We start from the raw sequence: 111,010 nt of genomic DNA, 5'->3' as shown, positions 1-111,010 counted from the left end.
GGCCCCGAGGCCCCGGGAGGAAGGAACGGCGCAGCGGCGGGGGGTTGCTGCGCCGGGTGGCCGGTCCACGTCCGTTCCGGACGGGGCCGGCCGTTCGCCGTTCCGGGGCCGGCCGTCCCGGAGCTACAGCGCGCGACGGCCGGCGAGCGCGCGGCCGAGGGTCATCTCGTCGGCGAACTCGAGATCGCCGCCCATGGGCAGCCCCGACGCCAGCCGGGTGACGGTCAGCCCGGGGAAGTCCCGGAGCAGCCGGACCAGGTAGGTCGCCGTCGCCTCGCCCTCGGTGTTCGGGTCGGTGGCGATGATGACCTCGGAGATCGACGTCTCGTCCTGCGCGGGGCCGGTGCCACCGAGCCGGGCGAGCAGCTCGCGGATCCGCAGCGTGTCCGGGCCGACCCCGGCCAGCGGGTCGAGCGCGCCACCGAGCACGTGGTAGCGCCCCTTGAACTCGCGGGTCCGCTCCACGGCCAGGACGTCCTTGGGCTCCTCGACCACGCACAGCAGCGCCGGGTCACGGCGGGCGTCCGAGCAGTACCGGCAGCGGGTGTCGGAGGAGACGTTCCCGCAGACCTCGCAGAACGCGACGCCCTGCTTGACCGTCTGCAGGACCTCCTGGAGGCGGGCGATGTCCGCCGGATCCGCCGCGAGCAGGTGGAACGCGATCCGCTGGGCGCTCTTCGGACCGACGCCCGGCAGGCGGCCGAGCTCGTCGATCAGATCCTGTACGGGGCCTTCGAACACCTCAGGCGCCCGGGAGGCCCAGGCCGCCCATGTCGAGGCCGCCGGCCAGCGGGCCCATCTTCTCCTGCTGCAGCTCCTGGGCGCGGCGGACCGCGTCGGACATCGCGCCGGCGACGAGGTCCTGCAGGGTCTCGACGTCGTCCGGGTCGACGACCTTCGGGTCGATCCGGACCGAGCGCGGCTCCAGGCCGGCGGTGACGGTGACCTCGACGAGGCCGTTGCCGGCCTGGCCGGTCACCTCCGCCTCGGCGAGCTCCGCCTGGGCCTGCTGCAGCTGCTGCTGCATCTTCTGGGCCTGCTGCAGGATCATCTGCATGTCGGGCTGACCGGGTTGCACGGCGTATCCCTCGCTGTCGGGTCCCGGCCCGCGCGTCCGGGTGTGTCACCCCGACACGGCCGGTGCGGACGTCTCCCCCACCAGGGTAGCCGTGTCAGGCTGTCGCACCGTGCTCACCCCGATCCGCTCCGCCGCCGTCGCCGCCCTGGCCGCAGCCGCGCTGTGCACGGGATGCACACCGCCGCCCGAGCCCGGCCCGGCCGCCGCGGACACCACCTCCCGGACCGCCCCGGTCGCCGCCCGCACACCGGAACCGCCGGCACCGGTCGTGCTCCTCGATCCCGGCCACAACGGCGGGAACGCCGCGGCCCGGACGGCGGTCACCCGCCAGGTCCCGGACGGGCGCGGTGGGACGAAACCGTGCAACACGACCGGCACCTCCACCTCGGACGGCTATCCCGAGCATGCCTTCACCTGGGACCTCGCCCAGCGGGTCCGGACCCGGCTGGAGGCCGCCGGGGTGCGGGTGGTCATGACCCGGACCGACGACGACGGTGTCGGCCCCTGCGTCGACGAGCGCGGCGCGGCCGCCCGCCGGGCCGGCGCCGTGGCCGCGGTGTCGCTGCACGCCGACGGATCGAGCCCGTCGGCCCGCGGCTTCCACGTCGCCTACGCGGACCCACCCGTGCACGGGACCGGACCGGAGTCGCTGCGGCTCGCCACCACGCTGCGCGACGCGCTGCGCTCCGACGGGATCCCGCCCGCCGACTACATCGGACGGGACGGACTCGACGGTCGCGACGACCTCGCCGGGCTGAACACGTCCGCCGTCCCGACAGCGCTGGTCGAGGCGGGGAACATGCGCAACCCCGCCGAGGCCGCGGCGATGTCGAGCCCGCAGGGCCGGGACCGCTACGCGGCCGCCGTGAGCGCCGGGGTGCTCGCCCACCTCGGGCGCTGACCCCGCGGGCCCGGCGTCACTTCGGGTCGACGGTGCGGGCGCCCAGGTGCTCCTGCAGGATCCCGAGCGCCGCGGCCTCCGGATCGCGCCGCACACCCGGTGCCGACGCCTCGGCCGCGGCCTCCGCGAGCATCGCCTCCTCCTCGTCGGCCTGGCTGGCGCGCGGGGACGGCGCTCCCTGCCCGCCCGCCGCGGTACGGCCGCCCCGGGCGGGTCCACCCTCGTGCGGGTCGGGTGGTGCATCCTCCGGCGGGGGCTCGGGCGGCAGCGGGATGTCGCCGTCCGGACCGCCCTGGCGCCGGGCCGGACGAGCCTGCGCCCCGTCGCCCTGCTGCGCGGCCTGCCGCTGGGACGGTCGCTGCGGGACCGGGCGCTGCTGGCGTTCCGGCGCGGCCCGGCGCTGCTGCCCGGCCGCCTCGCCCTGGTCGCAGCGGACCTGCCACTGCACGCCGAGCACAGCGCGCAGCGCCTCGCTGATCACGTCGGTGTTGCGCGACTCGGAGAGCCGCCGGGCCAGCGGCGGGGCGCCGATCGCCAGCACCAGGGTGTCCCCGTCGACCGCCCGGACGGTGGCGTTGACCAGCAGCGCCTCGGTGCTGCGGCTGCGCTGGCGGACGGCGGCGAGGATCTCCGGCCACACCCGTCGGACGGCGGTCGCGTCCAGCGACGCGACCGCGGGCGCGGGCTGCGCCGACGACGGCGGGACCGCGTCCGCGGGGGCCCCGTCGCGCGGCGGGTCGGGGTGCCTCGCCGCCTCGTCCGGCCCGGCTCCGGGCTGTGGCTCGGGGGCCGGCGTGGTCCGGTGTCCGGGGGCCGGCGGGAGCGGCTCGGCCGCCTGATCCCTCGCGGCGGGCTCGCCCGCGGCGGCGGTACTCCCCGCGGGAGCCGGCTCCCCCACGGGAGCCTGCGGCTCCGTGGTGGCCTCCTGCTCCGTGGTGGCCTGCGGCGGCGAGCCGGTGGCCTGCGGGGTGACGGAGGCTCCAGCGGCCTCGCTCCGCGGCTCGACGGAGCTCTCGGTGTCGGTATCCGGGACGGGACGCTCCGGCGCCTGCCGTGTACCGCCCGACCCTGCCGCGGGCCCTGCCGCGGGCCCTGCACCGCTGGACTCCGCACCCGCCGCCCGCTCGGTGGCCGGCGTGGGCTCGGCCGCCGCGCATTCACGGGCGTCGTCGCCACCGGCGCCGGCCTGCTCCCGCGCCGGAGCGGCACCGCCGGCCGGCACCGCCGCGGCCGGCGTCGAGGCGCCGCGACCGTTCCCGGCGGCAGGAGCGGACCCGCCGTCGGCCGCGGCCGGCCGCGACGCCGCGTCGCCACCCTGACCGGACCGCTCGCTGGGCCGCACGAAGCGCTTGGCGGCCCCGCCGTCGTCGCCGGGGTCGACGGCGATCGCATTGCGCCGCTCGATCCGCTCCAGCCGCTCGAGGAGCCCGCCGTCCGACGTCGTCGCCGCCGCCGGCAGCAGCATCCGGGCGCACAGCAGCTCCAGCAGCAGCCGCGGAGCCGTCGCGCCCCGCATGTCGATCAGGCCCTGGTGCAGGATCTCGCCGTAGCGGGTCAGCGCGGCCGGACCGAGCCGGGCCGCCTGGTCGGCCATCCGGGAGAGCTCGTCCTCGGCACCGTCGACCAGCCCCTGCTCCGCGGCGTCCGGGACGACCTGGACCAGCATCAGGTCGCGGAAGCGCTGCAACAGGTCGGACGCGAACCGGCGGGGATCGTGACCGGCCTCGACGAGCCGGTCGACCGCGCCGTAGACGGCGGCCCCGTCGGCCGCGGCGAGCGCGTCCACCGCGTCGTCGATGAGGCCCGAGTCGGTGACCCCGAGCAGGGCGACCGCGCGCTCGTAGGTGACCCCACCGTCGCCCGCACCGGCCAGCAGCTGGTCCAGCACCGACAGCGTGTCCCGCGCCGAGCCGCCGCCGGCCCGGATGACCAGCGGGAACACCGGCGGCGCGACGGTGACCTCCTCGTCGCCGCAGATCCTCTCCAGCAGCGAGCGCATGGTCCCCGGCGGGATCAGCCGGAACGGGTAGTGGTGGGTGCGCGAGCGGATCGTCGGCAGCACCTTGTCCGGCTCGGTGGTCGCGAACACGAACACCAGGTGCTCCGGCGGCTCCTCGACGATCTTGAGCAGCGCGTTGAAGCCCTGGGTGGTGACCATGTGCGCCTCGTCGACCACGAACACGCGGTACCGCGACTCGGCGGGCGCGTAGAACGCACGGTCACGCAGCTCGCGCGCGTCCTCGACACCACCGTGCGAGGCCGCGTCGAGCTCGATGACGTCGATGTTCCCCGGACCCTCGGGTGCGAGCGACACGCAGGACCCGCACTCGCCGCACGGGTCCGGCGTGGGCCCCTGGACGCAGTTCAGCGAGCGGGCCAGGATCCGCGCCGACGACGTCTTCCCGCAGCCGCGCGGGCCCGAGAACAGGTACGCATGGTTGACCCGCCCCGCGGACAGGGCAGTGGCCAGGGGCTCGGTGACGTGCTCCTGCCCCACGACGTCGGCCAGCTTGGCCGGGCGGTACTTGCGGTACAGAGCCAGAGCCACGCCGCGAGGTTACCGAGGGGGGCCGACGGTTTCCGACACCGGGAACACCGACCGGCCGGAGACAGAAGGGGACCCCGCGCACCCGCCAGAGCCTGTTGACCCTTGCTGCCTTCCGGCCCTGGGGGAGTTCACAGGATGGACGCCGCACGGGGTCCACGGACAGTGTGCCACGGAGCGGGCCCGCCGGGGCCGAGGGGGCCGTGACGGACGGCCCCGGGCGGCAGGTAACCTTCTTCGCGGAGGATTCGCCTAGTGGCCTAGGGCGCACGCTTGGAAAGCGTGTTGGGAGCAATCCCTCACGGGTTCAAATCCCGTATCCTCCGCCAGCCTGAAAAGGCAGAGCGCCGGGCACACCCCACGGGTGGCCCGGCGTTCGGCGTTCCGGACGCAGGTGCGGCCGCCGTGCCGCCGCCCGGGGCCGCGACTCAGGACGGGTGCACCTCGATCAGCACGAGACCCGTCGGGGTCTGCTGACGCCGGTGCAGCTCACGACCGCACGCGTCGAGCAGCGCTTCGAGCACCTCGGTGCTGAGCTCGGCCGGATCGATCATCGAGGGCACCGACACCACCTGCGACCTCTCGTGAGGCCTTCCCTCCACGGCTACCTCCTCGTTGCCGGCCGGGCAGCTCCGGGCCGCAGCCCGGAACCGTCGCGGAGGTCGACGTCGCGACGACATGAGGAGATTCACATCACACCGTGGTGGCATTGGTGCGCAAGGGAATCAGCACGACTGGTCGGAGACTGGCCATTCGGTGCGCATCGCGGACATACGGCCGGTCGGGACCGGACGGTGGGCTGCCCCTCGCGCGTCGCCGGTCGTGGAGCGGAATGAAACCGGGGACGTCCCGGTTGGGCGGTCCGTCCGGACCGAACACCGCACAGCGGAGGCGAGCCCGTCATGACCGGCACCGACCTGCAGGCCAACAAGGACAACGTCCGGGCGTTCTACGACCTGATGTTCAACGGGTGCAGGCCCGCCGAGGCGCTGGAGCGCTACGCCGGGGACACCTACACCCAGCACAACGTGCACGTCGCCGACGGCAAGCAGGCCTTCGTCGACTACTTCGAACGGATGGCCGCGGAGTACCCCGGCAAGCACGTGCGGTTCGTCCGTGTCGTCGCCGAGGGCGACCTGGTCGTGCTGCACTGCCACCAGACCTGGCCGGGTGGCGACGACTACGCCGGGATCGACATCTTCCGCGTGGACGACGACGGCCGGATCGTCGAGCACAGGGACGTCCTGCAGGTCGTCCCGGCGACCTCGGCCAACGACAACGGCATGTTCTGACCCGGCCGCGGATCGCCGTTCAGCCCACGACGGACGCGTGGGCGGCGAGCACCCGCCAGCCCGCGCCGTCGTGCGCCCAGGTGCGGGTGTAGCGGACCCGGGCGGCGAACGCCTCGCCCGCCGTCTCCCCCTCCAGCGCGACGAGCACCCAGGTGACCCCGGTCGGGCCGGCCACCCGGGTGCGGAGCTCCAGCTCCTCGCTCCGCCGCAGGACCTGTGCACCGTCACGGTGGGCCCGCAGGTCGTCGGCCTTGGCCAGGACCGTCCCGTCCGGGCCCGTGAACAGCGCCGCGTCGTCGAGCAGGGCGTCCAGCTCCGTGACGTCGGAGGCGAGCTGGGCGGCCTGCAGCCGCCGTTCGGCCGTGCGGAGGTCGTCGTCCATGCGGCCGGACGGTAGTCCGGGCGGCACTGCGGGGTGCCCGCCGTTCGCTCCGGGCGGATCGCTGCGCCGCCCGCGAACCCGCCGTCGCGACGACCCGGCCGTCACCCCGCCCGCCGGGCACCGGGTTCCTGCACCGCGGGACGCCGCCCGGCCAGGTACCGCGCGATCACGCCGTGCCGCGGCCCGAACAGGTACGCCAGCGCGAACGTCGTGGCCAGGCTGACCACCACCGCACCCCCGGTGGAGACGTTCGCGTAGTAGCTGACATAGGTGCCCGCCACCCCGGCGACGACCGCCACCCCGACGGCGAGGAGCAGCATCCGCTCCATCCGGTCCGTCAGCAGGAAGGCCGTCGCCCGGGGGATGATCAGCACCGCCACCACCAGCACGATCCCGACAGCCTGCAGCGCGACCACGACGGCGAGCGCGAGCAGCCCGAGCAGCAGGGCCTCCACCCGGCGCGGGTCGATCCCGACCGCGTGCGCGTGCACCCGGTCGAACGCGACCAGGGTGAAGTCCCGCCGGCGCAGCGCGACCACCGCGATCGTCACGAGGCCCAGCACGACGATCTGGACGACGTCGGCGACGGACAGCCCGAGCAGGTTCCCGAACAGGATGTGGGACAGGTCGGTGTCGCTGGGAGTGCGCGAGATCAGGATCAGCCCGAGCGCGAACAGCCCGGTGAACACGACGCCGATCGCGGCGTCCTCCTTCACCCGCGACGTCCGCCGGACCAGCCCGATCAGACCGACGGCACCGGCGCCGAACACGAACGCGCCGATCCCGAACGGGATCCCGACGATGTAGGACAGCACCACCCCGGGCAGCACCGCGTGCGACACGGCGTCGCCCATCAGCGACCAGCCGACGAGGGTCAGCCAGCAGGACAGCAGCGCGCCGACCGAGCCTGCCACGACCGCGACGAGCAGCGCACGCTGCATGAACCCGAACTGCAGCGGCTCCAGCACCCAGGCGATCATGTGGCGGAGAACCCGAACACGCGGCCCAGCACCCCGGGGGTGAGCACCTCGCCCGGCGGGCCGTCGGCCAGCAGCCGGTTGGCCAGCAGGACCGCCCGGTCGCACAGCCGCTCGACGCCGCCGATGTCGTGCGTCGACACGAGGACGGTGCGGCCGGCGTCGCGCAGCTCGTGCAGGACCGCCGTCATCGCCTCCTGCGTGCCGTGGTCGACACCGGCGAACGGCTCGTCGAGCAGCAGCAGCGGCGCGTCCTGGGCGATCGCCCTGGCGAGGAACACCCGCTTGCGCTGACCGCCCGACAGCCTGCCGATCTGCCGGTCGGCCAGGCCGGTCAGGCCGACCCGCTCCAGCGCGTCGGCGACGGCCGTCCGGTCGGCCGCCCGGGGCCTGCGACCGATCCCCATGCGGCCGTAGCGCCCGGTCATGACGACCTCGTGCGCGACGATCGGGAAGTCCCTGTCGATCGCCTCGGCCTGCGGCATGTACGCGATCGCGGCCGCCCGCCGGGCCGCGCGGACGTCGCCGTCGCCGACCCGGACGGTGCCGGCGTGCGGCCGGACCAGCCCCATGACGGCGGAGAACAGTGTCGACTTGCCGGAGCCGTTGGTCCCCAGCAGCCCGCAGACGGTGCCGGCGCCGAGCCGGAGGTCGACGCCGTCGAGCGCGATGACCTCGCCGTAGCGCACCGACAGGCCGGTCACCTCCAGCACCGCGGCGGTCACGGCTGCGCCCCCGTCAGCCCGTCCGAGATCACCCGGGCGTCGTGCCGGAGCAGGTCGAGGTAGCTGGGTACCGGACCGCCCTCCTCGGACAGCGAGTCGACGTAGAGCGGGCCCGCCAGCCGGGCGCCGGTCTCGGCGGCGACCTGCCGCTGCGCGGAGTCGTTCACGGTGCTCTCGCAGAACACGGCGGGCACCGCGTCGTCCCGGACGACGGCGATCGTCGACGCGATCTGGTCCGGGGTGCCCTCGGCGTCGCTGTTCACCGGCCACAGGTAGGACTCCCGCAGCCCCATGTCCCGGGCCAGGTAGGAGAACGCGCCCTCACAGGTCACGAGCACCCGCTGGGCGTCGGGCAGCCGGCCCAGGTCGGCCCGGAGCTCCTCCCCGACCTGCCGGATCCGCTCGGCGTAGCCGGCCGCGTTGGCGGTGTAGACGTCGCGTCCCGCCGGGTCGAGCTCCACGAGCGCGTCGCGGATGTTCGCGACGTAGCGCTCGCCGGCCACCGGCGACATCCAGGCGTGCGGGTTCGGGCGGTCGCGGTACTCCCCCGCGGCGATCGGCAGCACGTCGACGCCGTCGCTCACGGTCGCCGACCGGGCCTCGGACCGGTCCACGAACTGCTCGAACCAGCGCTCCAGACCGAGCCCGTTGTCGAGCACCAGGTCCGCGTCCGCGCCGCGCACCAGGTCACCGGGGACCGGCTCGTAGTCGTGGATCTCCGCCCCGGGGCGGGTGATCGACTCGACCCGGACCCGGTCGCCGCCGACCTCGCGGGCCATGTCGGCGATCACGGTGAAGGTCGCCAGCACGACCGGACGCGGGTCGTCCGGGTCCGCGGGCTCCGGCCCCGCTCCGCACCCGGCGAGGACCAGCACACAGGCCAGCAACACCCCAGATGTTCGCCAGGCCATAGACCGTGAGTTAGGCATGCCGAACACTATGCGGGAGGGATCAGCGACGAGCAAGATCCGTGGTCGGACCGGTCACCATCGCTTGCCCGTCCCGCGCGACCGGGCAGACTGGGATCCGGACCGCCGCACGGCGGGCTCCCCGGACGAGACACGCCGTACCCGGATCGCCAAGACGACGCAGCTGTCCGGGAGGAGTGTCGTCATGGCGTGGATCTATCTGGTCGTCTCCGGCCTGCTGGAGACGGTGTGGGCCGCGGCCCTGTCACAGAGCCGGGGCTTCAGCCGGCTGACGCCGTCGATCGTCTTCGGCGTGGCGCTGGTGCTGAGCATGGGCGGGCTGTCGCTGGCCCTGCGGGACCTGCCGGTCGGGACCGCGTACGCGATCTGGGTCGGCATCGGCGCGGTCGGCACGGCGATCTACGGGATGGCCGCGCTGGGCGAGCCCGCGACGACCGCGCGGCTGCTGTGCCTGCTGGCGATCGTCGGCGGCGTGGTCGGGCTGAAGCTCGCCCACTAGAACGACGACGGCGGGGCCGGTCCGGGTCTCCCCGGTCCGACCCCGCCGCCGCGCGGGGAGCCCCTTACTCGAAGGGTCCGTCCTTCAGCAGCCCGCCGAGGGGACCCTCGACGAACCGCTGGGTCCGCCTGCGGGATCTCGGTGTCGGTGCCGTTGACACCGTCCGGCCGGTTGTCCGGCGAGAACGTGTCCGCGGCGTCGAGGAAGCTCGCGCCGAACGACCCGGTGGTCGCACCGACGGCGTCCACACTCTGGGTCGGGCTCTGGGTGCTGGGGTAGCCGTGGCCCTCGTCGCTCTCGTCCGCGCTGGCGATCCCGGCCAGCGGGAACGCCACGGCGCCCATGGCGCCGAGGGCGATCAGGGAGCGGCGCATGCGGTTCTGCATCGAATCCGTCCTATCGGTCTGGGGAGCGTGCTGCACCGGCGCGGCCCGCGGGGAGCGTGGCCGGTGCTGTGCGGCAGTGACCTGCCGTACACCCTAACGGCCTAGCTCGACGCCGGCGCTGCGGCCGCGCCGGACGATCACATGTTGTCGGCGCCGGCCTTGATCGCCTCACGGATGCGGTTGTAGGTGCCGCACCGGCAGATGTTGCGGATCTCGTCGAGGGCCTCGTCGTCGATCGAGAAGCCCTCGGCCTGGGCCCGCTTGACCAGGGCGACCGCGGCCATGATCTGGCCGGGCTGGCAGTACCCGCACTGCGCGACGTCGTACTCGATCCAGGCCTCCTGCATCGGGTGCAGGGTGTCGCCGTCGGCAAGGCCCTCGATCGTGGTGATCTCGTCACCCTCCTCGAGACTGCCGACCGGCGTGGCGCAGGGGTTGAAGGCCTTGCCGTTGACGTGGCTGGTGCAGGCCTTGCAGACGTTGATCCCGCAGCCGTACTTCGGGCCGGTCACCCCGAGCACGTCGCGCAGGACCCACAGCAACCGGACGTCGTCCTCGACCTCGACGGTGACGGTCTCGCCGTTGAGCTTGAAAGTCTGAGTGGACATGAGAACTCCTGATTCAGCTCTGGAGGGGCCGCGCTCAGCGCGCCAGCTCGCGGCCGTCGGTGGGCGACGGCGGGACCGGCGGGATCGTCGGGTACGGCTCGAACGGCAGCGGCTCGTTGTGCAGGATCGGGAACTGGGTGGGCACCTCGCCGGCGGCGCGGGCGTAGGCACAGGCGATCGCGCCACAGGTGGCGGCGACACCGAACTCTCCGGCCCCACCCGGCTCCGGGGCCTCGGAGTCCTCGATGAGGACGATGTTCATCTCGGGCGGGGTGTTCCACTGCCGGGTGTAGAAGTAGTTGTCCCAGCTCGCCTCGATGAAGTGACCGTCCTCGAGGTGCAGGCCCGAGGTCAGTGTCATGGCGATGCCGTCGTTGATGCCGCCCATCATCTGCGCCTCGTAGCCGCGCGGGTTGATGATCAGGCCGGGGTCGACGACGTAGGTCACCTTGGTGACGCGCGGACCGGTCCGCGCCGAGCGGATCTCCCGGTTCACCGTCTCCGGGCGGCAGTCCAGCTCGACGACGGCGACTGCGACACCCTTGTACTCGACGTGCATCGCGATGCCCTGCGCGGTGCCGTCCGCCATGGACTTGCCCCAGTCGGCCTCCTCGGCCGCCCGGTCCAGGACCTTCTTGTAGCGCTCCAGCTTGGTGTAGGCGGACCGGAACTCGTACGGGTCCTTGCCCATCTTCGCCGCCACCTGGTCGATCATCAGCTCACGCGCGGTCGCCGTGTCCGGTGAGTAGATGTTGCGCATCGAGCTGGTGTTGAACCGCATGTCGATCTCGTTGAGCAGGGAGGTCGCCACGCCGACGTTGTACGGGTTGGTCTGCGTGGTGATGTAGAGGGCCTGCGAGACCGTGTAGTTGCCGCCCGGCGCCTTCTGGGCCGCCGCGGTGACCGCCTCACCACTGACCTGGGCTCGCACGCGGCAGGTCGCCATCGGGTGGGTACGGCCCTGGCGCGAGTCGTCGGAGCGGGTCCACATCAGCTTGACCGGCTTGCCCATGAGCTGGGAGACCTCTGCCGCCTCCTCGGCGGCGTCCGAGAACAGCTTCCGACCGAACGACCCACCACCCTCGGTCACGTGGAACGTGACCGAGTTCTGCGGGATGCCCAGCTTCTTGGCGATCTCGGCCTGCGCGGCGATCGGGTTCTTGGCCGGACCCCAGATCTCCGCGGTGTCGCCGCGCACATCGGCGATCGCGCAGTTGGTCTCCAGCGAGGAGTTGCTGCGGAAGTAGAAGGTGAAGTCGCCCTCGAGCGTGTCGCCCGGAACCTGCGGGACGGCGAGTGGCAGCTCGGCCCGGCGGAGCTGGTCCAGGACCGTCTGGTCGCTCTCGCCCTCGACCGTGCCGCCGTCCCAGTTGACGTCCAGCGCGTTGACGCCGTCGATCGCCTGGCCGAAGGTCTTGGCCCGGACCGCGACGCCGGTCGTCATCTCCTCGACATCGGTGACGCCGGGCATGTTCCGGACCTCGTCGATGTTGTTCGCGCCCTGCGGGGCGGAGTTGAGGTTCGGCCCGCGGCAGATGACGGTCGGCAGTGCGTCGGGGATCGCCAGGTCGGTGGCGAACTGCTTCTTGCCCGTCACCATCGCCCGGGCGTCGGACTTGGTCCGCGGCTTCCCGATGACGGTGAACTCCTCGCGCGGCTTGAGGATGACCTCGACCGCCTCGTTCACCGGGCTGGCCGCCGCCTCGGTCAGCTCGCCGAACGGCAGCCCCTCGCCGTTCTGCCCCAGGATCAGCCCGGTCCGGCTCGTGAGGACGGCCTTGTCCTGCCCCAGCTCCGCCGCAGCGGCGTCGAGCAGGCGGCCCTTGGCCAGAGCCGCCGCGACCCGGAACGCCGCGAACGTGGTGAAGGTCGTGCTCGAACCGGCGGTGAGCTGGTTGAACACCAGCTCGGGGCGGGCATCGGCCAGGGTGACGATCACCTGGTCCGGGTCGAGGTCCATCTCCTCGGCGATGATCATCTGCGTCGAGGTGATGATGCCCTGGCCGTTGTCCGAGCGGGGCATCGCGAACGACACCGTGCCGTCCCGGTTGACCTCGATCTTGATGAGGTTCGCGGTCGGTCGCGCAGCGCGTCGAGCAGGTCGTAGAGCTCGGCAGGCAGCGGCGACGAGGGGATGGCCGCGGCGTTCGCCTGCGGCGCGCCGTTGAACACCGCCTGGCGACCCATCTCTGCCGCGACGACCAGGGTCGGGGCAGCGACGAGGTAGCCGAGGAAGCGGCGCCGACTGACGTTCTTCCGGCTGCCGCCGGCCGTCGGGCGCTCGGGGGCGGGCGCGCTGTGAGCGGGCATCGTTGTCCTCTCCGGGGGTGCTGCGTTGCGTGAGCCCGTGCAGCGGCGTCCGTGTGCGGGGAGCGGGGACTGCCGTGGGTTCTCGAAACGGGCAACGAGGCGGTTCTTTCGACGGTTACGCGCCGGTACGCGTGGACGCTGTCGATCGATCTCCGCGAGGACGGTTGTGTGCGACCATCTGATTCGCAGGTCAACGACTCGCCGGTCAGGGCACCCTTATCCGCAGATGCGGATCCATCGGAGGCCATGGGTCCGCACAGGCAGGTTTCCTGCCAGTGGCGCATGCCACCCGTACGGGTGAACAGCGACCAGAAAGATCGAACCGGCGACAGGGTGTCGTCCGAAATGCCGCGTCCGCACCCGCGCCGGAGGAGCCGACGACGGGCGCGGGTGCACGGCGGCGCGGTGCACGGGCCGGATCACCGTCGCCCGGCGCGCAGGAGCCGGACGAAGGTCCACGGCAGCAGGACGAGGACGCCCAGCACACCGAGCACGGCCGCGGCGACGATCAGCCAGCCCGGCGCGCCGTTCCCCACGCCTCCCAGCGCGCCGGTGGCGAGCACCAGACCACCCGGCACGACGACGACCGCCGGCCACACGAGCGTCCCCAGCCACTTCTCGCCGGTGCTCCAGGCGCGGCCGGTCCATAGCATCACGACGCCGGCCAGCCAGCCGACGACCGGCAGGACGAAACCGCCGAGCATCAGCATCAGGACCGTCAGCACGGGGTAGGCGTCCGGGTCTCCGGCCGCTCGCGGGGCGGGTCCGTGCGGGTCGGTGGTCATGGTGGTCATCTCCAGCTCCTTCGTGTCTCCCGGTCGTGTCTCCGAGGTGCCTCCAGGGTCGCGCCGGACGGGTGCCGGACACATCGGAGCAGGGGTGGATCCGCGGCGTCGGACCACGGTCGGAGGCGGTGTCGTCGCAGGTCGGAGCGGTTCGGAGCGGATCACCGCGGAACGGTGCGCCGGTCCGGCCGGGCCGGGCAACCGGCCGTCCACGCCGTCGGCACACGTCACCGGCCGCCGGGTGAAACGACTCGGGCCGCCGCGACGACATCCCCCACGACGGTCTCCGGAGGCGAGGCGCATCGCGCACCGGCGCCGAGACCGCCCCGTCACCCCGGCGAGACCCGCTCGCGACCGGTGACCGCCGGTCATCGTGGCGGCCGCTCCGCTCGTCGGCGCCGCTCGCAGATCACGGCCCCGTTGCGATCCGGGATTCATGCGTTCGCCGGGCAACCCCGCCGCCGTCCGTCGCTCCTGCGGCCCTGGCGCCAACCCCGCACGCGCCGCGGTGGCAGACGTGGGACATCGGCCGTGACCGGCGCACCGGCCCCGCCGGGCGTCCGGTCGAGCGCGCCGGGCTCGACCGCCCGGCAGCCGGTACACCCGTTCGGCTGCGCCCCGACGGCCGATTGCCGCCCTCGTCGCGAGTCGATCAGCATTCGCGCCGTGTTCCGGGGTCGTCCCGGGCCACGCCGTCACAACGATCGACAAGAGGAAACGGGTACGTGAGGAATCGAGTTCGGATCGCCGTAGGAGCTGCCGCCGTGGGTGCCGCGGGCATCGGGCTGGCGGGGTCCGCGATGGCGGGTGAGTCCTACGAGGGCCACTCCGCAGTCGGTGGCGAGCACGTGTCGTCCGTCGCGGACGACGGCGAGGGCCGCACCGGCCTGCTGACCGGCGTCGCCGAAGGCGTCGGTGGCCTGCTGGGCGGTGTCTGGGAGGCTGCGGGCCCGGTGGTCGACGGCCTGCTCTGAGGGCCGACCCGGTCTCGACACAGGGGCAGAGTGTCGAGCCCGGGCCGGCGTCGTCCATCGTGCCGCTCCGTCGGGGGTCGGGGCGGCCGGACGCGCCGGTGCACGATCGGAGGCCGGGTCCCGGGGAGGGGCCCGGCTTCCGGCATGCGGGGCGGCGAGGGGCCGATCGACCCCCGGAAAGACCGGAAGCCGGGCCCTGACGGACCCGGCTTCCCGGTGTGGCGGTAGCGGTGGGATTTGAACCCACGGAGGCTATGAACCTCACGCGCTTTCGAGGCGCGCTCCTTCGGCCGCTCGGACACGCTACCGCCGAGAAGGCTACAAGACGGCTACCCCTCGCTGACGGACGGGGGGCGGCCGAAGAACTCCTGGAGCAGCGCGGCGGCCTCACCAGCACGGACGCCGCCGACGACCTCGGGCCGGTGGCTCAGCCGACGGTCGCGCAGCACGTCCCACAGCGATCCGGCCGCCCCGGTCTTCGGCTCCCAGGCGCCGAACACGACCCGCTCGACCCGGGCGAGCCCGATCGCGCCGGCACACATCGTGCACGGCTCGACGGTCACGGCGAGGGTCGTGCCGGTGAGCCGCCAGGAGCCGACGACGCGGGCGGCGGCGCGCAGGGCCAGCACCTCGGCGTGTGCGGTGGGGTCCCCGAGCGCCTCCCGTGCGTTACAGGCGGCGGCGAGCTCGGTGCCGTCGGCGTCGAGCACGACCGCACCGATCGGCACGTCGTCACTCGCGGCGGCACCGCGCGCGACCTCGAGGGCGCGACCGAGGGCACGGTCGTCGGCGGCGCGATACAACTCAGGCGTTGACGAGCTCGTCCAGCTGGGTGGCGAAGCCGCAGCGGCGGGCGATCGTGTCGAGCTGCTCGTCGGGGTAGAGCTCCAGGTCGCCGACCAGGATCTCCAGCTCGTCGGCGGGCAGGCCGAGGTCGGCCACGATGCCGAGGTCGCCCTCGGGCCAGGGGTCGTCCAGCGCGTCGTCGTCCGGGGGGAGCTCGACCCGGAGCAGGTCCAGCACGTCGGCCGCGACGTCGTAGTCCAGTGCCGCGACGGCGTCGGAGATCAGCAGCCGCACCCCGCCCGGCGACGGGCGCAGGAGGACGAAGAACTCGTCGTCGACGTCGAGCAGGCCCAGCACGGCTCCGGTGGAGCGCTGCGCGCGCAGGGCCGTGATCGCCGCGTCGAGGTCGACCAGGGTGGCCTGGTCGAGCCGGACGCAGCGCCACCGCCCCTCCTCGCGGATCGCGGCGACCGCGAATCCGGGCAGGGCGGCGCCCCGGGTGTCCGGGGCGGCCTCGACGCTCTGGGTGGGCACGACGACAACGGTACGTCCGATGGGCGCTGTGAGCCACGCCACGACCAGGTATGCGTGGTCACATCGGCGCCGCCGTCGCCCGGCGGGCGGTGGTGGGCGACGATCGGTGGGTGCCGAACCCCGTGCCGATCACTGCCGCGTCCGTCGCCGGGCTGCCCGGTGACCTGCTCGCGGCCGCCCGGGCACTCCAGCCGCGCACCGTCGCACTGCGCCGGGAGCTGCACGCCGCACCGGAGCTCGGGCTGGAGCTGCCCCGCACCCGCGACGCCGTGCTCCGGACGCTGCGGGACCTGCCGCTGACGATCCGGACGGGGACGTCGTGCAGCTCGGTCGTCGCCGTCCTGGAGGGCGATCGCCCGGGGCCGACGGTGCTGCTGCGCGGGGACATGGACGCGCTCCCCCTTCAGGAGGCCACCGGGCTGGAGTTCGCGTCCCGGACCGACGGCGCGATGCACGCCTGCGGGCACGACACCCACACGGCGATGCTCGCCTCCGCGGCCCGCCTGCTCGCGGGCCACCGGGACCGTATCGCGGGCCGGGTGCTGCTGATGTTCCAGCCGGGCGAGGAGGGGTTCCACGGGGCCCGGCACATGATCGACGACGGGCTGCTGGACGACGGCCCCGAGCTGGCCTACGCCCTGCACATCTCCTCCACCGTGCCGGCCGGGGAGCTGCACCACCGGCCGGGCCCGATCATGGCCGCGGCCGACGTCGTGGAGGTCCGGGTGACCGGACGGGGCGGGCACGCGTCGGCCCCGCAGGACGCGTGTGATCCCGTCCCGGCGGCCGCGGCGATGGTCGGCGGGCTGCAGACGGTGCTCACCCGGCGGGTGGGGCCGCAGGAGGCGGCGGTGCTGACGGTCGCCCGGATCCAGGCGGGCACCACGGACAACGTCATCCCGGAGACCGCCGAGCTGACCGGGACGCTGCGCACCCTGTCCGAGCCGGTGCGGGCACTGCTGCACCGCGAGATCGGCGAGCACTGCCGCCAGGTCGCGCTCGCGCACGGCTGCACCGCGGAGGTGACGATCGTCCCCGGCTACCCGGTGACGGTGAACGACGAGGCCGCGACCGCGTCGCTGGCCGACGTGGGCAGGCGGGTGCTCGGCACCCGCGCCTGCGTCCCGATGCGTGACCCGCTCATGGGGTCCGAGGACTTCTCCTACGTGCTGCAGCGCATCCCGGGCGCGCTCGCCTTCCTCGGGGCGCGGCCGCCGGGCGTCGCGGCGGGCGAGGCCGCACCGAACCACTCGAACCGGGTGGTGTTCGACGAGGCCGCGTTCCCGTCCGGCGTCGCGGTCCTCAGCGGGCTGGCGCTGGCCGCCCTGTCCTGATCCCGGACACGACGGTGGGGCGGGTCCGGCAGGACCCGCCCCACGGTCACGACGTCTCTCAGGCGGTCTCGTCCGCGACGGCCGCGCGGCCGTAGCCCTTCCAGTTGCGCTGGGCGTAGGCGGCCAGGCCGGCGGTGACCGCCAGGCCTGCTCCCGTGCTCGCGATGATCGACATGAAAACGGTCGCCATGACGGCTCCTCCTCACCGGTGGCACGCGCCGTGTCCGATGGCCGGGTCCGGATGACCCGGGCGGTACGACGGCGCTTGCGATACGACGACGCTGACTGCGCCCACCAGGGATTCTCCCACCGGCCCCCGGGTGATGTCCGCCCCGCGGGGAACGGTGGACCGATGATTCGTGCCACACGTCGATACCGCTCCGCCCGGCAGTTCTCCGAGCCGTTGGTTAGCGTTGGACAAAAGTAAGTACGAAATCGGACACATCACCATGGACCGACAGTTACGTGACGGAAGTGTCGGTTCTCCGCAGATGTCGTCAGGGGGATGGACGTGGACGAACAAGCAGGTGGGAGCCATCCGGGCGTCACCGTGACCGACCCGGCCACCATGAAGCGGGCGGTCGCCGCCGCCGCGGTCGGGAACATCACCGAATGGTTCGACTTCGGTGTGTACGGCTATCTGGCCACGACGATCGAGGCGCAGTTCTTTCCGCCCGGGCCACTCGCCCAGGTCGCCGTGTTCGCGACGTTCGCCGTCGCGTTCTTCTTCCGCCCGCTGGGCGGGTTGTTCTTCGGACCGCTCGGTGACCGCATCGGCCGGACCAAGGTCCTGTCCATCACGGTGATCATGATGGCGTTCGGGACGTTCCTGATGGGGCTCATCCCGTCCTACGCGACGATCGGGATCGCGGCACCGATCCTGCTGGTCTGCGCCCGGGTGGTGCAGGGCTTCTCCACCGGTGGCGAGTACGCGGGTGCGATGACCTTCATCGCCGAGTACAGCCCGGACCGCCGTCGCGGGTACTTCGGCAGCTTCCTGGAGCTCGGCACGTTCGTCGGCTACGCCTTCGGCGCCACCGTCGCGTCGGTCCTCCCGCTGATCTTCAGCGAGGAGTTCATGGCCGACTGGGGCTGGCGGATCCCGTTCTTCGTGGCGCTGCCGCTCGGCCTCGTCGGCGTCTACCTGCGGGTGCGGCTGGAGGAGACCCCGGCGTTCCAGACGCTGCTCTCCCAGTCGGAGGAGCGCGAGGGCACCGAGGTGAAGGACGGCTTCCGGCTGATCTTCACCAAGTACCTGCCGACGTTCATGATGGTCGGCGGCATCGTGGTCGCCTGGAACGTCACGAACTACATGCTCACCAGCTACATGCCGACGTACCTGGAGGACGACGTCGCCGCACACGGCGGCACCCCGATCGACTCGCAGACCTCGGCCTGGCTGCAGATCGCCGTGCTCTGGGTCGCCGTGCTGGTCATCCCGTTCCTCGGGCGGCTCTCGGACCGGGTCGGCCGCAAGCCGATCATGTGGACGGGTGCCGGCGGTCTGATCATCCTGGGCATCCCGATGATCCTGCTGATGCAGAACGGCTCGGTGCCCTCGGTGCTGCTCGGCCTCGTGCTCATGGGCGGGCTGCTGATCTGCTTCTCCTCGGCGGCCCCGTCGACGCTGCCCGCGGTGTTCCCGACCGAGATCCGCTACGGCGGCCTGTCGATCGCGTTCAACATCTTCGTCTCGGCCTTCGCGGGGACCGTGTCGCTGGTGATGTCGGCACTCGTGCTGACCACCGGGGACCTGCTGTGGCCCGGCTACTACCTCATCGGTGCCGGCGTCGTCGGTGTCGTGACGCTGTGGTTCCTGCCGGAGACCAACGGCAGGCCGCTGCGCGGGTCGCAGCCGTCCGCCGGCAGCGAGGAGGAGGCGCGGGAGCTCGCCCGCGCCACGCACTGATCGCTTGTCCTCCCCGGGGAGCGGCGGCACGCTGAGCGCGTGCTGTCGCTCCCCGAACTGTTGCGGGCCCTGGACACCGGCGGGATCTCCCCCACCGAGCACGTCGACGACGTCCTCGCCCGGCTGGAGCGGGACGAGACCAACTGCGTGATCGAGCTCGACGCCGACCGCGCCCGGGCCCGCGCGGCCGAGCTGACGGCGATGTCCGCCCGCGGGGAGCGGGCCGGGCCGCTGCACGGCGTCGCGGTCGGGATCAAGGACCTGGTCGACGTCGCGGGGCTGCCGACCCGGTGCGGGTCCCGGATCCTCGCCGACGCCCCGCCCGCGGGCGCCGACGCACCGGTCGTCGCGATGCTGCGGGCGGCCGGGGCGGTCGTCGTCGGGAAGCTGCACACCCACGAGTTCGCCTACGGGCCGGTCGGCGACGTCGCGGCGACCGGCCCGGCCCGCAACCCGCACGACCTGTCCCGGGTGACGGGCGGGTCGTCGTCGGGGTCCGCGGCGGCCGTCGCCGCGGGGCACCTGCCGCTGGCCGTCGGGACCGACACCGGGGCCAGCGTCCGCACCCCGGCCGCGCTCTGCGGCGTCGCCGGGCTCAAGCCCCGGCGCGGCGCGCTCCCGGGCGCGGGGGTGTTCCCGCTGGCCGAGTCGTTCGACACCGTCGGCCTGATCGCGGCCGACGCGGCCGGGCTCGCGACGGCCCGGGCCGCGCTGGGTGCCGCGGGACCGGCCGCCGACGGCCGTCGGCTGCGGATCGGCGTCGCGACCGGTGCCTGGTGGCGGCCGCACGACCCTGCGATCGCCGACGCCGTCCGGGGTGCGGCGGACGCGCTCGCCGCGCTCGGCCACCCGGTGTCCGACCAGGACACCCCCGACGTCGCGGAGCTGGCCGCGACGTACGCGACGATCACCGGCGCGGAGGCGTACGCGACGCACCGGAGGTGGTACGCCACCCGCCGCGACGAGTACCAGCCGGCGACGGCCGCGCGGTTCGTCCGGTCCGCCGACGCCCCCGCCCACCACTACATCGACGCGAGGCGGGACCGCGCCCGGCTCTCCGCCGCGTTCCTCGACCGGCTGACCTGCGACGTCCTCCTCTGCCCCACCACGAAGCTGCGGGCGACACCGATCGGCGAGGAGGAGTCCGCGGGGGCGTCGGTCATGCTCTCGCTGCTCGAGGCGACGGTGCCGTTCAACCTCACCGACCGCCCGGTGGTGGCGCTGCCGGTGCCGGTGCCGGGGCTCCCGGCCGGCGTCCAGCTCGCCGGGATCACCGTCGGCGAGGACGTCCTGCTGAACCTGGGGCGCGCGCTCGAGGGGGCACTGCGGTGATCCTCCCGGTCGCGGTGGCGCGCGGGGTCGCCGCGGGCGAGGTGGACCGCGTCTACCGCCGGTGGGCACGGCCGCGGGTCCGGGCCGGCTCGACGCTGCGGACCGCGGCGGGCGTCGTGGAGATCGTCGCGGTCGAGCAGGTCGATCCGGCGACCCTCACCGACGACGACGCCCGCGCCGCCGGTGCGGCGTCCGTGGCCGAGGTGCTGCGGTCGTTCCGCCGGCCCCGTGGCACCCCGTCACGTGCCGCCGCACCCCACGCGACGGGTGCGGCGACCGGCGACGGGGTGCGCGACGAGGACCCGGTCTGGCGGATCCGGCTGCGTGCGGCGGGTACGGATCCGCGGATCGCGCTGCGGGAGTCCGTGGACGGCCTCGACGCGACCGCGGCGCGGCTGGACCGGCTCGACCGGGCGTCGTGGCACGGGCCGTGGACCCGGGCGACGCTGCGGCTGGTCGCGGCGCACCCCGGGGAGCGCGCCGCCGATCTCGCCGCGCGGGCCGGGCGGGAGCGGGACCCGTTCAAGCTCGACGTCCGCAAGCTCAAGGACCTCGGGCTGACCGAGAGCCTGGAGGTCGGCTACCGGATCTCGCCGTGCGGTGCGGCGTTTCTGGAGTCCGGGGCGTGATCGAGCGGGCCGCGGGCGGGTCTTTACCCTTCGGACGCATGCGAGCGGTGTGCGTGCTGGGGACCGGACTGATCGGCGGGTCGCTGATGCGGGCCGCGGCCCGTGCCGGGCGGGAGGTCTGGGGGACCGCCGCGTCCGACGCCACCGCGGCGGCCGCCGTCGCCGACGGGTTCGACGTCACCACCGACACCGACGCCGCGCTGACCCGGGCCGCCGACTCCGATGCGCTGGTCGTCGTCGCCGTCCCGCTGACGGCGCTGGAACCGGTGCTCCGGCGGATCGACGCCGTCGCCCCCACCTGCCGGCTCACCGACGCGGTGAGCGTCAAGATCCCGGTCGCCGACGCCGTCGCCGAGTTCGCGCCGCGGGCCCGCTACGTCGGCGGGCACCCGATGGCCGGCACCGCCGAGTCCGGCTGGGCCGCCGGGGACCCGGACCTGTTCGGCGACGCCGCCTGGGTGGTCGCCGCCGACGACGGTCTCGACGTCGACGTGTGGCGCGACGTCGCCGAGCTGGCCTGGGCCTGCGGGGCGCGGGTCGTGCCGTCGGCGGTCGACGAGCACGACACGGCCGTCGCCCGGATCTCGCACCTGCCGCACCTGTTCGCGGCGGTGCTCGCGTCGGTCGGCGCCGGGGAGCAGGGCGACGATCTCGCGCTGGCGCTGTCCGCGAGCTCGTTCGCCGACGGCACCCGGGTCGCCGGCACCCGGCCCGAGCTGGTGCTCGCGATGTGCGAGGGCAACCGGGCCGCGCTGCTCGGCGCCGTCGACGACGCGCTGGGCCGCCTCGGCGCGATGCGCGGCGCGCTGGCCTCCACCGGCGGGCTGGCGGCGACCGTGCGGTCCGGGCACGAGGCGCGGATGCGCTGGGCCGCCACCCGGGAGCCGCTCGCACTGCCGGTCTCCCTCGACGGCGCCGGCGTGTTCGCCGAGCTGCGCGAGCTGGGCCGCCGCGGCGACGTCGTGGAGCCCTGGAAGTCCTAGAGGTCCACCCGGGTGGCGATGCCCGGGTAGTCGAGCACGAACCCGTCGGCGTCGACGGTCATGTCGGCGGCGACGTCCCCGGCCGCGAACCCGACGACGGCGGGCCCGGCCGCGGATGCCGACCTCACCGTCCGGTAGGTCTGCTCGGTGGCCTCCACCGCGAGCGTCGGCAGGTCCACGAAGACCATCGGCAGCACGTGTTCGGCCGGTTCGCGGTGCAGGCCGAGCCGGCGGATCGGCAGCGCGTTGAACACGGGGCTGAACGCGAGGTCGACGTCGCGGGCGCCGGAGAACGCACCCCGGGTGCCGCCGGAGCCGTCGTCGACCAGCCAGACGCCGTCGGTGCTGCGGGAGATCGTGAGCTGCTGCTCGCCCTCGGCCGTCGCGACGTCGACCGCGAGCCGGGACAGCGCCCCGTCGCCGGCGACGACCAGCCGGTACGACGCCGTCAGCACACCCTCGGGCGTGCCGCGGATCATCCGGCCGACCGCGCGGAAACCGCCACCGGCCACCGTGATCCGGGCGGACTCCAGCCCGGTCGCGGCGCCGGCCTCCGGGCCGGACCGCCAGCTCAGCATGACCGCCATGCACACCACCGTTCGAGGATCGCCTCAGACCAGGTTCAGCACGCCGCATCGCGTGCACGGAAGAGTGATGATCGTGTCATCCTCACGGCTCCCGTTGCACCCCGGTGGGGTCGACGTCGTCGCGGATCCCCCGGAACACCGGCTGGCGCAGCCGGCCGGCCGCCGTCCAGCCGAGGTGCGCGACCTCCACGACGACGCGTGGTGTGCACCAGGTGGCTCCGGCCGCGTCGAGCCGGGGCAGGGTCTGCGCGAACGGTGACGACTCCGCCGTCAGCGGGCCGAGCCGCTCGGTGAGGAGCTGTTGCACCGCGTCACCGGCGAGACCGGACCCGACCCGGCCGGCGAACTCCAGCCCGTCCGGGCCGGGGACACCGAGCAGCAGGGCCCCGATCCGGCTGCCGCTCCCCTTCTCCGGGCGCCGCCCGCCGACCACGCAGCTCTGCGTGTGCCGGTGCGCGACCTTCACCCAGTCCGGGCTGCGCCGGCCCGGCCGGTACACCGACGACTCCTTCTTCGCGACGACGCCCTCCAACCCGCGCTCGGCGGTCACCGCCAGCAACGACGCCCCGTCCGGGTACAGCGGCGACGCCTCCACGTGCGCGAGCGCGCCCAGGTCGAGCCGCTCCAGCGTGGCCCGCCGTTCGGACAGCGGCCGGTCGAGGAGCGACACCCCGTAGAGCCGCAGCACGTCGAACACCATGAAGGTGACGGGGCGGCGCTCCGCGGCGGCGGCGCCGACGACGCCCTGCATGCGGTGGGCGAGCGCGGCGAAGCTGGGGACGCCGGCGTCGAGCAGGACGACCTCCCCGTCGAGCACGACGTCGGGCGCCGCACCGGCGAGCTCGGCGAGTTCCGGGAAGTTCGCCGTGACGTCCCGGCCGGAACGGGTACGCAGGACGAGTGCCCGGCCGTCGTCACCCTCGGTGACCGACGCCAGCACGCGCATGCCGTCCCACTTGACCTCGAACGACCAGCCGGGACCGGTCGGGAGCGGTCCGGGGGTGGCGAGCATGGGCAACACACCGTCATGCTGTCACCGAATGTCCGGCGCGCCACGTCCTGTGGCCGCGCGACCGGTACCGAGGGGGAACACCTCATGCGGGCGATCTGGAGCGGCGCCGTGTCGTTCGGGCTGGTCAGCGTCCCGATCAAGGTCTACTCGGCCACCTCCAACCACGACGTGCGGTTCCACCAGGTGCACGGTGAGGACGGCGGCCGGATCCGCTACAAGCGGACCTGCGAGGTGTGCGGCGAGGAGGTCTCCTACGCCGACATCGTCAAGGGCTTCGAGACGCCCGAGGGTGAGCTGATCACCCTCGACGAGAACGATCTCGCCTCCCTCCCGGTCGCCACCGGCCACGAGATCGACGTGATCGAGTTCGTGCCGAACGAGCAGATCGACCCGATGCTGTTCGACAAGAGCTACTACCTGGAGCCGGAGACCAAGGCCGCCAAGCCCTACGCGCTGCTGCGCGAGGCACTGAACGAGACCGACCGCACGGCCGTGGTGAAGGTGGCGCTGCGGCAGCGCGAGACGCTGGCGTTGCTGCGGGTGCGGGACAAGGCGATCGTCCTGCAGACCCTGATCTGGCCGGACGAGGTGCGCACGCCGGACTTCGACATCCTCGAGACCGACGTGGAGCTGCGGCCGCAGGAGCTGCAGATGGCGTCGTCGCTGGTCGAGAGCATGGGCGCGGACTTCGACGGGTCCGAGTTCCACGACGAGTACCGCGACGCGATGGTCGATCTCATCGAGGCCAAGAAGTCCGACGGCGACGCCCGGCCCGCGCCGGCCGCCGAACGTGCCGACGACGGCGCGGACTCCATGAGCGACCTGCTGTCCGCCCTGCAGGCGAGTGTGGACGCGGCCCGGACGACGGCAGGGACGAAGTCCGGTGGGTCCACGGGCGGGAAGAAGGAGACCGCGGCGACCGGCTCGGGATCGCGGAGCTCGTCGGGCACGAAGTCCTCCGGGTCCTCGACCCGCTCGCGCTCCCGGAAGAGCACCGAGGAGAAGGAGACCGCGGCGACCGGCACCGAGGGCGGCGGCACGAAGCCGGCCACCACGCGGCGCCGCTCGACCCGCAAGACCGCCTGAGCCGCTCAGGGCCCGAAGCTCGACTCCGGCGGTGCCTGGTCCTGCTGCAACGCCCCGAACAGCGCCGCCGACCGCTCCTGGTCCCAGCGCAGGTTCGACCCGCTGCTGCCGCCGATCGGCACCGTCGTCTGCACGCCGTCCCCGGTCGATACGCCCCGCATCCCCCAGGCCAGGCCGGCCAGGTGCCAGATGTGGTCGGTGTCGTCGACGGTGATCGTGTCCGTCACCGCCGACGCCAGCGGCACCATCCGGAACGGGTTGATCAGCGTGAGCGGGCTGGTCGCCTTGCTCAGCAGCGCCGAGAGGAACTCCCGCTGCCGCTGGACCCGGTCGAAGTCCGAGCCCGCCGTGGCCCGGGTGCGGACGTAGCCGAGCGCGGTACCGCCGTCGAGCTCCTGGCAGCCCTCCTGGATGTCCAGGCCGGCCTTCGGGTCCTCGATCGACTGCGGGATGCACATGTCGACCCCGCCGACCGCGTCGACCGCGCCGACGAAGCCGCCGAAGCCGACCTCGACGTAGTGGTCGACCTGCAGTCCGGTCGCGCCCTCGACGGTCTGCACGAGCAGCTGCGGGCCGCCGATCGCGAACGCCGCGTTGATCTTGTTCCGGCCCTGGCCCGGCACCGGGACGTAGGAGTCGCGCGGGAGCGAGACCAGCACGCTCCCCGAGCTGCCGGTGTGCAGCAGCATGATCGTGTCGGTGCGCTGGCCCGCGGCGTCGCCGGTGGCGAGGCGTTCCTCGTCCTCGGCGGAGAGGCCGTCGCGGCTGTCCGAGCCGACGATCAGGTAGTTCGTCCCGGACGACGACGCCTCCGACTCCGACGGCAGCGCCTCCACCCGGGTCATGTTCTGGTCCAGGTAGACGCCGAACCCGACGAACGCGACCAGCAGCACGACGAGCACGGCCTTCCAGCGGCCACGCATCGAGCCGCGCACCCGCCGCCAGTCGGGCAGTGTCGGGCCCTTGGTGACCCGGCCGTCCCGCGGGGCCTGCGACGCCGGGTGCACCGGCGGACCGGCGGGACCACCGCCTCCGCCCGCGGCACCGGCCGGGCGCGGCATCGCCCCGCCGGGCGGGACCGCGCCGCGCGGCGGCGGGTTCCCCGACCCGCGACCGGGCGGCGGCCTGCGCAGCGGACCGCCACCGCGTCCGGGCGGCGGGTCCGCCGGGCGCTGCGGCGGCGACGGCGGCGGCATCGGCCGGCCCCCGTGCCCGGGCAGCGGGCCGCGACCCGGCTGGTTCGCCCAGCCCGGGCTGCCACCGCGCCTCGGCGGCCGGCCGCCCGGCGGTGGCCCACCACCGCGCGGGGGCGGGCCGCGGAAGTCTCCGGGCATGCGCGCTCCACCGTCCCGGCCCCTCGGGGTGCGGGACCGTTCCCCGACGATACTGCCGATCGCCCCGCAGACGGGGGCGGCGGCCGATCCGTCCCCGTCCGGGCAGGATCGTCGGCGTGGATCACACCGCGCTGCCGCTGTTCGAGGACGACCTGCACGCCGACGGCGTCATCCGGGCGACGGCCATGGTGCGGCGCCCGGCGGACATGCCCGACACCGCCGTCCTGTGCTGGTTCCCCGAGGTCGTCGACGACCTCGGGGCCGGGGACGCCCGCGCGCTCACCGTGTGGCGCACCGAGCTGGGCCGGACCCCGGTCTGGCGCGCCCACGGCCCCGGCGGGCGGCCGGTCGCGGTGCTGCACCCGGGTGTCGGCGCACCGCTCGCGGCGATGTTCCTGGAGCACCTGGTGGCGACCGGGGTCCGCACCGTCGTCGGCGTCGGTGGTGCCGGTGCGCTGCTGCACGAGCTGACCCTGGGGCACGCCGTCGTCCTCGGCAGCGTGCTGCGCGACGAGGGCACCTCGTTCCGCTACCAGCCGCCGTCGCGGACCCTCGACGCCGATCCGGGCGGGATCGAGGTCCTCGGGCGCGTGCTCGACGACGCCGGCATCCCCCGGACCGTCGGCCGGTGCTGGACCACCGACGCCGTGTACCGGGAGACCCCGCAGCGCATCGAGCGGCGCCGCGCGGAGGGCTGCGCGGTGGTCGACATGGAGGCGTCCGCGCTGGTCGCGGCGGCCGCCCGGCTCGGCGTCGGGTACGGGCAGGTGTTCCTGGCCGCCGACTCGCTGGCCGGCCCGGAGTGGCAACACCGCGGTTGGACGACGGCGGCGCAGGCCAGGTCCGGCCTGTTCGGCCTGGCACTGGCCGCGGCCGAGCGGTGGGCCGGCGAGCGGGACCGGGCACCGGAGGGCCCCGGACGACCGGCCCAGCGGGCGGGCGGCGCCGTCGACCCATAGCGTCCGGACGATGCGCGTACTCCTGACCGGCGGTGCCGGTTTCATCGGCTCCCACGTCGCCGACCGCCTCACGGCCGACGGCCACGACGTCGTCCTGCTCGACGCGCTGCTCCCGCAGGCGCACGGCCCCGGCGCCGTGCCGGACGGCGACCACGAGCTCGTCCACGGCGACGTCCGCGACGCGGACCTCGTCCGGCGGCTGCTGTCCGGGGTGGACGCGGTCTGCCACCAGGCGGCGATGGTCGGGCACGGCGTCGACCCCTCGGACGCCCCGGACTACGCCGCACACAACGACCTCGGCACCGCGGTGCTGCTGGCGCAGATGCACGCGGCCGGGGTGCACCGGCTGGTGCTCGCCGGCTCGATGGTCGTCTACGGCGAGGGCCGCTACGACTGCCCGGACCACGGCGTCGTCCGGCCGGGACCGCGCGCGTTCGACGACATCGACGCAGGTCGGTACGAGCCGCGCTGCCCGGAGTGCGGCAAGGACCTCGAACCCGGGCTGGTCCCGGAGAGCGCCCCGGTCGACCCGCGCAGCACCTACGCCGCGACCAAGCTCGCCCAGGAGCACCTGGCGTCGGCGTGGGCCCGCCAGACCGGCGGCACCGTGTGGTCGCTGCGCTACCACAACGTCTACGGCCCCCGGATGCCCCGCGACACCCCGTACGCCGGGGTCGCCTCGATCTTCCGGTCCGCGCTGGAGCGCGGCGAGGCCCCGCGGGTGATGGAGGACGGGCGCCAGCGCCGGGACTTCGTGCACGTCAGCGACGTCGCGGCGGCCAACGCGGCCGCGCTGCTCGCCGATCCCGAACCGACCGGGTTCGGGGCGGCGAACGTGTGCTCCGGCGAGCCGCACACGATCGGCGACCTCGCCGCGGAGCTCGCCAGGGCGATGGGCGGGCCGGCGCCGGAGATCACCGGCGGGGCCCGGCCGGGCGACGTGCGGCACGTGGTCGCCGACCCGTCGTACGCGGCGTCGCGGCTCGGGTTCCGAGCGGCCACGTCGTTCGCCGACGGGGTCACGGCGTTCGCCACCGATCCGCTGCGGTCACCCGTCCGGGCGACGACCTAGATCTTTCACCGAACCGCGGGGCACCTCGTGTCCGAACACCCTTCCGTTCGGCGGGCACAACTGCGGCGGAGAGGTGAAGATCGCGACGTGTATCCGGAGATCGTTCTCCCGTGCCTGGACGAGGCCGAGGCGCTGCCCCACGTCCTGGACCGGATGCCGCACGACTGGCCGGTGATCGTCGTCGACAACGGGTCGACGGACGGCACCGCGGACGTCGCGCGCGCCCACGGCGCCCGGGTCGTCGTCGAGCCACGGCGCGGGTACGGCGCCGCCGTCCACGCCGGCCTGGAGGCGGCGACCGGCGAGCTCGTCGCGTTCCTCGACAGCGACGGCTCGCTCGACGCGGGCGCGCTCCCGGGGATGGCCGAGACGGTCGCCTCGGGCCGTGCCGACATCGCCGTCGGGCGGCGGGTGCCGGACTCCGCGAGCGTCTGGCCCTGGCATGCCCGCGCCGCCAACTCCGTGATCGCCGGGATGCTGCGTGGCCGGGGCGTGCCGGTGCACGACATCGCCCCGATCCGGGTCGCCCGCCGGCAGGCGCTGCTCGATCTCGACATCGCCGACCGCGCCTTCGGCTACCCCCTCGAACTGCTGCTCAAGGCGGGCCGCGCCGGCTGGCGGTTCGACGAGACCCCGGTGGCCTACTCACGGCGGGCCGGTGGCCGGTCGAAGGTGTCCGGCTCGGTGAAGGGCACCGCACGGGCCGGCCGCGACATGATCCGGTTGCTGCGATGAGCGCCCGGGTCACCACGGTCGTGCTGGCCAAGGCGCCGGTGCCGGGGCGGGCCAAGACCCGGCTCTGCCCACCGGCGACACCGGACCAGGCCGCGGCCCTCGCGTCCGCGGCACTGCTGGACACCCTCGACGCCGCGGCCGGTGTCCCGGGCGACACCGTCGTCGCGATCACCGGGTCCCGCGCCGACGCCGTCGGGGCGGCCGGGCTGCGCGCCGTCCTGGACCGGGTCGGCGTCGTCGAGCAGCGCGGGGACGGCCTGGCCGCCCGGATCGCCGCCGCGCACGCCGACGCCGCCGCGCCGCACCCGGGGCGCCCGACGCTGCAGATCGGCATGGACACCCCGCAGGCGTCGGCGGAGCTGCTCGCACGCTGCGCGGACCGGCTCGCCGAGCCCGGCGTCGACGCCGTGCTCGGGCCCGCCACCGACGGCGGCTGGTGGGTCCTGGGCCTGCACGACCCGGCCGCGGCGGCCCTGCTGGCCGGGGTCCCGATGTCGTGCGAGGAGACCGGCGCCCGCACTCTCGACGCGCTGCGGGCCGCCGGCCTCACGGTCGCCGTCGTCGACGCGCTGACCGACGTGGACACCGCGGACGAGGCCGTCGACGTCGCCCGCGGGATCCCGGGCAGCCGGTTCGCCGCGGTCGTCGACGAGCTCGCGGGGGTGCTCGCGGGCGGGCACGCCGGGGTGCTCGAGTGACGGCCCCGCCCCGCCGGGCAGGACTGCCCGGGTTCGACCGCCCGCTGGCCGGGACGCCGTCGTCGCTGATCTGCGACGACGGCACCGAGATCCCGCTCGACGTCGGCCGGTGGACCGAGCCCGCCGCCGGCTGCGACGCCTGGCTGCTGCGGCACTGCACCGGCCCCACGGTGGACCTCGGCTGCGGGCCGGGCCGGCTGCTCGTCGCGCTGGCCGCCCGCGGGATCGCCGCGATCGGCGTCGACGGGTCGGCCGTGTCGGCGGGGCACTGCCGGCACCGCGGCGTCCCGATGATCCACACCGATCTCTTCGGCCCGCTGCCCGGCGAGGGCGGCTGGGCGCACGTGCTGCTGGCCGACGGCAACGTCGGCATCGGCGGTGATCCCGCGGCGCTGCTGGCTCGCGCCGCACGGCTCCTCGCCCCGGGCAGGACCGTCCTGGTCGAGGTCGATCCGCGGCCCGGCCACGACTGGCACGGCACCGCGCGGGTGGCCTGCCCGGACGGCGCCGGCGATCCGATCCCGTGGGCCGTGCAGGGTGCCGTGACCCTGTCCGTCACCGCCGGGCGCGCCGGGCTGCGGGTCACCGACTGGCATCCCGGTGACCGGGTGTTCCTGGAGCTGACCGGGCCGTGAGCCGACGGGTGCTGCGCTGGCGGAGCCCGATCCGCGGACCGTGGCTGACGTCGATGTTCGCCCTGCCGCTGCTGGTGGGGCTGCCGGTCGTCGCGCTCACCGGGCTGCTGGACCGGCTCGCCTACGGGCGTTCCCAGGCGATCCCGGACGCCGACGCCGTCGGCGGGCTGCAGCTGCCCTGGTGGGAGTGGCCGGTCTCGCCGTCGTGGCTGTTCCGGCTGACCGAGGGCCTGCACGTCGTGCTGGGGATCGTGCTGGTGCCGATGGTGCTGGCCAAGCTGTGGTCGGTGATCCCGAAGCTGTTCACCGCGCCGCCGCGGAACCCGGTGCGGCTGCTGGAACGGCTGACCCTCGTCCCGCTGGTCGGGTCGATCCTCTTCCTGATCGTCACCGGGCTGCTCAACACCCAGTACGACTACGTCTTCGGCTTCTCCTTCTACGACGGGCACTACGCCGCCGCGTGGGTGTTCATGGCGTCGTTCGCGCTGCACGTCGTGCTGAAGCTGCCCACGGTGGTCCGGTCGTTGCGTTCCCGGTCGTTGCGCGCGGAGCTGCGGACCCCGCTCGCCGCGACCCGCCCGGAGGAGGGGCCGGACGAGCTCGTCGCGCCCGATCCCGACCCGCCGACCGTGTCCCGTCGCGGGGCGCTGGCGCTGGCCGGTGGAGGCATGCTGTTCGTCGCCGCGCTCACCGTCGGCCAGGTCACCGACCGGTTCCGCGCGACGGCGCTGCTGCTGCCCCGCGGACGCACCACCGATCCCGCCGCCACCGAGCGCGGCGGGCCGAACGACTTCCCGGTGAACCGCACGTTCGTCGCGTCCGGCATCGCCCCGGACGCCGTCGGTGACGGCTGGGCCCTGGAGCTGACCGGTGGCGACGCACCCGTCGTGCTGGACCGGGCCGCGCTCCTGGCGCTGCCGCAGCACACGGCCGAGCTGCCGATCGCCTGTGTCGAGGGCTGGTCGACCCTGCAGACCTGGACGGGGGTGCGGCTGGCCGACCTGGCCCGCGCGGCGGGCGTCCCGGGCCCCGGCGGCGCGACGGTCGGCTCCGTCGAGGCGGCGGGCCCCTTCACCCGGTCCGAGCTCGGCCGGGCCCAGGTGCTGGCCGGGGACTCGCTGCTGGCGCTGCGCGTGAACGGGGCCGACCTGTCCCGCGACCACGGCTTCCCGGCGCGGCTGATCGTCCCGGCGCTGCCCGGGGTGCACAACACCAAGTGGGTGGCGACGATCCGGTTCCGCCGTGGGTGAGCACCGCGCGGACCGGCGACGGGCGGGCCGCACCGCGCCGTCCGGTGGTGGGGCCCTGGGCAGCGCGGTGCGCGGCACCGGATGGCTGGTGCGGCTGCTCGCCGTCGTCGCCTCGCTCGCCCTCACCGGCTACGCGGTGCACGCGATCGTCGGGGACTCCCCCGCCCTGCTCCGCACGGCACTGTGGTTCGCCGGGGCGCTGGTCCTGCACGATCTGGTGCTGTTCCCGCTGTACGCGGCCGGTGACCGGCTGCTCCTGCTCGGCCTGCCCCGGACCCGGGTGCCGCTGGTCAACCACGTCCGGGTCCCGGTGCTGGGCTCCGGGCTCGCGCTGCTGATGTTCCTGCCCGGGATCCTCCGGCAGGGCACCGCCACCCACCTCGCCGCGACCGGGCTCGACCAGGAGCCCTACCGGATGCGGTGGGTGTGGCTGACGATCGCGCTGTTCGCCGTCTCCGCGCTGGTGTGGCTGGTGCGGACCCTCGTCGCGCACCGGCCGCGGGCGGACCGCGCCGCGCCCGGCAGGATCGGGCCATGAGCGAACCCGTCTTCGACGAGCGCAACCAGCTCGACACGGTCGCGGCCGGTCTGCTGGAGGGCGAGCGGATCCTCGCGGTGTACGACGCGGTGGCCGGCGGCACCGGGTTCCTCGGCCTCACCGACCTGCGGGTGGTGGTGCAGGACAACTCGTTCACCGGCAAGCGGACGGCGGTCACGTCGATCCCGTACTCGCGGATCAGCGCCGTCTCGTTCGTCACCGACCGGAACGCGCTGGGCCGGTTCGCGAGCGCGGGCGAGATCGCGGTGACGGTCGGCGCGCAGACCTGGGAGGTCGCGTTCCGGAGCGACGACCGGGCCCGGCACGCCCACGACGTCATCCTCTGGCACCTCACCCGGGCGTGACCGGGGGCACGCTCGGCGGCGGGCCCGCCCGGGCGGTTGCGACACTGGTCGCATGACCACCCCCGCCTCGTCGCCGAGCCCGCCCGACGCCGCGGCCCCGGCCGCGCCGGAGAGCACCGACGTCCTCGTGGTGGGGGCCGGGCCGGCCGGGTCGGCGGCCGCGGCCTGGGCCGCCCGGCACGGGCTCGACGTCGTGCTCGCCGACTCCGCGACGTTCCCCCGGGACAAGGCCTGCGGCGACGGATTGACACCGCGGGCGATCGCCGAGCTCGGCCGGCTCGGGCTCGGCGACTGGGTGGACACCCACGGCACGAACCGGGGGCTGCGGGCACACGGGTTCGGGCAGGTCCTGGAGCTGCCCTGGCCGGGCGGGTCGCTGCCGGCGCACGGTTCGGCGATCCCGCGGACCGAGCTGGACGCCGGGATCCGGCGGGCGGCGCTGGACGCGGGCGCGACGCCGATGGAGGGCGCCAAGGCGGTCGACGTGACGTTCGCCGGTGACCGGGTCGACACCGTCGTGTTCGACGACGGCCGGTCCGTCCGGTGCCGGCGCCTCGTCGTCGCCGACGGGGCGCGGTCCACCCTGGGCCGGGTGCTCGGCCGCGAGTGGCACCAGGACACCGCGTACGGCGTCGCCGCACGCGGCTACATCACCTCCGGCCGGCACGACGACCCGTGGATCAGCTCGCACCTGGAGCTCCGCGGCGAGGCCGACGAGGTCCTGGCCGGCTACGGCTGGCTGTTCCCGCTCAACGACGGCCGGGTCAACATCGGCGTCGGCACCCTCGCCACCGACCGGCGGCCGGCGAACCTGCGGCTGCGCAGCCTCATCGAGCACTACGCCGGCGCCCGCCGCGCGGACTGGGAGCTCGGCCCGAAGGTCGAGCTGGTCCGGTCCGCGCTGCTGCCGATGGGTGGTGCGGTGTCCGGTGTGGCCGGTCCGAACTGGGCGCTGATCGGTGACGCCGCGGGCTGCGTGAACCCGCTCAACGGCGAGGGGATCGACTACGGCCTGGAGACCGGCCGGTTGGTCGCCGAGCTGCTCGCCGCCGGTGCCGATCTCGATCGGGCCTGGCCCGCGACCCTGCGCTCGCACTACGGGCTGGCCTTCTCCATCGCCCGCCGGCTCGCCGGGCTGATCACGATCCCCCGGCTGCTCCCGCTGGCCGGGCCGGTCGGCATGCGCTCCCGGTCGCTGATGACGGTGGCGCTGCGGGTGATGGGGAACCTGGTGACCGACGAGGACCGCGACCTCACCGCCCGGGCCTGGCGGGCCGCCGGACGGCTGTCGGTGCGGTTCGACGACCGGCCGCCGTTCCCGGCCGCCGACCTGCGGGTCCCCGCGCCGGCCCGCTGAGACCGGGGTACGGCAGGATCACCGCCGTGACCACCGGTGGACCGACCGTCGTGCTCGTCCACGGCGCCGCGTGCAACTCGTCGTCGTGGACGGGGGTCGTCCGCGAGCTCGCGCTCCGCGGCGTCCGCACCCTCGCCGTGGACCTTCCCGGGCACGGCCCGGGCGCCCGCATCCCGCGTGGTCTGCTCGGCGGCCGCGACGCCGCGCTCGCCGCGACCGAGCCGAGCGGGATGGCCGGCGTCGGGACCGCCGACGACGTCGCGTCCGTCGCGGGTGTGCTGCGGCGGGCGAGGGAGCACGGGCCCGTGGTGCTCGTGGGGATCAGCCGGGGCGGGCTCACGCTGAACGCGGTCGCCAACGCGCACCCGGAGCTGGTGGACCGGCTCGTCTACGTCACCGCGCACTGCCCGGTCGCGGCGGGCGCCGGCGAGTACCACGCGAGCCCGGAGAACGCGGACAGCCTGTTGCACGACACCGCGGGCCTGATCGTCGCCGATCCCGGCGTGATCGGGGCGCTGCGGTTCGACTGGGGCACCGCCGATCCCGCGCTGCTCGACACCCTGCAGGCCGCGCTGCTCGCCGACGGGACCCGCGACGAGCTGCTCACCTACCTCCACGCACAGGACCCGGACGAGTCGGTCCTCATCGACGACGACCTGGTGCGCGCCGACGCGGCCACCTGGGGAACGATCCCGCGGCACTACGTCCGGCTCCCCGCCGACCGCGCCCTGCCGGTCGCGCTGCAGGACCGCTGGATCGCCGAGGCGGACGCCCTCACCCCGGACAACCGGTTCGTCGTGCACGACCTCGGCGCGACGCACATCGGTGCGCAGGTGCACCCCGGGCCGCTCGCGGACGTCCTGGAGGGGATCACGAGGCTCCACAACGGGTGATCGCGCCGATCGTGGCGCGCCGACCCGCCCCCGGTGCGGTGCGTGACGGTACGGTCGGCCGACTCTCCGCCACGCGGCGGACGGCCGGGCGCGGACCGGGCCGCGACACCGACCATCGGGAGGGCCCGTGCAGCGCGGGGACGATCCGGACCGCACCCGCCGGGCGGCGCCCGGGACGTGGCAGACCGGGAACCACCGCCGGGACGGCGCGCGCCGTGCCGACGACGACCCCGCCACCCGGCGGAACGCCCCGCCGCCGGCGGGCCCGCCACCACAGGGCCCCCCGCAGCAGGGGAACCCGCCCCAGGGCCGGTCCCCGCAGGGGCCGCCGCAGCAGGGCCCGCACCAGCCGGGACCGCCGCCGCAGGGCGCACCGCAGGACCCCACCCGCCGGACGCCGCCGCCGGACGCGACCCGCCGGGTCGGCCCGCCACCGCCACCCGGTGCGCCCCCGCCCGGGCACGGTGACCCGGCCACGGCACGGCACGGCGGCCCGCCGCCCGACGGCACCCGCCGGATGGGCCCGCCCCCGACCGCCGCCTACGGCGCACCCCGGCAGCACCGCCCGGACGCGACCCGGATGATGCCCGCGCCCGTCACCGAGCCGGAGCTGCTCGGCGGGCGCTACCGCCTGGAGGGCCTCCTCGGCCAGGGCGGCATGGCCGACGTCCACCGCGCCACCGACACCCGGCTCAACCGGCCGGTCGCCGTCAAGATCTTCGGTGCGGCCGACGACCCGACCGCCGACCAGCGCTTCGAGCAGGAGGCGCAGGTCATGGCGAACCTGCGGCACCCCGGCCTGGTCGCGGTGCACGACTTCGCCGTCGAGCCGGACCGCGCCTACCTGGTGATGGAGCTCGTCGACGGGCCGTCGCTCAAGGACGTCGTCGCCCGCGAGGACCTGCCGCCCGACGACATCCGCCGGATCGGCACCGAGATCGCGCAGACCCTCGCCTACGTCCACGGCCAGGGCGTGACGCACCGGGACGTGAAGCCGTCCAACGTGCTGATCGACTCCGACGGCCGCGCCCGGCTGGCCGACTTCGGCATCGCCGCGCTGCTGGGCGCGGACGGCCACACCGCGGCCGGGGAGATCATCGGGACGCCCGCGTACCTCTCGCCGGAGCAGGTGCAGGGCCGCGAGGTCGGCCCGCCGACCGACGTCTACGCGCTCGGGCTGGTGCTGCTGGAGTCCTGGACCGGGCGGCAGGAGTACCAGGGCGAGGGGCTGCAGGGCGCCGCGGAGCGGGTGCACCGTGCCCCGGTCGTGCCCGCGGACGTCCCGGACCCGCTGCGGTCGACGATCGCCGAGGCCACCGCCACCGACCCGCGCCGGCGGCCGGACGCCCACCGGGTCGCCGAGATGCTCGCCGGACCCACCCCGGCGCCGGTGGCCCCGGAACCCGAGCCGGAGCCCGAGCAGCGGGACCTGGGCTCGTCCGGGGCCGGGAAGTGGATCGCGATCGGCGCGTTCGTCGTCGCGCTCCTCGTGCTGCTCATCGGGTTCCTGCTCTTCGGCGGGGCCGGCTCGGACACCCAGGCCCCGCCGACGACGGAGTCCAGCGCGCCCCCCACGACGGAGAGCAGCGAGCAGACCAGCGAGGCGCCGACGTCGGAGGACGGCGGGGGCGGGTTCCCGCTGCCGTCGCTGCCGTCGAACCTGCCCACCGAGCTGCCGTCGCTGCCCTCGAACCTGCCGGACCCCGGCCAGATCGGGGAGGACGCGCAGGGCTTCTGGGACACCGTCTCGGGCTGGTGGTCACGGTTCACCGGCGGAGGGAACTGATCCGCGCGGCGTGACGGTGCCGACCCGGGGCGGCGTGCACCGGCGGGCATCGGGGACCATCGTGGGTGGAGCGCGGGCCGCAGCTCAGGACGCGGCTCGCCGGTGACACCTGCGGAGGACCTCGGTGAGCGCGAGCACGGAGCCGACCACCCCCACCGGGGCCGGCCCGCGACCGGACGGAGCGGGCCCGGATCCTGCGGTCGGCCCGCCGGTCCGGCGTGACCGCCGGTCGTCGCTCACCGCGCTGACGCTCGTCCTCGCCGCGGCCTGCGCCGGGCTCGCCGTCGCCGTGTCCCTCGGCGACGACGGGTTCTGGCAGCTGAGCGGCCTGCCCGTCCCGGCCCCCGGGGTGAAGGCCGCGACGGTCGCGGCGAAGGTGCTCGCCGTCGCCGCCACGGCGCTGGCCGCCGGATCGCTGCTGGTCGGCGGGCTGCTCGCGGCCCCGCAGGAGTCCGGGACCGTCGACGTGCACGGCTACCGGGCGGTCCGCCGCGGCACCCTCGCCGCCGGTGCCGCCGGGGTGCTCGCGATCGGCGCCGCCTGGCTGTCGGTCGCCGACATGATCGGCACCGCGCCGTCCGAGCTGGCCTCGGCCGGGCCGGTCGGCTGGCTGGGCGCGGCCGCGACGCTCGAGGAGCCGCTGGGCTGGGCGCTGGCCGGTGTCGTCCTGCTGCTGGTCACCGCCGGTGCCGCCTGGACGCTGAGCTGGAAGGCGGTCGCCGCGCTCGGCGCGATCGCCGCGGCCGCTGTCGCGCTGCCGGCCGCGGTGCACCCGGCCGCGACCGGCACCGCGCACGACTGGAGCGGCGACGCGAACGTGCTGCGCGCCGTCGCGGGTGTCGCCTGGCTGGGCATCGTGGCCGCGCTCGTCGCGCACCGCACGCACGGTGGGGCGCTCGGTGGGCGGACCGGGGCGCGGGCCCGCGGCCTGCTGCTCGTGACGGGCGTCGTGTACCTGGTGGGCGAGGTCGTCCTCCAGCTGGTGGTGACGACCGGTGGCCCGCTGTCCGGGTCGGCGTACGTGCGCACCGCCGTCGTCGTGGCGCTGCTGCTGGTGGCGCTGGTGCCCGTCACCGCCCTGATCGGGGCTGGCCTGCGCGACGACCCCGGCGGGCGCGCGACGGGCCGGTGGCTCCCGGTCGGGGCGGTGCTCGGCGCGCTGGTGGCGACGCTGGGGGTCGCGGGCATCCGGCTCGTCCCGCCGCGGTTCACCGGCGCCGGGGCGACCGCGCTGGAGACGCTGATCGGCTGGGACATCGAGCAGCCCTTCACCGCGCTGACGCTGCTCACCCACTGGCGCTGGAACCTGCTGTTCGGTACCGGCGCGGTGCTGCTGGCGGTGCTGTACGCGATCGGCGTGCACCGGCTCGCCGGCCGTGGCGTGCGCTGGCCGGTCGGGCGCACCTGGGCGTGGATGCTGGGCTGCGCGACGCTGCTGCTGGCGACGTCGTCCGGGCTGGGCTTCTACTCACCGTCCATGTTCAGCGTCCACATGATCAGCCACATGACGCTGAACATGCTCGCGCCGATCCTGCTCAGCCTGGGCGGGGCGGTCACGCTGGCGCTGCGCGTGCTGCGCCCGGCCGGCCGCGGCAACCCGCCCGGCCCGCGGGAGTGGCTGCTCGCCGGCGTCCACTCCCGGATCGCGCGGGTGCTGACCCACCCGGCGTGCGCCGCGGTGCTGTTCGTCGGCTCGTTCTACGTCCTGTACTTCACCCCGCTGTTCGACGACGCCCTGCGGTTCCACTGGTCGCACCAGCTGATGAACCTGCACTTCGTGCTGGTCGGGTACCTGTTCTTCTGGCCGCTGATCGGCGTCGACTCGGCGCCGCACCGGCTGCCGCACCTGGGCAGGCTCGCCGTGATGCTGGCGACGATGCCGTTCCACGCGTTCTTCGGGATCGCGGTGATGAGCTCGTCGGAGGTGCTCGGCCGCAACTTCTACGCCCAGGTCGGGCTGCCGTGGATCGATCTGCTCGCCGACCAGAAGGTCGGTGGCGGCATCGCCTGGGCGACGGGCGAGATCCCGATGCTGCTGGTGATGGTGACGCTGGTGGTGCAGTGGTCCCGGGACGACTCCCGGGAGGCGGCCCGCAAGGACCGGCAGGCCGAACGGGACGACGACGCCGAGCTGCGCGCCTACAACGAGATGCTGTCGAAGCTGCGCCAGGGCGGCTGAGGGCGCGGGTCAGCCCGCCTCGGCGACCGCCTTGAGCCGGGACAGGCCGCGCTCGAAGTCGCCGCCCATCAGCCGGTCCATCGGCACGACCCTGCCGACGACGACGGCGGCCAGCCCGGTCTGCTCCCCCGTCATCCGCCAGGTCACGTCGGTGGCACCGGCGCCGTCACCGGTGGGCGCCAGCAGGAACGTCGACGTGCTGGTGCTGCGGAACGGCTTCTCGAAGGTCACGAGGATGTCGATCCGGTCGTCGGCGACGCCGGTGACCTCCATGGTGCCGCGGCCCGCCTTGCGGTTGCCCGACCAGGCGTAGCGGGCTCCGACGCCCTGCTCCGGACCGGAGTGCTCCCGCTCCAGGGCGGGATCGAGGCCCTCCCACGGCGACCACGCCCGCCACTCGCGGAGGTCGGCGACGAGCCGGTGGACCCGCTCGGCCGGGGCGCCGACCACGACCCGCCGCTGGACGGTGTAGCTGCTCATGGCGGAACCGTAGGGCTCCGCGGTTTCCCCGACCAGTGTCGCGGGTCGCGGAGGATCAGGCGGGGGCCTCGACGTAGGACTCCTCGTCGGCGACCGGGTCGCGCCGGCCGCCGAGCGTCTCGTCCGCCCAGCTCGCGGCCCGGCGCAGGCGCAGGCTGTTCGTCACCACCAGGAACGACGACACGGCCATCGCCGCGCCGGCCAGCAGCGGGTTGAGCAGCCCCGCCATCGCGACCGGGATCGCCGCGACGTTGTAACCGAACGCCCACCACAGGTTGCCGCGGATCGTGCCCATCGTGGCCCTGGCGAGCTCGACGGTCGCCGGGAGCACCCGCAGGTCGTCGCGGACGAGCACGACGTCGGCGGCCTCCAGCGCGACGTCCGTGCCCGAGCCGACCGCGACGCCGAGGTCCGCGGTGGCGAGCGCGGCGGCGTCGTTCACGCCGTCGCCGACCATCGCGACCGTGTGGCCCTGCTCCTGCAGCGCGCGGACGTGGTCGACCTTGCCGTCGGGCAGTGCCCCGGCGACGACCTCGGTGATCCCGCAGGCCGCGGCGACGGCGTGCGCCGCGGCGGGCCGGTCGCCGGTCAGCAGGACCGGGCGCAGGCCCGCGGCGACCAGCTCGGCGACCGCGACGGGTGCCGACTCCTTGACCGGGTCGGACAGCGCGACCAAGCCGGCGAGCTCCCCCGGGTCGGGCCCGTCGGCCTCCCCGACGTGCACCGCGACGACGGTGTGCCCGGCCGCCTCCCAGCCGGCCAGCCGGTCGGCGAGCCCACCGGCGTCGGCCGGGGGACGGCCGACCGTCACGGTGACGCCGTCGACGGTGCCCCGGGCGCCGAGCCCGGGCAGCGCGGCGAAGTCGTCGAGCGCGGGCACGCTCAGCCCGAGGTCGGCGGCCCGGGTGCGGATCGCGGCGGCGATGGCGTGCTCGGAACCGGACTCCACGGCCGCCGCCCGGGCGAGCAGCTCGTCCGCACCGGTCCCGGCGGCCGTCGCGACGTCGGCGACGGTCATCCGGCCGGTGGTCAGGGTCCCGGTCTTGTCCAGCACGACGGTGTCGGCGGCCCGGGTCGTCTCCAGCGCCCGGTAGCCCTTCACGAAGATGCCCAGCTCGGCACCGCGCCCGGTGGCCACCATCAGCGCGGTCGGGGTCGCCAGGCCGAGCGCACACGGACAGGCGATGATCACGACGGCGATCGCGGGCCCCAGCGAGCCCGCCCAGCCGGCGCCCGCGAGGAGCCACCCGCCCAGCGTCAGCAGCGCCAGCCCGAGCACCACCGGCACGAACACCGACGACACCCGGTCCACCAGCCGCTGGGTCGCGGACTTCTCGGTCTGCGCCCGCTCGACGGCGGCGATCATCCGGGCCAGCCGGGTGTCGGCGCCGACCTGCTCCGCGACGACCACCAGCCGTCCGCCCGAGGGGATCGTGCCGCCGGTGACGGCGTCGCCGGGGCCGACCTCGACCGGCACCGGCTCCCCGGTCATCGCGCTCGTGTCGACGGCCGCCCGCCCGGTCTCCACGACGCCGTCGGCGGCGATGCGCGCACCCGGCCGGACGAGGAAACGGTCGCCGGCGCGCAGCCGTCCGACCGGGACGGTCGTCTCCGTCCCGTCGACGAGGACGGTGACCTCGTCGGACTCGAGCGTGGCCAGCGAGCGCATCACCCGGCCCGCGGTGCGCCGCGCCCGCGCCTCGAAGTAGCGCCCGGCCAGCACGAACGTCGTGACGCCCGCCGCGACCTCCAGGTACAGCGGCCCGGACGGGTGCAGCACCGCGTCCCACCCGGTCAACGTGGTCCGCGTGTCGGTGACGGCCATCTCCCCCAGCGACCACACCGACGCCAAGATGACGCCCAGCGAGACGAGGGTGTCCATCGACGTCGTGCCGTGCCGCAGGTTCGTGAACGCGGTCCGGTGGAACGGCCACGCCGCCCAGCCGACGACCGGCAGCGCGAGCGCGACCACCACCCACTGCCAGAACGGGAACCGCAGCGTCGGGACCAGCGACATCGCCAGCGACAGGTCCGCGAGCGGGATGAACAGGACGAGCGCGACGGCCATCCGCGTCCGCAGCCTGCGGAGCGCGGTGTCGTCGGAGGTCGCGGCGTCGCCGGTGTCGCCGGAGGCGGGGCGCAGCTCGGTGGCCCCGTAGCCCGCCTTGCGCACCGTCTCGACCAGCGTCTCGACGGGCGTGCCCGGCGGGTGCTCGACGACCGCACGCTCGGTCGCGAGGTTGACGGTCGCGCGGACGCCGTCGAGCTTGCCGAGCTTGCGCTCCACCCGCCCGACGCAGGCGGCGCAGGTCATGCCGTCGATCCGCAGCTCGACCGTTCGGACGTCGCTGTCGGTACTCACGTCTCCATGGTTCTACACGAAGTCAAACAACGCCCACCCGGGCTCGTGACCACCCACCCCGGGGCGGCGACCGGACCGGCGAGGGGTACAAGGGTGGGGTGACCAGGATGCGCGAGGAGGACCGATGATGGCCGGGAAGCGGAAGGCTCCGCCGTCGAAGAACCCGCTCACCGCGAAACGGGGTCCGTCGCAGGCCACGGTGATCGGCACCGTCGTCGTCGCGTTCGCGGCCGTCGTCGGGTTCGGGGTGTTCTGGAACAACCAGCCCACGGACGTCGTCGTCCCGCAGAACGCGACCGCGCAGGGGATCTCCACCGGCAACGCCGCGGCCGCCAAGAAGATCGACATCTACCTCGACTTCCAGTGCCCGGCGTGCAAGCAGTTCCAGCAGCTCTCCGGGTCGACGGTCGACGAGCTGCGCGACTCCGGGCAGGCCGAGGTCATCTACCACCCCATCGCGATCCTGGACAACACCTCACCGGACCGCTTCTCCTCCCGCTCGGCCGCCGCGGCGGGCTGCGTCGCCGAGGCCGGGGCCTTCCCGCAGTGGGAGAAGCTGATGTACGAGAACCAGCCCTGGGAGGGCGACGCGGGCCTGACGACGGCACAGATGGCCCAGCTGGCGCAGCAGGCCGGCGCGCAGGGCGACGTCACCTCGTGCATCGAGGACGAGCGGTTCGAGCCGTGGGCCCAGAGCATCACCCAGCAGGCGTTCCAGGCCGAGGTGCAGAGCACCCCGACCGTGAAGGTCGACGGGCAGACGATCGACAACCCGGTGCCCGACGCCCTGAAGCAGGCCGTCGCGAGCTGATCCCGGCGGTTCAGCCGGTCGACTCCAGCAGCCCGGCCAGGTGGTCGAGGGCGGCGGCCGCGCCGTCGCCCTCGGCCCGCAGCGTCACCCGGTGCCCGTGCCCGGCACCGAGCGTCAGCACGGACAGGACGCTGGTCGCGTCGACCGGCTCCCCGCCGTCGAGGGCGATCGTCACCGGCAGGCCGGTGTCCTTCGCCGCCCGCGCGAAGACGGCGGCGGGGCGGGCGTGCAGTCCCACCTCCGACGCGACGACGGCGGTGCGCTCGGCGTTCACGGTGTCTCCCCCTCGGTCCGGCCCGGCCGCGCCGGGGTCCCCGCGCCGTCCGGCTCCTCCGGTTCCTCCCGGCCCGGCGTCCGCAGGTTCCAGCGCCGGATCACGAACCGGAACAGGACGTAGTAGACCACCGCGTACCCGAGCCCGATCGGTATCAGCAGCAGCGGCTGCGTCGCCTGCCCGAAGTTGAGCACGTAGTCGATCGCGCCGGCGGAGAACGTGAAGCCGTCGTGGATGCCGAGCGCGTTGACCAGCATGTGCGAGGTGCCGGTGAGCACCGCGTGGATCACGTACAGCGGCCAGGCGACGAAGACGAACGCGAACTCCAGCGGCTCGGTGATGCCGGTGACGAACGCGGTCAGCGCCACCGACAGCATGATCCCGCCGGTGACCTTCCGGTTCGCCGGGCGCGCCTCGTGCCAGATCGCCAGCGCCGCTGCGGGCAGCGCGAACATCATGATCGGGAAGAAGCCCGTCATGAAGATGCCGGCGTCCGGGTCGCCGGCGAAGAACCGGTTGAGGTCGCCGCGGGCGCCGTCGTAGTCGCCGATGACGAACCAGACGACCGAGTTCAGGATGTGGTGCAGGCCCAGCGGGATCAGCATGCGGTTGGCGAAGCCGTAGATCCCGCCGCCGATCACGGCGTTCGCCGTGATCGCCTGGCCGAGCGCGGTGAGGCCGGCGTCGAACAGCGGGTAGAGCAGGCCGAGCCCGGCCGCCAGCAGCATGACGACGACCGCGGTCAGGATCGGCACGAACCGCCGCCCGCCGAAGAACGCCAGGTAGGTGGGGAGCTTGATCCGGTGGTAGCGCTGCCAGAGGACGGCGGCGATCAGCCCGACCAGGATGCCGCCGAGTACGCCGTAGTCGATCAGCTCCTGGGCGCCGTCCGGGTCGAGCCTGCCGGGCAGCACCAGCGGGCTCATCGCCTCGAACACGCCCTGCAGCACCAGGTACCCGACGACGGCCGCGAGCGCCGTCGAGCCGTCCGCGCGCTTCGCCCAGCCGATCGCGATCCCGACGGCGAAGATCAGTCCGAGGTTGTCGAACAGCGCCGACCCGGCGGCGCCGATCACGGTCGCGACCGTGGACATCGACTCGAACCGGCCCAGGAGGTCGTCCTGGCCGAGGCGGTTGAGCAGTCCCGCCGCGGGGAGCGCCGCGATCGGGAGCATGAGGCTGCGGCCGAGGCGTTGCAGCCCGGCGAGTCCGCGCCGGTTCTCGGCGGAGGTGGCGGTCATCGTTAACCTCGGGGTCGGGAACCGGGGATCTCCGGAACCTTTCGCTGTACACCGATGGGTGTCAACGACTGAGCTGTTCGGAGGTGTTCGCGATGGCGGACGACACGGCGGCGGCGATCCTCGCCGGACTCGGCGGCGCGGCGAACGTCGCGGAGGTCGAGGGGCGCATCACCCGGTTGCGCACCGAGGTGCACGACGCGGCGCTCGTCGACCGGGAGGCGCTGACGAAGCTCTCGCACGGCGTCGTCGTGTCCGGGACGGTCGTGCAGGTCGTCGTCGGACCGCAGGCGGACATGATCGCCGACGACATCGCGGACCTGCTGTGACCGTGCGGGTCACGGCCCCGCTGGCCGGGCGGGTCGCGCCGCTGTCCACGGTCCCCGACTCGGTGTTCGCCGAGCAGATGCCCGGGTCGGGCGTGGCGATCGAGCCCGCCGCCGGCCGGCTCGACGTCGTCGCCCCGATCCCGGGGTCGATCGCGAAGCTCCACCCGCACGCGTTCGTCGTCGTCGGCGACGACGGCGCCGGGGTCCTCGTGCACCTCGGGATCGACACCGTGGAGCTCGGCGGGGCGGCGTTCGAGGTGCACGCCGCCGAGGGCGACGCGGTCGCGGCCGGGGACACCGTCGTCACGATGGACGCCGATCTCGTCCGCGAGCGCGGGCTGCCCGCCGTGTGCCCGGTCGTCCTCATGGAGTCCGAACCCGACGGCACCGCCGAGCACGCCGCCGGGGAGGTCCGCCCCGGCGACCCGCTGTTCACCTGGGACGGCTGAGCCCCGCGCAGTACGCTGGCTCCCGGGGGCCGGACGCGAGGAGATCGGGAGTCACCGTGGCGAACGGTCCGGTCGTCATCCGCAAGCGGCTCGGCCGGGCGCTGAAGCAGCTGCGCGTGCAACGCCGGCGCCGGCTCGGCGAGATCGCGACGCTGCTGGAGATCTCCGCCTCGAAGCTGTCCCGGATCGAGACCGGGCAGGTCGAGATCAAGTTCCGCGACGTCCACGACCTGCTCGACGTCTACGAGGCACCGGCCGCGGACCGCGACCGCATCCTGGACTGGGCGAACCGGGCCCGGTCCCCGGCGTGGTGGGAGCCGCTCGGGCCGTCGTCGTCCGGGGTGGACCTCGACCTGCTGATCTCGCACGAGACCGAGGCGCGGGCCAAACGGACCTACTGCGTCCCGGTCGCCGGGCTCCTGCAGACCGAGGACTACGCCCGCCTGCTCCTGAACCGGGTGTTCGACGGCCGCGCACCGGACGAGATCGAGCGCCTGGTGCGCCTCCGCACCGGCCGCCGGCACGTGATCGACCCCGGCCGGTCCGACGCGCCGCCGCTGGAGCTGCACGTGCTGATGGACGAGGTGGCGCTGCACCGCTGCGCGGACCCCGAGGTGCTGCGGGGCCAGGTCGCCGCGCTGCTGGAGCGGGCGGCCCAGCCCAACGTCACGCTGCAGATCGTCCCGTTCCGGGCCGGCTGGACCACCGCCACGAGCACGTTCTCGATCTTCGATCCGCGCGAGCCGTCGGTCGACCGGCGCGTGGTCAACGTCGAGGGCACCGGCAGCGACACCTTCGTCGACGACCCGCAGGCCGTCGCGGGGTACGAGGACGTGTGGACCGAGCTGCTCGGCGTGGCGCTCTCCGAACGGGACAGCGCCGCGGTGCTCACCGACGCGCTCGGCCGGTGACCGGCACGGTCAGCCGCGCAGGGTGTCCAGGTCGAACTCGCCGTTCTTGACGCCCTGCACGAAGGCGGTCCACTCGTCGTCGGTGAAGGACACCTCGCCCGCGGCGCGGTCCGTGGCGCGCACCAGCACCCCGCCCTCGGGCGCCGCGACCTCAACGCACTCGCCGCGGACGCAGAAGGAGCTGGTGACGTAGCGGATCTCGGACACGCGGGCCTCGTTCTCGGTCGTGGAGCGGCAGGCCGGGAAGCGTGCCGACACCCGCCCAACGACGTCCGGGGCGCCGGGGAACGCCCGGGGTCAGCCCTCGGCCGCGACCTCGCTCGGCGTCGCCGCGGCCCGGGTCTCGGCCCGCCGGATCAGGACGATCCCGCCGAGGATCAGCAGGCCGCCGAGCAGCTGCATGAGCGTCGGCTCCTGGGCCACGAGCAGCCAGGCGGCGAGCACACCGAACAGGACCTCGGACAGCCCGACGAACGACGCGACCCGGGTGTCGAGGCGACGGATCGCGAGGATCCCGGTCACATAGGGCAGGGCCGTGGCCAGCACCACGAGCATCCCGAGCAGCAGCGGCCAGCCCAGCTGCGCACCGCCGAGCTCGCCCGCCGGGGCACCGACCTCCCAGGGGGTGATCCCGGCGAGCCCGGTGAGGGTGAGCGACACGGCGCCGACCAGCATCCCGCCCGAGATCATCAGCAGCGGCGGGACCTGCCCCTCGGCGTCGCCGCCGGGCAGGGCGAAGTACACGCAGACGCAGACCGCGGACGCCAGGCCCCAGAGGATCCCGACGACGTCGACCTGTTGCGGCCCGAACGGGTCGACGACGAACACCAGCCCGGCCAGCGCGACGACGCAGCCCGCGAGGGTGACCGCCGACGGCGTCCGCCGGGTCGTCACCCAGGTCCAGCCGACCAGCAGCACCGGGGCGAGGAACTCCAGCAGCAGCGCCACCCCCACCGAGAGGTGCTGCAGCGCGTGGAAGAAGCACAGCTGGACCCCGGCCACGGCGAACAGGCCGAAGACCACGATCTTCCGGGCGGACGGGCCGTCCAGCGGGTGCCGGCGGACCAGCACGACCGCCACCGGCAGCAGCAGCACCGCGGCCCCCGCGATGCGCATCAGCGTGGTGAGGCCCGGCGACCAGCCCGCCTCCAGGAACGACGCCCCGAGCGGGCCGGAGAAGCCGTACGCGGCCGCCGAGACCAGCGCCCACGCGAGTCCGCGGACCACGTGGTCCCGTGTCACGACCGAAGTACTCATAGACTCCTGACACTAGGAACGGACGATGTCAGGGGTCAACATGGAATTCGCCCATGACACGCAGGTCGTGCTGGCGGCGGCCGCGTCGCTGGTGAACACCGCTCTCGACCGGCCCGACGTGCTCGGCGACCCGGTCTCCTTCGAGGCGTGGATGGCCGAGCAGCCCTACACCGGCGACCGGGCGCGCACCGGCGCCGAGCGGGCCGCGGTCCGCGCGCTGCGGGAGCGCCTGACCGCGCTGTGGCCGGCCCCCGGCGAGGACGAGGGCCCGGACCGGGACGGCACGGTGGCGCTGGTCAACGCGATCCTCGACGAGACCGACGCCCGCCCCCACCTGGCCCGCCACGACGGCTGGGACTGGCACCTGCACGTGACCCCGCCGCACGCGCCGCTGGCCGACCGGATGGGTGCCGAGATCGCGATGTCGGTGGTCGACCTCGTCCGCGGCGACGACCTGTCCCGGCTCCGGCGCTGCGCGGGCGAGGACTGCGACGCCGTGCTCGTCGACCTGTCCCGCAACCGGTCGAAGCGGTTCTGCGACACCGGCAACTGCGCCAACCGCGCGCACGTCGCCGCCTACCGGGCACGGCGCGCCCGCGCCGCGGGCTGACCCGGCCCGGCGGATCCGGCGCGGGCCTCAGACCTGCGCGTCGAGGTGCTCCGCGAGCAGGGCGTCCACCTCGGCGGGGCGCTCGTAGTTGAGCAGGTGCGCCGAGTCGGGGACCTCGGCGTAGCGGGCGCCGGGGATGCCGTCGGCGATCTCCCGCAGGCACGACGGCGGCGTGGCCGGGTCGTCCGCACCGGCGACCACCAGCGCGGGGACGGCCACCGCCCCGAGCTCGTCCCGGATGTCGAACGCGCCGATCGCGGCACAGCAGGCGGCGTAGCCCCCGGGCTTCGCGGCCCGCAGCATGTCGAGCAGCCGCGTCTCCCCCGCCGGGTCCCGGCGGGCCCAGTCCTCGACGTACCAGGTGCCCGGCCGCGAGGCGACCATCGCCTCCGTCCCCTGCTCGCGCACGGTCGCGGCGCGCTGCGGCCACGAGTCGGGGTTCGGGAAGCGGGCCGCGGTGGCCAGGACCGCGATGCTGCGGACCCGCTCGCCGCCGTGCACGCCCAGCCACTGCCCGACGGCGCCGCCGATCGAGACGCCGACGTAGTGGAACGCGGTGACACCCGCCGCCTCGGCGGCGGCCAGCGCGCCCGCCGCGAGGTCGGCGATCGTGAGGTCGCCGTCGGCGTCCGGCGACCCGCCGTGCCCCGGGAGGTCGAACCGCACACAGCGGTACCGGTCGGACAGCGCGGCCACCTGGGCGTCGAACAGGTGCAGGTCGGTGCCCAGCGACGGGCCGAACAGCACCGCGGGTGCATCGGCCGGGCCGTCGACGACGTGGTGGAGATCCAGTGCCATGGGCCCATCCTGCCCGCCGCGCACCCGTTCGTCCGCTGCACGGGGCGGCCCGGATTCGTAAGGTCTGGACTCGGACGCGCCACCGCTGCCGCTGCTGGGAGGACCACGATGGCCGAGCTCGAGACGTTCCGGATGCTGATCGACGGGAAGGCCACCGGCGCCGCGTCCGGGGCCACCTTCGAGACCGGGAACCCCTACACCGGTGAGCCCTGGGCGACCGTCCCGGACGGCGGCCCGGACGACGTCGACGCCGCCGTCGCGGCCGCCCGCTCCGCGCTGGACGGCGAGTGGGGCGCGATGACGCCGTTCGCCCGCGCGGCGTGCCTGCGCCGGCTCGGCGACCTGGTCGCCGAGAACGCCGAGGCGCTGGCCCGCACCGAGGTGAACGACTCCGGCAAGCTCTACCGGGAGATGATCGGCCAGCTCACCGGGCTGGGCGGCTGGTACCACTACTTCGCCGGGATCGCCCCGACGATCGAGGGCCGCCAGATCCCGTCGCCGAACCCGAACTACCTGGTGTACACGCGCAAGGAGCCGGTCGGCGTCGTCGCGGCGATCACCCCGTGGAACTCGCCGCTGCTGCTGATGACCTGGAAGCTCGCTCCGGCGCTGGCCGCGGGCTGCACGGTCGTGGTCAAGCCGTCCGAGCACTCGCCGGCGTCGACGCTGCGGTTCGCCGAGCTGATCGAGCAGGCCGGGATCCCCGCGGGCGTCGTGAACGTCGTGTCCACGAACGACCGGGACACCGCCGCGCACCTGGCCGCGCACCCCGGCGTCGACAAGGTCGCCTTCACCGGGTCGACGGCGACCGGCCGCGCGGTCGCGAGGGCGGCCGCCGGGAACATCGCCAAGGTCACCCTGGAGCTGGGCGGGAAGTCGCCGCAGGTCGTGTTCCCGGACGCCGATCTCGCCGCTGCCGCGAACGGGATCATCGCGGGCGTCTTCGCCGCGACCGGGCAGACCTGCATGGCGGGCTCGCGCCTGATCGTGCACGCCGACGTGCACGACGAGCTGGTCCGGCTGATCGCCGAGCGCGCCGCGACGATCCGGCTCGGCGACCCGAACGCCGAGGACACCGAGATGGGACCGGTCGCGAACGCCCCGCAGTACGAGAAGGTCCTCGGCTTCCTGGAGACGGCCCGCGCGGAGGGCAACACGATCGCCTGCGGCGGCGCACCGGACGCCGGTCTGGGCGGCTACTTCGTGCAGCCGACGGTCGTCACCGGGGTCACGCCGGAGTCCACCCTTTTCCGGGAGGAGGTGTTCGGGCCGGTGCTCGCCGCGCTGACCTTCACCGACGAGGACGAGGCTGTGGCACTCGCCAACGACACCCCGTACGGGCTGGCCGGTGCGGTGTGGACGAAGGACGTGCACCGCGCGCACCGGGTCGCAGGCCGGATCCGGGCCGGATCGGTGTGGATCAACGCGTACCGGGTGGTGGCGCCGAGCGTGCCGTTCGGCGGGTTCGGACAGTCCGGGCTGGGCCGGGAGAACGGCGTGCACGCCGTCGACGAGTACCTGGAGGAGAAGGCCGTCTGGGTGGAGCTGTCCGGCGGGACCCGGGACCCCTTCACCCTGGGCTGACGCCCGGATACCCACTCCGGGCCATGCCCGGGACGGCCTGTTGCCGACACAGTCTCACCGCGGGACGTTCTGGGCCACCGTCGTCCGACGGGTCACCGGGCCTCCTCCCAGCCGAGCCGGTCGAGCCAGCGTTCGCCGTCGTGGTCGCGACGGCGGGGGCGGCCCGGCCGGTCGTGGGTGGGTCCGGACGTCGGGTCGGGCGAGGAGATGGGGAGCCTCCGAGGGGTAGGGGTCCCGCCGTGCCCGGGGTCGAGGTCCCGGGCACGGCGGGTCTTGCACCGGCACGCGGACGACGACGGCGCCGTCCAGGGGAACGGGCCGTCCGGCGGCGGGGAGCATCGCCGGGGGGAATGTCGTCGGCCGCGGGCCGGGGTCAGGGGGAGTTGCCGCGGTGCAGGTGGCAGGGACGCTACGAGGTGTGGGGTCCGGTTTCCCACCGTCTGAGACGGGAACCGTCGGGCGGAGCGGGCCGGACGACGAGCGGGACGGCGTTCGCCGTGACGGATCAGTGCGGTCGTCCGAACGCCCGCGGTCCTCTCAGCCGGTCACGCCAGGAGCACGCGGTCGCCCTCCACGCGGACCTCGCGCCGCCCCAGCGGGGCGTTCGCCGGGCCCTCCAGCGGGGCGCCGTCGGCGGTCGCGAACACGCTGCCGTGGCACGGGCAGGAGATGCCGCTGTCGGTCACCTGGTCGACCAGGCATCCGGCGTGCGGGCAGGTGGCGTCGAACCCGACGAACGTGCCCGCCTGCGGCTGGGTGACGACGAGGGCGTCGCCGGGGAACACGCGACCGCCGCCGACGGGGATGTCGGCGGTGGCCGCGACCCCCTGCCCGGCCGGCTCCGGCTGCGCACCCGCCGGGGCCGGTGGTGCGGCGGCCGGGGGCGGGGCGGGGCCGGACTCCCGTGGCGTGCCGTAGGTGGCGCAGCCGGCGGCGCAGCACGCCGCGGCCGCCGCGCCCGCGCCGGTCAGCAGCCGGCGCCGGGTGATCGGGGACATGAGGTCTCCTCGTCGGTCAGAAGGTCAGGCCGTTGTCGGTGAAGAACCAGAGCGCCGAGGTCAGCCAGATGCCGGCGAGTACGGCGAGCAGCAACCCGCCCGCGACGGCGAGCACCCAGCCCGGCACGCCGGGCCGGCGCAGCAGCAGCATCTTCGTGACGAACGCGCCGTAGAACGCGCAGCCCAGCACCGAGTGCAGCAGGGCCGACGTCGTCGCACCCGACCAGCCGAACGCGTACAGGCACTGCACGGCGACGGGGACCGTCACCAGGACAGCCGCACGCCCGGACCAGCGGTGCACGAACGCCGTCCACGGTGACCCGCGGAGCACCCACCGCCCGGTCACGCCCTGGACCAGGGCGAGCAGCAGCGCGAGCGAGCCGAGCCACGCCTTCACGGCGACGCCGCTGGAGAACCCGGCGAGGTTCACCGCGACGCCGGTGGGCTCGTGCTGGCGGGCCCAGACGCCGAGCGCGACCGCGACGAGCGACCCGACGACCACGGCGACCAGCACGACCCGGATCGACGGGCCCGCCGCCTGCGGCTCGACCTGCTGGTCGGCGGCAGGTGGTGCGGTGCGGCGGTCGAGCGTCCGGACGCGGCCGGGCTCGTCGTGCCGGCCGGGCCCGTCGTCCCAGGCTTCGTCGTCCCAGGCTCCGTCGTCCCGGGCTCCGTCGTCCCGGGGCCCGTCGTCCCGGCCGGGCTCGTCCGCCCACCGGGGCTCGTCGTGGCGGCGCCTGCCCCGACGGCGGTCGTCGCGGTGCCGGTCGTCCCCGGCCCACCGGTCGTCCTCGGCCCACGCCTCCTCGGGCCGGTCGCTCCCGGGGCGGTCGTCCTCGGCCCACCCGGCCGTGTCGTCCGGGACGGGTGGACCGCCCCGGCGGGGCCGGGAGCCGGCCGGGGCACCGGCGACCCGGGGCGGGCGGCCGGGCCGCAGGGCCCCGGCGTCCCGTCCCGGGTGGCGCGGGAGGTCCCCGGCCGGCTCGTGGTCCCCGGTCCACGCCCGCGCGTCCGCGCGGACGGAGCCCGGGGCGTTCCGCGGGGCGCCCGGCGCGAACAGGTCGCCGGCGACCGCCCCGCTCCGCCGGGTGGAGGTGCCCTCCCAGCGGTCGGCGAACCCGAGGTGCTGGTCGCCCTCGTCCCATCCGGGGCCGAGCGGGTCGTGCCCGCCGCCGGCCCGGTGGTGTGCCTCGTGGGGGTCCCGGCCGGTGTCGGGCCGGAGCCTGCGGCGGCCCCGGCGCGGCGCGGGGGCGGCCGCCTCCGGTTCGAGCCAGACCCGGTCGTCACCGGCCCACCCACCACTGTGGTCGGGCCGGCGGGGACGGGGGACGCCGCCGCCCGGCACCGGCGCGAAACCGACCGGGTCGGTGGTGTCGCGGTCGGCGTGCCGTGCGCGGGAACCCATCAGTACCCACCGCCGTCGCCACCGGAGCCGGAGGCCGCCGGGGCGGGCCCCTGCGGCGCGGCCGGGGGCGCCGGCGCACCGGTGGCCTGCTCGACGGACGGCGGGTCGGGCGCGGCAGTGAGGACGACGTTCGCCGCCACCATCCCCGCGGCGACCGCGCCGACGGCGGTCAGTGTCAGTACCGGTCCGGAGATCCGCATGTCAGCCGACCTTGATCCGGACGGAGTCGAACGCGGGGGTCTGGTTGGCCCGCTGCATCATCGGCGTGCGGTGCGAGCCGTCGCCCGCCCACGACGAGCACTGCAGCTCACCGGACTGCTGGATCCCCGGGACGTCGATCTTCACCTCGTCCGGGGTGCTGCCGCCGGCGCCGTCCTCGGTGGCCTCGAAGAACAGCGGGTCCGGGGCGGAGTCCGGCGCCTCGGCCGGGTTCGGGAGCATCCGGCACGCGGTGTGGAAGTGCCCTCGCTGCAGGCCCTGGCCGTTGAGCAGCGACGACTCGACGTAGTAGCCGCCCTGGGCGGCCGCGAGGAACCGGTCACGGACCAGGTTCCGGGTGCTGACGGTCATCGAGAACCCCTGGCCCTGCGCGACCTCGTCCGGGGAGTCGGTGATCAGCAGCGACGGGCTCTGGTCGGCCGCGGCGACCTCGCCGAACTCGGTCGACACGCAGCGCGGGGCCTTCTGGAACCCGTCGTGCGGCTGCAGGCGGCTGCCCGTGCAGTCGGAGGCGAGGATGTCGAGCGCGGCCGCGGCGCCGTCCGGGCCGTCGGCACGACCCGCGGCGTCGTCGCCGCCGGCGCCGTCGGCGTCACCGGCGCCGCCCTGCGCCCCGGCGTCCTGGCCGTCGTCCTGCCCGGCGGCGTCCTGGCCCGCGGCGTCCTGGCCGGCCGCGTCCTGGGAGCCGCCGTCCTGGGAACCGGCGTCCTGGCCGCCGGTGTCCCCGCCGTCCTGGGTGGGGTCGGCCGACGAGGAGTGGTCGTGACCGCCGGAGCCCGATCCGGCGCCGGTGACGCCCTCTCCGGACTCGGCGACGTTGGAGGTGCTGCGGTCGTCACCGTCCGACGTCGCGGCCCCAGCCGCGTAGGCGGCCGGGCCCGCCACGAGCAGGCAGGCGACGAAGGTGGCAGCCGCGATCATGCGGCGGCGGCTGGCGGAGACTGGACTCATCGGTGACGGCTCCTCGGTACGTTCCGCGCGCGGCGCGGGCCGGCGCGGTGGGTCGTGTGTCGGTGGGACGCGGTTCCGGGTCCGTCCGGCGGGAGGCCGGGCGGGCCCGCGTCCGGGTGGTCGGGGTCGGTCGTGTCGGGTCCGGCGTGCCGGCGGTCGGGGGTGAACAGGTCGGTGTCGAGGACGGCCGGGCCGAACTCCCCCGTCGACCCGGGTCCGTCGCGCTCACGCAGGGACGGGTCGGTGTCGAGCGAGCCCGCACCCCCGTCCGGCCGTGGCCGCGCGGGTGGGACGTGCGCGAGCTCGTCCCACGGGTCGGGCGGACCGACCGGGAGTGCCGCCCGGCGCGGTGGCGGACCGGCGGCGTCGTCGCGGGCCCGTCGCGGCCGCGGGATCAGCCCGCCGGCCGGGAGGAGGCCCGACGTGGCCACGCCACCGCCGGGCCGTCCACGCCGGTAGAGCGTCATCAGCAGTCCGCCCGCGGCGAGCAGCGCCACCCCGACGACGATCGCCGGGACGACCAGGGCGGACATGCTGCGGGTCGAGACGGGGTCCGGTGGTGCGGGCAGCGCGGCGTAGTCGACCATCCCGGTCGCCTCGAGGTAGCCGATGTGCCGGGTGACGTAGGCGTCGGCCTCGGCGGCGAACTGCCGCACCATCTCGTTGCGGGTACCGGAGCGGACCTGCGCGATGGCCGGGAGGATCGTCCCGTACGCCGAGCGCAGGATCTGCACGAACTGCCGATCGTAGTCGGCGCCCGACCGGCCGGTCAGGTCGTTCATCCAGCCGATCTGCTGGTCGCTCGGACGGCTGGGCAGCGGGACGCCGAGCCTGCCCGCGGTGTCGCGGACGATCTCGTCCAGGGCGTGGTGCTCGACGGCGACCTTCTGGCCGACGTCGCGCACCGCGTCGCTGCTCGCCTGCTGCTGGGCCTGCTCGCCGGTCGGGGCCTCCCACAGCCCGGCGAGCCGCACCTTCTCCAGCAGGTCGCGGTCGGCGGGGCCGAGCGGCCCCCACTGCGTCTGGGTCCAGCCCGTGCCGGCGGCAGCCGGTACCGAGGCCCAGGACTGGGCCAGCGCGACGGCCACGACCGCGGCGAGCGCGGCCACGATCGACCAGCGCAGCGGGCCGGGGATCCGGCGGGACGTACGTGTTTCTCCTCGGGATTCGGGGGGCTCAGACCTGGGCGAACTGCTCGGTGTGCACCCGGTCCTCCGGGACTCCGAGCGTCGACAGGGTGGTGAGGACGTCGGTGACCAGCTGCGGACGCCCGCAGATGAAGTAGTCGAGTCGCCGGCGTTCGTCGTCGATGTCGGTCAGGACGGCGGCCAGCAGGGCGGTGTCGATCGGCCCGGTGGCCCCGCCCCAGTCCGGCGCCGGGCGGCGCAGGACCTCGGTGACCTGCAGGTCGAGCATCGTGCGGAGGTACGCGAGCTCGGACCGGAACAGCAGGTCCGCGCGGTCGCGGGCGTGCACGACGAGCCGGTACGGCCGCGGGTCGCCGCGGTCGGCCGCGGTGCGGAGCATGCTCATCATCGGCGTGATCCCGACCCCGCCGGCGATCAGCACGAGCCCGGTCGAGGGCACCGCGTCCGGGGTGAAGGAGCCGTAGGGCCCGTCCACCCAGACCGGGTCGCCGCGGCGCAGGTCGCGCAGCCGGGAGGCGAAGTCGCCGGTGTGCCGCACGGTGAACTCGATCCGGCCGCCGTCGGTCGCCGAGGACGCGATCGTGAACGGGTGCTCCTCCACCGACATCCGCTCCAGCCGGAGCCAGGCGAACTGGCCCGGCCGGAACCAGGGGCCGGTGTGCCGACCGCGGCGGGCCAGCACCAGCGTCGAGACGGTCGTGCTCTCCGGGCGCACCACGTGCACCCGGAACTCGCCGGCCGCGGCACGCATGCCCCAGCGCAGCACCAGCACGGCGATCAGCAGCAGGCCGAGGCCGGCGAGCACCGGCCCCATCACCGCGTCGGTGACCAGGTTGTTCAGCCAGAGCACGTGCAGGCAGGACCCGCCGAGGACGACGGCGGCCAGGCTGAGGTGCAGCCAGCGCCACACCTCGTGCGAGCCGGACCGCACCCCGCGCAGCGCGAGGACGATCAGCACCACGACGGTGACCGTCGCGACCGTCGCGGCCTGGCCGCGCGCCGGTGCGGACAGCGGGACCAGCAGGCCGATCCGGGCCGGCTGGTCGGCGATCACGCAGGCCAGGTGGAGCGCGACGAGCGCACCGGCGAGCACGCCCAGCCTGCGGTGCAGGCCGAGCAGGGTCTCCAGCCCGAGCGCGCCCGACAGGCCACGCACCCGGGACGGCAGCACGGCGACGATCACCATCGCCGACAGCGCCAGCAGACCGGTGAGCATCGACAGCAGGTGCATGAACGGCTGCGGGCCCGAGCGGAGCATCCAGATCACCGAGGGGCCGACCAGGACCGTGACCAGCACGGATCCCCAGGCCCTCCGGGCGCGACGGTGCGCCAGCCAGGCGTCGGCGGGCGGCGGGTCGTCCCGCCGCACCGGCACGGTGACCGGATGCGCGGCGGGGCGGCTCACCGGTCGCCGGGCACACGCCCGGCGAGGATCGGAGCACGCATCGGCCGCGGGTGGCCGGTGCGGGATGCTGCCGCGCGCAGCGGCACGGGCCGGGGGCGCACCGGGCGGGGATGCGCGGTGGACGCTACGGTCACGCGGACGCCGGGGGCACGTCCGGGCAGCACGGGACGACGGACTGTCATCGGGTCACTTCCGGTTCGGGGAGCCGGCCGGGCGGGGGTTCCCGGCCACCGCCGCGACTCGAGGGGGAGCGGTCGCGATGCGGCGCCGCCGACGATAGGAACCGGCCCGAGATCAGGTTGCGTTCCTGAGAGACGTCACCGGCGTCCGGGCTCCGGGAGAAGGTGAACGGCGACCGGTCGCTCCACCCGGAGTACAGACGTCCGTCCATCCGGCGCCGCCACTCTCAGGGACGGACCGTTCACCGCCCGGAGCGGCGTCGGGTGTCGACGGGCGGTGGAACTGTGTCCCGGGCCATACGCCGCGCGGGGAGGCACGGGAACGCACCCGTCCGGCCCCGGCGCGGGCGCCCGGAACGGACGCACGCGCCGCCGTCCTCCGCCCCACCCGGCACGTCCGGATCCCCCTGTCCCGATGCCACCGGCCGGTCGTGCACCGGTCGCCGGCTGCCGCGCCGACCACCCGGGCGTCCCCACCGCCGGGTCCGCCGGACCGGGGACACGGCCGACCGGCCCCGCCCGGCGGACGCGCCCGTTCGCGGTACGGCCACTTCGCGGTCACCGGACGGCCCGCGCTCGACTACCCTCGGGCCACGTGCTGATCCGGACATTCGGGATCGCCCGCTCCCTCGCGACCTACCACGGCATCCCTGGCCGCCAACGCCGGATGCGCGCTCTGTACGGGCAGTTCCTGGGACCCGGCGATCTGGCCTTCGACATCGGCGCGCACGCCGGCAACCGGGTGCGCGCCTGGCGCGGGCTGGGCGCGCGGGTCGTCGCGATCGAGCCCCAGCCCGACTTCGTGCGCCTGCTGCGCCTGTTCTTCGACCGCGACCCGGAGGTGACGGTCGTGCCCGCCGCGCTGGGTGCCCGGCCGGGCACCGCGCGGCTCGGGATCTCCCGTGCCACGCCGACGGTGTCGTCGATGTCGGAGACCTGGCGCCGCACCGTCGCGGACGACGCCGGTTTCGCACGGGTGCGCTGGGACGAGTCGGTGCCGGTACCCGTCACCACCCTCGACGAGCTCGCCGCGACGCACGGCGTCCCCGCGTTCTGCAAGATCGACGTCGAGGGGTTCGAGGCGGACGTGCTCGCCGGGCTGACGCACCCGCTGCCCGCCCTGTCGTTCGAGTACCTGCCCGCGGCGCACGACGCCGCCCTCGCCGCCCTCGACCGGGTCGAGTCCCTCGGGCGGTACGTCTACCGCTACTCCCCCGTCGAGACGATGCGCTGGGACCCCACCGCGGGCGGGCGCTGGCTGGACGCCGACGAGCTCAGGGCCCTGCTCGACCGCAGGCGCCCGCTCGGCCGGTCCGGCGACGTCTACGCCCGTGCGGCGCCGTCCGCGGCGGGCGACGGCCCCGGTCCGTCGTGATCGCCCGGCCCGAGCGGTCCCCGGCCGTCGCGTCGCCGCTGGTCCGGCAGCTCGCGGGCGCCACCGCGCTGCTGGCCGTCGTGCTGGCGGGCTCGGCGGCGGTCACCGGCGCCGGCGTCCTCCGGACTACGGCGGGCGTGCTGCTCGCCGCACTGATCCTGGTGCTGCTGGTGCGGGCCGCCCGCCGGGCCGGGGAGACGACGCTCGGACCGGCCGGGCTGGTGACGGTCGCCCGCGGCACGCTCGTCGTCGGTGCGGCCACGCTGGTCGGGCGGGACGACCTCGCCCAGGCCGTGCTGGTGGGGCTCACCGTGGTGGCACTAGCACTGGACGCGGTGGACGGCGTCGTCGCCCGGCGCACCGGCACCGCGACCGCGTTCGGCGCCCGGTTCGACATGGAGACCGACGCGCTGCTGCTGCTCGTGCTCTCGGCGCACGTCACCGCCACGTCGGGCGAGGTCTGGCTCCTGGCGCTGGGCCTGATGCGGTACGCCTACGTCGGTGCGGCGCGCATCCTGCCGTGGCTGGACGGGGAGCTGCCGGTCCGGCGCTCCGCCAAGGTCGTCGCCGCCGTGCAGGGGGTCGTGCTGATCGTGACCGCCGCCGGGCTGCTCCCCCGGCCGGTCGAGACCGCCGCGCTCGCCGTCGCCCTGGTGGCGCTGCTCTGGTCCTTCGGTTCGTCGGTCGCGTGGCGGTGGCGCGCGGTCGACGCGCACCCGGTCCGGTTGCGGGTCGCGGCCGCGGGCCTGCTCACGGTCGCCGCCGCGGCGCTGGTGACCGGCCTGCACGTGCTGCCCGGCGACCCGTCGCACGTCGCGCCGCAGGCGTTCCTGCGGCTCCCGGTCGAGGCCGTCGCCGGGATCGCCCTGCTCGCGGTGCTGCCCGGGCGGCTGCGTGCGATCGCGGCGGCCGTCGCGGGGACCGTGGTCGCGCTGCTCGGGCTCCTCAAGGCGCTCGACATCGGCTTCGAGGTGGCGCTGGGCCGCAGCTTCGACCCGGTCGCGGACTGGGTGCTGCTGGGCAACGCCCGCGATTTCCTGCAGGGCGCAGGCGGGTCCGGGACGCTCGTCGCCGTCCTCGCCGCGCTCGCCGTGCTCGGGCTCGTCGTCGCGACGGCGGGCGCGGTCGTCCGGCTGGGCCGGCTCGCCGCCCGGCACCGGCGGACCACGCTGGCCTGCGCCGCCGTGCTCGGCGCGGCGTGGCTGGTGGTCTGGGCCGCACCCGGCGGGCGGCTCGTCCCCGGTGTCCCGATCGCCGCCGCCGACGGCGTCGCGCAGCTGCGCGACCGGGCCTCACAGATCCCGTCCGCGGTCCACGACCGGTACGTCTTCTCCACCGAGGCCGCGCAGGACGACTGGGCCGGCGTCCCCGCCGACCGGCTGCTCGCCGGGCTGCGGGGCAAGGACGTCGTGTTCGCCGTCGTCGAGAGCTACGGACGGTCGGCCATCGAGGACCCGGCCATGGCGCCGTCCGTCGGGCCGGTCCTGGCCGAGGGCGACCGGCGGCTCGCCGACGCCGGGTTCGCCTCCCGCAGCGGGTTCCTCACCTCTCCGGTCACCGGCGGCGGGAGCTGGCTGGCGCACGCGACCCTGTTCGCCGGGCTGCGGATCGGCGACCAGGCCCGGCACCAGCAGCTCGTCGGGTCCGACCGGCTCACCCTCACCCGGGCGTTCCGCGACGCCGGCTGAGAGACCACCGCCGTGATGCCCGGGACCACCCGGGACTGGCCGGAGGCGGCGTTCTACGGGCACCAGCGGGTGCACGCCTTCGACGGGCTCGGCTACCGCGGCCCGCCGTTCAGCTGGTCCCCGATGCCCGACCAGTACGCCCTGTCCGCCTTCGACCGGCTCGAGTACGGCCGCACCGACCGCGGCCCGCTCATGGCCGAGGTCGCGCTGACCTCCAGCCACGCCCCGTGGTCCCCCGTGCCGCCGCTGCTGCCCTGGGACCGCGTCGGGGACGGGTCGGCCTACGCCCCGTACGCCCACGACCAGCGTGCCTGGGACACGATCTGGACCGGCGACCCGGCCGCGATCCGCGCGGACTACGTGCGCTCGACCGAGTACTCGCTGGAGACCCTCTACGACTGGGTGAGCCGCTTCGGCGACGACCGGCTCGTCGTGGTGGTCCTGGGCGACCACCAGCCCGCCCCGATGGTCGTCGGGCAGGACGCGGGCCGGGACGTGCCGATCTCGGTGGTGACCCGGGACCAGGCCGTCCTGGACCGGATCGCCGGCTGGGGCTGGACGCCCGGGCTGCGGCCGCCGCCGACGGCGCCCGTGCAGCCGATGGAGGACTTCCGCGACCGGTTCCTCTCCGCCTTCAACCGGTGACCGGCGGGCGCACCCGGTAGTGCAGCAGGACGAGGTCGCCGATCGGCCGGGCCTCGACCAGCTCCATCGGGGCCCCTGGCCCCTGCGGGAAGCCGCCGTCGTGCACGAACCGCGGCGCGCGGGGGTCCCCGACGAAGAACGGCGCGACGACCACGTGCAGCTCGTCCACCAGGCCCGCGGTGAGGAACGCGGTGTGCACGACGCCGCCGCCCTCGACCAGCAGCCGTCGCACCCCGCGGCGGGCGAGATCGGCGACCACCGCCGCCGGGTCGGGCGGGTCGCCCCCGTCGGCGACGTCGGCGACCGCGCCGAGGCGGGCACGCAGCCGGGGCACCGCGGGCCCGGACGCGTACACCAGCGGCCGGGCCGGGGCGTCGACGGTGAACACGGTCGCCGACGGGTCCAGGTCGGACCCCGCGGCAGCGAGGACCACCCGCAGCGGCGACGGCGCGCGCCCGGCGGCGACCCGCTCCGCACGGCGCCGGTCCGAGCGCACCAGCAACCGGGAATCGTCGTTGCGCACGGTGCCCGCCCCGACCAGGACGGCGTCCACCTCCGCCCGGACGCCGTCGACCCGGTCCAGGTCCACGGCGTCGGAGAGCACGAGCGTGGCGGGGCCCGCGTCGTCGATGTAGCCGTCCAGCGACATCGCCACCGACGCCAGGACGTACGGCCTGCCGCGCGTCACCGTGGGGACGGTACGCGAGCGCGCCGGTAGGGTCGTCCGGCGTGACCCGAGAGGCCCGCGCGTTCCGGCTCGCCGCCCCCGGCCGCGGTGAGATCCGGACGGTCCCGTTGCCCGGCCCGGGACCGGGCGAGGTCCTGGTCCGCACCCGGTTCACCGGGATCAGCCGCGGCACCGAGACCCTGGTCTTCCGCGGTGAGGTACCGCCCGGCGAGTACGCGACGATGCGGACGCCGTTCCAGCAGGGCGAGTTCCCGGCCCCGGTCGAGTACGGCTACCTCGCCGTCGGCGACGTCGAGGAGGGCCCGCCGGAGCTCGTCGGGCGGACGGTGTTCTGCCTGCACCCGCACCGCACCCGGTTCGTCGTCCCCGCGGACGCCGTCGTCGTGGTCCCCGACGACGTCCCCGCCGGCCGGGCGGTGCTGGCGGGCACCGTGGAGACGGCCGTCAACGCCGCCTGGGACGCGGCCCCGCTGGTCGGGGACCGGATCGCCGTCGTCGGGGCGGGGATGGTCGGGTGCAGCGTGGCCGCGGTACTGGCCGGGCTGCCCGGCGCCCGGGTCGAGCTGGTCGATCCCGACCCGGACCGCGCCCCGGTGGCGGCGGCGCTCGGAGTGGGGTTCGCCGCCCCCGCCGACGCGACCGGCGGCTGCGATCTCGTCGTGCACGCCAGCGCCACCGGAGCGGGCCTGGAGCGGTCGCTGGAGCTGCTCGCGCCGGAGGGCGAGGTGCTCGAGCTCAGCTGGTACGGCACCCGCCGGGTGGAGATCGGGCTCGGCGGCGCGTTCCACAGCGGGCGCCTGGCCGTGCGCTCCAGCCAGGTCGGCACGGTGTCCCCGCGCCGGGCGGGCCGCGGCTACGGCGAGCGGATGGCGCTGGCGCTGCGGCTGCTCGCCGACCCGCGGTTCGACGCGCTGATCGGCGGCGAGTGCCGGTTCGACGAGCTGCCGTCGGTGCTGGCCCGGATGGCGGCCGGCGAGCCCCCGGCGCTCTGCGTCCGCGTCACCTACGACGACGCGTAGCCCGTCACGGCCCGGTGCCGTCGAGCTGCGGCAGGTGGTGGCCGAGGCGGTCGCGCTTCGCCGTCAGGTACCGGACGTTGTGCTCGTCCACCGGCTCCAGCAACGGCACCAGCTCGGTCACGGTGATCCCGTTGCCGGTCAGCGCCGACGCCTTCTCCGGGTTGTTGGACAGCAGCCGCACCCGGTCGACACCGAGGTACCGCAGCGCCACGGCCGCCGCCCCGAAGTCGCGGACGTCGACCGGCAGGCCGAGCGCGACGGCCGAGTCCACGGTGTCCAGGCCGTCGTCGTCCTGCAGGGTGTGCGTGCGGATCTTCGCCAGCAGGCCGATCCCGCGCCCCTCGTGCCCGCGGAGGTACACGATCACCCCGCACCCCGCTGCGGCGACGGCGTCGAGCGCCGAGGCCAGCTGGGCCCCGCACTCGCACCGCCGGGCGCCGAACACGTCGCCGGTCAGGCACTCCGAGTGCATGCGCACCAGGACCTCCGGCACCTCCGCCGGATCGCCGAGCACCAGCGCGAGGTGCTCGGGCCCACCGGGGTGCTCGCGGAACGCGACCGCCCGGAACGTCCCGTGCCGGGTCGTCAGCTGCGACTCGGCGACCTCGGCCGGTCCGTCGCGATGAGGATCGTGCACTGCCTCTCCTTCGTCAGCGGGCGGACCCGTGGAAACCTCGTCCGCGTGCATCTTCTCCCGACCGAGACCACCGTGGACGTGCAGAACCGGCCCGTCGTCGCGGCGCTGCTGCCCGTCGGCAGCCACGAGCAGCACGGGCCGCACCTGCCGCTCGACACCGACACCGTCGTCGCGACGTCGCTGGCCGCGCGGCTCGGACAGGAGTACCCCGTCCGGGTCCTGCCCCCGGTCGCGATCTCCTGCTCGCACGAGCACGCCGCCTGGGCCGGGACGGTGAGCATCTCCGCCACCACGCTGGCCGCGGTCGTCGGCGACGTCGCCGCCTCGCTGCGCGCGGCGGGCGTCCCGGCGCTGGTGCTGGTCAACGGGCACGGCGGGAACCACGTGCTGCGCAACGTCGTCCAGGAGGCCTCGACCGGGCCACTGCCCATGGCGTTGTTCCCCGGTGGCGACGACTGGGTGGCCGCCCGGGCCGCAGGCGGCCTGGTCTCCAGCCACTCCGCCGACATGCACGCCGGCGAGCTGGAGACGTCGATCCTGCTGCACGCCCGGCCGGACGTCGTCCGGCCCGGGTTCGCCGGCGCCGACCACGACGCCGACGAGCGGCCGCACATGCTCACGCTCGGGCTGCAGGCCTACTCCGGGTCGGGCGTCGTCGGTAGGCCCTCGCTGGCGACCGAGGGGAAGGGCCGGGCCGTGCTGGACGCCCTGGTCGCCGGGTTCGGCGACCACCTCCGGGCGCTCGGGTCCCGGTGACCCCGGGGCGGGTGTGACGCCGGTCCGCCGCCGCCACGCGACCACCAGGCCACCGGGCACGCACCCGATGAGCGCCAGCACGCCGTAGACGACGGCGGTGGCCAGCCCCTCGGCCGCGGGGAGGCCGACGGCCGCGAACGCGGCGACCGCGACCGCCTCACGCGGGCCCCAGCCACCAACGTTGAGCGGCAGGGCCATCGCCAGCAGGGCCAGTACCAGCAGCGGAAGCAGCTCCGCGACACCGGCTACCGATCCGGCGACACGCGCCGCGAGCACGAACACGGCGAGATGGCAGGCCAGCGACCCCGCCGACGCCAGCAGTACCGCGGCGGCGGTCCGGGCCCGCAGCAGCGCGCGGACGTCACCGAGCAGCCCGCCCAGCCGGTCCCGCAGCAGCCGCCCGGCCACGACGAGCACGACGACCGCCGCGGCGGCGGCCCAGACCGCGCCCCCGGGCACGAGCGCGCCGACCGCGCGGAGCAGGTCGGGCTGTGCGACGAGCACCGCCACCGCGACGACGACCAGCACCAGCTGGGCGGCGAGCCGCTCCAGCACGACGGCGCGGACGCCCCCGCCGACGTCACCGGCCCGGCGGCCGTGGCTGACCGCGCGGTGGACGTCGCCGAGGACCCCCGACGGGAGCACCGAGTTGAGGAAGCTCGCCCGGTAGCAGTCGGCGAACGCGCCGGGCCAGGCCAGGTGCAGGCCCAGGCCGCGGGCCGTGAGGCACCACCGCCACGCGGTGCAGGCCGTGCCCAGTGCCCCGAGCACGACCGCGGCCAGGACGGTGCGGGCGTCGAGATCGCGCAGCCGCTCCAGCACCGGTCCCGCCCCGACCTGCACGACCAGCACCCCGAGCAGCGCGACACCGGCGGCGAGGCGGAGCAGCGTGCCTGCGCGGGCGCTCACGCCCGCGGCCCCGGCCCGCCGGTCCCGGCGGGGAACACCAGCAGGTCGGAGTGCCCGACGGCGACGGTGAGGCGGCCGGCGGCCAGCTCCCGGTACCGGCGCTCCCGGTGGTCCTCGACGGCCGCGCGCAGCTCGGGACGCTGCGCGCGGGCCGCGTCGTACCAGCCGGCGAGCCACTCCCGGGTCAGCTCCGGACGGTCCGGCCCGAGCCGCCAGGGGGTGGCGGCGGTCCGGACCCGGGCGCCCCGACGGCGGAACGCGGCCGCGGTGTACCCGGCGGCGTCCGGCCCGAGCAGGACGCGTCCGCCGGTCTCGCGGCGCTGGTGGCCGTCGAAGGCGGCGGCCACCTCGCGGTCCGCCGGCCCGGCGGGATCGAACCGCACCTCACCGGTCACCGACAGGGTCAACAGGGCCGGGCACCCGGCCCGCGTGCAGGCGTCGGCGAGGTCGTCGATCTCCCCGGCGGTCAGCAGGTCGAGCAGCGCGGACGCGGTGACCAGCGACGTCCCGGCCAGCTCCGCCGCGTCGAGCGCGGTCAGGTCGCCGTGGCGGGCCTCGCCGGTGACGCCGCCGGGCAGGCCGGCGAGCGCGCGGTCGAGCAGCACCGGGTCGCGGTCGTGCAGGATCCAGTGCTGGTCACCGGCACCGTGTGCCCGCAGGTGCGGTGCCAGCCAGCGGGCCATCGACCCGGTGCCGCACCCGAGGTCGCGCACGACGAGCGGCCCCTCCGGCAGGGCGTCGCACAGCGCGGCGGCGAGGTCGGCGGAGCGGGCCTCGGCGTCGGCGGGCTCGCGCACGGCGAGCCACTCCGGCGGGCAGACCGGCGACCCGGCCGCCCCCTGCAGCGGGGCGCTCACACCAGCACCCGGTCGAGCCGCCGGGCCGCGGACGGCCAGTCGTCGAGCCGGTCCCGGCGGCGGCGGGCGGCGGCGCGCGCGGCGGCGCGGACGTCGCCGCGGCCGAGCCAGGTGCGGAGGCCGTCGGCGAGCGCGCCGGTGTCACCGGGTGCGACGAGCAGGCCGGGCCGGTCGTCGCCGGTGCCGCCCAGTGTCTCCGGCACCCCACCGGTCGCGGTCGCCAGCACCGGCACCGCCCGGGCCAGCGCCTCGGTCACGACCATCCCGTAGGACTCGGTCCGGGACGGGAGGACGAGCAGGTCGGCGATCGCATAGGCGGCGTCGAGCTCCGCGCCGGTGCGCGGCCCGTCGAGGCTCACCCGGCCGGTGAGACCGTGCCGTTCGACGGCGTCCCGCACGGCGGCGGTGTGCGCCGGATCCCGGTCGAGCGGGCCGACCAGCCGGAGCGTCCAGTCCGTGCCTGCGAGCCGGGCCAGTGCCTCCACCAGCAGGTCGTGGCCCTTCGTCGGGGTGAGCGCGCCGACGGCGAGCAGCCGGGTCCCCGGCTCCTGCGGCGCGGTGACGGGCGCCGGGTCGGCGCCCGGGGGAACGACGTGCACCCGGTCCGCGGGCAGGTCGTGCAGCTCGGCGACGCGCCGCGCCGTCCAGGGGCTCGTGGTCACCACCGCGGCGGCGTGGTGCAGGGCGGCGCGCTCGCGCCGCCGCCGGTCCTCGGACACGTCCGGGGGCACCCCGTGCTCGTCACCGAGCGGCAGGTGCACGAGCACGACCGCGGTGATCCGGCCGGCGTGCCGGGCGAGGACGGCCGGTGCGCCGCAGGCCACGAGCCCGTCGAGCAGCACGAGTGCGTCGTCCGGGACACCGGCGAGCAGGTCGTCGAGCGCGTCGAGCGCGGCCCGGTCCGGATCCGGGTGGCCGGCACCGGCGAGCTCGCGCACCGGGCGCCCGAGCGCGGCCAGCCCGGTGCACATCCGGCGGTCGTACACGTTGCCGCCGCTGGGTGAGCGGGGATCGTCGACCGTGGCCGGGACGACCACGTGCACCGTCCGCCGGGGGTCCGGCTCGGTCACAGGGTCCGCTCGTAGCTCGCCCACGCCACGTGCGACTCGTGCAGGGTCACCACCAGCCCGGCCAGCCCGCGCGCGCCGGGCCCGAGGCCGCCGGCCCGTACCCGCTCCGCGAGGCGGTCGGCGATCGCGCGGGCCAGGAACTCGGTGGTGGTGTTGACGCCGGCGAAGTCCGAGTGCTCGTCGAGGTCGCGGTGGTTGAGGTCGGCCAGCACCTCACCCAGCTGCGTGGTGGCGAGCGCGATGTCGACCACGATCCCGTCGGGATCGAGCTCGGGGCGCCGGAACGTCGCGTCGACCAGGAAGGTCGCCCCGTGCCGCTGCTGCGCCGGTCCGAAGACGTCCCCGCGCAGGCTGTGCGCGATCATGACGTGGTCCCTGACGGTGATGCTGAACAAGACGGGGTGACTCCTCGCGGTCGGGCGGCCCGGCTGACGGTGGTGCGCACCCGTCAGCGGCCGTATCGGACATACCCGACAGTCTGCCGTGGACTCCGCTCCCCGGGGGACCGTGTGCGGCCACCGGACGGGTCGGTGCGTCCGGGCGGCACGGCACGGGAGGTCATCGGGTCACTTCCGGTTCGGGGAGCGGCCGGGATCGGTCCCGGCCACCACCGCGACCCGACGGGGGAGCCGGCCGCGGTGCGGTGCGGTGCCGACGACGATAGGAAGCCCGAGCGGGATCGGGTTGCGTTCCTGAGAGGTGTCACCGCCGTCCGGGCACCGGGGGACGCCGAACGGGCCCGTGTCCCGCCGACCGGAGTACCGGGGTCGCTCCGTCCGCCGCGCCCGCTCTCAGGAACGGCGGGCAGGGACCCGCTAGGCGCTCACCGGCGTCGCCGAGCGGATCCCCTCGGACAGCTCCTGCGCCAGGTCGCGCACCGAGGACGGCCCGCCCGACTCGAGTGCCTGCACGAACGCCGTCCCGACGATGACGCCGTCGGCGTAGGAGGCGACCTCGGCGGCGTGCTCGGCGGTCCGCACCCCGAGCCCGACGCACACCGGCAGGGTCGCGACCTCGCGGGCACGGCCGACCAGCTCGCGGGCCTCGGCACCGATCGAGCGGACGCCGGTGACGCCCATCAGCGACGCCGCGTAGAGGAACCCGCGGCTGGCCCCGGCGGTGAGTCGCATGCGCTCCGGCGTGGTCGTCTGCGCGACCAGGAAGATGCGGTCGAGGTCGTGGCGCTCCGACGCGGCGAGCCACTCCTCGGCGTCGTCGGGCAGCAGGTCCGGGGTGATCAGGCCGGAGCCGCCGGCCGCCGCGAGCTCGGCGGCGAACCGCTCGACGCCGTAGCGGTCGATCAGGTTCCAGTAGGTCATGACGACCGCGGGCGCCCCGGCGTCGGCGACCCCGCGGACGGCGGTGAACGCGTCCCGAGAGCGGGCGCCGTTGTCCAGCGCCTGCTGTGTGGCGCGCTGGATGACCGGGCCGTCCATCAGCGGGTCCGAGTACGGCAGGCCGACCTCGACGACGTCGACGCCGCCCTCGACCATCGCCCGCATCGCCTCGACGGAGCCGTCGACGCTCGGGAACCCGACCGGCAGGTAGCCGACCAGCGCGGCGCGGCCCTCCGCACGGACCGCCTCGATCCGCTGCGCGACGCTCACTTCGTCTCCCCGTCGGTCACGGCGTTCCCCTGCTCGTCGATCAGGTCGAAGTACTTCGCGGCGGTGTCCACGTCCTTGTCGCCGCGACCGGACAGGTTCACCAGGACGACCTTGCCCTCGCCCAGCCGCGCCGCCTCGCGCAGCGCGCCCGCGAGTGCGTGCGCGCTCTCGATCGCCGGGATGATCCCCTCGGTGCGGCAGAGCAGGCGGAACGCGTCCATGGCCTCGCGGTCGGTCACCGACTCGTAGCGGGCCCGGTGCAGGTCGTTCAGCCAGGAGTGCTCCGGCCCGACGCCGGGGTAGTCCAGCCCGGCCGAGATGGAGTGCGAGTCCCGGGTCTGCCCGTCCTCGTCCTGCAGGATGTAGCTGCGCGACCCGTGCAGGACGCCGACGTCCCCGCCGCCGATCGACGACGCGTGCCGCGGGGTGTCGACGCCGTCACCACCGGCCTCGAAGCCGACCAGCTCGACACCGGTGTCGTCGAGGAACGCGTGGAAGATCCCCATCGCGTTGGACCCGCCGCCGACGCAGGCGCACACCAGGTCCGGCAGCGCGCCGGTGAGGTCCTGCACCTGCTGCCGCGCCTCGACACCGATGATCCGCTGGAAGTCGCGGACCATCGCCGGGAACGGGTGCGGCCCGGCGACCGAGCCGATCAGGTAGTGCGTGTCGGCCACGTTGGTGACCCAGTCGCGCATGGCCTCGTTCATCGCGTCCTTGAGGGTGCGCGTGCCCGAGGTGACGGGGCGGACCTCAGCGCCGAGCATCCGCATGCGGGCGACGTTGAGCGCCTGCCGCTCGGTGTCGACCTCGCCCATGTAGACGACGCAGTCGAGGCCGAGCAGGGCCGCCGCGGTCGCCGACGCGACGCCGTGCTGGCCCGCCCCGGTCTCGGCGATCACCCGCGACTTGCCCATCCGCTTGGTGAGCAGTGCCTGACCCAGCACGTTGTTGATCTTGTGCGAGCCGGTGTGGTTCAGGTCCTCGCGCTTGAGCAGGATCCGCGCGCCACCGGCGTGCGCGGCGAACCGCGGCGCCTCGGTGAGCAGGCTCGGCCGACCGGAGTAGGTGCGGTGCAGCTCCGCGAGCTCGGCCTGGAACGCCTCGTCGGTCATCGCCGCGTGGTAGGCCTGCTCCAGTTCGTCCAGGGCGGCAACCAGCGCCTCCGGGACGTAGCGGCCGCCGAAGCGGCCGAAGTACGGGCCGGTCTGGTCGACCAGCCGCGCCGTGTCCCCGGCCGGGGGGAGGGCGGTGTCGGTCACGAGTTCTCCCTGACGGATGAAGCGGACCCCGCGAGCGCGACGGCCGGCACGCCGGGTGCGGTGACGCCGAGCGGCTGCGCCCGACGGTACACCGCGACCACCACCCGCTTTCCGCCGCGATCAGACGAAGCGCGGACGCCCCGCGATCCACCCGACGACCATCTCGACGACGATCACCGCACCGAGCAGGACCAGCGACGCGGTCCAGGTCCCGGTCACCCCGTGCAGCATCCCGAACAGGAACGGCCCGGTGGCCCCGATCAGGTAGCCGACGCCCTGCGCCATCGCGGACAGGTCGGTCGTCTCGGACGCCTCCCGGGTCCGCAGCGCGATCACACCGAGGCCCAGCGGGAAGACCGCCATGCCGGTGCCGAGCAGCACCGTCCACAGCCACGGCGCCGCCGCGGGCGCGACGGCGAGACCGGCGACGGCCGCGAGCGAGCAGCACGCGAGGCCGACGATCCACCAGGACTGCGAGGGCCGGTTCAGCGCGATCGGCGGCACGATGAAGCTCAGCGGGATCCCGATGAGGTTGATCAGCGCGAGCATCAGGCCGGCGTCGGTGCGGGGGATCCCCTCGGACACGAACAGCTCGGACAGCCAGCCCATCGCGACGTAGGCGACGCAGGCCTGCAGCCCGAAGAACGCGGTGACCGCCCAGGCCAGCGGCCGGCGCAGCATCGAGCGGCGCGGCTCGGCCGAGCGGGCCGTCACCTCGGCGGCGCTACCGTGCCGGGCCCCGCAGAGCCAGACGACCAGCGCCGCGGCCGACAGCAGCGCCCAGGCACCGACGGCACCGCGCCAGCCGCCGAGCAGCGGCTCCAGCGGCGGGGTGAAGGCCGCGCCGATCCCGCCGCCCGCCGCGAGGGCCGCGGTGTAGACGCCCGTCACCCGGCCAACCGCGTGCGGGAACGACTCCTTGACCACGACCGGGATGAGCACGTTGCCGATCGCGATGCCGGCGGCGGCGACGAACGTGCCGCCGAGCACCACCCACGGCCCGTCGACGATCCGGAGCACCAGCCCGGCGGTGAGCACCGTGAGGGCGATCCCGATCGCCCGGGCCATCCCGAAGCGGCGCCCGAGCCACGGCGCGGCGATCGCGGCCAGTCCGAAGCAGATCGTGGGGACGGCGGTGAGCACACTCGTCCACGCGGCCGCGGCGCCGAGGTCGTCGCGGACCTCGCCAAGCACCGACGCCATGCTGGTGACGGCGGGGCGCAGGTTCGACGCGGCGAGCGCCACCCCGACGACGAGCAGCGGGGACCCGACGAGCGCGGACCGGCGGGACCGGTCCACACGCTCGCTCGATCCGGTGGCGATGGTCTCCTCCGCGCGGGTCTCGTGCTCAGCAATGCTCACGAAACAGTAGTGTTACAGACATAGGATGTTCGGATGGAAGGATGATCCGGTGCCTCTGGTCACAGCACGCCGAGGAAGCCTGGTCGACCAGGTGATCGCGCAGCTCCGCAGCGCCATCGCCGACGGCGAGTGGCCGGTCGGCAGCCGCATCCCGCCGGAGTCCGAGCTGGCGTCGTCGCTCGAGGTCGGGCGGAACACCGTCCGCGAGTCGGTCCGCGCGCTCGCGCACGGCGGCCTGCTCGAGGTCCGCCAGGGCGACGGCACCTACGTCCGCGCCACCACCGAGCTGTCCGGTGCCCTGCGCACGCTGTGCGGCTCCGAGCTGCGCGAGGTCCTGAAGGTGCGACGGACGCTCGAGGTCGAGTCCGCCCGGCTCGCCGCCGCCCGCTGCACCCCCGAGGACCTGGAGATGCTGCGGGGCGCCCTCGCCGAGCGCGACGTCGCCGTCGCCGGGGTCGCCGAGATCACCCGCCGCGGTGACGAGCCCGGCCCCGCCGAGCTGGAGCGCGCCGCCCGCGCCGACACCGACTTCCACCTGACCGTCGTGCACTGCGCGGGCAACGCGCTGCTCGCCGAGCTCTACCGGGGCGTCGTCGAGGCGGTCGCCGGGAGCGTGGCCGCCACCATGCCCTCCACCGTCGGCACCGACGACGACGTCTCGCACACCGGGATCGTCGAGGCCATCGCCGACGGCGACGTGGAGCGGGCCGCCCGGGAGGCCGGCGACTTCCTGGACCGGCTGATCGCCCAGCGCCGCACCACGCCGGGTGGCCCGGGTCCGGCCACGACCTGACGACGGCCGCCCGCCGATCCGGGCGTCCCGCCCACCGAGCCGGTCACCGCCCGTCCCGCACCGGCGGAGCACGACGATCACGGTCGGGTTACGGTCGCCCGCCGGACCGTCCCCCGACCGACGACCCCCGAGGAGTGCTCCGGCGTGCTGAAGGGCTTCAAGGAATTCCTGCTGCGCGGGAACGTGATCGACCTGGCGGTCGCCGTCGTCATCGGTGCCGCCTTCACCGCGGTGGTCACCGCGTTCACGAAGGCCTTCCTGGAGCCGCTGCTCCGGCTGTTCTCCGGCGGGGAGGACGCGGTGCCGCCCGGGACGATCCCGCTCACCGACGAGGTCCAGCTCGACTACGCGGCGTTCCTCAACGCGATCATCCAGTTCATGATCACGGCAGCGGTGATCTACTTCCTCGTCGTCTACCCGATGAAGTGGCTGCAGGAGCGTCGTAAGAAGGGCAAGGAGGAGGACACCCCGGAGACCGACAGCGAGCTGCTGAAGCAGATCCGGGACCTCCTCGAGGAGCAGTCCGCCCGCGAGCGCGAGCGCACCACCGTGCTGCCCCCGGCCGATCAGGCCGTGCCGGCCGGGCCCGCCGGGCCGCTCGGACATGGCGGCCCGGCCCCGCGGCCCCCGATGCCGGCACCGCAGTGGACGCCCCCGCCGCAGCAGGTCCCGCAGACACAGCAGATGTCCCCGGGGTACGTGTCGTACCAGGACGAGCCGCAGGCACCGCGCCGCCGCGGGTGATCACCCGGGCGCGCACCGTTCCGACTCGACACGGCCGGAACCGGACACCAGGCTGACCCCGGTCGCGGCGGGAACGGCCCCGCCGCAGGAGGGGGAACACCGGGATGGCGGACGCCACCACCACCGAGGCGCAGCCCGCGCTGAAGCGGGTCATGGGGCCCAAGCTGCTGTTGCTGTTCATCGTCGGCGACATCCTGGGTACCGGGATCTACGCCCTGGTCGGCGAGGTCGCCCAGGAGGTCGGCGGCGCGGCGTGGCTGCCGTTCCTGGTCGCCTTCGCGGTCGCGATGGTCACCGCGTTCTCCTACCTGGAACTGGTCACCAAGTACCCCGCGGCGGCCGGGGCGGCGCTGTACGCGCACAAGGCGTTCGGCATCCACTTCCTGACCTTCATGGTCACCTTCGTCGTGATGTGCTCGGGGATCACCTCGGCCTCGACGGCCTCGCGGGCGTTCGCCTCGAACCTGAACGAGGGCTTCGGCCTCGACCTGGGCAACGGCGGCATCGTGCTGATCGCGCTCGGGTTCATGGCCCTGGTCGCGGCGGTGAACTTCCGCGGCGTCGGCGAGAGCGTCAAGGTCAACGTGGTCCTGACCCTGGTCGAGCTGTCCGGGCTGCTGCTGGTGATCCTGGTCGGGGTGTTCGCCATCGCCGGCGGCAACGCCGACTGGGCCCGGGTGATCGCCTTCGACACCCCCGAGGACAAGGGCGTGTTCCTGGCCGTGACCTCGGCGACCTCGCTGGCGTTCTTCGCGATGGTCGGGTTCGAGGACTCGGTGAACATGGCCGAGGAGTGCCACGAACCACGCCGGATCTTCCCCAAGATCATGATCACCGGTCTGACGATCACCGGCATCATCTACGTGCTGGTCGCGATCTGCGCGGTCGCGCTGGTCCCCGTCGGGCCCCTGGCCGCCAGCGAGACCCCGCTGGTCGAGGTCGTGCGCGCCGGCGCCCCCGGGATCCCGGCCGACGCGGTACTGCCCTTCATCTCGATGTTCGCGGTCGCGAACTCGGCGCTGATCAACATGCTGATGGCCTCCCGGCTGCTCTACGGCATGGCCAACCAGGCCGTGCTGCCCAAGCCACTGGCCCGGGTGCACCCGTTCCGCCGCACCCCGTGGGTGGCGATCGTGTTCACCACGCTGATCTCGTTCGGGCTGATCACCTACGTCTCGCTCGACGACTCCTCCGACGTCGTCTCCGCGCTCGGCGGCACCACCTCGCTGCTGCTGCTCGCGGTGTTCACCATCGTCAACATCGCGGTACTCGTACTGCGCCGCGACACCGTCGACGCCGACCACTTCCGCGCCCCGCCCGGCCTGCCCGTCGTCGGCGCGATCACCAGCCTCTACCTGGTGCTGCCGTTCTCCGGGCGCGACACCATCCAGTACGAGCTCGCCGGGCTGCTGCTCCTGCTCGGCCTGGTCCTCTACGGCATCACCGTCCTGCTCAACCGCCGCCTCGGCGTGAAGCGCGCGACCCTGGACCCGGCGAAGCTCGACGGGTGACGGGAGTCTCGCCGGACGCCTCGCCGGTTCCGTACCCGTAGCTGACGCGGTGTCCGGCGGTGTCCGGTTGATCCCGGAGGACGTCGGTCCGCACCGGTGCCACGATCGGTGATCATGAGCCGGCACTTCACGTTCGTGAGCATGCCCGCGTCCGGGCACGTCAACCCGACTCTTCCGCTGGTCGCCGAGCTGGTCCGGCGCGGACACCGGGTCAGCTACGCCACCGGCGCGACGCACCTGGACGCGGTCGCCGCGGCCGGCGCCGAGCCGGTGGAGGTCCCGTTCGTGCTGCCGGAGGCACCGCCGCCCGGGAAGAGCTTCTCCGACGAGGAGATGGTGCCCCGTGTGGACGCGTTCGCCGTCTCGGTCGAGCAGGTGTTCCCGGTGCTCGCGGACCGGGTCACCACCGACCGGCCGGACGTCCTGTGCGGGGACGCGATGAGCCCGGTCGACGGGCTCGTCGCACAGCAGGCGAGGATCCCGCACGCGGTGATGCACCCGTCGTTCGCGAGCAACGAGCACTTCTCCCTGGCCCGCGACGTCCTCGGCGCCGGCGACGACGGGCCGCCACCCGCGTTCCGCCGGGTCACCGAGCGGATCGCCGGGTTCGCCCGTGAACGGGGCCTCGAACCGCTCCCGTTCGGGACTCCCGGTGACCTCAACCTGGTGTTCCTCCCGCGCGAGTTCCAGGTCGCGGGCGACACGTTCGACGACTCGTTCGTCTTCCTCGGTCCCGCGCTCGGCCCCCGCTCCGCGGACGTCTGGGACGGCCCCGGCCCGGTCCTGCTGGTGTCGCTGGGCACCACGTTCAACGACCGTCCCGAGTTCTTCCGGACCTGTGCCGAGGCGTTCGCCGGCAGCGGGTGGCAGGTCGTGATGGCCGTCGGGAGCAGGATCGACCCGGCCGACCTCGGGCCGCTGCCGCCGAACGTCGTCGCGCAGGCGCACGTGCCGCAGATCGGGGTGCTCCGGCGGGCGCGGGCGTTCGTGACCCACAACGGCATGAACTCCACGATGGAGGCGCTGCTCCTCGGCGTTCCGCAGATCGGGATACCGCAGATGCCGGAGCAGGCCGCCAACGCGGCCCGGGTCGCCGAACTCGGCTGCGGGCGCAGCCTGGACCCGGACACCCTCGATGCCGCGACGCTGCGGGCCACCGCGGACGAGGTCGCCACCGACCCGGACGTGCGCGCCGCCGCGGAGGCGTTCGGCGCCCGGATGCGGGCGGTCGACGGGCCCGCCCTGGGCGCCGACGCGCTGGAGGCCTTCGCCGCCCGCGCCTAGGGGGTGAGGACGATCTTCCCCACCTGGGCGTTCGACTCCAGGTGCTCGTGCGCGGCGACGACCTGGTCCAGCCCGGAGAAGACCCGGTCGACCTGCGGGGCGAAGTCGCCGCCGCGCATCCCGGCCGCGACGAACGCGGCCGCCCGCCGCAGCCGTTCCTCGTCGCGGGTCATCGCGAACAGCGTGAAGGAGCGGACGACGAGATCGGGCAGCGTCGCCGTCGGGAAGATCGTGGGCTCGCCGGAGAGCCTGCCGTGGATGACGATCGTCCCGTCCGGGCGGACGGCGTCGGCCATGGTCTCCACCGCGGGCCCGGCGACGGCGTCGAACACGACGTCCAGCCCGCGCCCGCCGGTGATCTCCCGGCACCGTTCCACGAGGTCCTCCTCCCCCGTGGCGACGACGTGGGCGGCGCCGGCGTCGAGGAGCGCCCCCGCCTTGGCGCGGCTGCGGCTGGTGGCGATCGGGACGGCGCCGATCCGGTTCGCCGTCGCGATCGCGGCCAGCCCGACGCTCGACGACGCCGCGATGACCAGCACGTGGTCACCGGGCTGCAGCACCCGCGGTTCCAGCAGCCCGGCGTAGGCGACGAGGTAGGGCATCCAGGTGGCGGCCCCCGTGACGGCGTCCACCGGGCGCGGCACCAGTGCCCGGGCCGGGACGACCGCGCGGTCGCCGTAGACCGTGTAGTCGTTCATCGAGAAGGCCGGGACGACGCTCACCGGGTCACCCACCGCCCAGCGGGTCACCCCGTCGCCGACGCCGGTGACGGTGCCCGCCGCCTCGTAGCCGAGCCCGGCCGGCAGCCGGGTCGGCTCGATGTACTCACCGCGCCGGAACATCGACTCGGCCCGGTTGAGCCCGATCGCCTCGACGTCGACCACGGCCTCGCCCGGCCCGGGCACCGGCTCCGGCGCCTCGACGACCTGGAGCACGCCGGGCCCGCCGAGCTCGGTGAAGCGCACGACCCTGTTCATGGTCACCACCCTGCCGTCCCCCGCACCCGCGCCGCCCCGTCCGGCCGGAGGGGTTGCGTTTTCCGCCTTTCACTAGTTAACTAGTGAAAGCAAGCAAGCAGGACACACCGAGGGGGACACAGGACATGCACGCACGACGCTCGATCATCGGATTCCTCGCCGTCGCGATCGCGATGGGCGGCGCCACCGGCACCGCGCTCGCCGACCCGGTCACCACCGACCCGACACCCATGACGATCACCTCGGGCCACGGGCCGGTCGACGTGACGGTGCTGAACACCTACGAGGACGGCTACTCCTTCACGGTGCCCGCCGGGGGCCGGGGCGACGTCCCGACCGAGGCGGGCGGGTACAGCCGGATCGTGATCAGCGAGAACGGCGTCACCATCGGGGAGCGTGCACTGCTCAACCCGGATCTCCAGACCTACTGCGACGTCCGTCCTGCCACCGAGGACCCCCGGCTGAGCTGCGGGATCATCGCCTGAGCCACGGTCGGCGCTCCCCGGGCGGAGGGGATCCGGGGAGCGTGGACCGGCCACCGGGCCGGGTGCCGGTGGGGGATCGGCACCCGGCCCGCATGATGTGGCACCAGACCGTCCGGGGAGGAGGTACCGGTGATCGAGTACCGGATCGACCGGCGCTCCGGGGTGGCCGCGTACGTGCAGATCGTCCGGCAGACGAAGGAGGCCCTGCTGCTCGGGACGCTGCGGGCCGGGGACCGGCTGCCGACGGCCCGCGAGGTCGTCGAGGCCACCGCGATCAACCCGAACACCGTGCTCAAGGCCTACCGGGAGCTGGAGCGTGACGGGCTGGTCGAGGCGAAGCGGGGGGTCGGGACGTTCGTCCGGGCCGACGCCGTCGCCGCCGGGCCGGCCGCGAGCTCGCCGCTGCGGGCGGAGCTGGAGGACTGGGCGGCCCGCGCCGTCGCGGCGGGGCTGTCCCGGGAGGAGGCCGACGCGCTCGTGCGCGCGGCCCTCGACCGGCACTACGACCGAGGAGACGTATGACCGCCGCAGGGACCCACGCGGTGCGCACCCCCGGGCTCGGCCGCCGGCACGGCGGGACCCGGGCGCTGCGTGACTGCTCGCTCACCGTCGACCCCGGCTCCGTGGTCGCGCTGACCGGCGCGCCCGGTGCCGGGAAGTCGACGCTGCTCGGCCTGCTGGCCGGGCTCGACCTACCGTCGGAGGGGACCGCCGCGGTGCTCGGCGCGCCGGTGCCCACCGGCGGGCCGCACCCGGCCGTCGGCTACCTGGACCAGTCGCGGCCGCTGCCCGGGGGCTTCACCGTCGCCGAGACGCTGCGGCTGGGCGCGGCGCTGAACCCGGGCCGGTGGGACGACGGCCGCGCCGCCGATCTCGCCGGCCCGCTGCCACCGGGCAGCCGGACGGCGGCCCTCTCCGGCGGGCAGCGGGCGATGCTGGCGCTGGCGTTGGTGCTGGGCACGGTCCCGGACCTGTTGTTGCTCGACGAGCCGCTGGCCGGGCTCGACCCGCTGACCCGGCGGCGGGTGCTGGCCGCGGTCACCGCGCACGTCGCGGAGACCGGGGCGACCGCGGTGCTCGCGTCGCACGAGGTCGAGGACCTGCAGGACAGCTGCGACCGGGTGCTGTTCCTCGACCGCGGCCGGGTGCTGCTCGACGACGACGTCGACGACCTGCTGACCGGGCACCGGATCCTCGACGGCCCGGCCGGGGCCGCCGCCTGGTCCGCGGAGCACACCGTCGTCGAGCAGCGGGTGCACGGACGCGACCAGACCGTCCTGGTCCGGGGCGGACCGATCGGCCCGGCACCGGGCTGGCGGGTGAGTGCCCCCGGCCTGCTCGACGTGGTGATGGCCTACCTGCGCGCTGCCGAGGAGCGCTCCGACGAGGCGAAGGAGACCTGATGACCTGGGTGATCTGGCGCAGCCACCGCTCCGCGCTGCTCACGACCGTGCTCCTCGCCGTGGCCGGCTGCCTGGTGGTGACCGTGCTCGCCGTCACCGGACGGCTCGACGACGCCGTGGGCGTGGACGGCCTCCTCATGGCCGACGCGTCCCAGGTCCTGGCCGTGCTCACGACGCTGGCGCCCGCGCTGGCAGGGGCCTTCCTCGGCGCGCCACTGCTCGCCGGGGACCTGGAGCGCGGCACCCACGTGCTGCTGCTGACCCAGGCGGCGTCACGGCGCCGCTGGGCCACCACGGCCCTGCTGCTCGTGGGCGGCCTCGGGATCGTGGCCGTCACCGTCGTCACCGCCGTGCTGCAGCCGCTGAACGGCTCGGCGCAGTGGTACTCGCTCGAGGAGTTCTCCGCGACCGGGCTGCTGCCCCTGGCCCGAACCCTGTCCGCGGTCGCGCTCGGCGCGGTGATCGGGCTGCTCGTGCGGCGGGTGCTCGCGGCGTCGGTGCTCACGCTGGCCGCCCTGCGCAACGTGCTCGTCCCGCCGGTGCTGCGCACCGGCCCGCTCCCTCACGGCGGCTCCGTCGACTCCGACCGGGACCAGATGCTGGACGCCGGCTACACCCTGGCGGGTGGCGGCCTCCGTCCGCTCGGGACGGGCTGCACGCAGGACGACGTCGCCTGCCTGCGGGCCGCGGGGATCGACGGCAACTGGGTGCTGGTGCGACCGCTCGAGCTGCGGTGGCCGATGCACTGGGTGGAGGTCGGGCTGCACCTGGTCCTGACGGCCGGCGCGCTCGCGCTGCTGTTCGCACGGCTGCGCCGGCCACTGGGCCGGTGAGACGGCGACGGGTCGGAGGGTCCGCAAGCGTCCGGACCATCACTCCTGCGGCGGCAGGACGATCGTGCGACGAGCCCCCTCATGCCCCGGACGTCCCCGGGCGCAGCTGCTCGACGGCCGCGGCGACCTCCAGCAGGAACCGGTCGGCGCCATGCCGCGCGACGATCTGCAGCCCGACGGGCAGCCCGCCGGGCGTCCGGCCGAACGGCACCGAGATCGCCGGGCACCCGGTGACGGTGATCAGGTACGCCGACCGCATCCAGTCCAGGTAGGACTCCATCGGGCGGCCGTCGATCTCGGTCGGGAACTCCTGGTCCGCCGGGAACGGTGGCACCTGCGACACGGGAAGCACGAGCACGTCGTGGTCGGCGAAGAACGCGCGCGCGGCGTGCGCGAGCGACGTGCGCAGCCCGTGGGCCCGCGCGACGTCGGCACCGGTCAACGACGCGCCGGCCCGGATGTTGGCGGCCAGCGTCGCCTTGAACTCGTCCGGGTGCGCGGCGAGGAGCTCACCGAACGCGGCCTGGAAGTGCCAGGCGCGCAGCGTGCGGAAGCACTCGTCGGCCCCGGCCAGGTCGGGCACCGCGGAGCCGACCACGGCGCCGGCCCCGGCCAGCGCGGGCGCCGCCGACGACACGACGGCGGCGACGTCCGGGTCGACGGCGAACGCGCCGTCCAGGTCGGTCGACACCGCCACCCGCAGCCCGGCGAGCGGGGCCGGGCGGAGCGGGGGCGCGAACGCCGCACCGGGGTCGCCGAGCGCGTGCGGCGCGCGCGGGTCCGGCCCGGCCAGCACCGACAGCAGCAGCGCGAGATCGCCGGCCGAGCGCGCCATCGGGCCCCCGGTCGCGGTGGTCTCCCACATGTTCTGCGCCGGCCACGCCGGCACCCGGCCCAGTGACGGGCGGAGCCCCACCACCCCGCAGAACGACGCCGGGTTGCGCAGCGAGCCACCCATGTCCGAACCGTCGGCCAGCGGCACCATCCCGGACGCCAGCGCGCACGCCGCCCCGCCGGACGAGCCCCCGGCCGAGCGGGACGGGTCGTGCGGGTTGCGCGTCGTCCCGAAGACCCGGTTGAAGGTGTGCGAGCCGGCGGCGAACTCCGGCACGTTCGTCTTCCCGATCGGGACCGCACCGGCCCGCCGGATCCGCTCGACGATCAGGTCGTCGGTGTCCGGGACGTGCTCGGCGAACAGCGGCGAGCCCGAGGTGGTGCGCCAGCCCGCGGCGGCGTGGGTGTCCTTGAAGGCGAACGGCAGCCCGTGCAGCGGGCCGACGTCCGCGCCCGAGGCGAGCCGCTCGTCGGCGGCGGCCGCGCCGGCCCGGGCCCGCTCCGGGTCGAGGGAGACGATCGCGTTCAGCTCCGGGTTCCGCTCGGCGATCCGGTCGAGGTGCAGCTCCAGCAGCTCGCGCGCCGAGATCTCGCGGGCGCGCAGCGCGGCGGCCTGCTCCTGAGCGCCCGAGTCGACCGTGAGCCGGTCGGAGGCGTTCCCGCTGGTCGTCATCGAGCGCTCCCGGGGGTGTCGCGGGCGGGGTAGGGGTGGAGCACAGCATGACTCGCCGGGCCCGCGAGCGGCACCGGCCGTGACCGTCCCCACCGGACGACCCGGGCGTCGTGACACCATTCCGGAACGGAACTCCGGGAATTGCGTGCCGCATTCCGCGACCCCGTTCTCGGAGTGGTACGACAATGACCCCGATCCATTCCAGGAGCCGCCTCGGACATCCGGCCGATCCGACGACGATGCTGCTGAGAGGGTTCACCGATAAGGCGACCCTGACCGGGACACGGTTCCGTCCCTCGTTGCTACGTGCGTCGGACCCGATCGGTTCACCACTTTGCGAGTGACACTTACCACCGGCTTCTCCGGCATTTTCCGACCACTTTCGTGGGTAGCCGGATCCCATGACGGACGTGCACAACCGGCCGGCTCCCGCGGACGGAGCCGACGGTCGCGATGATCATGGCGGGCCGGGCGGCCCCCGGGTGATCCGCCGGGATCTCCCGTTCCGGCCGTCCCCCCGCCCCCGGACGGCGATCGACGAGCGGGTCCTCGTACCCGGCGACTCGCTCGCCCCACCGCGCACCCGGCCCGGGGAGCAGCTCGCCGAGGTCTTCGAGGAGGCCGTGGACGCCCACCCCGGCTCCGTGGCCGTCGACACCGGCGACACGCAGCTCACCTACCGCGAGCTCGACGCCCGTGCCGACCGGCTCGCCCGCCACCTCCACGCCCGCGGGACGGGCCCCGGCGACGTCGTCGGCCTGCTGCTCGACGACCCGGTGGAGGCCTACACCGCCCTGCTCGCGGTCCTGAAGACCGGCGCCACGTACGTCCCGCTCGACGCCGGCTTCCCCGCCGACCGGATCGCCCACATCCTCGACGACTCGTCCGCCGGGCTGCTGCTCGCGACGACGTCGGCCCTGGACGCCGTCGGTGACGCGATCGACGGCGACGTCGAGATCCTCCGCGTCGCCGGGGAGGGCTCGGCCGCCGAGGAGATCGCGCGCCGGCCCGCCGAGCGGCTCGGCACCGACGACCGCCGCGACGGCGGGGAGCACCCCGCCTACCTGATCTACACGTCCGGCTCGACCGGGCGGCCCAAGGGCGTGGTGATCTCCCACCCGGCGATCTGCAACTTCGTCCGGGTCGCGGCCGACGAGTACGGCGTGCTCCCGGACGATCGCATGTACCAGGGCCTCACGCTCGCGTTCGACTTCTCGGTCGAGGAGATCTGGACGTCGTTCCTGGTCGGCGCGACCCTCGTCCCGAAGCCCGCCGGGGTCTCGCTGGTCGGCGAGGACCTGCACGCCTTCCTCGCCGAGCAGCGGATCACCGCCCTGTGCTGCGTCCCGACGCTGCTCGCGACGCTCGACGACGACCTCGACGACCTCCGCTTCCTGCTCGTCTCCGGCGAGGCGTGCCCGCAGGACCTGGTGCGCCGCTGGCACACCGGGGACCGCCGGTTCCTCAACGTCTACGGCCCCACCGAGGCCACGGTGACCGCGACCTGGACCGAGCTCCACCCGGACCGCCCGGTGACGATCGGCGAGCCGCTGCCGACCTACGCGGTGCTGGTCCTCGACCCCGAGGACCCCACCCGGGTCCTGCCGTTCGGCGAGACCGGTGAGATCGCGATCGCCGGCGCCGGCCTGGCCGACGGCTACCTGAACCGGGACGACAAGACCGCCGCCGCGTTCGTCGCGTGCCCGGTCGAGCTGCCGGGGAACCCGTCCGGCCTGGTCTACCGGACCGGGGACCTCGGCCGCGTCGACGACGACGGCGAGATCGAGTACCGGGGCCGGATCGACCTGCAGGTCAAGATCCGCGGCTACCGGATCGAGCTCGCCGAGATCGAGGCCGTCCTGCTGGAGCACCCGTCGGTCGCGATGGCCGTCGTCGACACCCACGATCCGGGCGGCGGGAAGGAGCTGGTGGCCTGGTACAGCCTGGTCGGCGATGCCGACCACCCGGACGACCTGCAGGATCGGCTGCGCGACCGGCTGCCGTCCTACATGGTGCCCACCTACCTGGAGCACCTCGACCGGATCCCGATGACCACCAGCGACAAGGCGGACCGTGCGAACCTGCCCGCCCCGGCCGGGGGCCGGGTGCGGGCGTCCGGCCCGGTCGTCGCGCCGGAGTCCGACGTCGAGCGCGGACTGGTCGAGGAGCTCGCCGGCGCGCTCGGCGTGGAGCCCGGCGAGATCTCGGTGACCGCGCACCTGTTCGACGAGCTCGGCGCGACGTCGCTGCTCATGGCCGGTGTCGCGGCGTCCGTCCGTCGTCGCGACGACCTGCCGCCGGTGAGCGCGCGCGACGTCTACCGGAATCCGACCGTCCGCGATCTCGCCGCCGCGGTCGGCGACGCCCCGCCGGTCACCGCCGCCGCGACCGACGTCGAGCCGGTCCGGCCGCGGCCGGTCGCGCACGCCCTCACCGGGCTCGCGCACCTGGCCCTCCTGCTCGCCGCCGGGTTCGCGACGGCCGCCGTCGTCACCCTGGGCTACGGCTGGGTGTCGGTGGCGCCGGACACCGCCGGGACCGCGGCCCGGGCCGGGGGCCTCGCCGCCGGCCTGCTGGCCGGGGTCGCGCTCCTGCCGGTGCTGGCGAAGTGGACGCTGATCGGCCGGTTCACCGAGCGCACCGTCCCGCTGTGGGGCCTCACGCACCTCCGGTTCTGGGTCGTGTCGACGCTGATCCGCACCAGCCCGGTCGTCCTGCTGGCCGGGACCCCCGTGTTCACCCTGTGGCTGCGGCTGCTCGGTGCCCGGATCGGCCGGGGCAGCACCTGGTTCGGCGCCGTGCCGGTCGCGACCGATCTCGTCCGCACCGGTGAGCGCACCCTGGTGCACCCGGAGGCGTCGCTGCAAGGCTACCGGGCCGTGCCGGGCGCGCTGGAGTTCGGCCCCGTCGACGTCGGCGACGACTGCGTCGTCGGCGAGGCGGGCGTGCTGGACGTGCGGACCCGGATGGGGGACGGCGCCCAGCTCGGTCACGCCTCCGCGCTGCGGCCCGGCGTCACCGTCCCGGCCGGCGAGGTCTGGCACGGGTCCCCGGCCGGACCGTCCGGTTCGGACTACCGGACCGTGACGCCGGTCGGCGCGGGCCGGGTCCGCCGCGCGGTCTACGGCACGGTGCTGGCCGCGCTGCTGTGGGCGGTCGTCAGCGCGGTGCTCGCGGTCGTCGTGACCGTCTACGCGAGGTTCGCGCCGCAGGTCACGGCCCTGATCGGCGCGCAGGCCGGGGAACGGTGGTGGTACCTCGGGGTCGGCGTCGTGGCCGTCATGACGCTGGTCGTGCTCGCGCTGGCCGTCGGCGTGGCCGCCGTGCTGGCGCTGCCGCGGCTGGCGGGGCTGCTGGTGCCCGTCGACCGGACCTTCCCGCTGTACGGCGTCCGGCACGTCGCCCAGCAGGTCGTCACCGGTGTGTCCAACGCACGGTTCCTCGTCCTGCTGCTCGGCGACAGCTCCTTCATCACCGGCTACCTGAGGGGGCTCGGCTACGACCTCGGCGACCTCCACCAGACCGGGTCGAACTTCGGCACCCAGCTGCGCCAGGAGTCGCCGCGGTTCGTGCACGTCGGGCGGGGCACGATGGTGTCCGACGGCCTGCGGATGATGAACACCGACCTGTCGCACGACTCGTTCCGGATCCGCCCGGTGCGACTGGGTGCGGACAACTTCGTCGGCAACGACGTCCACCTCCCGCCGGACGCCCGCACCGGCGACGACGTGCTCCTCGCGACCAAGGTCATGGTCCCGACGGACGGGCCGGTGCGGTCCGGCGTCGGGCTGCTCGGCTCGCCGCCGATGGAGATCCCGCGCTCCGGTGCGGGCCCGCACCCGAACACACCGGCCACCGAGGACGAGCGGCTGCGGCGGCTGCGGTCGAAGAACCGGTACAACGCGTCGACCGTGCTGGCAACGGTGCTGCTGCGGGCGTTCGGCGCCGCCGCGGCGCTGCTGCCGGTGGGCCTCTCGGTCGCCCTCTGGCCGACCTGGGGCCTGTGGGCGCTCGGCCCCGCGCTGTTCCTCGGCCCGCTGCTGCTGATGCTGTGGTCGGCCCTGCTCGAGCGGGCCACGCTGGGCTTCCGGGCGCTGGAGCCGCGCACCGCGTCGATCTACGACCGCTACTTCTGGTTCCACCAGCGGCTGTGGAAGTTCTACGTCCGGCCGGTCCTGGGCGGCAGCCCGCTGCTGGTCTGGCGGAACCGGGTCGCGGGCCTGACCGCGGGCCGCCGGGTGTTCGACGACGGAGCGTCCCTGCCGGAGAAGAGCCTCGTCGCGGTCGGTGACGACGCCGTCCTCAACGCCGGGTCGGTCGTGCAGTGCCACTCCCTGGAGGACGGGCGGTTCGAGTCCGGCCGGTCCCGGATCGGCGACGGCGGCTGCATCGGGGTGCGCGCGTTCGTGCACCACTCCACCGAGGTGGGCGACGGCGCCACGCTGGCCGCCGACTCCTTCCTGCTCAAGGGCGAGCAGGTCGGGACGGGCGAGCACTGGGGCGGCAACCCCGCCGAGCCGGAGCGGCCCGGGACCGTGGACACGTCCGGGACCGGGGACGACGCCGGGGACGACTTCCTGGCCCGGGTGCAGGAGCGGTTCGACGCGACGGTCGCGTCGCTCGCGGTGCTGGGCGTCCTGGCGGACCGGATGCCTCCCGCGGAGCGCACCGCGCTGGCCCGCCGGCTGCCCGGGGAGCTGCGCTCGCGCATCCCGGTGCTCGCGGAGCCCGACGCGCCCGGGCCGGAACCGGCGGTCCCCGACCAGCGGTCCGCCGGCTGAGCCGGGTCCGCGCCGCCCGCCCGGCGGCGCGGACCGGTTGTGCGAAATTCAGTTGTGCACCATTGACGTGCCCCGCTCCGGGCGGGACCGTGGGTGTGACCGCCGCCACGCGGTCACCGTCCCGGGCCCGCCGCCCTACACCGGAGTGGAGCAGCACATGACCGAGCAGTCCCTGTTCGAGCGCCTCGGAGGCGTCTACGGCATCGCCGGGGCGGTCGACATCCTCGTCGACCGGCTCTTCGAGAACGCCTCGGTCAACGCCAACGAGGCGGTGCACGCCCACCACGGCATCCCGGCGAACGCGGCCGGCTACAAGTTCCTGGTGACGGCGTGGTCGGTCCAGGCCGCGGGCGGCCCGCAGTGCTATCCGGGCCTGGACATGATCACCGCGCACGAGACCATGGGCGTCACGGACGAGCAGTTCGACGCGGTCGCGATGGAGATCGCGTCGACGCTCAGCTTCTGCGGCGTCCCGGCCGCCGAGCACGTCGAGTTCATGGACATCATCGAGAGCTACCGCCCGCAGGTCGTCGAGCAGAAGGTCGCCTGATCCCGTCCGATCAGCGCAATGACCAGGCGCAGCCGCCGCTGAAGGTCACCGCCTCGCCGGCGACCAGCTCGGCGGCGGCGCGCCCGTGCACCGCGGCGCGGGCCGCCTCCCGCGTGCCGGGGCCGGTACGGCTGTAGGCGCAGGCGCGACCGGCGGCGGGCCCGTCGGTCACCCAGTGGCCGGGCACCAGGACGGGCCCCACCCGGAACCGTCCGTCGGCCACCCGGGTCACCGCGGCCGGGTGCGGCTGCGGGGCGTGCAGGCCGGCGGCCGCCCCGGTGGGCGGGGGCGGCTCGTCGTCGGTCACGAAGGTGCGCACCAGCAGCAGCGGTACGACGAGGGCGAGCAGGATCCACGGCCACACGACGGTCCGCTTCCCCGCGGCCTCCCGCTCGGCGTAGTACCGCTCGTAGGGTCCGTCGCCGTCCATCACACCCCCACCCCGGCCGGCCTCCCGGTTACCCGGCAGTAGGTATCTGCGCGGCCGCCGTCTACGCTGCGTGCGACCGTCCACGGGAGCCAGGGCCGGAAGGCCCTGGCTCCGGCACCGACGCCGTCCGGGAGCGCCGATGAAGACCTTCACCGACCGCACTGCCGCGATCACCGGGGCCGGCTCCGGCATCGGCCGGGCACTGGCGCTGCGCCTCGCGGGCGACGGCTGCCACCTCGCCCTCGCCGACCGGGATGCCGCCGGGCTCGCCGAGACCGCCGCGCTGGCCGGCCCGCAGGTGCGGGTGACGACGACCGAACTGGACGTCGCCGACGAGAAGTCCGTGTTCGACTGGGCCGACCGGGTGGTCGCCGACCACGGCGGGGTCCACCTCGTGGTCAACAACGCCGGCGTCGCGCTGTCCGGCACGGTCGAGGCGCTCTCGCTCGACGACTACCGCTGGATCATGGACATCAACTTCTGGGGCGTCGTCTACGGGACCAAGGCGTTCCTGCCGCACCTGCAGGCCGCGGGCGAGGGCCACGTCGTCAACCTGTCGAGCATCTTCGGTGTCGCCGCCCAGCCGCTGATGAGCGGCTACAACGCGAGCAAGTACGCCGTCCGCGGGTTCACCGAGTCGCTGCGGCAGGATCTGGAGCTGACCGGGTCGGCGGTCTCGGCGACCTGCGTGCACCCGGGCGGGATCAAGACCAACATCGCGAAGGCCGCCCGGGTCGACGACAGTGTCGCCGCGGCGACCGGCAAGCCGTCCGACGCCGCCACGGCCGAGTTCGAGCGGATGCTGAACACCACTCCGGACAAGGCCGCCCGCACGATCCTCGACGGTGTCCGCGCCGACCGGCGGCGGGTCCTCATCGGTCCGGACGCGTGGGCGATCGACTCGATGGTGCGGCTACTGCCGTCCGCCTACCAGCGGATCGTCACGAGCGCGGTGCGCTCGCGCCGGGGCTGACGCGGGGCTCCGGACGGCCGCGAGCACCGGGTCCCGGCGGGGCCGGCGGATAGGGTCGATCGGACCGGGCGACACCCGGCCCGACCCGAGGAGTCACACGATGAGTCCCGACCCGCGCCCGGTCACCGCCTTCGGACCGGACTTCCCGTTCCCGTTCGACGACTGGATCTCCCACTCGGCCGGGCTCGGCCGGGTGCCGCCGGACCGGCTCGGGGCCGAGGTCGCGGTCGTCGGGGCCGGGATCGCCGGGCTCGTCGCGGCCTACGAGCTGATGCGGATCGGGCTGCGGCCGGTCGTGTACGAGCCGTCGCACCTCGGCGGGCGCCTGCGGTCCCAGCCGTTCGAGGGCGCCGACGGGATCGTCGCCGAGCTGGGCGGGATGCGGTTCCCCCGCTCGTCGACCGCCTTCCACCACTACGTGGACCTGCTCGGCCTGCGCACCGAGCCGTTCCCGAACCCGCTCACCCCCGCGGCCGGCAGCACCGTGATCGACCTGCACGGCGAGACCTTCTACGGCCGGACCCCCGACGACCTGCCGCCGTTCTTCTCCGAGGTCGCCGACGCCTGGGCGTCGGCGCTGGAGCAGGGGGCCGGGTTCGGTGCGCTGCAGGAGGCGGTCCGCGCCCGGGACACGGCGACGGTCAAGCGACTGTGGGACGCGCTCGTCCCGCTGTGGGACGACCGGACCTTCTACGACTTCGTGTCCACCTCGAAGGCGTTCTCCGAGCTCTCGTTCCGCCACCGCGAGGCGTTCGGGCAGGTCGGGTTCGGCACCGGCGGGTGGGACTCGGACTTCCCGAACTCCATGCTGGAGATCCTCCGGGTGGTGACGACGGCCTGCGACGAGGACCAGCTCCTCGTCACCGGCGGGGTGGAGCAGGTCCCGCAGGGGCTGTGGCGCCGTGCACCGGACGACGCCGTGCACTGGCCGGCCGGGACCAGCCTGGCGTCGCTGCACGGCGGCGGGACCCGGCCGGGCGTCGCGCGGATCCACCGGGTCGGCCCGGACACGATCCGCGTCACCGACACCTACGGCGGCACCCGGGACTTCCCGGCGGTGCTCACCACCTGCCAGAGCTGGCTGCTGTCCACCCAGATCGACACCGACGAGTCCCTGTTCGACCAGGACGTGTGGATGGCACTCGACCGGACCCGGTACATGCAGTCGACGAAGACGTTCGTGATGGTCGACCGTCCGTTCTGGCGCGACACCGATCCCGCGACCGGGCGCGACCGGATGAGCATGACGCTGACCGACCGGCTCACCCGCAGCACGTACCTGTTCGACCACGGCCCCGACCGGCCCGGCGTGATCTGCCTGTCGTACTCGTGGATGAGCGACTCGCTGAAGATGCTGCCCTACCCGGTCGAGAAGCGGGTCGGGCTCGCGCTGGCGGCGCTGCGCAAGATCTACCCCGACGTCGACGTCGCGGCGCACGTCATCGGCGACCCGATCACCGTGACCTGGGAGTCCGATCCGCACAGCCTCGGGGCCTTCAAGGGTGCGCTGCCCGGCCACTACCGCTACAACCGGCGGATGTACTGCCACTTCGTGCAGGACGGGCTGCCCCCGGCCCGGCGCGGGATCTTCATGGCGGGCGACGACGTGTCCTGGACGCCGGCCTGGGCGGAGGGCGCGGTGCAGACCGCGCTCAACGCGGTGTGGGGGATCGTCCACCACCTCGGCGGGGCCTGCGACCCGGCGAACCCCGGCCCCGGCGACCGCTTCGACGAGCTCGCGCCGCTGGCGCTGCCGGACTGATGCGGATCGCGCTGCTGCAGGTCGAGCCGGGTTCCCGGGACGTCGCCGGGAACCTGCGCCGGCTCGCGGACGCCTGCGGGGCCGGCGTCGATCTCGTCGTCACACCGGAGATGTTCCTGACCGGCTACGACATCGGCGCCGCCGCGGTGCACGCGCTGGCCGAACCGGCCGACGGGCCGTCGGCCGCCGCCGTCGCCGGCATTGCGCGCCGCACCGGGACCGCCGTGCTGTACGGCTACCCCGAGCGGTCGGGCCGGGCCGTGTTCGACGCGGTGCAGCTCGTCGGGCCGGACGGGACACGGCTCGCCGGGTACCGCAAGACCCACCTGTTCGGCGACCTCGACCGCTCCGTGTTCGAGGCGGGGGACGACCCGCCGCCCGTCGTGGAGCTGCACGGCTGGGGCCTCGGCCTGCTGATCTGCTACGACGTGGAGTTCCCGGAGACGGTGCGCGGCCTCGCACTGGCAGGGGCGGACGCCGTGCTGGTGCCGACCGCGAACATGCTCCCGTACGACGCGGTGCCGGAGGTCCTGGTACCGGCCCGGGCCCACGAGAACCAGGTGTACGTCGCGTACGCCAACTTCGTGGGTCGCGAGGGGCCCCTCGACTACGGCGGGCTGTCCCGCGTGGCGGGGCCGACCGGCGCGGTGCCCGCCCGCGCGGGCCGCGGCGCGGAGGTGCTCGTCGCCGAGCTCGACCGCGCGGCGCTGGCGGACTCCCGGCGGGACACCCCGTACCTGGCGGACCGGCGGCCGGAGCTCTACCGGGGCCTCGCTGACGGTCCCTGACCGGCGCGGCCGCCCGCCGCGTGCCCCGGCCGCCGGGCCGGGGCACACCGGGGGTGCGGGGTCAGGAGAACTGGATGCCGCCGTCGACCAGCATCGTCTGGCCGGTGACGTAGTCGGAGTCCTCGCCGGCGAGGTAGGAGACCATCCGGGCCACGTCGTAGCCGACCGAGACCCGGCCCAGGTGGATCGAGCGGGAGTTCTCGGCCAGGGCCTCGCCGCGCTGCTGCCCGTTCTTCGCGGCGAGCTTCTGGTCGATGAGGTCCCACATGTCGGTACCGACGATGCCCAGCCCGTAGGCGTTGACGGTGATGCCGTACTCGGCCCACTCCATCGCCGCCGCCTGGGTCAGGCCGCGGACCGCCCACTTGGTCGCCGAGTACGGTCCGAGCAGCGCGAACGGGCGGAAGGCGACGATCGACGCCGCACCGATGATCTTTCCGCCGTGTCCCTGCGCGACCATCTGCCGCGCGGCCTGGCGGTAGGAGTTGAAGATGCCGGTCAGGTTCACGTCCAGGATCTTCCGGAAGTCCGCCGCGTCGTAGGACAGCAGCTCCTCGACCTGGGCGATACCCGCGTTCGCCACGAAGACGTCCAGCCGGCCCCCGGCCTCGACGGCGGCGGCGACCGCGGCCTCGACCGAGTCCTCGTCGGTCACGTCGACGTCCACACCGGTCGCGGTGCCGCCGGCGGCGACGACGGCCTTCACCGTGGCGTCGGTCCCCTCCCGGGACTGCGGCAGGTCGGCCACGACCACGTGGAACCCGTCGCGCCCCAGACGCAGGGCGATCGCCTCGCCGATGCCGCGCGCGGCGCCGGTGACGACCGCGACCTGCTGCCCCTGCGGAGCCCTCCTCCGTGCGACCTCCACATGGGACTGTCCGGTGATGTCGGCGCTCGTCGTCACGGGTGCTTCCTCCTCGTCGAGTGTCCGTCCGGCCGGGTGTCGGCCGGACGACCGAGTCGATCGCAGGGAGAGGGCCCGGACAACACGGGTGCCATCTCAGGATGAGATGAGACCGGTCGTCCGGGACGGTGGTGTCTCAGCGGGAGGGGATCAGCCGACGATGCCGACGAGCACGCCGAGCCCGGCCAGCACGCAGCCGGCGAGGGCTACGGCGATCGACGCCTGCAGCCACAGGTCGGCCGGGGCGGGTGTGACCCGGGCACTGACCGCGCCGTGCACCTCGGCGACGGCCTCCCGCCTGCGCAGCGCACGCGCACGGGCGAGATATCCCGCGGCGTCCCGGGTGGCGAGCCGGGCACGGCGACGGATGTCGACGTGCGCGTTCGTGGGCACCGCATCGTCCGTCATCGCCGACCTCCCGCTCACCGGTCGCCATCAGGATAGCCACGAACCCGGCCGCAGCCCACGGTCCCGCGGGGAACGGCCCGGATCCGGTACGGTCCGCCGGTCGGCGGAACGGGGGTGGCGGTGACGCAAAGGCGACGGTGGCTCCCGCCCGCGGCCTGGTGGAACCTGCCGCTGCCCGCGCTGGCGTCGTCGGCCGCGTGGATCACCCAGATCTACTTCAGCGAGGACCTGTCCGGGACGACGCAGGTCTCGCTCGTGACGATCGGGGTGCTCGCCTCCGCGTTGACCGTGCTGCTGCCCGCGCTGGAGATCCGGCGCGAGCGCGGCCGGATCACGACGGCCGAGCAGCTGGCCGCCGAACGGCTCGCCGAGTACAAGGTGACCACCAACGACATGCTGATCCCGCTGTCGCTGGCCGTCACCGACGTCCTCACCACGACGTCGGCGACCGCGCGCCGGGAGGCCCGCCAGTCACTGCGCCAGATGACGGTCGGCTTCGCCGCCGAGTACATCGGCCCGGAGCGCAGCCGGTCCTGCTTCTACGGCCTGGAGGACGACCCGGAGACCGGCGGGCGGACCCTGCGGCTGCGTGCCTGGCACGGGCGCAACCGGCAGCCGCGACCCCGGTTCGACCCGGCGGACCCGGTCGAGGCACAGGTGTTCGCCTTCGTGGACAGCCTGGACTCGATGATCGTCGCCGACGTCCAGCGGGTGCACCTGATCGGCTGGACCGACGTCTCGGAGTGCCGGACCTTCGTCGCCGCCACCGTCTGTGCCGGGGAGACCCCGCTGGGCCTGCTGACCGTGGACTCGCTGCAGCCCGGTGACCTCGGCGAGGACGACCTCGACCTGGTCCGGCTGCTCGCCCAGCTGCTGGCCGCCGGGCTGTCCGCCCGCTGACGGCTCACCCCCGCACGAGGACCGTGGCGTCGACCTCGACGAGCGCACCCTGCGGCAGGACGGGTGCGGGCAGCGCGGTGCGGGCGTGCCGGCCTGCGTCGCCGAGGACGTCGATCAGCAGCTGTGAGGCCCCGTCGGCGACCTCGGGCTGGTTCGTCGCGCCCGGGTCGCTCGCGACCCAGGCGTTCAGCTTGACGATCCGCACCACGTCCTCCAGGCCGACCGCGGCGTCGATCCGGGCCAGGAGGTTGAGCGCGGCGGCGCGGGCCGCCGCGATCCCTTCGGCCACGCCGGCGCCGTCACCCAGCCGGCCGCCGAGGACCTCCCCGCCTGCCGTGCGGGAGATCTGCCCGGAGACGAAGAGCAGGTCGCCGGCCCGTACGGCGGGCTCGTAGGCGCATCTCGGTGGCCCCGGCTCGGGCAGTTCCAGGGACAGCTCGGCCAGCCGCGTGCGGACCTCCGTCACGGCGCCGCTCATCGCTTGCTCACCACGTAGGTCCGGTCGCGACCGACGTACCAGAGGTCCTCGGTGCCGATGGCCGCGTCGTCGTAGCGCCACGGGATCTCGGCCGCTCCGTACGACCCGACCTGCAGGACGTGCTTGTACCCGGGCCGCAGCTCGTTGGCGAACGACTCCTGCTTGCCCATCAGATGGCCGACGTTCCGCTTGCGGTACTCGGTGTCGAAGTCGATCTCGGTGCCGAGCATCCCGATGGCGCGCATGCGTTCCAGGTGCGGTGCCAGGTAGCGCAGCGTCCCCTCGTGGACGTCCTCGCACACGGCGCCCGGCCGCAGCTGACCGATGATGCCCTCCCGCACGACGTCGAAGAACAAGGCGTACGCCTCCTTCGCCGCGGCGGTGCGCGGCAGCGAACGGGCCATGTCGGAGGTGGCGACGGTGACGCCGTCCACGACGACCCGGACACCGGCGTCGAGCTGGATGCAGGTCGTCGTGGAGTCGATCGGGGAGTCCACCGGCGGGCCGGGGAACAGCATCCGGTTCGACGAGTGCAGGTTGGTGAAGTACGGCTCGATCCCGAAGGGGATCCCGTTCGCGGCCCGGAACTCGGCGATCTTCTCCAGGTACACGGCGTGGACGTCGAGCTCGGTGAACCGGCGGCCGTCGTCGATGCCCTGCTCGGCCCACGCCAGCGCGGCCTCGATCGCGAACACGCTGGTGCGGGCGGCGACGACCTGGAAGACCAGGTCCTCGTGGTCGCGCACGTCGCGCCAGTGGCCGAGGTCGGCCGAGAGGCTCGGCGCCCGCGCGCTCCAGCTCGCGGGCGAGCCCGATCCCGACGAACTCCTCCTCGACCCCGGTCCGGGGTCCGGGGCCCAGCGCGACGACCGCGGCGCCGGCCGACGGGTAGCTGCCGACCGCCGCCCCCGGGAGATCGGGGGCGCCCTCGGGGGCGAGGACGAACAGCCGCTCCGACGCCGGGATCCACAGCGCGACGGCTCCGTCCGGTCCGGCCTGCCCGGTCACCTCGGTGTAGTCGGGGGTGGCGGCGAGCAGCACGGCATCGAGCCCGCGCTCGCGGGCCAGCGCCGTCAGGGCGGTGAACCGGGTGTCCTCGGTGGCGGACAGCTCGTCCGCCAGGCCGTCGAGGTGCTCGACCCCCTCGATCAGCTCCCGGGCGACCCGGACGCCCTCGGTGCGCCACCCGGCGAACCGGGCCAGCACCGCGGCGGTGTCGACCTCGTGCACGACGACCGGGGCCGGGGCCCGGTCGTCCGCGGTCACCTCCAGCGTCCCGGCGCCGGTGAGCGCACGGTGGTGGGCCAGCACGACGTCGGCGGCGAGGTGTACCCAGCCGTCGTCGGCGAGCTCGGAGACCAGGGCGGCCAGTGAGGCCGCGGCCGGGGTGTCCGCGACGATCCGCGGGTCGATCGTGACCCACGGGGCGTAGAACCGGATCTGCTCCTTCGGCACGCCCGCCGAGAGCGCGTTCCCCTGCTCCTGCTGCCGGACGAGCAGGACGCGCTCCCCGTCGCGCTCCGCGATCAGCGGGGCGACGAGCGGGTGGGAGTCGAGCCGGATCGCGGAGAACAGCAGGCTCCGGCGCGCGTCGAGCCCGTAGCGCTGCTCGACCTGTGCGGGGTCCGCGGTGAGGTGCAACATGGGTTCCTCCGGGGTCGGGGTGGTCAGCTGATGCCGGCGGTGACGCCGATGTGCGACTCGATCTCGGTCGCGTAGTCGGAGAACGCCGGGGAGAAGCGGTGCTCCTTGCCGCGGGGGCGCGGCAGGTCGATCTCGACGTCGGCGACGATGCGGCCGGGGCGGTCCCCGACCACGACGACGCGGTCGGCGAGCCACACCGCCTCGGGGATGCTGTGCGTGACGAACAGGACGCTGCAGCCGGTGGTGCGCCAGATCCGCTGGATCTCGATGTTCATCGAGTCCCGGGTCATGGCGTCGAGCGCACCGAACGGCTCGTCCATCAGCAGCAGCTCGGGGTGTGACACCAGCGCCCGGCAGATCGCGACCCGCTGCTGCATGCCACCGCTGAGCTCGTAGGAGTAGCGGGTCGCCCGGTCTCCGAGCCCGACCATGTCGAGCAGCTCGCGGGCGTAGCGCTCGGCCTCGCCGTCGCGGGTGCCCCGGAACTCCAGCGGCAGCAGCACGTTGTCGAGGTTGTTGCGCCAGGGCAGCAGCACCGGGCTCTGGAACACCATCGCGATGTCCTCGACGCCCTCCCTGATCGGGCGGCCCTTCACGAGGATCTCGCCCTCGGTCGGGTCCTGCAGCCCGGAGATCGTCTTGAGCAGGGTGGTCTTCCCGCTGCCGGACTGCCCGACGATCGAGACGAACTGCCCCGGCTCGACGTGGAAGTCGAGTCCCTTCAGGACGGTGTTGTCCGCCCCGTCCCGGGAGCGGTAGGTCTTGCCGACGTTGCTGACCGAGATCGCGTACTCGTGGTTCATCTGGCTCTCCGTCCGGCCGTCACGGCGTCGGGATGGCGTCGCCGCGGTGCAGCAGGGTGAGGTAGTCGTTGCTGTAGACGTCGGCCGGTGTCAGCCGGGCGTCCGGGTCCAGCCCGAGGAACCGGTGGGCGACGTCGATCATGTTCTGGACGCTCGCGTCGTCCATCACGCCGAAGTCGCCGGCCCCGTCCGGGCCCCAGTTCAGGGCGCACTGCTCGTTGATCGCCAGGACGATCGTGCGGTCCTCGAAGCCGCTGACCTCCTTCTGGAAGTCCTGCGCGGCCTCCTGCGGGTGCCCGCAGGCCCAGAGGTAGCCCTTCTGCACGGCCCGGTTGAACCGCTTCACCTGGTCCGGGGCCGTGCGCAGCTTCTCGTCGGAGAAGACGATCCCGTTGCCGTAGAGGTCGATGCCCAGGTCCGACCACTTCAGGACGGTGGCCCGGCGGTCCAGCGCGTCGATCGCGGGCTGGTCGGAGACGTAGAGCGCGAGGTTGGCGTCCCACTGTCCGGCCAGCAGCCCAGGGATCTTGGCGGCGCTCGTGGCGTGCACGACGTTCACGTCGTCCTCGGTGAGCCCGAGCCTGCTCAGCGCGTAGGGCCACATGGCGGTCATCGCGCCGGCACCCTCGGTGGCGACGGTCTTGCCGGGGAGGTCCTCCCAGCCGTCGATGCCGGTACCGGCGAGCGCGACGACGGCGTAGGCCGACCGGGCCTGGACCTGGTTGACCTGCTTGACGGCCGCACCACGGCCCTGGCTCACGACGGTGGCGCCGTAGTCGGCCCAGCCGGCGTCGACCCGGCCGACGTCGACCGAGGTGACGGTGTTGGTGGATCCCGAACCGGGCATGACCTCGAGGTCGATGCCCTCGGCCTCGAAGAAGCCCCGTTCGACAGCCGAGACGAACAGAGCGTGCTTGGGCAGCCAGCCGACGTCGAGCATCAGCGACATGCGCTCGCGGCCGCTGCCGCTGCCGCACGCGGTCAGCGCCAGCAGGGCGACGATCGCCCCGAGCGCGACGGCGGACCGGCGGACCCGGCTCCCCGCCGTCACCTGGTGTGCCGCTTCCACGGGACGAGCTTGCGCCCGGCGAGGTCCACCAGGAAGAACAGCGCCAGCGCGATCGCGGCGAGCACGATGAACGCCGCGAACATCGACGGCAGGTCGACCTGGCTGTTCGCCAGCATGATCACGTACCCCAGCCCCTTCGAACCGGCGATGAACTCACCGACGACGGCGCCACCGACCGCGAGCGAGATCGAGATCTTCGCGCCGGAGAGGATCGACGGGATCGCGTAGATGAACTCGATCTTGGTCATCCGCTTCCACGCGGAGGCCCTGTTGATCCGCGCCAGTTCCTGCAGCTCGTGCGGGACCGACCCGAGGCCGTCGTAGGTGTTGATCACGAGCGGGAAGAACGCGATGGCCATCGCCACGAACGCCTTCGACTCGAACCCGAAGCCGAACCACACGATGAACAGCGGCGCCAGCGCCACCTTCGGGATGGTGTCGATCGCGATGAGCGCCGGGTAGAGGAAGCTCCGGATCGTCGTCGAGTAGTGCAGCGCGGCGCCGCACAGCACACCCAGTGCGGTGCCGAGCGCGAACCCGGCGAGCGCCTCCTGCAGCGTGATGACCGTGTTCTCGGCGAAGTAGCCCGGCCGCCCGGCCAGCTCGACGAAGGCCGAGACCGGACCGACCAGCAGGTACTCCGGCGGGTCGGTGAGCGCGACGACGAGCTCCCACACCGCGAACAGGCCGAGGATGCCGACGACGGCCTTGACCCCCGCCATGACGGAGTCGCGCCGGGGTCCCCGGCGGCGGGCGGGCTGCTCGGCGGGACGGTCCGCCGGGGCGGAGGGCCCGCTGCGGTCCTTCGGTCTGACGTCAGGAGTCGCCACGGCGGGGGCTCCCCTCGGGACGGTGGCCGGCGGACCGGGCGGTGCGGTGGCCCGGCCGGGCCGGCAGGTACCGCGACGGCGGGGACGGTGTCATGAGTTCCTCACAGCGTTGGAAGGTGCGCGGCCGGGGCCGCGGAGGTGTGGGACGGGCCGGTCCGGTCGGTCGCGGTGCCGGGCCGGCCCGTGTCTCAGTCGGCGACCGGCCCCCGGCCGGGCTCGCCGTCGGTCCGCCGCCACACCCGGTCGGGGTTGTCGTCGGCGAGCTCGGCGGGCAGCAGTGCCTGCGGCACGTCCTGGTAGGCGACCGGCCGGAGGAACCGCTCGATCGCGAGGGTCCCCACCGAGGTGCTGCGCGGGTCCGTGGTGGCGGGGAAGGGTCCCCCGTGCACCATGGCGTGCCCGACCTCGACCCCGGTCGGCCAGCCGTCGAACAGGATGCGCCCCGCCCGCTCCTCCAGCAGCGGCAGCAACCGCCGGGCCGCGTCGTGGTCGGCGGCGTCGGCGTGCACGGTCGCGGTCAGCTGGCCCTCCAGCACGGCGACCGCCGCGGTGAGCTCGACGAGGTCGGCGCACCTGACCAGCAGGGACGTGGCTCCGAACACCTCGCACTGCAACTGCGGGTCGGCGAGGAAGCGCTCCGCCGGTACCGAGAGCAGCCTCGCGGCCCCGGAGGCGGCCTCCCCGGACCGGGTGCCACGGGCCCGTTCGGACACACCGGGACGTCCGGCCACCGCGTCACCGGCGGCGGCGTAGTGGCCGGCGATCCCGGTGGTGAGCATGGTCGCGCCGGTGTCACCGGCCACCACGTCCGCGGCCGCCGCGACGAACGCGTCGAGCCCCGGGCCCTCGACGGCCAGCAGCAGGCCGGGGTTGGTGCAGAACTGCCCGGCCCCGAGCGTGAGCGAGGCGGCGAAGGCGGCGCCTAGCTCGGCGCCGCGCCCCGCCAGCGCGCCGGGCAGCAGCACCACCGGGTTGATGCTGCTCATCTCGGCGTAGACCGGGATCGGGACCGGGCGGGCGGCGGCCGTCGCGGCGATCGCGAGGCCGCCGGCGCGGGAGCCGGTGAATCCGACCGCGCGGATCCGGGGGTCGGCGACCAGCTGCGCGCCGATCCCGGTGCCGCTGCCGACCAGCTGGGCGAAGACGCCGTCCGGCATGCCGGTGTCCGCGGCCGCCTCGGCGATCGCGCGGGCCACGAGCTCGGCCGTACCGAGGTGGGCCTGGTGCGCCTTGACGACGACCGGGCAGCCGGCGGCCAGCGCGGACGCGGTGTCCCCGCCCGCGGTCGAGAACGCGAGGGGGAAGTTGCTCGCGCCGAACACGGCGACCGGACCGAGCGGGATCCGGCGCTGCCGGATGTCCGCCCGCGGCAGCGGCGTGCGGCCGGGCCGGGCGGGATCGATCCGGGCGCCCTGCCAGGTGCCGGTCCGCAGCTCCTCGGCGAACAGGCGCAGCTGGCCGCTGGTGCGCCCGACCTCACCGGTCAGCCGCGGGACGGGCAGGGCGGTCTCGGCGTGCGCCCGCTCGACCAGCGCGTCCCGGCGCTCGTCGAGCAGGTCGGCGATGCGTTCGAGGAAGCCGGCCCGGCGCTCCACCGGGAGCGCCCGATAGACCGGGAACGCCTCGGCGGCCAGTGCGCAGGCCCGGTCGAGCTGGCCGGTGGACGCCGCGGGCCAGGCGGGCTCCAGCGCGGTCCCGGTACGGGGGTCGGTGGAACTGATCCCGTCGTCGCCGGCACCGGCCACCGGCGCGCCACCGATGATCATGGCTCCGGTCGGGCGGGTCGTGGGGGGAGCGGTCATGTCCGCCTCCGTCCTCGTCGTCTGGGGGTGGGCCGGTTCAGCCGGTGACCGTTCGGGAGGCCGCGACGACCTCCGCCAGCAGGGCACGCTCACGCTCGTCGAGATCGGTCAGCGGCGGGCGGACGGGACCGGCCGGGTGCCCGGTCAGCTCCATCCCGGCCTTGACGATGCTCACCGCATAGCCGGGCTTGCGGTCGCGGACGGCGGTGTAGGGCAGCACGACCTCGTCGAGCAGGCGGCGGACGGTCGCCCGGTCACCGGCCCGGACGGCGGCGTAGAACGCCAGCGCGAACTCGGGCAGGAAGTTGAAGATCGCCGAGCTGTAGGTCGTGACGCCCAGCTCGAGGTACGGCAGCGCGAAGGTCTCCGCGGTCGGCAGGCCCCCGATGTAGACGAGGCGGTCACCGAGGCGGGAGTGGATCCGGGTGATCGACTCCAGGTCGCCGACGCCGTCCTTGAACCCGACCAGGTTCGGGCAGGTGCCGGCCAGCTCGGCCACGGCCTCGGGGGTGTACACGGCGTTCGCCCGGCTGTAGATCACCACGCCGAGCGAGGTAGCCTCGCAGACCGCGCGGACGTGTGCGACGAGTCCGTCGGTCGAGGCCTCGGTGAGGTAGGGCGGGAAGAGCAGCAGCCCGTCGGCACCTGCGGCCTCGGCGTCCCGGGCGAAGCCGATCGCCTGGGCGGTGCCGTGGCCCGCCGGCGCGACGATCGGGGTGTCCTCCGGTGCGCTCCCGACCGCGGCGCGAACGACGCGGCCGACCTCCTGCGGGGTCAGCGAGAAGAACTCGCCGGTCCCGCCGGCCGCGAACAGGCCCGCCACCTCGTACTTGCCGAGCCGGACGATGTTGTCCCGGTAGGCGGGCTCGTCGAACGCCAGATCGCGGGTGAAGTGGGTGACGGGGAAGGACAGCAGCCCCGAGCCGAGACGCTGGGCGAGCTCGCTGGGAGCTATGGCGGGCATGGGCAGGTTCCTCCTGGCTGGCGGTCGGCGGCGACGGGCTGCAACCGGAATCGAGCGTAAGGAGCAGCATCGATGCACGTCCAACACTGCTTTCGCATCGACCAATACCTAGACTGGATCGGTGTTCACGCTCAGCCAGCTCGAGAGCTTCGTCGCGGTCGCCGAGACGCTCCACTACGGACGGGCGGCCGAGCGGCTGTCGATGACCCAGCCGCCGCTGACCCGGCGGATCCAGCTCCTGGAACGTGAGCTGGGGGTCGAGCTGTTCGACCGCACCGGCCGGACCGTGCGGCCCACCGCTGCCGGGCGGGCCTTCCTGGCCGACGCCCGCCGGATCCTCGGCCTGTCGACCCAGGCCGCACTCGCCGTCCGGAGGGTGCCGACCGGGGAGGTCGGGACGGTGGCGCTCGGCTTCACCGCGTCGGCCGCACACTCGGTGCTGGACACCGTGGTGGACGCGATCCGTTCCCACCTGCCGGGGGTGGATCTCGTCCTGCGCGAGCGGGTCTCCGGGACCCAGCTGGAGGAGCTCCGGTCCGGGGAACTCGATCTCGTGCTGGTACGCCCGCCGGTCCCGGCGTCCGGCGTCGGCCAGCACCTGCTGCACCGGGAGGCGTTGCTCGCCGCGGTTCCGGCAGGCCACCACCTGGCCGACCCGGCCCGCCCCCTGCACCTGCACGACCTCGACGGCCTGCCGTTCGTCATGTACTCACCGACCGAGGCCCGGTACTTCCACGAGGTGCTCGTCGGGGTGTTCCGCGGCGCAGGTGTGGCACCGCGGTACGTGCACCACCTCAGCCAGGTGCACACGATCCTGGCCCTGGTCCGGGCCGGGCTGGGGCTGGCGCTCGTCCCGCACGCGGCGACCGCCCTCGGGCTCGACGGCGTCGTGCTCCGGCCGGTCGTGGGCCTCGCCGGGGAGCCGGTCGAGCTCGTCGCGGCCTGGCGCACGAACGACGAGAACCCCGCCCTGCGCGCCGTGCGCGAGATCGTCGTGACCGCGACGGCGACCGGCAGGCGGGGTGGGCCCGGGGGGCCGTGACACGGCCGGTGCCCTCACCGGGTGGCAGGGGCCTCCGAGCAGCGGCCGAGGTGCTCGGCGAGCGCGCGGGTGACCTCGTCGGCCCGTTCCACGTTCGGTAGGTGCGCCGCGCCGTCGAGGATCACGTAGTGCCCGTCGCGGACGCCGTTCGCGATCGCCTTCAGCATCTCCGGCGGCGTCGCCGGGTCGGCGGCGCCCGCGACGGCCAGCGTCGGTGCGGTGATCCCGGCGAGGCGGCGCCGGACGTCGAACTCCCCGATCGCCTCGCAGCACCCCGCGTAGCCCTCGGCCGTCGTGGCCTGCAGCATCGCGAGCAACCGCACCGCCTCGCCGTTGCGCCGGCGGACGAAGTCGTGGGTGAACCAGGTGCCCGGCCGGCTGGTGACCATCGCCCCGGTTCCCTGGGCGCGCACCACCCTCGCCCGCCGCGGCCACTCCGAGGGCTCGGCGAACCGCGCCGCCGACGCGACGACGGTCAGCGACGCGACCCGGTCGGGCCGGTCGAGCGCGAGCTGCAGGCCGATCGCGCCGCCCAGCGACACCCCCGCGTGGTGGAAGCGGCCGATGCCGAGCCCGTCGAGCAGGGCGAGCACGTCGCGGGCGAGGCCCGCGACCGTGTAGGGGCCGTCCGGGGCGGGGCTCCCGCCGTGACCGGGCAGGTCGTAGCGGACGATCCGATAGGTGCTCGCGAGCTCGGCGACCTGGGCGTCGAACAGGTGCAGGTCGGTGCCGAGCGACGGGCCGAGCACCAGCACCGGGCCGTCGGCCGGGCCGTCGGTGCGGTGGTGCAGCGCGATCGGCGCGTGGTCCGGCCGGGGCGGTTCCGGGGTGTCACCGGGGGTGCGGGTCCCCGCGGCCGCGTCCACGGTGAACCGGGCGCGGTCCCAGCCCTCGTCGAGCGGGGCGAAGTAGTCGAACGACACCTGCTTCGACCGGTACCGCCAGGCACCGGCGACGCGCACGAGGGTGTCGGTGTACCGGCCCGCCGCGACGTGCGGGACCCCGTCCAGCACGCACGGCTGCCACAGGAACGACCGGGCGCGCGCCCGGCCCGGGGCACCGCCGTCGAGCTCGATCTCCAGGTTGGTGACGTGGTGCCAGAACGCGGTGAGCCCGTTCCCGGCGAGCCCGGCGAAGAACCGGCGCAGCCCGGGACGCCCGCGGGCGTGGCCGAGGCCGGTGAACTCGCCGTCGTCGGTGAAGAGGGAGACGAGGGTGTCCCAGTCGCCGTCGTCGAGGGCCCGGCAGTAGCGGGCGTCGAGCGTGCGGATCTCCTCCAGCGTCTCCAGCCGGGCGATCCGCTGTTCCAGCGACGTCATCGCGCGGCCGTCCCGGCGCCGGGGAAGGTGACCGCGACCGTCCCGTCCCGGCCGGTGGTCACCGCGCCGAGGAGGCGCAGCCCGCCGCGGAGGTCGATCTCGACGGTCGCCGGCCGGTCGCCGACCAGGGCCCGGTACCGGCCGGGCGGGGGCAGCGCGGTGTCCGGCTCCAGCACGACCCGGTCGGACCGGCGCTGCCCGTGGACCCGGTGCGGCCTGCCCAGCGCCCGCTCGGCGCCGGCGAGGTCACCGGCGCGCAGGCAGCGCCGGGCGTGCGTCGACGAGCATGTCGTGCCGGCGTCCTGCAGCAGGTCGACGCCGTGCGCGGTGAACCCGAGCTCCCGGCCGAGCTCGCGCAGGGTGCCGACGGTCCCGGCGCCGCGCGCGCCGAAGGTGAAGTCGGCCCCGACGACGACGGCCGCGGCCCGCAGCCCGGCCACCAGCACCTCGCGGGCGAACTCCTGCGGGGTGCGGGCGGCCAGCTCGCGGGTGAAGCGGAGCACGCAGACGGCGTCGGCGCCGGCGTCCGCGGCGAGCTCGGCGCGGTGCCCGAGCGTGCTGAGGGCGGCGGTGTCCCGGCCGGTGCCCAGCACCCTGGCCGGGTGCGGGTCGAAGGTGACGAGCAGGACCGGCAGGCCGCGGCGGCGCGCGACCGCCCGTGCGGTCGCCCGTGCGGTCGCCACGATCCGGCGGTGGCCCCGGTGCAGGCCGTCGAACACGCCCAGCGCGACGACGCACGGGCCGGAGCCCGCAGGGACCTCGTCGACGCCGTGCCACACCGGGATCCCGGCCGGTGCGTCGGTGTGCTGGGTCGGTACGGCGGTCATTCCCGGGCTCCGATCGGTGGCGGGCAGGGGGTGGCACGCGGGGACGCCCGCCGGAGACCGGCGTCCCCGCGCCGGGGTCAGCGGCGGCCGATGACGGCGTCGTCACCCGGGTTGATCAGGTCGGGCACGGTCCAGCCGTTCAGGTCGTACTCGGACAGGCACTGCTCGGCGAAGCCCTTCATCGCCCCGGCCGTCCCGGAGGCCTCGGCGGCGAAGAGCAGCTCGGCGCGCACGCCCTCGTGGTTGCCGGAGTAGTTGCGCTCGTAGAGCTCGTGCCGGCCACCGAACTCGGTGCCGATCGAGTCCCAGATCAGCTTCATCAGCTTGACCCGGTCGACGGCCTCGTAGCCGTTCGAGCCGCGCACGTACTTGTCCAGGTAGGGCCGCACCTCCGGGGACAGGAAGTCGGTCGAGTGGCTGGGCAGGTAGATCAGCGAGGCGCCGAGGTCCTGCAGGATGATCTCGCGGACGCGGGGGTAGCCGATCGTCATGAACCAGCGGTAGGCCAGGCCGTAGTCGAGCTTCGGCAGCTTGGCGCCGCCGACCCACTCGTCGGGGTTGGCGCACATCGCGTCCGACAGCGCCCAGAACATGTTCCGCCAGGCAATCACCTCACCGACCCGGGTCTGGACGCCGCGGAAGTCCTTCGAACCGGTGACCTCGAGGCCCTTCATCAGCAGTCCGGCGATGAAGTCGAGCTTGACCGCGAGCCGGGTGACGCCGTGGAAGGTGAAGCGGTGCAGGAAGCCCGAGCCGGGGAAGAACGTCGACGCCTTCTCCGGGTCGCCGTAGATGAAGACGTTCTCCCAGGGGATCAGGACCTTGTCGAGCACGAAGATCGTGTCGTTCTCGTCCATCCGCGACGAGAGCGGGTAGTCGAACGGGCTGCCCGTCATGGTGGCCTGCTGGGCGTAGGACGGCCGGCAGATCAGCTTCATCCCGGGCGCACCCATCGGGACGGTGCAGACCAGCGAGTACTCCCGCTTCTTGATCGGCAGCCCGTAGTGGGCGAGGAAGTTGAAGTGGGTGATCGCCGACCCGGTCGCGACGACCTTGGCCCCCGACACCACGACGCCGTTGTCGTTCTCCTCCTCGACGTGCATGAACACGTCGGAGACCTCGTCCGGGTCGCGGTGCCGGTCGACCGGCGGGTTGATGATCGCGTGGTTCCAGTAGAGGACCTTCTCCTGCGACTCCTCGTACCAGCGCCGCGCGTTGGCCGCGTACGGGTCGTAGAACGGCGAGTTCGCGCCGAGGGTGCCGAGGAAGGCGGCCTTGTAGTCGGGGCTGCGGCCCATGAAGCCGTAGGTCATCCGGGCCCACTCCGCGATCGCGTCGCGGTCCTTCTTCAGGTCCTCGACCGAGTGCGGGGTGCGGAAGAACGGGTGGGTGAACCCGGTGCTGCCGGTGTCGGTGGGGACGGTCAGCGTCTCCTGCCTGTCCGGGTCGTGCAGCGCGTCGTAGAGCCGCGCGATCATGCGGACCGCGTTGCGGAACGCCGGGTGGGTGGTGACGTCGCGGACCTTCTCGCCGTAGAGGAAGACCTCGCGGTCGTCCCGCAGGCTCTCGATGTACTCGGCGCCCGTCATCGGCCGCGTCGCGCGGCCCTCGCCGTCGGTGGGGGTGCTGACGGAATCCTGCTGCAGGGTCATCGTCGACTCCTTCGTCGTCCGGGCATGCCGGGTCGGGGCACCGCGCGGGGCGGGGTGCCGGGTCACGGGTGGAGGGCGGGTCGGGTCAGCGGGCCGCGGCGTGCGGCGGGATCCAGGACTGGCTCTGCGGGCCGTCGGCGGAGTCGCCCCACAGCAGTGGTTCGTGGTCGTCGCCGAGGTGGTGGAACTTGCCGGTGTGGAACAGCAGGGGCTCCCCGCCGTTCATCAGGAACTCCTGGACCTCGCCCAGGTACAGGACGTGGTCGCCGCCGTCGTAGGACTGCCAGGGCGTGCACGAGACGTGCGCCAGCGCACCGCCGAGCCGCGGCGCACCGCAGGCGCTGTCGGGCAGCCACTCGACGTCCTGGTTCGGGCGGCCCGCGAAGTGCAGTGCCAGGTCCTTCTGCCGGCTCTCCAGCACGTTCACGGTGAAGGGCCGCGCCTCGACCAGCGAGCACAGCCGCGACCGCCGGTCCAGGGAGACCAGCACGAGCGGTGGCTCCAGCGACACCGCCGTGAACGCGTTGACCGTCGCGCCGTGCGGTGCACCGTCGGCGCCCTGGCAGGTGATCACGGTGACCCCGGTCGTGAAGTGACCCAGGCACCGCCGTAGCTCTCTCGGGTCGATCGCCATCGATCGCTCCTTTCGCGTGTACGCTCTGCGTACCGGTCGAACGCCCTGCGTTCAGACTTCACCATGGCGTGGCCGGGGTCACCGGTCAATGGACGCGGGCAGGATGCGAGGGACCGGGTCCCGCTGCACTGAGAGGATCTGCGACTGAATGAGCGACAGGCCGGCCGACGACCGTGACCACATCCAGAGCATCGAGCGCGGGTTCGCGGTGCTGCTGGCGTTCGACGCCGACCGGCCCCGTCCGACCGGCACCGACCTCGCCGAGGCCACCGGGCTGTCCCGGCCGGCCGTGCGGCGCATCCTCCTGACGCTCGAGCACCTCGGCTACGTCCGGCCCGTCGGCAACCGGTGGCGGCTCACACCGCGGGTGCTGTCGATCGGGCAGCACTTCACCGCGACCAACTCGATCGTCGAGCTGGCCCGGCCGCACCTGTCCCGGCTGTCCGAGGAGACGGGAGAGTCGGCGTCGCTGGCCGTGCTCGACGGCACCGACGCGGTGTACGTCGCCCGGGTCGCCGTGCGGCGCATCATGAGCATCGACGTCTCCCCCGGCACCCGGGTGCCCGCGGCCGCGACCTCGATGGGCCGGGTGCTGCTCGCGTGGGCCGAGGAGGAGACCGTCGCCGGCGTCCTCGCGGCGGGGCTCCCCGCGCACACCGCACGGACGGTGACCGACCCCAAGTCCCTCCGCGGCGTGCTCCGCGAGGTCCAGGCCCAGGGCTGGTCGATCGTCGACGGCGAGCTCGACCCCGAGCTGATCTCCGTCGCCGTCCCGGTCCGGGACCACACCGGGTCCGTGGTCGCGGCCATGGCGTCGTCGACGTCGGTGGCCCGGACGACGGCGGAGCAGCTCCGCGCCACGGTGCTGGAACCGCTGCTCGCGGCCGCGTCCCGGCTCAGCGTGGAGCTCGGGCAGCCCCGCGGGGCGCAGGCCCGGGAACGGCGCGAGGGCTTCTTCTGACGCTCCCCGCCGGCCCCGCCCGGACCGGGACTTGAGTGTGCCCCGACGGCACGGTCTCTGATGGAGGCACTCCGCCACCGAGAGGGAGCCTCCCGTGCCCACCGATGCGACCGCACCGCTGCGACCGGCCCCCGGTCCCGACGACACCTCGCCGGCGCTCCCGACCCCCGTGTCGCGCCGTGCACTCGCCCCGGACCTCGCCCGCGGCCTGATGCTGCTGCTCATCGGGCTGGCGCACGTACCGTGGTTCCTCTACACGACCGACATCGGCGCCACGCTGCTGCACCCGGCAGGCGGCGGCGTCGCCGACCGGATCGCACAGGCGGTCACGATCGTCACCGTCGACGCCCGGGCGTACCCGCTGTTCGCGCTGCTGTTCGCCTACGGCATCGGCCAGATGTATGCGCGCCAGACCGGCGGCGGCACCTCGGTGCGCGACGCCCGCCGGCTCCTGTGCACCCGGCACCTGTGGCTGCTCGGCTTCGGTCTGGTGCACGCCGCGCTGCTGTGGCAGGGCGACATCCTCGGCACCTACGGGCTGCTCGGCCTCGTCCTGGTGCCGCTCTTCCTGAACCGCAGCGACCGCGTCCTGAAGATCTGGATCGGGGTGCTGCTCGGCGTCGGCGGGGCCTGGGCCCTCACGATGACCGCGCTCGGCGCGCCCGCCGCCCCGGCCGCGATGGAGGTGCAGCGGATGGCGATCGCCCAGGAGAGCTACCTCCTGTCGATCCCGCTCCGCCTCGTCATGTGGTTCCCCGGCCTGCTGTCGGGGTTCGTCACCGTCACCCTGCCCGCCGCGTTCCTCGTCGGCCTGCTCGCATCGCGGCACCGGGTGCTCGAGGAACCCGCGCGGCACCTGCCGCTGCTGCGGCGCACCGCTGTCCTCGGGATCGCGGTCGGCTGGGGCGCCGGCCTCGCGCAGGCGCTGGTCCACCTCGGCGTGCTCACGCTGCCCGGCGGGGCCGCCCTCACCGACCTGCACGTCTACACCGGCTTCTTCGCCGGGGTCGGCTACGCGGCACTGTTCGGCCTGGTCGCGCACCGGATCACGGCCCGTGGGACGACGCCGCCGCTGCCCGTCCGCGCCCTGGTCGCCCTCGGCCGCCGCTCGATGAGCGGCTACATCGCGCAGTCGATGGTGTGGACCCCGCTGCTCGCGGCGTCCGGACTCGCGCTCGGTGCCCATCTCACGAGCTGGTCGGCGCTGCTCGTCGGGATCGGGACGTGGCTGCTGACCGTCGTACTGGCCTACGCGCTCGACCGCGCCGGGATCCGTGGCCCGGCCGAGACCCTGCTGCGACGGCTCACCTACCGCCGGGGAGTCATCCGGAGAGGGTGATGCCGCCGGGCGGCGACGCGGCCAGGGTCGGACGCGTCGTCACCCGAGGGGCGTGATCACCATGCCGGACGGACCGCCCGGCGCCGCGTCCGCGCCCCTCGACCCGCCGTCGGCCGGGCGCCGGCTGGCCGCGGCGGGCGCGCTCGTCGCCCTGCTCGTGGCGGCGATCGTGATGCTGTCGCTGCTGAGGGACCCGCTCGCGATGGTGCTGGGGCTGGTCCTCGTCGTCGTCACGGTGGTCGCCGGGTGGACGGCCCTGGTCAACCGCGGCACCCGCCGGGTGCTCGCCGCCGCGGTCGCCGTGGCGGCGCTGGCGGGGACCGTCTGGGTCCTGCTCCTCACCGGCTCGGTGCTGCGGCTGGTCTCGGTCGTCGTGCTGGTCCTGCTGGCCACGGCGGCGGGCCGGGTGGCGATCGGCCACGACCTCGCCCGCACGCCCGCGACGTCACGGCCGGTGGGACCGGCCCGCTCCGGGGTGCTGATCATGAACCCGCGGTCGGGCGGCGGGAAGGTCGAGCGTGACGACCTGGTGACGGCCGCCCGCGACCGCGGTGTCACCCCGGTGGTCCTCCAGCGGGGCGACGACCTGCGTGCGCTCGCCGAGGAGGCGGTGTCCGGCGGCGCCGACGTGATCGGGATGGCCGGGGGCGACGGCTCGCAGGCGCTGGTCGCGGACGTCGCCCGCCGGCACGACGTCGCCTTCGTCTGCGTCCCCGCCGGGACCCGCAACCACTTCGCCCTCGACCTGGGCCTGGACCGCGACGACGTCCCGGCCGCGCTGGACGCGTTCGGCCCGGCCGTCGAGCGGCGGGTCGATCTGGCCCTGCTCGGCGAGCGCGTGTTCGTGAACAACGCCTCGCTCGGCGTGTACGCGACCGTCGTCCAGTCCGACGACTACCGCGACGCGAAGCTCGCGACCACGGCGACCGTCCTGCCGCAGATGCTGGGCCCGGGTGCCCGCCGGTCCGACCTGCGCTTCAGCGACGCCGACGGGGCACCGGTGCACTCCGCCGACGTGCTGCTCGTGTCGAACGGCGCCTACCGGTTGAGCACCCTCAACGGGTTCGGCACCCGCGAGTGCATCGACGCGGGGGTGCTCGGCGTCGTCACCGTGACGGTCGAACGGGCCCGTGACCTGCCCGCGCTGCTCACCGCCGAGGCGGGCGGGCAGGTCGGGCGCTTCCACGGCTACCGGGAGTGGACGACCCCCGAGTTCGAGGTCGACTCGGCCGAGCCGGTGCTCGACGTGGCCCTCGACGGGGAGGCGTTGCGGATGGCCCCGCCCCTGCGGTTCCGGTCGCTCCCCGGGGTGCTGCGCGTGCGGGTGCCGGAGGGCACCCCCGGCGCCGCCCCCGCGGCCTTCGCCCCCGCGGGGGTGCGCAGCGGCCTGACCGCCCTGCTCCGCGTGGCCGGAGGACGGCCGGCGCGCTGACGGGCGGTGCCGGCACCCGCGGTCACACCCCGGGTTCGGCGTCGATCCGGCCGTCCCCGATCGCGTCGAGCAGCTCCTGGTGGTCGCGCTCGTTGAGGTCGGCGTAGGCCGTCGCGAACCCGGCGACGGCCCGGTCGAACGACGGCCCCGAGCCGAGGTAGGCGCCGATGGCGACACGGTCCCCCGACCGGGCGTGCGCGCGCGCCAGCGTCCAGCCGCACAGCTCGGCGTACACCTCCATCCCGCGCGGGATCATCGCCTCGACCTCGGCGGAGGCCTTCCAGTCGCGCAGCTGGCGGAGGTAGAAGTCGCGCGTCCGGCCGTCGATGCCGACCTGCCGCTGCCAGCCGAGGAAGATGTCGCCGACGGCCTGCATCAGCCGCTGGCCCTCGGTCACCCGCCGGGCGGGCGACGACTGCGGTGCCGGCCCCAGGTAGTCCTCGAGCACGGACCGGCCCGCCTCCTTGGCCTGCAGGAACAGCGGATCCTGGTCGTCGCGGCCGAGCAGCAGGAACATCCACGAGCGGGTACCGACGCTCCCGACACCGACCACCTTCCGGGCGATGTCGACCAGCCGGTAGCTGTCGAGCAGCACGCGGCGCTCGGTGGGGAGCGTGGCCCGGTAGTCACGGAGCAGGCCGCGCATCACGTCCTCCTGGCCGAGCCGGGTCGTCTCCTCCGGGAAGAGATCACGGAGCGGGACGACGAGGGGCTCGGCCGCCGCCAGCCGGAGCCGCCCGCCGACGTCGGTGGTGAACCGGCCGAGCGCTCCGAGGTTGTCCCGGGTGCGCGCCTTGGCCAGGCCGCGGTCCACCCGCTTGCGCCCCTTGCCCAGTTCGCGCTCGTAGCGGCCGCGGATCTCCTCGACGTCGGCCCGCGCGTACCAGACGTCGAGGGTGGTCATCGAGGCGAACCGGCGCATCGCGTGCCGGTAGGACCGTGCCGCGGTCTCGACGATGTCCCGCCGGTCCCCGCGCCGGAACCCGCGGTCCCGCCCGGCGATCTCCAGGCTCGCGGCGAGCCGTTTCACGTCCCACTCCCACGGGCCGCGCAGGGTCTCGTCGAAGTCGTTGAGGTCGAACACCAGACGCCGCTCGGGCGAGGCGAAGAAGCCAAAGTTGGACAGGTACGCGTCCCCGGAGATCTGCGCGGTGATGCCGGAGACCGGGGTACCGGCGAGGTCGCGGGCCATCACGGCGGCCGCCCCGCGGTAGAACGTGAACGGTGTGGCGGCCATCCGGCCGTACCGGATCGGGAGGAGCTCGGGGACGCGTCCGGCGTCCTGGGCGGTGAGCAGCGGGAGCGGGCCGGGGCGCGCGGGGTCCGGCCGGAAGTCGGCGTGCGCGCCGCGGGGCGTGTCCCGGCGCGCCGTCCGGCCGCGCGCCTCGCGCTCCTCCACGGAGGTTCCGGCGGGCGCCGGTGCGGTGTCGACCGGCTGGACCGGGGTGGCGGTCATCGTGGCTCCAGGTGACGTGACGGACGTGCCGGGAAGGGTCAGTGCAGATACGGGACGGGGCCGTCGGCCAGGGCGTGGTCGATCCGGTGCCGGGCCCCCGGTTCCAGCGGCAGCCGGTCGATCTCGGCCGGGGTGAGCCACGCGGCGAGGCTGGTCTCCTCCCGGTCCGCGCAGAGGGTTCCGCCGACCGGCTCCGCCCGCAGGACCAGGCTGAACGGCTGACGGACCTCGCCGTCGACGGCCCGGACGACGAGCCCCGGATCGGTGTAGACACCGACGATCCCGGTGATCGCGACGAGCACGCCGGACTCCTCGGCGGTCTCGCGTACGGCCGCAGCCACGGCGCACTCGCCCACGTCGACCCGGCCGCCCGGCAGCTCCCAGCCGCCGCTGTCGCACCGGCGCACGAGCAGCAGCGTCCGGTCCGGCCCACGGGCCGCGACGAACACCGACGGGACGACGACCGTCGCGAGCGGTGCAGCCGGGTCGTGGTCGAACACCTGCCGGGCCCCGACGACGTGGCCCGTCGGCGATCCGCTCACAGCACCCTCCTCGCACCGCCGGTTCCGGAGCGCGAGCATCGGCGGCCCCGCTGGGGCCCACCTCGTCCGGAGCGGATGAACGCGGGCCGGTGCCGGCGCGCGGCGGTCACCGCACGACCGGCCGGACCGAGACGACGGTCAGCCCGAGCACCCGCATCGAGGCGATGATCCCGTGCAGGTGCGACTCGTCGACCACGGTGCCCTCGAGGACGGTGCTCGCCCGGGCCTCCTCGATCCGCATGTCGCAGAACTCCTCGGCAGCCTGCTCGGACAGGTGCCCGTCGATCCGGAACCGGTAGACCGTCGGCGTCATCCCGGGCCTCCCTCCGCCTCGGGGCGGGTGAGCAGTGTCCGGCCGGGCAGGCCGGCCGGACACCGCCCGCGGGGGGGTGGGCCCCGGGTCACGCGCGGCCGTCACCACCGGTGCCTGCCGGGCCGGACGCGGTGGCGCCGGCCCGCGACACCGCCGCGGACAGCTGCCGTCCGCCGCCGACGAGCGCCCGCCGCCACGGCGGGATCCCCTCGATCTCGATCTCGAGCGAGAAGCTCAGGAACGTCCGGATCAGCACGATGAGCCCGAGCACCGCCACGCTCTGCAGCGTCGACTCGACCGCGACGGTCCGCACGAGGTCGGCGGCCACCAGGATCTCGAGACCGAGCAGCAGCACCCCGCCGAACGTCTCGCGCAGGGTGCGGTAACCGGCGCGGCCGCTCCTCGTGCGCTGCCAGACCCGGACGGCGAGCACGCCCGCGAGCACCAGGCCCAGCACGAGCACGGCCGCGCCGATCACCTCGAACGCCGTGGCGACGTGCTCCATCCCCTCGGCGACGGTCACGCCCCGCTACTCCTCCTCGGCGAACGCCGCACGCAGCTTGGACTCCTGCTCGTCGGACAGGTTGGTCGACAGGAGCGTCGCTCCGGTGTCGCGGAACTGGTCGAGCACCTTGTCCTCGACGACGTTCGAGGTCATCACGAACAGCGCCGACGTCCCCGGGGTGACGTTGTCCCGCACCTTCTTGATGAACTCGTCGTCGATCCCGACGTCGGAGAGCGAGCCCGTGAGCGCACCCATCGTCGCGCCGATCGCCAGCCCCAGGAGCGGGACGAAGAAGATCAACCCGAACAGCAGGCCCCAGAAGCCGCCGCCGAGGGCCCCGCCCCCGGTCAGGTTGTGCAGCTGCTCGGTCTTCGGCTTCTTCCGGCCCTCCGTCCAGTACACGCAGGCGGCGTCGTCGATCCGGAGGAGCTCCTCCTTCTGCATGCGTTGCAGCAGGTGGAGCGCGTCGTCCGCCCCGCTCGCCGTGTCGAACTTCCACACCGTCAAGGTCGCCATGCCCTGCCTCCGTCCGATGAACCGGTCGTCGTACCCCCTCGACTCTTCGGACCGGCGGGCCCCGGGACATCACCCTCGGTGGGGGATCCCGCCGCCGGCGGGCGTCAGCGCGCGACGCCGCTCTCCGACACGGGCAGGGTGTGCGACGTCGACGCGGCGGCCGCGGCGTAGTCGATGGCACG

The 111,010-nt window shown here is 74.7% G+C and carries 112 protein-coding genes, 2 tRNA genes, 1 other RNA gene, 2 pseudogenes and 1 riboswitch (1 of these 118 cut by a window edge); of the genes and pseudogenes, 53 read left to right on the top strand and 64 right to left on the bottom strand.

Annotated features, from left to right (window positions below; all coding sequences use genetic code 11):
• Positions 1-123: 123 nt before the first annotated feature.
• Complete coding sequence (recR, locus tag Ae150APs1_RS24060) at positions 124-741, bottom strand: recombination mediator RecR (RefSeq protein ID WP_010243983.1); 618 nt, start codon at positions 739-741, stop codon at positions 124-126.
• 1 nt (position 742) lies between these two features.
• Positions 743-1,057 (bottom strand): YbaB/EbfC family nucleoid-associated protein, encoded by a 315-nt coding sequence (locus Ae150APs1_RS24055; protein ID WP_010243985.1) that lies wholly within the window; start codon positions 1,055-1,057, stop codon positions 743-745.
• Positions 1,058-1,187: 130 nt separating this feature from the next.
• On the opposite strand from Ae150APs1_RS24055, the gene Ae150APs1_RS24050 reads away from it, so the two are divergent.
• The gene (locus tag Ae150APs1_RS24050) at positions 1,188-1,979 is read left to right on the top strand and encodes an N-acetylmuramoyl-L-alanine amidase (RefSeq protein ID WP_083680339.1); all 792 of its coding nucleotides are present in this window, start codon (positions 1,188-1,190) and stop codon (positions 1,977-1,979) included.
• 16 nt (positions 1,980-1,995) lie between these two features.
• Here the strand turns inward: Ae150APs1_RS24050 and Ae150APs1_RS24045 are convergent, their stop codons facing one another.
• Positions 1,996-4,527: a DNA polymerase III subunit gamma and tau gene (locus tag Ae150APs1_RS24045; RefSeq protein ID WP_075300471.1), complete on the bottom strand. Its 2,532-nt coding sequence runs from the start codon at positions 4,525-4,527 to the stop codon at positions 1,996-1,998.
• Positions 4,528-4,590: 63 nt separating this feature from the next.
• An RNA gene (ffs, locus tag Ae150APs1_RS24040) (signal recognition particle sRNA small type) lies at positions 4,591-4,685 on the bottom strand.
• Positions 4,686-4,765: 80 nt separating this feature from the next.
• On the opposite strand from ffs, the gene Ae150APs1_RS24035 reads away from it, so the two are divergent.
• Positions 4,766-4,853 (top strand) — tRNA-Ser (locus Ae150APs1_RS24035).
• A gap of 99 nt (positions 4,854-4,952) precedes the next feature.
• Here Ae150APs1_RS24035 and Ae150APs1_RS34420 read toward each other — a convergent pair.
• A complete protein-coding gene (locus Ae150APs1_RS34420) occupies positions 4,953-5,087 on the bottom strand; it encodes a hypothetical protein (protein WP_255356987.1) in 135 nt (44 codons plus the stop codon).
• 339 nt (positions 5,088-5,426) lie between these two features.
• Between Ae150APs1_RS34420 and Ae150APs1_RS24030 the strand changes: the two genes are divergently transcribed.
• Positions 5,427-5,816 (top strand): nuclear transport factor 2 family protein, encoded by a 390-nt coding sequence (locus Ae150APs1_RS24030; RefSeq protein ID WP_075300469.1) that lies wholly within the window; start codon positions 5,427-5,429, stop codon positions 5,814-5,816.
• A 19-nt stretch (positions 5,817-5,835) separates the two neighbouring features.
• Here Ae150APs1_RS24030 and Ae150APs1_RS24025 read toward each other — a convergent pair whose 3' ends face one another.
• The 4 genes from Ae150APs1_RS24025 to Ae150APs1_RS24010 all read right to left on the bottom strand — a co-directional run bounded on the left by Ae150APs1_RS24025 (position 5,836) and on the right by Ae150APs1_RS24010 (position 8,790).
• Positions 5,836-6,198 carry a nuclear transport factor 2 family protein gene (locus Ae150APs1_RS24025; RefSeq protein ID WP_075300467.1) on the bottom strand — a complete coding sequence of 121 codons (363 nt, stop codon included), beginning with the start codon at positions 6,196-6,198 and terminating at the stop codon, positions 5,836-5,838.
• Positions 6,199-6,299: 101 nt separating this feature from the next.
• Positions 6,300-7,178, bottom strand: a complete 879-nt coding sequence (locus tag Ae150APs1_RS24020) for a metal ABC transporter permease (RefSeq protein ID WP_075300465.1) — start codon at positions 7,176-7,178, stop codon at positions 6,300-6,302.
• Positions 7,175-7,900, bottom strand: coding sequence for a metal ABC transporter ATP-binding protein (locus Ae150APs1_RS24015; RefSeq protein ID WP_060574250.1), 726 nt, complete (start codon positions 7,898-7,900; stop codon positions 7,175-7,177). Before Ae150APs1_RS24015 ends, Ae150APs1_RS24020 begins: the two co-directional genes overlap by 4 nt.
• Positions 7,897-8,790, bottom strand: a complete 894-nt coding sequence (locus Ae150APs1_RS24010; RefSeq protein WP_249266591.1) for a metal ABC transporter substrate-binding protein — start codon at positions 8,788-8,790, stop codon at positions 7,897-7,899. The genes Ae150APs1_RS24015 and Ae150APs1_RS24010 overlap by 4 nt, the downstream gene beginning before the upstream one ends.
• A 136-nt stretch (positions 8,791-8,926) precedes the next feature.
• A riboswitch (guanidine-III (ykkC-III) riboswitch) is annotated at positions 8,927-8,993 on the top strand.
• Between the two features lie 20 nt (positions 8,994-9,013).
• On the opposite strand from Ae150APs1_RS24010, the gene Ae150APs1_RS24005 reads away from it, so the two are divergent.
• Entirely contained in the window at positions 9,014-9,328 is a 315-nt protein-coding gene (locus Ae150APs1_RS24005; RefSeq protein WP_075300463.1) for an SMR family transporter, read from the top strand.
• Here the strand turns inward: Ae150APs1_RS24005 and Ae150APs1_RS24000 are convergent.
• The 4 genes and pseudogenes from Ae150APs1_RS24000 to Ae150APs1_RS23985 all read right to left on the bottom strand — a co-directional run bounded on the left by Ae150APs1_RS24000 (position 9,325) and on the right by Ae150APs1_RS23985 (position 13,426).
• The gene (locus Ae150APs1_RS24000) at positions 9,325-9,714 is read right to left on the bottom strand and encodes a hypothetical protein (protein ID WP_075300461.1); all 390 of its coding nucleotides are present in this window, start codon (positions 9,712-9,714) and stop codon (positions 9,325-9,327) included. The genes Ae150APs1_RS24005 and Ae150APs1_RS24000 overlap by 4 nt on opposite strands.
• Positions 9,715-9,851: 137 nt before the next feature.
• On the bottom strand, positions 9,852-10,322 hold the full coding sequence (locus tag Ae150APs1_RS23995) for a (2Fe-2S)-binding protein (RefSeq protein ID WP_010227871.1): 471 nt from the start codon (positions 10,320-10,322) through the stop codon (positions 9,852-9,854).
• Between the two features lie 34 nt (positions 10,323-10,356).
• Positions 10,357-12,632 (bottom strand): annotated as a pseudogene (locus Ae150APs1_RS23990) (molybdopterin cofactor-binding domain-containing protein).
• Between the two features lie 419 nt (positions 12,633-13,051).
• Positions 13,052-13,426 carry a hypothetical protein gene (locus Ae150APs1_RS23985; RefSeq protein WP_010227867.1) on the bottom strand — a complete coding sequence of 125 codons (375 nt, stop codon included), beginning with the start codon at positions 13,424-13,426 and terminating at the stop codon, positions 13,052-13,054.
• 755 nt (positions 13,427-14,181) lie between these two features.
• Here Ae150APs1_RS23985 and Ae150APs1_RS23980 point away from each other — a divergent pair.
• Positions 14,182-14,391, top strand: a complete 210-nt coding sequence (locus Ae150APs1_RS23980) for a hypothetical protein (RefSeq protein ID WP_075300459.1) — start codon at positions 14,182-14,184, stop codon at positions 14,389-14,391.
• A gap of 219 nt (positions 14,392-14,610) precedes the next feature.
• On the opposite strand, the gene Ae150APs1_RS23975 is transcribed toward Ae150APs1_RS23980, so the two are convergent.
• The 3 genes from Ae150APs1_RS23975 to Ae150APs1_RS23965 form a co-directional block, all read right to left on the bottom strand.
• Positions 14,611-14,699: transfer RNA gene (locus tag Ae150APs1_RS23975), tRNA-Ser, on the bottom strand.
• A 21-nt stretch (positions 14,700-14,720) separates the two neighbouring features.
• Positions 14,721-15,194, bottom strand: a complete 474-nt coding sequence (locus Ae150APs1_RS23970; protein ID WP_075300457.1) for a nucleoside deaminase — start codon at positions 15,192-15,194, stop codon at positions 14,721-14,723.
• A 1-nt stretch (position 15,195) separates the two neighbouring features.
• A complete protein-coding gene (locus Ae150APs1_RS23965) occupies positions 15,196-15,711 on the bottom strand; it encodes a tRNA adenosine deaminase-associated protein (RefSeq protein ID WP_010227860.1) in 516 nt (171 codons plus the stop codon).
• A gap of 50 nt (positions 15,712-15,761) precedes the next feature.
• Between Ae150APs1_RS23965 and Ae150APs1_RS23960 the strand changes: the two genes are divergently transcribed.
• Positions 15,762-17,045 carry a M20 family metallopeptidase gene (locus Ae150APs1_RS23960; protein ID WP_139317043.1) on the top strand — a complete coding sequence of 428 codons (1,284 nt, stop codon included), beginning with the start codon at positions 15,762-15,764 and terminating at the stop codon, positions 17,043-17,045.
• 58 nt (positions 17,046-17,103) lie between these two features.
• On the opposite strand, the gene Ae150APs1_RS34415 is transcribed toward Ae150APs1_RS23960, so the two are convergent.
• Positions 17,104-17,235 carry a hypothetical protein gene (locus Ae150APs1_RS34415; RefSeq protein WP_255356989.1) on the bottom strand — a complete coding sequence of 44 codons (132 nt, stop codon included), beginning with the start codon at positions 17,233-17,235 and terminating at the stop codon, positions 17,104-17,106.
• Positions 17,236-17,550: 315 nt separating this feature from the next.
• Between Ae150APs1_RS34415 and Ae150APs1_RS23955 the strand changes: the two genes are divergently transcribed.
• The 4 genes from Ae150APs1_RS23955 to Ae150APs1_RS23940 are packed head-to-tail and all read left to right on the top strand — an operon-like array spanning position 17,551 to position 21,898.
• Positions 17,551-18,954, top strand: a complete 1,404-nt coding sequence (locus Ae150APs1_RS23955) for an MFS transporter (protein ID WP_075300455.1) — start codon at positions 17,551-17,553, stop codon at positions 18,952-18,954.
• A 39-nt stretch (positions 18,955-18,993) separates the two neighbouring features.
• Entirely contained in the window at positions 18,994-20,286 is a 1,293-nt protein-coding gene (locus Ae150APs1_RS23950; protein WP_139317042.1) for an amidase, read from the top strand.
• Positions 20,283-20,915, top strand: a complete 633-nt coding sequence (locus tag Ae150APs1_RS23945) for a hypothetical protein (RefSeq protein WP_075300453.1) — start codon at positions 20,283-20,285, stop codon at positions 20,913-20,915. Before Ae150APs1_RS23950 ends, Ae150APs1_RS23945 begins: the two co-directional genes overlap by 4 nt.
• Before the next feature lie 38 nt (positions 20,916-20,953).
• Positions 20,954-21,898 carry a prephenate dehydrogenase gene (locus tag Ae150APs1_RS23940; protein ID WP_075300451.1) on the top strand — a complete coding sequence of 315 codons (945 nt, stop codon included), beginning with the start codon at positions 20,954-20,956 and terminating at the stop codon, positions 21,896-21,898.
• Here the strand turns inward: Ae150APs1_RS23940 and Ae150APs1_RS23935 are convergent.
• Both Ae150APs1_RS23935 and ligD read right to left on the bottom strand, forming a co-directional pair.
• Positions 21,895-22,485 (bottom strand): putative glycolipid-binding domain-containing protein, encoded by a 591-nt coding sequence (locus Ae150APs1_RS23935; protein WP_083680337.1) that lies wholly within the window; start codon positions 22,483-22,485, stop codon positions 21,895-21,897. The genes Ae150APs1_RS23940 and Ae150APs1_RS23935 overlap by 4 nt on opposite strands.
• A gap of 82 nt (positions 22,486-22,567) precedes the next feature.
• Positions 22,568-23,497, bottom strand: coding sequence for a non-homologous end-joining DNA ligase (gene ligD, locus Ae150APs1_RS23930; RefSeq protein ID WP_083680336.1), 930 nt, complete (start codon positions 23,495-23,497; stop codon positions 22,568-22,570).
• Between the two features lie 15 nt (positions 23,498-23,512).
• On the opposite strand from ligD, the gene Ae150APs1_RS23925 reads away from it, so the two are divergent.
• Positions 23,513-24,583, top strand: coding sequence for a Ku protein (locus tag Ae150APs1_RS23925; RefSeq protein WP_249266464.1), 1,071 nt, complete (start codon positions 23,513-23,515; stop codon positions 24,581-24,583).
• A gap of 5 nt (positions 24,584-24,588) precedes the next feature.
• On the opposite strand, the gene Ae150APs1_RS23920 is transcribed toward Ae150APs1_RS23925, so the two are convergent.
• Complete coding sequence (locus tag Ae150APs1_RS23920; RefSeq protein WP_083680335.1) at positions 24,589-25,917, bottom strand: LCP family protein; 1,329 nt, start codon at positions 25,915-25,917, stop codon at positions 24,589-24,591.
• Positions 25,918-26,033: 116 nt separating this feature from the next.
• Between Ae150APs1_RS23920 and Ae150APs1_RS23915 the strand changes: the two genes are divergently transcribed.
• The 12 genes from Ae150APs1_RS23915 to Ae150APs1_RS23860 all read left to right on the top strand — a co-directional run bounded on the left by Ae150APs1_RS23915 (position 26,034) and on the right by Ae150APs1_RS23860 (position 38,384).
• The gene (locus tag Ae150APs1_RS23915) at positions 26,034-26,876 is read left to right on the top strand and encodes a nucleoside phosphorylase (RefSeq protein WP_075300443.1); all 843 of its coding nucleotides are present in this window, start codon (positions 26,034-26,036) and stop codon (positions 26,874-26,876) included.
• Positions 26,877-26,886: 10 nt separating this feature from the next.
• A complete protein-coding gene (locus Ae150APs1_RS23910) occupies positions 26,887-27,948 on the top strand; it encodes an NAD-dependent epimerase/dehydratase family protein (RefSeq protein WP_010233050.1) in 1,062 nt (353 codons plus the stop codon).
• An 87-nt stretch (positions 27,949-28,035) separates the two neighbouring features.
• Positions 28,036-28,683, top strand: a complete 648-nt coding sequence (locus Ae150APs1_RS23905; protein ID WP_075300441.1) for a glycosyltransferase family 2 protein — start codon at positions 28,036-28,038, stop codon at positions 28,681-28,683.
• The gene (locus Ae150APs1_RS23900) at positions 28,680-29,381 is read left to right on the top strand and encodes a DUF2064 domain-containing protein (RefSeq protein WP_075300439.1); all 702 of its coding nucleotides are present in this window, start codon (positions 28,680-28,682) and stop codon (positions 29,379-29,381) included. The genes Ae150APs1_RS23905 and Ae150APs1_RS23900 overlap by 4 nt, the downstream gene beginning before the upstream one ends.
• On the top strand, positions 29,378-30,016 hold the full coding sequence (locus Ae150APs1_RS23895) for a class I SAM-dependent methyltransferase (protein WP_139317041.1): 639 nt from the start codon (positions 29,378-29,380) through the stop codon (positions 30,014-30,016). Before Ae150APs1_RS23900 ends, Ae150APs1_RS23895 begins: the two co-directional genes overlap by 4 nt.
• Positions 30,013-31,266: a molybdopterin-dependent oxidoreductase gene (locus Ae150APs1_RS23890; RefSeq protein WP_033200250.1), complete on the top strand. Its 1,254-nt coding sequence runs from the start codon at positions 30,013-30,015 to the stop codon at positions 31,264-31,266. Before Ae150APs1_RS23895 ends, Ae150APs1_RS23890 begins: the two co-directional genes overlap by 4 nt.
• Entirely contained in the window at positions 31,259-31,804 is a 546-nt protein-coding gene (locus Ae150APs1_RS30640; RefSeq protein ID WP_083680334.1) for a hypothetical protein, read from the top strand. The genes Ae150APs1_RS23890 and Ae150APs1_RS30640 overlap by 8 nt, the downstream gene beginning before the upstream one ends.
• Positions 31,801-32,169 carry a PH domain-containing protein gene (locus tag Ae150APs1_RS23880; RefSeq protein WP_060574266.1) on the top strand — a complete coding sequence of 123 codons (369 nt, stop codon included), beginning with the start codon at positions 31,801-31,803 and terminating at the stop codon, positions 32,167-32,169. Before Ae150APs1_RS30640 ends, Ae150APs1_RS23880 begins: the two co-directional genes overlap by 4 nt.
• A 52-nt stretch (positions 32,170-32,221) precedes the next feature.
• Complete coding sequence (locus tag Ae150APs1_RS23875) at positions 32,222-33,526, top strand: geranylgeranyl reductase family protein (RefSeq protein WP_075300437.1); 1,305 nt, start codon at positions 32,222-32,224, stop codon at positions 33,524-33,526.
• A 26-nt stretch (positions 33,527-33,552) separates the two neighbouring features.
• Positions 33,553-34,419: an alpha/beta hydrolase gene (locus Ae150APs1_RS23870; RefSeq protein ID WP_075300435.1), complete on the top strand. Its 867-nt coding sequence runs from the start codon at positions 33,553-33,555 to the stop codon at positions 34,417-34,419.
• Between the two features lie 127 nt (positions 34,420-34,546).
• Positions 34,547-36,205 (top strand): serine/threonine-protein kinase, encoded by a 1,659-nt coding sequence (locus Ae150APs1_RS23865; RefSeq protein ID WP_075300433.1) that lies wholly within the window; start codon positions 34,547-34,549, stop codon positions 36,203-36,205.
• A gap of 124 nt (positions 36,206-36,329) precedes the next feature.
• Positions 36,330-38,384, top strand: coding sequence for a cytochrome c oxidase assembly protein (locus Ae150APs1_RS23860; RefSeq protein ID WP_083680333.1), 2,055 nt, complete (start codon positions 36,330-36,332; stop codon positions 38,382-38,384).
• Positions 38,385-38,393: 9 nt separating this feature from the next.
• Here the strand turns inward: Ae150APs1_RS23860 and Ae150APs1_RS23855 are convergent, their stop codons facing one another.
• Both Ae150APs1_RS23855 and Ae150APs1_RS23850 read right to left on the bottom strand, forming a co-directional pair.
• Positions 38,394-38,864 (bottom strand): SRPBCC family protein, encoded by a 471-nt coding sequence (locus Ae150APs1_RS23855; protein ID WP_075300431.1) that lies wholly within the window; start codon positions 38,862-38,864, stop codon positions 38,394-38,396.
• Positions 38,865-38,919: 55 nt separating this feature from the next.
• Entirely contained in the window at positions 38,920-41,226 is a 2,307-nt protein-coding gene (locus tag Ae150APs1_RS23850; protein ID WP_075300429.1) for a heavy metal translocating P-type ATPase, read from the bottom strand.
• Between the two features lie 127 nt (positions 41,227-41,353).
• Between Ae150APs1_RS23850 and Ae150APs1_RS23845 the strand changes: the two genes are divergently transcribed.
• Positions 41,354-42,037: a thioredoxin domain-containing protein gene (locus Ae150APs1_RS23845; RefSeq protein WP_170918124.1), complete on the top strand. Its 684-nt coding sequence runs from the start codon at positions 41,354-41,356 to the stop codon at positions 42,035-42,037.
• Positions 42,038-42,047: 10 nt separating this feature from the next.
• Here Ae150APs1_RS23845 and Ae150APs1_RS23840 read toward each other — a convergent pair whose 3' ends face one another.
• Entirely contained in the window at positions 42,048-42,311 is a 264-nt protein-coding gene (locus tag Ae150APs1_RS23840) for an HPr family phosphocarrier protein (protein ID WP_010226564.1), read from the bottom strand.
• A complete protein-coding gene (locus Ae150APs1_RS23835; protein WP_010226562.1) occupies positions 42,308-43,552 on the bottom strand; it encodes a PTS transporter subunit EIIC in 1,245 nt (414 codons plus the stop codon). Before Ae150APs1_RS23835 ends, Ae150APs1_RS23840 begins: the two co-directional genes overlap by 4 nt.
• 92 nt (positions 43,553-43,644) lie before the next feature.
• On the opposite strand from Ae150APs1_RS23835, the gene Ae150APs1_RS23830 reads away from it, so the two are divergent.
• The 3 genes from Ae150APs1_RS23830 to Ae150APs1_RS23820 are packed head-to-tail and all read left to right on the top strand — an operon-like array spanning position 43,645 to position 45,238.
• Entirely contained in the window at positions 43,645-43,878 is a 234-nt protein-coding gene (locus Ae150APs1_RS23830) for a PTS transporter subunit EIIB (RefSeq protein WP_075302510.1), read from the top strand.
• The gene (locus Ae150APs1_RS23825; RefSeq protein ID WP_075300425.1) at positions 43,875-44,327 is read left to right on the top strand and encodes a PTS glucose transporter subunit IIA; all 453 of its coding nucleotides are present in this window, start codon (positions 43,875-43,877) and stop codon (positions 44,325-44,327) included. The genes Ae150APs1_RS23830 and Ae150APs1_RS23825 overlap by 4 nt, the downstream gene beginning before the upstream one ends.
• 56 nt (positions 44,328-44,383) lie before the next feature.
• Positions 44,384-45,238, top strand: a complete 855-nt coding sequence (locus Ae150APs1_RS23820; protein ID WP_075300423.1) for a helix-turn-helix transcriptional regulator — start codon at positions 44,384-44,386, stop codon at positions 45,236-45,238.
• Positions 45,239-45,247: 9 nt separating this feature from the next.
• Here Ae150APs1_RS23820 and Ae150APs1_RS23815 read toward each other — a convergent pair whose 3' ends face one another.
• Together Ae150APs1_RS23815 and Ae150APs1_RS23810 are read right to left on the bottom strand one after the other, a co-directional pair.
• Positions 45,248-45,496, bottom strand: a complete 249-nt coding sequence (locus tag Ae150APs1_RS23815; RefSeq protein WP_010226554.1) for a DUF397 domain-containing protein — start codon at positions 45,494-45,496, stop codon at positions 45,248-45,250.
• 39 nt (positions 45,497-45,535) lie between these two features.
• Positions 45,536-46,480 (bottom strand): EamA family transporter, encoded by a 945-nt coding sequence (locus tag Ae150APs1_RS23810; RefSeq protein WP_075300421.1) that lies wholly within the window; start codon positions 46,478-46,480, stop codon positions 45,536-45,538.
• 55 nt (positions 46,481-46,535) lie between these two features.
• Between Ae150APs1_RS23810 and Ae150APs1_RS23805 the strand changes: the two genes are divergently transcribed.
• Entirely contained in the window at positions 46,536-47,105 is a 570-nt protein-coding gene (locus tag Ae150APs1_RS23805; RefSeq protein ID WP_060574274.1) for a CGNR zinc finger domain-containing protein, read from the top strand.
• A gap of 27 nt (positions 47,106-47,132) precedes the next feature.
• Here Ae150APs1_RS23805 and pcaD (Ae150APs1_RS23800) read toward each other — a convergent pair whose 3' ends face one another.
• Entirely contained in the window at positions 47,133-47,903 is a 771-nt protein-coding gene (gene pcaD / locus Ae150APs1_RS23800) for a 3-oxoadipate enol-lactonase (protein WP_075300419.1), read from the bottom strand.
• Between the two features lie 108 nt (positions 47,904-48,011).
• On the opposite strand from pcaD (Ae150APs1_RS23800), the gene Ae150APs1_RS23795 reads away from it, so the two are divergent.
• Entirely contained in the window at positions 48,012-49,487 is a 1,476-nt protein-coding gene (locus Ae150APs1_RS23795; RefSeq protein WP_075300417.1) for an aldehyde dehydrogenase, read from the top strand.
• A gap of 545 nt (positions 49,488-50,032) precedes the next feature.
• Here Ae150APs1_RS23795 and Ae150APs1_RS23790 read toward each other — a convergent pair.
• The 6 genes from Ae150APs1_RS23790 to Ae150APs1_RS23765 form a co-directional block, all read right to left on the bottom strand.
• Positions 50,033-50,485, bottom strand: coding sequence for a Rieske (2Fe-2S) protein (locus tag Ae150APs1_RS23790; protein WP_060722331.1), 453 nt, complete (start codon positions 50,483-50,485; stop codon positions 50,033-50,035).
• A 16-nt stretch (positions 50,486-50,501) separates the two neighbouring features.
• Positions 50,502-51,890 (bottom strand): DUF6529 family protein, encoded by a 1,389-nt coding sequence (locus Ae150APs1_RS34410; RefSeq protein WP_283160259.1) that lies wholly within the window; start codon positions 51,888-51,890, stop codon positions 50,502-50,504.
• Entirely contained in the window at positions 51,890-52,090 is a 201-nt protein-coding gene (locus Ae150APs1_RS23780) for a hypothetical protein (RefSeq protein ID WP_010238783.1), read from the bottom strand. Before Ae150APs1_RS23780 ends, Ae150APs1_RS34410 begins: the two co-directional genes overlap by 1 nt.
• A 1-nt stretch (position 52,091) precedes the next feature.
• Entirely contained in the window at positions 52,092-53,060 is a 969-nt protein-coding gene (locus Ae150APs1_RS23775; RefSeq protein WP_139317040.1) for a Pecanex-like protein 1, read from the bottom strand.
• The gene (locus Ae150APs1_RS23770; protein ID WP_075300413.1) at positions 53,057-54,169 is read right to left on the bottom strand and encodes a DUF4142 domain-containing protein; all 1,113 of its coding nucleotides are present in this window, start codon (positions 54,167-54,169) and stop codon (positions 53,057-53,059) included. Before Ae150APs1_RS23770 ends, Ae150APs1_RS23775 begins: the two co-directional genes overlap by 4 nt.
• A gap of 67 nt (positions 54,170-54,236) precedes the next feature.
• On the bottom strand, positions 54,237-55,613 hold the full coding sequence (locus Ae150APs1_RS23765) for a ferric reductase-like transmembrane domain-containing protein (protein WP_083680329.1): 1,377 nt from the start codon (positions 55,611-55,613) through the stop codon (positions 54,237-54,239).
• Between the two features lie 774 nt (positions 55,614-56,387).
• On the opposite strand from Ae150APs1_RS23765, the gene Ae150APs1_RS23760 reads away from it, so the two are divergent.
• Genes Ae150APs1_RS23760 through Ae150APs1_RS30630 form a run of 3 tightly spaced genes read left to right on the top strand, consistent with a single transcriptional unit; the run spans position 56,388 to position 59,500 of the window.
• Entirely contained in the window at positions 56,388-57,167 is a 780-nt protein-coding gene (locus Ae150APs1_RS23760) for an FkbM family methyltransferase (RefSeq protein WP_075300411.1), read from the top strand.
• On the top strand, positions 57,164-58,855 hold the full coding sequence (locus tag Ae150APs1_RS32965; protein WP_083680328.1) for a CDP-alcohol phosphatidyltransferase family protein: 1,692 nt from the start codon (positions 57,164-57,166) through the stop codon (positions 58,853-58,855). Before Ae150APs1_RS23760 ends, Ae150APs1_RS32965 begins: the two co-directional genes overlap by 4 nt.
• A 15-nt stretch (positions 58,856-58,870) precedes the next feature.
• Positions 58,871-59,500, top strand: coding sequence for a hypothetical protein (locus Ae150APs1_RS30630; RefSeq protein WP_083706887.1), 630 nt, complete (start codon positions 58,871-58,873; stop codon positions 59,498-59,500).
• Here Ae150APs1_RS30630 and Ae150APs1_RS23750 read toward each other — a convergent pair.
• Entirely contained in the window at positions 59,490-60,188 is a 699-nt protein-coding gene (locus Ae150APs1_RS23750; protein WP_139317037.1) for a dihydrofolate reductase family protein, read from the bottom strand. The genes Ae150APs1_RS30630 and Ae150APs1_RS23750 overlap by 11 nt on opposite strands.
• 41 nt (positions 60,189-60,229) lie before the next feature.
• Between Ae150APs1_RS23750 and Ae150APs1_RS23745 the strand changes: the two genes are divergently transcribed.
• Complete coding sequence (locus tag Ae150APs1_RS23745) at positions 60,230-61,207, top strand: zinc-binding alcohol dehydrogenase (protein WP_075300409.1); 978 nt, start codon at positions 60,230-60,232, stop codon at positions 61,205-61,207.
• 4 nt (positions 61,208-61,211) lie between these two features.
• Here Ae150APs1_RS23745 and Ae150APs1_RS23740 read toward each other — a convergent pair whose 3' ends face one another.
• Positions 61,212-61,895 carry a GTP cyclohydrolase II gene (locus tag Ae150APs1_RS23740; RefSeq protein ID WP_082399574.1) on the bottom strand — a complete coding sequence of 228 codons (684 nt, stop codon included), beginning with the start codon at positions 61,893-61,895 and terminating at the stop codon, positions 61,212-61,214.
• Here Ae150APs1_RS23740 and Ae150APs1_RS23735 point away from each other — a divergent pair.
• Entirely contained in the window at positions 61,890-62,600 is a 711-nt protein-coding gene (locus tag Ae150APs1_RS23735; protein WP_075302502.1) for a creatininase family protein, read from the top strand. The genes Ae150APs1_RS23740 and Ae150APs1_RS23735 overlap by 6 nt on opposite strands.
• Positions 62,601-62,672: 72 nt before the next feature.
• On the opposite strand, the pseudogene Ae150APs1_RS23730 reads toward Ae150APs1_RS23735, so the two are convergent.
• From Ae150APs1_RS23730 to Ae150APs1_RS23700, 7 genes and pseudogenes are all read right to left on the bottom strand, one after another.
• Positions 62,673-63,509 (bottom strand): annotated as a pseudogene (locus Ae150APs1_RS23730) (lysylphosphatidylglycerol synthase domain-containing protein); the annotation flags it as partial.
• Positions 63,506-64,366, bottom strand: a complete 861-nt coding sequence (locus Ae150APs1_RS23725; RefSeq protein ID WP_083680326.1) for a class I SAM-dependent methyltransferase — start codon at positions 64,364-64,366, stop codon at positions 63,506-63,508. The gene Ae150APs1_RS23725 and the pseudogene Ae150APs1_RS23730, both read right to left, overlap by 4 nt.
• On the bottom strand, positions 64,363-65,436 hold the full coding sequence (locus Ae150APs1_RS23720) for a glycosyltransferase family 4 protein (RefSeq protein WP_249265916.1): 1,074 nt from the start codon (positions 65,434-65,436) through the stop codon (positions 64,363-64,365). Before Ae150APs1_RS23720 ends, Ae150APs1_RS23725 begins: the two co-directional genes overlap by 4 nt.
• Complete coding sequence (locus Ae150APs1_RS23715; RefSeq protein ID WP_075300405.1) at positions 65,433-65,831, bottom strand: 6-carboxytetrahydropterin synthase; 399 nt, start codon at positions 65,829-65,831, stop codon at positions 65,433-65,435. Before Ae150APs1_RS23715 ends, Ae150APs1_RS23720 begins: the two co-directional genes overlap by 4 nt.
• Before the next feature lie 420 nt (positions 65,832-66,251).
• The gene (gene trpA, locus Ae150APs1_RS23710) at positions 66,252-67,043 is read right to left on the bottom strand and encodes a tryptophan synthase subunit alpha (protein WP_075300403.1); all 792 of its coding nucleotides are present in this window, start codon (positions 67,041-67,043) and stop codon (positions 66,252-66,254) included.
• Positions 67,040-68,305, bottom strand: a complete 1,266-nt coding sequence (gene trpB / locus Ae150APs1_RS23705) for a tryptophan synthase subunit beta (RefSeq protein WP_010241074.1) — start codon at positions 68,303-68,305, stop codon at positions 67,040-67,042. Before trpB ends, trpA begins: the two co-directional genes overlap by 4 nt.
• 120 nt (positions 68,306-68,425) lie before the next feature.
• On the bottom strand, positions 68,426-69,667 hold the full coding sequence (locus Ae150APs1_RS23700; RefSeq protein ID WP_349289894.1) for an MFS transporter: 1,242 nt from the start codon (positions 69,665-69,667) through the stop codon (positions 68,426-68,428).
• 49 nt (positions 69,668-69,716) lie between these two features.
• On the opposite strand from Ae150APs1_RS23700, the gene Ae150APs1_RS23695 reads away from it, so the two are divergent.
• The 4 genes from Ae150APs1_RS23695 to Ae150APs1_RS23680 all read left to right on the top strand — a co-directional run bounded on the left by Ae150APs1_RS23695 (position 69,717) and on the right by Ae150APs1_RS23680 (position 73,999).
• Positions 69,717-70,460 (top strand): FadR/GntR family transcriptional regulator, encoded by a 744-nt coding sequence (locus tag Ae150APs1_RS23695; RefSeq protein ID WP_075300401.1) that lies wholly within the window; start codon positions 69,717-69,719, stop codon positions 70,458-70,460.
• A gap of 144 nt (positions 70,461-70,604) precedes the next feature.
• Complete coding sequence (gene mscL / locus Ae150APs1_RS34710) at positions 70,605-71,204, top strand: large-conductance mechanosensitive channel protein MscL (protein WP_010241077.1); 600 nt, start codon at positions 70,605-70,607, stop codon at positions 71,202-71,204.
• 104 nt (positions 71,205-71,308) lie between these two features.
• Positions 71,309-72,715, top strand: coding sequence for an APC family permease (locus Ae150APs1_RS23685; RefSeq protein WP_075300399.1), 1,407 nt, complete (start codon positions 71,309-71,311; stop codon positions 72,713-72,715).
• Between the two features lie 114 nt (positions 72,716-72,829).
• A complete protein-coding gene (locus Ae150APs1_RS23680) occupies positions 72,830-73,999 on the top strand; it encodes a macrolide family glycosyltransferase (RefSeq protein WP_075302496.1) in 1,170 nt (389 codons plus the stop codon).
• Here the strand turns inward: Ae150APs1_RS23680 and Ae150APs1_RS23675 are convergent.
• The gene (locus tag Ae150APs1_RS23675; protein WP_075302494.1) at positions 73,996-74,976 is read right to left on the bottom strand and encodes a zinc-dependent alcohol dehydrogenase family protein; all 981 of its coding nucleotides are present in this window, start codon (positions 74,974-74,976) and stop codon (positions 73,996-73,998) included. The genes Ae150APs1_RS23680 and Ae150APs1_RS23675 overlap by 4 nt on opposite strands.
• Before the next feature lie 125 nt (positions 74,977-75,101).
• Between Ae150APs1_RS23675 and Ae150APs1_RS23670 the strand changes: the two genes are divergently transcribed.
• From Ae150APs1_RS23670 to Ae150APs1_RS23655, 4 genes are all read left to right on the top strand, one after another.
• A complete protein-coding gene (locus Ae150APs1_RS23670) occupies positions 75,102-75,461 on the top strand; it encodes a hypothetical protein (protein WP_075300397.1) in 360 nt (119 codons plus the stop codon).
• Positions 75,462-75,590: 129 nt separating this feature from the next.
• Positions 75,591-75,983, top strand: coding sequence for a GntR family transcriptional regulator (locus Ae150APs1_RS23665; protein WP_060574286.1), 393 nt, complete (start codon positions 75,591-75,593; stop codon positions 75,981-75,983).
• Positions 75,980-76,864, top strand: a complete 885-nt coding sequence (locus tag Ae150APs1_RS23660) for an ATP-binding cassette domain-containing protein (RefSeq protein ID WP_075300395.1) — start codon at positions 75,980-75,982, stop codon at positions 76,862-76,864. Before Ae150APs1_RS23665 ends, Ae150APs1_RS23660 begins: the two co-directional genes overlap by 4 nt.
• A complete protein-coding gene (locus Ae150APs1_RS23655; RefSeq protein WP_075300393.1) occupies positions 76,864-77,697 on the top strand; it encodes a hypothetical protein in 834 nt (277 codons plus the stop codon). Before Ae150APs1_RS23660 ends, Ae150APs1_RS23655 begins: the two co-directional genes overlap by 1 nt.
• 79 nt (positions 77,698-77,776) lie before the next feature.
• On the opposite strand, the gene Ae150APs1_RS23650 is transcribed toward Ae150APs1_RS23655, so the two are convergent.
• Positions 77,777-79,204: an amidase gene (locus tag Ae150APs1_RS23650; protein WP_075300391.1), complete on the bottom strand. Its 1,428-nt coding sequence runs from the start codon at positions 79,202-79,204 to the stop codon at positions 77,777-77,779.
• 482 nt (positions 79,205-79,686) lie between these two features.
• On the opposite strand from Ae150APs1_RS23650, the gene Ae150APs1_RS23645 reads away from it, so the two are divergent.
• Together Ae150APs1_RS23645 and Ae150APs1_RS23640 are read left to right on the top strand one after the other, a co-directional pair.
• Entirely contained in the window at positions 79,687-83,985 is a 4,299-nt protein-coding gene (locus tag Ae150APs1_RS23645) for a Pls/PosA family non-ribosomal peptide synthetase (RefSeq protein WP_075300389.1), read from the top strand.
• Between the two features lie 157 nt (positions 83,986-84,142).
• Positions 84,143-84,535: a group 1 truncated hemoglobin gene (locus tag Ae150APs1_RS23640; RefSeq protein ID WP_075300387.1), complete on the top strand. Its 393-nt coding sequence runs from the start codon at positions 84,143-84,145 to the stop codon at positions 84,533-84,535.
• Between the two features lie 10 nt (positions 84,536-84,545).
• On the opposite strand, the gene Ae150APs1_RS23635 is transcribed toward Ae150APs1_RS23640, so the two are convergent.
• On the bottom strand, positions 84,546-84,965 hold the full coding sequence (locus Ae150APs1_RS23635; protein ID WP_075300385.1) for a hypothetical protein: 420 nt from the start codon (positions 84,963-84,965) through the stop codon (positions 84,546-84,548).
• 139 nt (positions 84,966-85,104) lie between these two features.
• On the opposite strand from Ae150APs1_RS23635, the gene Ae150APs1_RS23630 reads away from it, so the two are divergent.
• From Ae150APs1_RS23630 to Ae150APs1_RS23620, 3 genes are all read left to right on the top strand, one after another.
• Complete coding sequence (locus Ae150APs1_RS23630) at positions 85,105-85,938, top strand: SDR family NAD(P)-dependent oxidoreductase (protein WP_075300383.1); 834 nt, start codon at positions 85,105-85,107, stop codon at positions 85,936-85,938.
• Between the two features lie 100 nt (positions 85,939-86,038).
• A complete protein-coding gene (locus Ae150APs1_RS23625; protein WP_075300381.1) occupies positions 86,039-87,700 on the top strand; it encodes an NAD(P)/FAD-dependent oxidoreductase in 1,662 nt (553 codons plus the stop codon).
• A complete protein-coding gene (locus tag Ae150APs1_RS23620) occupies positions 87,700-88,488 on the top strand; it encodes a carbon-nitrogen hydrolase family protein (protein ID WP_075300379.1) in 789 nt (262 codons plus the stop codon). Before Ae150APs1_RS23625 ends, Ae150APs1_RS23620 begins: the two co-directional genes overlap by 1 nt.
• Positions 88,489-88,549: 61 nt before the next feature.
• On the opposite strand, the gene Ae150APs1_RS23615 is transcribed toward Ae150APs1_RS23620, so the two are convergent.
• Both Ae150APs1_RS23615 and Ae150APs1_RS23610 read right to left on the bottom strand, forming a co-directional pair.
• Positions 88,550-89,392, bottom strand: coding sequence for an SDR family NAD(P)-dependent oxidoreductase (locus tag Ae150APs1_RS23615; protein WP_139317036.1), 843 nt, complete (start codon positions 89,390-89,392; stop codon positions 88,550-88,552).
• A 150-nt stretch (positions 89,393-89,542) separates the two neighbouring features.
• Entirely contained in the window at positions 89,543-89,800 is a 258-nt protein-coding gene (locus Ae150APs1_RS23610) for a hypothetical protein (protein ID WP_075300375.1), read from the bottom strand.
• A gap of 114 nt (positions 89,801-89,914) precedes the next feature.
• On the opposite strand from Ae150APs1_RS23610, the gene Ae150APs1_RS23605 reads away from it, so the two are divergent.
• A complete protein-coding gene (locus tag Ae150APs1_RS23605) occupies positions 89,915-90,700 on the top strand; it encodes a hypothetical protein (RefSeq protein ID WP_075300373.1) in 786 nt (261 codons plus the stop codon).
• A gap of 4 nt (positions 90,701-90,704) precedes the next feature.
• Here the strand turns inward: Ae150APs1_RS23605 and Ae150APs1_RS23600 are convergent, their stop codons facing one another.
• Positions 90,705-91,178 carry a RidA family protein gene (locus tag Ae150APs1_RS23600; RefSeq protein WP_083680322.1) on the bottom strand — a complete coding sequence of 158 codons (474 nt, stop codon included), beginning with the start codon at positions 91,176-91,178 and terminating at the stop codon, positions 90,705-90,707.
• On the bottom strand, positions 91,175-91,924 hold the full coding sequence (locus Ae150APs1_RS32245) for a M24 family metallopeptidase (RefSeq protein ID WP_075300371.1): 750 nt from the start codon (positions 91,922-91,924) through the stop codon (positions 91,175-91,177). Before Ae150APs1_RS32245 ends, Ae150APs1_RS23600 begins: the two co-directional genes overlap by 4 nt.
• Positions 91,925-92,309: 385 nt before the next feature.
• On the opposite strand from Ae150APs1_RS32245, the gene Ae150APs1_RS32240 reads away from it, so the two are divergent.
• A complete protein-coding gene (locus Ae150APs1_RS32240) occupies positions 92,310-92,552 on the top strand; it encodes a hypothetical protein (RefSeq protein WP_075300369.1) in 243 nt (80 codons plus the stop codon).
• Between the two features lie 293 nt (positions 92,553-92,845).
• On the opposite strand, the gene Ae150APs1_RS23585 is transcribed toward Ae150APs1_RS32240, so the two are convergent.
• From Ae150APs1_RS23585 to kdgD, 5 genes are all read right to left on the bottom strand, one after another.
• Positions 92,846-93,625 (bottom strand): ABC transporter ATP-binding protein, encoded by a 780-nt coding sequence (locus Ae150APs1_RS23585; RefSeq protein ID WP_060574300.1) that lies wholly within the window; start codon positions 93,623-93,625, stop codon positions 92,846-92,848.
• Between the two features lie 19 nt (positions 93,626-93,644).
• Entirely contained in the window at positions 93,645-94,694 is a 1,050-nt protein-coding gene (locus tag Ae150APs1_RS23580) for an ABC transporter substrate-binding protein (protein WP_249266463.1), read from the bottom strand.
• On the bottom strand, positions 94,673-95,524 hold the full coding sequence (locus Ae150APs1_RS23575) for an ABC transporter permease (protein ID WP_060574302.1): 852 nt from the start codon (positions 95,522-95,524) through the stop codon (positions 94,673-94,675). The genes Ae150APs1_RS23580 and Ae150APs1_RS23575 overlap by 22 nt, the downstream gene beginning before the upstream one ends.
• A 188-nt stretch (positions 95,525-95,712) precedes the next feature.
• Positions 95,713-97,326 (bottom strand): aldehyde dehydrogenase (NADP(+)), encoded by a 1,614-nt coding sequence (locus tag Ae150APs1_RS23570; RefSeq protein WP_060574303.1) that lies wholly within the window; start codon positions 97,324-97,326, stop codon positions 95,713-95,715.
• Positions 97,327-97,363: 37 nt separating this feature from the next.
• Positions 97,364-98,290 carry a 5-dehydro-4-deoxyglucarate dehydratase gene (kdgD, locus tag Ae150APs1_RS23565; protein ID WP_060574304.1) on the bottom strand — a complete coding sequence of 309 codons (927 nt, stop codon included), beginning with the start codon at positions 98,288-98,290 and terminating at the stop codon, positions 97,364-97,366.
• A gap of 121 nt (positions 98,291-98,411) precedes the next feature.
• Between kdgD and Ae150APs1_RS23560 the strand changes: the two genes are divergently transcribed.
• Positions 98,412-99,332 carry a LysR family transcriptional regulator gene (locus Ae150APs1_RS23560; RefSeq protein ID WP_075300366.1) on the top strand — a complete coding sequence of 307 codons (921 nt, stop codon included), beginning with the start codon at positions 98,412-98,414 and terminating at the stop codon, positions 99,330-99,332.
• 14 nt (positions 99,333-99,346) lie between these two features.
• On the opposite strand, the gene pcaD (Ae150APs1_RS23555) is transcribed toward Ae150APs1_RS23560, so the two are convergent.
• The 4 genes from pcaD (Ae150APs1_RS23555) to Ae150APs1_RS23535 all read right to left on the bottom strand — a co-directional run bounded on the left by pcaD (Ae150APs1_RS23555) (position 99,347) and on the right by Ae150APs1_RS23535 (position 103,764).
• Complete coding sequence (gene pcaD / locus Ae150APs1_RS23555; protein ID WP_249266462.1) at positions 99,347-100,651, bottom strand: 3-oxoadipate enol-lactonase; 1,305 nt, start codon at positions 100,649-100,651, stop codon at positions 99,347-99,349.
• Positions 100,648-101,478 carry a hypothetical protein gene (locus Ae150APs1_RS23545; RefSeq protein ID WP_075300365.1) on the bottom strand — a complete coding sequence of 277 codons (831 nt, stop codon included), beginning with the start codon at positions 101,476-101,478 and terminating at the stop codon, positions 100,648-100,650. Before Ae150APs1_RS23545 ends, pcaD (Ae150APs1_RS23555) begins: the two co-directional genes overlap by 4 nt.
• 77 nt (positions 101,479-101,555) lie before the next feature.
• Positions 101,556-103,130 carry a 4-hydroxyphenylacetate 3-hydroxylase N-terminal domain-containing protein gene (locus Ae150APs1_RS23540; protein WP_075300364.1) on the bottom strand — a complete coding sequence of 525 codons (1,575 nt, stop codon included), beginning with the start codon at positions 103,128-103,130 and terminating at the stop codon, positions 101,556-101,558.
• Positions 103,131-103,215: 85 nt separating this feature from the next.
• Entirely contained in the window at positions 103,216-103,764 is a 549-nt protein-coding gene (locus tag Ae150APs1_RS23535) for a flavin reductase family protein (RefSeq protein WP_010242341.1), read from the bottom strand.
• 148 nt (positions 103,765-103,912) lie between these two features.
• Here Ae150APs1_RS23535 and Ae150APs1_RS23530 point away from each other — a divergent pair, with 148 nt between their 5' ends.
• The 3 genes from Ae150APs1_RS23530 to Ae150APs1_RS23520 all read left to right on the top strand — a co-directional run bounded on the left by Ae150APs1_RS23530 (position 103,913) and on the right by Ae150APs1_RS23520 (position 107,496).
• Complete coding sequence (locus tag Ae150APs1_RS23530) at positions 103,913-104,725, top strand: IclR family transcriptional regulator C-terminal domain-containing protein (protein ID WP_010242339.1); 813 nt, start codon at positions 103,913-103,915, stop codon at positions 104,723-104,725.
• Between the two features lie 94 nt (positions 104,726-104,819).
• Complete coding sequence (locus tag Ae150APs1_RS23525) at positions 104,820-106,064, top strand: DUF418 domain-containing protein (protein WP_075300363.1); 1,245 nt, start codon at positions 104,820-104,822, stop codon at positions 106,062-106,064.
• Positions 106,065-106,125: 61 nt separating this feature from the next.
• Positions 106,126-107,496 carry a diacylglycerol kinase family protein gene (locus tag Ae150APs1_RS23520; protein WP_075302488.1) on the top strand — a complete coding sequence of 457 codons (1,371 nt, stop codon included), beginning with the start codon at positions 106,126-106,128 and terminating at the stop codon, positions 107,494-107,496.
• Positions 107,497-107,518: 22 nt separating this feature from the next.
• On the opposite strand, the gene Ae150APs1_RS23515 is transcribed toward Ae150APs1_RS23520, so the two are convergent.
• The 6 genes from Ae150APs1_RS23515 to Ae150APs1_RS23490 form a co-directional block, all read right to left on the bottom strand.
• Positions 107,519-108,952 carry a DUF2252 domain-containing protein gene (locus tag Ae150APs1_RS23515; RefSeq protein ID WP_075300362.1) on the bottom strand — a complete coding sequence of 478 codons (1,434 nt, stop codon included), beginning with the start codon at positions 108,950-108,952 and terminating at the stop codon, positions 107,519-107,521.
• A 38-nt stretch (positions 108,953-108,990) separates the two neighbouring features.
• A complete protein-coding gene (locus Ae150APs1_RS23510; protein WP_202796417.1) occupies positions 108,991-109,494 on the bottom strand; it encodes an NUDIX domain-containing protein in 504 nt (167 codons plus the stop codon).
• A gap of 106 nt (positions 109,495-109,600) precedes the next feature.
• Positions 109,601-109,807: a hypothetical protein gene (locus tag Ae150APs1_RS23505; RefSeq protein WP_010234446.1), complete on the bottom strand. Its 207-nt coding sequence runs from the start codon at positions 109,805-109,807 to the stop codon at positions 109,601-109,603.
• An 88-nt stretch (positions 109,808-109,895) separates the two neighbouring features.
• Complete coding sequence (locus Ae150APs1_RS23500) at positions 109,896-110,330, bottom strand: DUF1622 domain-containing protein (protein ID WP_212567253.1); 435 nt, start codon at positions 110,328-110,330, stop codon at positions 109,896-109,898.
• Between the two features lie 6 nt (positions 110,331-110,336).
• The gene (locus Ae150APs1_RS23495; RefSeq protein ID WP_060574309.1) at positions 110,337-110,828 is read right to left on the bottom strand and encodes a DUF1269 domain-containing protein; all 492 of its coding nucleotides are present in this window, start codon (positions 110,826-110,828) and stop codon (positions 110,337-110,339) included.
• Between the two features lie 104 nt (positions 110,829-110,932).
• Positions 110,933-111,010, bottom strand: the 3' portion of a protein-coding gene (locus tag Ae150APs1_RS23490; RefSeq protein ID WP_075300361.1) for an MFS transporter. 1,449 nt of this gene lie beyond the right edge of the window; 78 of the gene's 1,527 nt are visible here — the last part of the coding sequence; its start codon lies off the right edge, out of view; its stop codon occupies positions 110,933-110,935.

This window comes from Pseudonocardia sp. Ae150A_Ps1 (assembly GCF_001932315.1).
GTDB lineage: Bacteria > Actinomycetota > Actinomycetes > Mycobacteriales > Pseudonocardiaceae > Pseudonocardia.
The sequence above is the reverse complement of the archived record's forward strand: the minus strand, read 5'-3'. Positions and strand labels throughout refer to the sequence as shown.

Coding starts and splice junctions, on each gene's coding strand:
- Ae150APs1_RS24000 (WP_075300461.1), bottom strand. CDS start 9,714: ATGCAGAACCGCATGCGCCGCTCCCTGATCGCCCTCGGCGCCATGGGC.
- Ae150APs1_RS23920 (WP_083680335.1), bottom strand. CDS start 25,917: ATGCCCGGAGACTTCCGCGGCCCGCCCCCGCGCGGTGGTGGGCCACCG.
- Ae150APs1_RS23660 (WP_075300395.1), top strand. CDS start 75,980: ATGACCGCCGCAGGGACCCACGCGGTGCGCACCCCCGGGCTCGGCCGC.
- Ae150APs1_RS23940 (WP_075300451.1), top strand. CDS start 20,954: ATGCGAGCGGTGTGCGTGCTGGGGACCGGACTGATCGGCGGGTCGCTG.
- Ae150APs1_RS24005 (WP_075300463.1), top strand. CDS start 9,014: ATGGCGTGGATCTATCTGGTCGTCTCCGGCCTGCTGGAGACGGTGTGG.
- Ae150APs1_RS23540 (WP_075300364.1), bottom strand. CDS start 103,130: ATGACCCTGCAGCAGGATTCCGTCAGCACCCCCACCGACGGCGAGGGC.
- Ae150APs1_RS23610 (WP_075300375.1), bottom strand. CDS start 89,800: ATGACGGACGATGCGGTGCCCACGAACGCGCACGTCGACATCCGTCGC.
- Ae150APs1_RS23675 (WP_075302494.1), bottom strand. CDS start 74,976: ATGAACAGGGTCGTGCGCTTCACCGAGCTCGGCGGGCCCGGCGTGCTC.
- Ae150APs1_RS23855 (WP_075300431.1), bottom strand. CDS start 38,864: ATGAGCAGCTACACCGTCCAGCGGCGGGTCGTGGTCGGCGCCCCGGCC.
- Ae150APs1_RS23935 (WP_083680337.1), bottom strand. CDS start 22,485: ATGGCGGTCATGCTGAGCTGGCGGTCCGGCCCGGAGGCCGGCGCCGCG.
- Ae150APs1_RS23640 (WP_075300387.1), top strand. CDS start 84,143: ATGACCGAGCAGTCCCTGTTCGAGCGCCTCGGAGGCGTCTACGGCATC.
- Ae150APs1_RS23925 (WP_249266464.1), top strand. CDS start 23,513: ATGCTGTCACCGAATGTCCGGCGCGCCACGTCCTGTGGCCGCGCGACC.
- Ae150APs1_RS23960 (WP_139317043.1), top strand. CDS start 15,762: ATGCGTGGTCACATCGGCGCCGCCGTCGCCCGGCGGGCGGTGGTGGGC.
- kdgD (WP_060574304.1), bottom strand. CDS start 98,290: ATGCCCGCCATAGCTCCCAGCGAGCTCGCCCAGCGTCTCGGCTCGGGG.
- Ae150APs1_RS23780 (WP_010238783.1), bottom strand. CDS start 52,090: ATGCGGATCTCCGGACCGGTACTGACACTGACCGCCGTCGGCGCGGTC.
- Ae150APs1_RS24025 (WP_075300467.1), bottom strand. CDS start 6,198: ATGGACGACGACCTCCGCACGGCCGAACGGCGGCTGCAGGCCGCCCAG.
- Ae150APs1_RS23495 (WP_060574309.1), bottom strand. CDS start 110,828: ATGGCGACCTTGACGGTGTGGAAGTTCGACACGGCGAGCGGGGCGGAC.
- Ae150APs1_RS23600 (WP_083680322.1), bottom strand. CDS start 91,178: ATGAGCGGCGCCGTGACGGAGGTCCGCACGCGGCTGGCCGAGCTGTCC.
- Ae150APs1_RS24030 (WP_075300469.1), top strand. CDS start 5,427: ATGACCGGCACCGACCTGCAGGCCAACAAGGACAACGTCCGGGCGTTC.
- Ae150APs1_RS23875 (WP_075300437.1), top strand. CDS start 32,222: ATGACCACCCCCGCCTCGTCGCCGAGCCCGCCCGACGCCGCGGCCCCG.
- Ae150APs1_RS23670 (WP_075300397.1), top strand. CDS start 75,102: ATGCACGCACGACGCTCGATCATCGGATTCCTCGCCGTCGCGATCGCG.
- Ae150APs1_RS24055 (WP_010243985.1), bottom strand. CDS start 1,057: ATGCAGATGATCCTGCAGCAGGCCCAGAAGATGCAGCAGCAGCTGCAG.
- Ae150APs1_RS23545 (WP_075300365.1), bottom strand. CDS start 101,478: ATGACCGCCGTACCGACCCAGCACACCGACGCACCGGCCGGGATCCCG.
- Ae150APs1_RS23805 (WP_060574274.1), top strand. CDS start 46,536: ATGGAATTCGCCCATGACACGCAGGTCGTGCTGGCGGCGGCCGCGTCG.
- Ae150APs1_RS23630 (WP_075300383.1), top strand. CDS start 85,105: ATGAAGACCTTCACCGACCGCACTGCCGCGATCACCGGGGCCGGCTCC.
- Ae150APs1_RS34415 (WP_255356989.1), bottom strand. CDS start 17,235: ATGGCGACCGTTTTCATGTCGATCATCGCGAGCACGGGAGCAGGCCTG.
- Ae150APs1_RS23620 (WP_075300379.1), top strand. CDS start 87,700: ATGCGGATCGCGCTGCTGCAGGTCGAGCCGGGTTCCCGGGACGTCGCC.
- Ae150APs1_RS23775 (WP_139317040.1), bottom strand. CDS start 53,060: ATGAGTCCAGTCTCCGCCAGCCGCCGCCGCATGATCGCGGCTGCCACC.
- Ae150APs1_RS23790 (WP_060722331.1), bottom strand. CDS start 50,485: ATGTCCCCGATCACCCGGCGCCGGCTGCTGACCGGCGCGGGCGCGGCG.
- Ae150APs1_RS23835 (WP_010226562.1), bottom strand. CDS start 43,552: ATGACCGCCACCTCCGCCGAGAACCGGCGCGGACTCGCCGGGCTGCAA.
- Ae150APs1_RS23985 (WP_010227867.1), bottom strand. CDS start 13,426: ATGACCACCATGACCACCGACCCGCACGGACCCGCCCCGCGAGCGGCC.
- Ae150APs1_RS23515 (WP_075300362.1), bottom strand. CDS start 108,952: ATGACCGCCACCCCGGTCCAGCCGGTCGACACCGCACCGGCGCCCGCC.
- Ae150APs1_RS24020 (WP_075300465.1), bottom strand. CDS start 7,178: ATGATCGCCTGGGTGCTGGAGCCGCTGCAGTTCGGGTTCATGCAGCGT.
- Ae150APs1_RS23955 (WP_075300455.1), top strand. CDS start 17,551: ATGGACGTGGACGAACAAGCAGGTGGGAGCCATCCGGGCGTCACCGTG.
- Ae150APs1_RS23585 (WP_060574300.1), bottom strand. CDS start 93,625: ATGAACCACGAGTACGCGATCTCGGTCAGCAACGTCGGCAAGACCTAC.
- pcaD (WP_075300419.1), bottom strand. CDS start 47,903: ATGGCACTGGATCTCCACCACGTCGTCGACGGCCCGGCCGATGCACCC.
- Ae150APs1_RS23625 (WP_075300381.1), top strand. CDS start 86,039: ATGAGTCCCGACCCGCGCCCGGTCACCGCCTTCGGACCGGACTTCCCG.
- Ae150APs1_RS23530 (WP_010242339.1), top strand. CDS start 103,913: ATGAGCGACAGGCCGGCCGACGACCGTGACCACATCCAGAGCATCGAG.
- Ae150APs1_RS23535 (WP_010242341.1), bottom strand. CDS start 103,764: ATGGCGATCGACCCGAGAGAGCTACGGCGGTGCCTGGGTCACTTCACG.
- Ae150APs1_RS23570 (WP_060574303.1), bottom strand. CDS start 97,326: ATGACCGCTCCCCCCACGACCCGCCCGACCGGAGCCATGATCATCGGT.
- Ae150APs1_RS23650 (WP_075300391.1), bottom strand. CDS start 79,204: ATGACGACCAGCGGGAACGCCTCCGACCGGCTCACGGTCGACTCGGGC.
- Ae150APs1_RS23655 (WP_075300393.1), top strand. CDS start 76,864: ATGACCTGGGTGATCTGGCGCAGCCACCGCTCCGCGCTGCTCACGACC.
- Ae150APs1_RS23685 (WP_075300399.1), top strand. CDS start 71,309: ATGGCGGACGCCACCACCACCGAGGCGCAGCCCGCGCTGAAGCGGGTC.
- Ae150APs1_RS23740 (WP_082399574.1), bottom strand. CDS start 61,895: ATGCACGCGGACGAGGTTTCCACGGGTCCGCCCGCTGACGAAGGAGAG.
- Ae150APs1_RS30630 (WP_083706887.1), top strand. CDS start 58,871: ATGCCCGGGACCACCCGGGACTGGCCGGAGGCGGCGTTCTACGGGCAC.
- Ae150APs1_RS23505 (WP_010234446.1), bottom strand. CDS start 109,807: ATGACGCCGACGGTCTACCGGTTCCGGATCGACGGGCACCTGTCCGAG.
- Ae150APs1_RS34410 (WP_283160259.1), bottom strand. CDS start 51,890: ATGGGTTCCCGCGCACGGCACGCCGACCGCGACACCACCGACCCGGTC.
- Ae150APs1_RS23845 (WP_170918124.1), top strand. CDS start 41,354: ATGGCCGGGAAGCGGAAGGCTCCGCCGTCGAAGAACCCGCTCACCGCG.
- Ae150APs1_RS23635 (WP_075300385.1), bottom strand. CDS start 84,965: ATGGACGGCGACGGACCCTACGAGCGGTACTACGCCGAGCGGGAGGCC.
- Ae150APs1_RS23910 (WP_010233050.1), top strand. CDS start 26,887: ATGCGCGTACTCCTGACCGGCGGTGCCGGTTTCATCGGCTCCCACGTC.
- Ae150APs1_RS23880 (WP_060574266.1), top strand. CDS start 31,801: ATGAGCGAACCCGTCTTCGACGAGCGCAACCAGCTCGACACGGTCGCG.
- Ae150APs1_RS23900 (WP_075300439.1), top strand. CDS start 28,680: ATGAGCGCCCGGGTCACCACGGTCGTGCTGGCCAAGGCGCCGGTGCCG.
- Ae150APs1_RS23520 (WP_075302488.1), top strand. CDS start 106,126: ATGCCGGACGGACCGCCCGGCGCCGCGTCCGCGCCCCTCGACCCGCCG.
- Ae150APs1_RS23680 (WP_075302496.1), top strand. CDS start 72,830: ATGAGCCGGCACTTCACGTTCGTGAGCATGCCCGCGTCCGGGCACGTC.
- Ae150APs1_RS23830 (WP_075302510.1), top strand. CDS start 43,645: ATGGCGGACGACACGGCGGCGGCGATCCTCGCCGGACTCGGCGGCGCG.
- ligD (WP_083680336.1), bottom strand. CDS start 23,497: ATGCTCGCCACCCCCGGACCGCTCCCGACCGGTCCCGGCTGGTCGTTC.
- pcaD (WP_249266462.1), bottom strand. CDS start 100,651: ATGACGTCGCTGGAACAGCGGATCGCCCGGCTGGAGACGCTGGAGGAG.
- Ae150APs1_RS23995 (WP_010227871.1), bottom strand. CDS start 10,322: ATGTCCACTCAGACTTTCAAGCTCAACGGCGAGACCGTCACCGTCGAG.
- Ae150APs1_RS23795 (WP_075300417.1), top strand. CDS start 48,012: ATGGCCGAGCTCGAGACGTTCCGGATGCTGATCGACGGGAAGGCCACC.